Annotated in this window: 103 protein-coding genes and 1 pseudogene (1 of these 104 cut by a window edge); 71 read left to right on the top strand and 33 right to left on the bottom strand. The window is 65.2% G+C overall.

The window, feature by feature from the left end:
* Positions 1–463: 463 nt before the first annotated feature.
* The 5 genes from AC0ZJQ_RS13635 (at position 464) to AC0ZJQ_RS13615 (ending at position 5,266) form a co-directional block, all read left to right on the top strand.
* Positions 464–781 carry a DUF485 domain-containing protein gene (locus AC0ZJQ_RS13635; protein WP_003287476.1) on the top strand — a complete coding sequence of 106 codons (318 nt, stop codon included), beginning with the start codon at positions 464–466 and terminating at the stop codon, positions 779–781.
* Positions 781–2,439 (top strand): cation acetate symporter, encoded by a 1,659-nt coding sequence (locus AC0ZJQ_RS13630; RefSeq protein WP_476476805.1) that lies wholly within the window; start codon positions 781–783, stop codon positions 2,437–2,439. The genes AC0ZJQ_RS13635 and AC0ZJQ_RS13630 overlap by 1 nt, the downstream gene beginning before the upstream one ends.
* 207 nt (positions 2,440–2,646) lie before the next feature.
* Positions 2,647–3,456, top strand: coding sequence for an SDR family oxidoreductase (locus tag AC0ZJQ_RS13625; RefSeq protein ID WP_003287481.1), 810 nt, complete (start codon positions 2,647–2,649; stop codon positions 3,454–3,456).
* Positions 3,457–3,567: 111 nt separating this feature from the next.
* Positions 3,568–4,692, top strand: a complete 1,125-nt coding sequence (locus tag AC0ZJQ_RS13620; protein ID WP_476477781.1) for an MFS transporter — start codon at positions 3,568–3,570, stop codon at positions 4,690–4,692.
* A 145-nt stretch (positions 4,693–4,837) separates the two neighbouring features.
* Complete coding sequence (locus AC0ZJQ_RS13615; RefSeq protein WP_476476804.1) at positions 4,838–5,266, top strand: hypothetical protein; 429 nt, start codon at positions 4,838–4,840, stop codon at positions 5,264–5,266.
* Between the two features lie 5 nt (positions 5,267–5,271).
* On the opposite strand, the gene AC0ZJQ_RS13610 is transcribed toward AC0ZJQ_RS13615, so the two are convergent.
* The 6 genes from AC0ZJQ_RS13610 to AC0ZJQ_RS13585 form a co-directional block, all read right to left on the bottom strand.
* Positions 5,272–5,499: a YheU family protein gene (locus AC0ZJQ_RS13610; RefSeq protein ID WP_003287485.1), complete on the bottom strand. Its 228-nt coding sequence runs from the start codon at positions 5,497–5,499 to the stop codon at positions 5,272–5,274.
* Between the two features lie 11 nt (positions 5,500–5,510).
* Positions 5,511–8,279: a hybrid sensor histidine kinase/response regulator gene (locus AC0ZJQ_RS13605; RefSeq protein WP_476476803.1), complete on the bottom strand. Its 2,769-nt coding sequence runs from the start codon at positions 8,277–8,279 to the stop codon at positions 5,511–5,513.
* Positions 8,280–8,472: 193 nt separating this feature from the next.
* Positions 8,473–9,672 carry an osmoprotectant NAGGN system M42 family peptidase gene (locus tag AC0ZJQ_RS13600; RefSeq protein ID WP_155550295.1) on the bottom strand — a complete coding sequence of 400 codons (1,200 nt, stop codon included), beginning with the start codon at positions 9,670–9,672 and terminating at the stop codon, positions 8,473–8,475.
* Positions 9,673–9,750: 78 nt separating this feature from the next.
* A complete protein-coding gene (gene ngg, locus AC0ZJQ_RS13595; protein WP_102828837.1) occupies positions 9,751–11,493 on the bottom strand; it encodes an N-acetylglutaminylglutamine synthetase in 1,743 nt (580 codons plus the stop codon).
* Between the two features lie 63 nt (positions 11,494–11,556).
* Positions 11,557–13,329, bottom strand: coding sequence for an N-acetylglutaminylglutamine amidotransferase (locus AC0ZJQ_RS13590; RefSeq protein WP_476476802.1), 1,773 nt, complete (start codon positions 13,327–13,329; stop codon positions 11,557–11,559).
* An 85-nt stretch (positions 13,330–13,414) separates the two neighbouring features.
* Entirely contained in the window at positions 13,415–14,269 is an 855-nt protein-coding gene (locus AC0ZJQ_RS13585; RefSeq protein ID WP_008570720.1) for a LysR substrate-binding domain-containing protein, read from the bottom strand.
* A gap of 96 nt (positions 14,270–14,365) precedes the next feature.
* Between AC0ZJQ_RS13585 and AC0ZJQ_RS13580 the strand changes: the two genes are divergently transcribed.
* A complete protein-coding gene (locus AC0ZJQ_RS13580) occupies positions 14,366–14,602 on the top strand; it encodes a DUF1127 domain-containing protein (RefSeq protein WP_077683845.1) in 237 nt (78 codons plus the stop codon).
* Here AC0ZJQ_RS13580 and AC0ZJQ_RS13575 read toward each other — a convergent pair.
* The 5 genes from AC0ZJQ_RS13575 to AC0ZJQ_RS13555 form a co-directional block, all read right to left on the bottom strand.
* The gene (locus tag AC0ZJQ_RS13575; protein WP_314019452.1) at positions 14,599–15,354 is read right to left on the bottom strand and encodes a sulfite exporter TauE/SafE family protein; all 756 of its coding nucleotides are present in this window, start codon (positions 15,352–15,354) and stop codon (positions 14,599–14,601) included. The genes AC0ZJQ_RS13580 and AC0ZJQ_RS13575 overlap by 4 nt on opposite strands.
* Before the next feature lie 95 nt (positions 15,355–15,449).
* Positions 15,450–16,007: a Tll0287-like domain-containing protein gene (locus AC0ZJQ_RS13570; RefSeq protein WP_476476801.1), complete on the bottom strand. Its 558-nt coding sequence runs from the start codon at positions 16,005–16,007 to the stop codon at positions 15,450–15,452.
* Between the two features lie 135 nt (positions 16,008–16,142).
* Complete coding sequence (gene mnmC / locus AC0ZJQ_RS13565; protein WP_102828840.1) at positions 16,143–18,122, bottom strand: bifunctional tRNA (5-methylaminomethyl-2-thiouridine)(34)-methyltransferase MnmC2/FAD-dependent 5-carboxymethylaminomethyl-2-thiouridine(34) oxidoreductase MnmC1; 1,980 nt, start codon at positions 18,120–18,122, stop codon at positions 16,143–16,145.
* A gap of 26 nt (positions 18,123–18,148) precedes the next feature.
* The gene (locus AC0ZJQ_RS13560) at positions 18,149–20,935 is read right to left on the bottom strand and encodes a response regulator (protein ID WP_167137263.1); all 2,787 of its coding nucleotides are present in this window, start codon (positions 20,933–20,935) and stop codon (positions 18,149–18,151) included.
* 94 nt (positions 20,936–21,029) lie between these two features.
* Positions 21,030–21,656, bottom strand: a complete 627-nt coding sequence (locus AC0ZJQ_RS13555) for a trimeric intracellular cation channel family protein (protein WP_008570712.1) — start codon at positions 21,654–21,656, stop codon at positions 21,030–21,032.
* A gap of 205 nt (positions 21,657–21,861) precedes the next feature.
* Here AC0ZJQ_RS13555 and cysM point away from each other — a divergent pair, with 205 nt between their 5' ends.
* From cysM to AC0ZJQ_RS13525, 6 genes are all read left to right on the top strand, one after another.
* Positions 21,862–22,764 carry a cysteine synthase CysM gene (gene cysM / locus AC0ZJQ_RS13550; RefSeq protein WP_237264130.1) on the top strand — a complete coding sequence of 301 codons (903 nt, stop codon included), beginning with the start codon at positions 21,862–21,864 and terminating at the stop codon, positions 22,762–22,764.
* 71 nt (positions 22,765–22,835) lie between these two features.
* The gene (rlmD, locus tag AC0ZJQ_RS13545) at positions 22,836–24,200 is read left to right on the top strand and encodes a 23S rRNA (uracil(1939)-C(5))-methyltransferase RlmD (protein WP_314019447.1); all 1,365 of its coding nucleotides are present in this window, start codon (positions 22,836–22,838) and stop codon (positions 24,198–24,200) included.
* Positions 24,201–24,290: 90 nt separating this feature from the next.
* Positions 24,291–26,534 (top strand): GTP diphosphokinase, encoded by a 2,244-nt coding sequence (relA, locus tag AC0ZJQ_RS13540; protein ID WP_314019445.1) that lies wholly within the window; start codon positions 24,291–24,293, stop codon positions 26,532–26,534.
* Positions 26,535–26,717: 183 nt separating this feature from the next.
* Positions 26,718–27,548: a nucleoside triphosphate pyrophosphohydrolase gene (gene mazG, locus AC0ZJQ_RS13535; protein WP_102828844.1), complete on the top strand. Its 831-nt coding sequence runs from the start codon at positions 26,718–26,720 to the stop codon at positions 27,546–27,548.
* Between the two features lie 108 nt (positions 27,549–27,656).
* Positions 27,657–28,196: a DUF2058 domain-containing protein gene (locus AC0ZJQ_RS13530; protein ID WP_237264134.1), complete on the top strand. Its 540-nt coding sequence runs from the start codon at positions 27,657–27,659 to the stop codon at positions 28,194–28,196.
* 100 nt (positions 28,197–28,296) lie between these two features.
* Positions 28,297–28,458, top strand: coding sequence for a hypothetical protein (locus AC0ZJQ_RS13525; RefSeq protein WP_177313846.1), 162 nt, complete (start codon positions 28,297–28,299; stop codon positions 28,456–28,458).
* Positions 28,459–28,478: 20 nt separating this feature from the next.
* Here AC0ZJQ_RS13525 and AC0ZJQ_RS13520 read toward each other — a convergent pair.
* Positions 28,479–29,806 (bottom strand): annotated as a pseudogene (locus tag AC0ZJQ_RS13520) (erythromycin esterase family protein).
* Positions 29,807–29,994: 188 nt separating this feature from the next.
* On the opposite strand from AC0ZJQ_RS13520, the gene AC0ZJQ_RS13515 reads away from it, so the two are divergent.
* On the top strand, positions 29,995–30,228 hold the full coding sequence (locus AC0ZJQ_RS13515; RefSeq protein WP_054095100.1) for a hypothetical protein: 234 nt from the start codon (positions 29,995–29,997) through the stop codon (positions 30,226–30,228).
* Here the strand turns inward: AC0ZJQ_RS13515 and pdeM are convergent, their stop codons facing one another.
* The 8 genes from pdeM to mfd form a co-directional block, all read right to left on the bottom strand.
* Entirely contained in the window at positions 30,229–30,885 is a 657-nt protein-coding gene (gene pdeM, locus AC0ZJQ_RS13510; protein ID WP_476476800.1) for a ligase-associated DNA damage response endonuclease PdeM, read from the bottom strand.
* 19 nt (positions 30,886–30,904) lie between these two features.
* Positions 30,905–33,463 (bottom strand): ligase-associated DNA damage response DEXH box helicase, encoded by a 2,559-nt coding sequence (locus AC0ZJQ_RS13505; RefSeq protein WP_476476799.1) that lies wholly within the window; start codon positions 33,461–33,463, stop codon positions 30,905–30,907.
* Between the two features lie 46 nt (positions 33,464–33,509).
* On the bottom strand, positions 33,510–35,201 hold the full coding sequence (locus AC0ZJQ_RS13500) for an ATP-dependent DNA ligase (protein WP_237264140.1): 1,692 nt from the start codon (positions 35,199–35,201) through the stop codon (positions 33,510–33,512).
* On the bottom strand, positions 35,198–36,214 hold the full coding sequence (locus tag AC0ZJQ_RS13495; protein ID WP_476476798.1) for a ligase-associated DNA damage response exonuclease: 1,017 nt from the start codon (positions 36,212–36,214) through the stop codon (positions 35,198–35,200). Before AC0ZJQ_RS13495 ends, AC0ZJQ_RS13500 begins: the two co-directional genes overlap by 4 nt.
* 114 nt (positions 36,215–36,328) lie before the next feature.
* Complete coding sequence (locus tag AC0ZJQ_RS13490) at positions 36,329–36,889, bottom strand: hypothetical protein (protein WP_237264145.1); 561 nt, start codon at positions 36,887–36,889, stop codon at positions 36,329–36,331.
* Between the two features lie 108 nt (positions 36,890–36,997).
* Positions 36,998–40,282, bottom strand: coding sequence for a DEAD/DEAH box helicase (locus AC0ZJQ_RS13485; protein WP_476476797.1), 3,285 nt, complete (start codon positions 40,280–40,282; stop codon positions 36,998–37,000).
* Between the two features lie 3 nt (positions 40,283–40,285).
* Positions 40,286–40,795: a CsiV family protein gene (locus AC0ZJQ_RS13480; RefSeq protein WP_008570694.1), complete on the bottom strand. Its 510-nt coding sequence runs from the start codon at positions 40,793–40,795 to the stop codon at positions 40,286–40,288.
* A 9-nt stretch (positions 40,796–40,804) separates the two neighbouring features.
* Positions 40,805–44,242, bottom strand: coding sequence for a transcription-repair coupling factor (gene mfd, locus AC0ZJQ_RS13475; protein WP_008570693.1), 3,438 nt, complete (start codon positions 44,240–44,242; stop codon positions 40,805–40,807).
* Positions 44,243–44,400: 158 nt separating this feature from the next.
* Here mfd and AC0ZJQ_RS13470 point away from each other — a divergent pair, with 158 nt between their 5' ends.
* The 10 genes from AC0ZJQ_RS13470 (at position 44,401) to sthA (ending at position 54,823) form a co-directional block, all read left to right on the top strand.
* Complete coding sequence (locus AC0ZJQ_RS13470) at positions 44,401–45,852, top strand: glyceraldehyde-3-phosphate dehydrogenase (protein ID WP_476476796.1); 1,452 nt, start codon at positions 44,401–44,403, stop codon at positions 45,850–45,852.
* A gap of 331 nt (positions 45,853–46,183) precedes the next feature.
* A complete protein-coding gene (locus AC0ZJQ_RS13465) occupies positions 46,184–47,521 on the top strand; it encodes a Na(+)-translocating NADH-quinone reductase subunit A (protein ID WP_054095092.1) in 1,338 nt (445 codons plus the stop codon).
* A 3-nt stretch (positions 47,522–47,524) separates the two neighbouring features.
* Positions 47,525–48,736, top strand: coding sequence for an NADH:ubiquinone reductase (Na(+)-transporting) subunit B (locus AC0ZJQ_RS13460; protein ID WP_043299342.1), 1,212 nt, complete (start codon positions 47,525–47,527; stop codon positions 48,734–48,736).
* Positions 48,729–49,514, top strand: coding sequence for a Na(+)-translocating NADH-quinone reductase subunit C (locus tag AC0ZJQ_RS13455; RefSeq protein WP_043299343.1), 786 nt, complete (start codon positions 48,729–48,731; stop codon positions 49,512–49,514). The genes AC0ZJQ_RS13460 and AC0ZJQ_RS13455 overlap by 8 nt, the downstream gene beginning before the upstream one ends.
* Positions 49,511–50,185 carry an NADH:ubiquinone reductase (Na(+)-transporting) subunit D gene (locus AC0ZJQ_RS13450; protein ID WP_175415042.1) on the top strand — a complete coding sequence of 225 codons (675 nt, stop codon included), beginning with the start codon at positions 49,511–49,513 and terminating at the stop codon, positions 50,183–50,185. The genes AC0ZJQ_RS13455 and AC0ZJQ_RS13450 overlap by 4 nt, the downstream gene beginning before the upstream one ends.
* Positions 50,185–50,793: an NADH:ubiquinone reductase (Na(+)-transporting) subunit E gene (gene nqrE / locus AC0ZJQ_RS13445; RefSeq protein ID WP_008570687.1), complete on the top strand. Its 609-nt coding sequence runs from the start codon at positions 50,185–50,187 to the stop codon at positions 50,791–50,793. The genes AC0ZJQ_RS13450 and nqrE overlap by 1 nt, the downstream gene beginning before the upstream one ends.
* A gap of 13 nt (positions 50,794–50,806) precedes the next feature.
* On the top strand, positions 50,807–52,030 hold the full coding sequence (gene nqrF / locus AC0ZJQ_RS13440; RefSeq protein WP_043299346.1) for an NADH:ubiquinone reductase (Na(+)-transporting) subunit F: 1,224 nt from the start codon (positions 50,807–50,809) through the stop codon (positions 52,028–52,030).
* Positions 52,031–52,135: 105 nt separating this feature from the next.
* Positions 52,136–53,059, top strand: coding sequence for an FAD:protein FMN transferase (locus tag AC0ZJQ_RS13435; RefSeq protein WP_314019669.1), 924 nt, complete (start codon positions 52,136–52,138; stop codon positions 53,057–53,059).
* Positions 53,056–53,289, top strand: coding sequence for a (Na+)-NQR maturation NqrM (gene nqrM, locus AC0ZJQ_RS13430; RefSeq protein WP_314019418.1), 234 nt, complete (start codon positions 53,056–53,058; stop codon positions 53,287–53,289). Before AC0ZJQ_RS13435 ends, nqrM begins: the two co-directional genes overlap by 4 nt.
* Positions 53,290–53,428: 139 nt before the next feature.
* Positions 53,429–54,823, top strand: coding sequence for a Si-specific NAD(P)(+) transhydrogenase (sthA, locus tag AC0ZJQ_RS13425; RefSeq protein WP_008570682.1), 1,395 nt, complete (start codon positions 53,429–53,431; stop codon positions 54,821–54,823).
* A 150-nt stretch (positions 54,824–54,973) separates the two neighbouring features.
* On the opposite strand, the gene AC0ZJQ_RS13420 is transcribed toward sthA, so the two are convergent.
* From AC0ZJQ_RS13420 to AC0ZJQ_RS13410, 3 genes are read right to left on the bottom strand one after another with little or no spacing between them, the layout of a single operon-like run.
* The gene (locus tag AC0ZJQ_RS13420; RefSeq protein ID WP_314019416.1) at positions 54,974–55,708 is read right to left on the bottom strand and encodes a glycerophosphodiester phosphodiesterase; all 735 of its coding nucleotides are present in this window, start codon (positions 55,706–55,708) and stop codon (positions 54,974–54,976) included.
* Positions 55,705–56,007, bottom strand: coding sequence for a hypothetical protein (locus tag AC0ZJQ_RS13415; protein ID WP_008570680.1), 303 nt, complete (start codon positions 56,005–56,007; stop codon positions 55,705–55,707). Before AC0ZJQ_RS13415 ends, AC0ZJQ_RS13420 begins: the two co-directional genes overlap by 4 nt.
* A 4-nt stretch (positions 56,008–56,011) precedes the next feature.
* On the bottom strand, positions 56,012–56,584 hold the full coding sequence (locus AC0ZJQ_RS13410) for a PilZ domain-containing protein (RefSeq protein WP_314019413.1): 573 nt from the start codon (positions 56,582–56,584) through the stop codon (positions 56,012–56,014).
* Between the two features lie 98 nt (positions 56,585–56,682).
* Between AC0ZJQ_RS13410 and AC0ZJQ_RS13405 the strand changes: the two genes are divergently transcribed.
* From AC0ZJQ_RS13405 to AC0ZJQ_RS13395, 3 genes are read left to right on the top strand one after another with little or no spacing between them, the layout of a single operon-like run.
* Positions 56,683–57,930 carry a lipoprotein-releasing ABC transporter permease subunit gene (locus AC0ZJQ_RS13405; RefSeq protein ID WP_476476795.1) on the top strand — a complete coding sequence of 416 codons (1,248 nt, stop codon included), beginning with the start codon at positions 56,683–56,685 and terminating at the stop codon, positions 57,928–57,930.
* A 7-nt stretch (positions 57,931–57,937) separates the two neighbouring features.
* Complete coding sequence (gene lolD / locus AC0ZJQ_RS13400) at positions 57,938–58,636, top strand: lipoprotein-releasing ABC transporter ATP-binding protein LolD (RefSeq protein ID WP_008570677.1); 699 nt, start codon at positions 57,938–57,940, stop codon at positions 58,634–58,636.
* Positions 58,636–59,880: a lipoprotein-releasing ABC transporter permease subunit gene (locus AC0ZJQ_RS13395; protein ID WP_476476794.1), complete on the top strand. Its 1,245-nt coding sequence runs from the start codon at positions 58,636–58,638 to the stop codon at positions 59,878–59,880. Before lolD ends, AC0ZJQ_RS13395 begins: the two co-directional genes overlap by 1 nt.
* Before the next feature lie 12 nt (positions 59,881–59,892).
* On the opposite strand, the gene AC0ZJQ_RS13390 is transcribed toward AC0ZJQ_RS13395, so the two are convergent.
* Positions 59,893–60,408 carry a DUF2062 domain-containing protein gene (locus AC0ZJQ_RS13390; RefSeq protein ID WP_008570674.1) on the bottom strand — a complete coding sequence of 172 codons (516 nt, stop codon included), beginning with the start codon at positions 60,406–60,408 and terminating at the stop codon, positions 59,893–59,895.
* 149 nt (positions 60,409–60,557) lie between these two features.
* Between AC0ZJQ_RS13390 and AC0ZJQ_RS13385 the strand changes: the two genes are divergently transcribed.
* The 8 genes from AC0ZJQ_RS13385 to murB all read left to right on the top strand — a co-directional run bounded on the left by AC0ZJQ_RS13385 (position 60,558) and on the right by murB (position 67,389).
* Positions 60,558–62,780, top strand: a complete 2,223-nt coding sequence (locus tag AC0ZJQ_RS13385; protein ID WP_476476793.1) for a DNA internalization-related competence protein ComEC/Rec2 — start codon at positions 60,558–60,560, stop codon at positions 62,778–62,780.
* Between the two features lie 71 nt (positions 62,781–62,851).
* The gene (locus tag AC0ZJQ_RS13380; RefSeq protein WP_102828861.1) at positions 62,852–63,484 is read left to right on the top strand and encodes a MotA/TolQ/ExbB proton channel family protein; all 633 of its coding nucleotides are present in this window, start codon (positions 62,852–62,854) and stop codon (positions 63,482–63,484) included.
* On the top strand, positions 63,481–63,909 hold the full coding sequence (locus AC0ZJQ_RS13375; protein WP_008570670.1) for an ExbD/TolR family protein: 429 nt from the start codon (positions 63,481–63,483) through the stop codon (positions 63,907–63,909). Before AC0ZJQ_RS13380 ends, AC0ZJQ_RS13375 begins: the two co-directional genes overlap by 4 nt.
* Positions 63,909–64,913, top strand: coding sequence for a tetraacyldisaccharide 4'-kinase (gene lpxK / locus AC0ZJQ_RS13370; protein ID WP_476476792.1), 1,005 nt, complete (start codon positions 63,909–63,911; stop codon positions 64,911–64,913). Before AC0ZJQ_RS13375 ends, lpxK begins: the two co-directional genes overlap by 1 nt.
* A 46-nt stretch (positions 64,914–64,959) precedes the next feature.
* Complete coding sequence (locus AC0ZJQ_RS13365) at positions 64,960–65,145, top strand: Trm112 family protein (protein WP_008570668.1); 186 nt, start codon at positions 64,960–64,962, stop codon at positions 65,143–65,145.
* Positions 65,142–65,906, top strand: a complete 765-nt coding sequence (kdsB, locus tag AC0ZJQ_RS13360; protein WP_476476791.1) for a 3-deoxy-manno-octulosonate cytidylyltransferase — start codon at positions 65,142–65,144, stop codon at positions 65,904–65,906. The genes AC0ZJQ_RS13365 and kdsB overlap by 4 nt, the downstream gene beginning before the upstream one ends.
* A 2-nt stretch (positions 65,907–65,908) precedes the next feature.
* Positions 65,909–66,373 carry a low molecular weight protein-tyrosine-phosphatase gene (locus tag AC0ZJQ_RS13355; RefSeq protein ID WP_155550323.1) on the top strand — a complete coding sequence of 155 codons (465 nt, stop codon included), beginning with the start codon at positions 65,909–65,911 and terminating at the stop codon, positions 66,371–66,373.
* Positions 66,370–67,389, top strand: a complete 1,020-nt coding sequence (murB, locus tag AC0ZJQ_RS13350; protein WP_476476790.1) for a UDP-N-acetylmuramate dehydrogenase — start codon at positions 66,370–66,372, stop codon at positions 67,387–67,389. The genes AC0ZJQ_RS13355 and murB overlap by 4 nt, the downstream gene beginning before the upstream one ends.
* A 10-nt stretch (positions 67,390–67,399) precedes the next feature.
* On the opposite strand, the gene AC0ZJQ_RS13345 is transcribed toward murB, so the two are convergent.
* Positions 67,400–69,004, bottom strand: coding sequence for an FMN-binding glutamate synthase family protein (locus tag AC0ZJQ_RS13345; RefSeq protein WP_476476789.1), 1,605 nt, complete (start codon positions 69,002–69,004; stop codon positions 67,400–67,402).
* A gap of 157 nt (positions 69,005–69,161) precedes the next feature.
* Positions 69,162–72,185 carry a ribonuclease E gene (gene rne / locus AC0ZJQ_RS13340; protein WP_476476788.1) on the bottom strand — a complete coding sequence of 1,008 codons (3,024 nt, stop codon included), beginning with the start codon at positions 72,183–72,185 and terminating at the stop codon, positions 69,162–69,164.
* A 558-nt stretch (positions 72,186–72,743) separates the two neighbouring features.
* On the opposite strand from rne, the gene rluC reads away from it, so the two are divergent.
* Genes rluC through sppA form a run of 3 tightly spaced genes read left to right on the top strand, consistent with a single transcriptional unit; the run spans position 72,744 to position 75,349 of the window.
* Positions 72,744–73,697, top strand: coding sequence for a 23S rRNA pseudouridine(955/2504/2580) synthase RluC (rluC, locus tag AC0ZJQ_RS13335; RefSeq protein ID WP_314019391.1), 954 nt, complete (start codon positions 72,744–72,746; stop codon positions 73,695–73,697).
* Positions 73,690–74,376 (top strand): HAD-IA family hydrolase, encoded by a 687-nt coding sequence (locus AC0ZJQ_RS13330; protein WP_237264170.1) that lies wholly within the window; start codon positions 73,690–73,692, stop codon positions 74,374–74,376. The genes rluC and AC0ZJQ_RS13330 overlap by 8 nt, the downstream gene beginning before the upstream one ends.
* Positions 74,366–75,349 (top strand): signal peptide peptidase SppA, encoded by a 984-nt coding sequence (gene sppA / locus AC0ZJQ_RS13325; protein ID WP_167137183.1) that lies wholly within the window; start codon positions 74,366–74,368, stop codon positions 75,347–75,349. Before AC0ZJQ_RS13330 ends, sppA begins: the two co-directional genes overlap by 11 nt.
* Positions 75,350–75,360: 11 nt before the next feature.
* On the opposite strand, the gene AC0ZJQ_RS13320 is transcribed toward sppA, so the two are convergent.
* Positions 75,361–75,939 (bottom strand): Maf family protein, encoded by a 579-nt coding sequence (locus AC0ZJQ_RS13320; RefSeq protein ID WP_237264172.1) that lies wholly within the window; start codon positions 75,937–75,939, stop codon positions 75,361–75,363.
* 103 nt (positions 75,940–76,042) lie between these two features.
* On the opposite strand from AC0ZJQ_RS13320, the gene AC0ZJQ_RS13315 reads away from it, so the two are divergent.
* The 14 genes from AC0ZJQ_RS13315 to AC0ZJQ_RS13250 all read left to right on the top strand — a co-directional run bounded on the left by AC0ZJQ_RS13315 (position 76,043) and on the right by AC0ZJQ_RS13250 (position 87,753).
* Complete coding sequence (locus AC0ZJQ_RS13315) at positions 76,043–76,570, top strand: YceD family protein (protein ID WP_008570657.1); 528 nt, start codon at positions 76,043–76,045, stop codon at positions 76,568–76,570.
* Positions 76,571–76,582: 12 nt separating this feature from the next.
* Positions 76,583–76,765 (top strand): 50S ribosomal protein L32, encoded by a 183-nt coding sequence (gene rpmF, locus AC0ZJQ_RS13310; RefSeq protein WP_008570655.1) that lies wholly within the window; start codon positions 76,583–76,585, stop codon positions 76,763–76,765.
* A gap of 3 nt (positions 76,766–76,768) precedes the next feature.
* Positions 76,769–77,818, top strand: a complete 1,050-nt coding sequence (plsX, locus tag AC0ZJQ_RS13305; protein ID WP_167137175.1) for a phosphate acyltransferase PlsX — start codon at positions 76,769–76,771, stop codon at positions 77,816–77,818.
* Positions 77,819–77,881: 63 nt separating this feature from the next.
* Positions 77,882–78,820: an ACP S-malonyltransferase gene (gene fabD, locus AC0ZJQ_RS13300; RefSeq protein ID WP_237264174.1), complete on the top strand. Its 939-nt coding sequence runs from the start codon at positions 77,882–77,884 to the stop codon at positions 78,818–78,820.
* Between the two features lie 14 nt (positions 78,821–78,834).
* Positions 78,835–79,578, top strand: coding sequence for a 3-oxoacyl-ACP reductase FabG (gene fabG / locus AC0ZJQ_RS13295; RefSeq protein WP_043299393.1), 744 nt, complete (start codon positions 78,835–78,837; stop codon positions 79,576–79,578).
* 190 nt (positions 79,579–79,768) lie between these two features.
* The gene (gene acpP / locus AC0ZJQ_RS13290) at positions 79,769–80,005 is read left to right on the top strand and encodes an acyl carrier protein (RefSeq protein WP_003283670.1); all 237 of its coding nucleotides are present in this window, start codon (positions 79,769–79,771) and stop codon (positions 80,003–80,005) included.
* Positions 80,006–80,183: 178 nt separating this feature from the next.
* Complete coding sequence (fabF, locus tag AC0ZJQ_RS13285; RefSeq protein WP_178091584.1) at positions 80,184–81,428, top strand: beta-ketoacyl-ACP synthase II; 1,245 nt, start codon at positions 80,184–80,186, stop codon at positions 81,426–81,428.
* Positions 81,425–82,246: an aminodeoxychorismate lyase gene (pabC, locus tag AC0ZJQ_RS13280; protein ID WP_301618565.1), complete on the top strand. Its 822-nt coding sequence runs from the start codon at positions 81,425–81,427 to the stop codon at positions 82,244–82,246. The genes fabF and pabC overlap by 4 nt, the downstream gene beginning before the upstream one ends.
* Positions 82,243–83,310, top strand: coding sequence for an endolytic transglycosylase MltG (mltG, locus tag AC0ZJQ_RS13275; protein WP_165595115.1), 1,068 nt, complete (start codon positions 82,243–82,245; stop codon positions 83,308–83,310). The genes pabC and mltG overlap by 4 nt, the downstream gene beginning before the upstream one ends.
* A complete protein-coding gene (gene tmk / locus AC0ZJQ_RS13270) occupies positions 83,307–83,939 on the top strand; it encodes a dTMP kinase (RefSeq protein ID WP_237264179.1) in 633 nt (210 codons plus the stop codon). The genes mltG and tmk overlap by 4 nt, the downstream gene beginning before the upstream one ends.
* A complete protein-coding gene (locus tag AC0ZJQ_RS13265) occupies positions 83,932–84,918 on the top strand; it encodes a DNA polymerase III subunit delta' (protein ID WP_301618560.1) in 987 nt (328 codons plus the stop codon). The genes tmk and AC0ZJQ_RS13265 overlap by 8 nt, the downstream gene beginning before the upstream one ends.
* Positions 84,919–84,969: 51 nt before the next feature.
* Positions 84,970–85,326, top strand: a complete 357-nt coding sequence (locus AC0ZJQ_RS13260) for a PilZ domain-containing protein (RefSeq protein WP_008570640.1) — start codon at positions 84,970–84,972, stop codon at positions 85,324–85,326.
* An 84-nt stretch (positions 85,327–85,410) separates the two neighbouring features.
* Positions 85,411–86,196, top strand: coding sequence for a TatD family hydrolase (locus tag AC0ZJQ_RS13255; RefSeq protein WP_213663807.1), 786 nt, complete (start codon positions 85,411–85,413; stop codon positions 86,194–86,196).
* Positions 86,197–86,358: 162 nt separating this feature from the next.
* The gene (locus AC0ZJQ_RS13250) at positions 86,359–87,753 is read left to right on the top strand and encodes an amino acid permease (RefSeq protein WP_476476787.1); all 1,395 of its coding nucleotides are present in this window, start codon (positions 86,359–86,361) and stop codon (positions 87,751–87,753) included.
* 202 nt (positions 87,754–87,955) lie between these two features.
* Here AC0ZJQ_RS13250 and AC0ZJQ_RS13245 read toward each other — a convergent pair whose 3' ends face one another.
* Positions 87,956–89,089: an aminotransferase class V-fold PLP-dependent enzyme gene (locus AC0ZJQ_RS13245; RefSeq protein WP_037020850.1), complete on the bottom strand. Its 1,134-nt coding sequence runs from the start codon at positions 89,087–89,089 to the stop codon at positions 87,956–87,958.
* Between the two features lie 73 nt (positions 89,090–89,162).
* On the opposite strand from AC0ZJQ_RS13245, the gene AC0ZJQ_RS13240 reads away from it, so the two are divergent.
* The 3 genes from AC0ZJQ_RS13240 (at position 89,163) to AC0ZJQ_RS13230 (ending at position 91,071) form a co-directional block, all read left to right on the top strand.
* Positions 89,163–89,783, top strand: a complete 621-nt coding sequence (locus tag AC0ZJQ_RS13240; RefSeq protein WP_008570636.1) for a TetR/AcrR family transcriptional regulator — start codon at positions 89,163–89,165, stop codon at positions 89,781–89,783.
* A 78-nt stretch (positions 89,784–89,861) separates the two neighbouring features.
* Positions 89,862–90,470: a DUF4823 domain-containing protein gene (locus tag AC0ZJQ_RS13235; protein WP_370518336.1), complete on the top strand. Its 609-nt coding sequence runs from the start codon at positions 89,862–89,864 to the stop codon at positions 90,468–90,470.
* Between the two features lie 31 nt (positions 90,471–90,501).
* On the top strand, positions 90,502–91,071 hold the full coding sequence (locus AC0ZJQ_RS13230; RefSeq protein WP_301618554.1) for a DUF1285 domain-containing protein: 570 nt from the start codon (positions 90,502–90,504) through the stop codon (positions 91,069–91,071).
* A gap of 78 nt (positions 91,072–91,149) precedes the next feature.
* On the opposite strand, the gene AC0ZJQ_RS13225 is transcribed toward AC0ZJQ_RS13230, so the two are convergent.
* Complete coding sequence (locus AC0ZJQ_RS13225) at positions 91,150–92,805, bottom strand: electron transfer flavoprotein-ubiquinone oxidoreductase (protein ID WP_301618552.1); 1,656 nt, start codon at positions 92,803–92,805, stop codon at positions 91,150–91,152.
* Between the two features lie 328 nt (positions 92,806–93,133).
* On the opposite strand from AC0ZJQ_RS13225, the gene AC0ZJQ_RS13220 reads away from it, so the two are divergent.
* The 7 genes from AC0ZJQ_RS13220 (at position 93,134) to AC0ZJQ_RS13190 (ending at position 98,993) form a co-directional block, all read left to right on the top strand.
* Positions 93,134–93,883: an electron transfer flavoprotein subunit beta/FixA family protein gene (locus tag AC0ZJQ_RS13220; protein ID WP_102828881.1), complete on the top strand. Its 750-nt coding sequence runs from the start codon at positions 93,134–93,136 to the stop codon at positions 93,881–93,883.
* Positions 93,884–94,813: an electron transfer flavoprotein subunit alpha/FixB family protein gene (locus AC0ZJQ_RS13215; RefSeq protein WP_043297378.1), complete on the top strand. Its 930-nt coding sequence runs from the start codon at positions 93,884–93,886 to the stop codon at positions 94,811–94,813.
* 119 nt (positions 94,814–94,932) lie between these two features.
* Positions 94,933–95,754: a substrate-binding periplasmic protein gene (locus AC0ZJQ_RS13210; protein ID WP_008570510.1), complete on the top strand. Its 822-nt coding sequence runs from the start codon at positions 94,933–94,935 to the stop codon at positions 95,752–95,754.
* Positions 95,755–95,847: 93 nt separating this feature from the next.
* A complete protein-coding gene (locus tag AC0ZJQ_RS13205) occupies positions 95,848–96,120 on the top strand; it encodes a DUF4398 domain-containing protein (RefSeq protein WP_177313841.1) in 273 nt (90 codons plus the stop codon).
* Entirely contained in the window at positions 96,117–96,923 is an 807-nt protein-coding gene (locus tag AC0ZJQ_RS13200) for an OmpA family protein (protein ID WP_008570508.1), read from the top strand. Before AC0ZJQ_RS13205 ends, AC0ZJQ_RS13200 begins: the two co-directional genes overlap by 4 nt.
* A gap of 94 nt (positions 96,924–97,017) precedes the next feature.
* Complete coding sequence (locus AC0ZJQ_RS13195) at positions 97,018–98,448, top strand: aminotransferase-like domain-containing protein (protein WP_476476786.1); 1,431 nt, start codon at positions 97,018–97,020, stop codon at positions 98,446–98,448.
* A 41-nt stretch (positions 98,449–98,489) separates the two neighbouring features.
* Complete coding sequence (locus AC0ZJQ_RS13190; RefSeq protein WP_476476785.1) at positions 98,490–98,993, top strand: hypothetical protein; 504 nt, start codon at positions 98,490–98,492, stop codon at positions 98,991–98,993.
* Between the two features lie 24 nt (positions 98,994–99,017).
* Here AC0ZJQ_RS13190 and AC0ZJQ_RS13185 read toward each other — a convergent pair whose 3' ends face one another.
* A complete protein-coding gene (locus AC0ZJQ_RS13185; RefSeq protein ID WP_476476784.1) occupies positions 99,018–101,585 on the bottom strand; it encodes a bifunctional diguanylate cyclase/phosphodiesterase in 2,568 nt (855 codons plus the stop codon).
* A 136-nt stretch (positions 101,586–101,721) separates the two neighbouring features.
* Positions 101,722–101,889, bottom strand: coding sequence for a DUF2897 family protein (locus AC0ZJQ_RS13180; protein WP_008570503.1), 168 nt, complete (start codon positions 101,887–101,889; stop codon positions 101,722–101,724).
* A gap of 181 nt (positions 101,890–102,070) precedes the next feature.
* On the opposite strand from AC0ZJQ_RS13180, the gene pyrF reads away from it, so the two are divergent.
* On the top strand, positions 102,071–102,766 hold the full coding sequence (pyrF, locus tag AC0ZJQ_RS13175; protein WP_476476783.1) for an orotidine-5'-phosphate decarboxylase: 696 nt from the start codon (positions 102,071–102,073) through the stop codon (positions 102,764–102,766).
* 4 nt (positions 102,767–102,770) lie between these two features.
* On the opposite strand, the gene AC0ZJQ_RS13170 is transcribed toward pyrF, so the two are convergent.
* Positions 102,771–103,769, bottom strand: coding sequence for an NADP-dependent oxidoreductase (locus AC0ZJQ_RS13170; RefSeq protein ID WP_458988563.1), 999 nt, complete (start codon positions 103,767–103,769; stop codon positions 102,771–102,773).
* 210 nt (positions 103,770–103,979) lie between these two features.
* On the opposite strand from AC0ZJQ_RS13170, the gene AC0ZJQ_RS13165 reads away from it, so the two are divergent.
* Entirely contained in the window at positions 103,980–104,741 is a 762-nt protein-coding gene (locus AC0ZJQ_RS13165; RefSeq protein WP_458988562.1) for an SDR family oxidoreductase, read from the top strand.
* Between the two features lie 110 nt (positions 104,742–104,851).
* Here the strand turns inward: AC0ZJQ_RS13165 and AC0ZJQ_RS13160 are convergent, their stop codons facing one another.
* Positions 104,852–106,039: a benzoate/H(+) symporter BenE family transporter gene (locus AC0ZJQ_RS13160; RefSeq protein WP_476476782.1), complete on the bottom strand. Its 1,188-nt coding sequence runs from the start codon at positions 106,037–106,039 to the stop codon at positions 104,852–104,854.
* Between the two features lie 252 nt (positions 106,040–106,291).
* Between AC0ZJQ_RS13160 and fliE the strand changes: the two genes are divergently transcribed.
* From fliE to AC0ZJQ_RS13120, 8 genes are all read left to right on the top strand, one after another.
* Complete coding sequence (fliE, locus tag AC0ZJQ_RS13155) at positions 106,292–106,621, top strand: flagellar hook-basal body complex protein FliE (RefSeq protein WP_003287594.1); 330 nt, start codon at positions 106,292–106,294, stop codon at positions 106,619–106,621.
* Between the two features lie 13 nt (positions 106,622–106,634).
* The gene (gene fliF / locus AC0ZJQ_RS13150; protein WP_155550343.1) at positions 106,635–108,422 is read left to right on the top strand and encodes a flagellar basal-body MS-ring/collar protein FliF; all 1,788 of its coding nucleotides are present in this window, start codon (positions 106,635–106,637) and stop codon (positions 108,420–108,422) included.
* Complete coding sequence (gene fliG, locus AC0ZJQ_RS13145; RefSeq protein ID WP_008570497.1) at positions 108,415–109,431, top strand: flagellar motor switch protein FliG; 1,017 nt, start codon at positions 108,415–108,417, stop codon at positions 109,429–109,431. The genes fliF and fliG overlap by 8 nt, the downstream gene beginning before the upstream one ends.
* Before the next feature lie 3 nt (positions 109,432–109,434).
* On the top strand, positions 109,435–110,205 hold the full coding sequence (gene fliH / locus AC0ZJQ_RS13140; RefSeq protein WP_458988560.1) for a flagellar assembly protein FliH: 771 nt from the start codon (positions 109,435–109,437) through the stop codon (positions 110,203–110,205).
* Positions 110,195–111,553: a flagellar protein export ATPase FliI gene (gene fliI, locus AC0ZJQ_RS13135; protein ID WP_003287598.1), complete on the top strand. Its 1,359-nt coding sequence runs from the start codon at positions 110,195–110,197 to the stop codon at positions 111,551–111,553. Before fliH ends, fliI begins: the two co-directional genes overlap by 11 nt.
* Before the next feature lie 3 nt (positions 111,554–111,556).
* The gene (fliJ, locus tag AC0ZJQ_RS13130) at positions 111,557–112,009 is read left to right on the top strand and encodes a flagellar export protein FliJ (RefSeq protein ID WP_003287599.1); all 453 of its coding nucleotides are present in this window, start codon (positions 111,557–111,559) and stop codon (positions 112,007–112,009) included.
* Positions 112,010–112,192: 183 nt separating this feature from the next.
* Positions 112,193–112,498 (top strand): STAS domain-containing protein, encoded by a 306-nt coding sequence (locus tag AC0ZJQ_RS13125; protein WP_003287600.1) that lies wholly within the window; start codon positions 112,193–112,195, stop codon positions 112,496–112,498.
* A gap of 7 nt (positions 112,499–112,505) precedes the next feature.
* A protein-coding gene (locus AC0ZJQ_RS13120; RefSeq protein ID WP_155550344.1) for a fused response regulator/phosphatase crosses the window boundary here: on the top strand, positions 112,506–113,530 show its 5' portion. 664 nt of this gene lie beyond the right edge of the window; the window shows 1,025 of its 1,689 coding nt (coding positions 1–1,025); it begins with the start codon at positions 112,506–112,508; its stop codon lies off the right edge, out of view.

Here is a 113,530-nt window from a genome sequence, read left to right as displayed (position 1 = left end):
TTCTCCATAAAGCGACCTGCGCGGCGGCAGTCATGCGGGGTCGAGCCGTGCAGCCCTTCCTGTGCGTCGTTCCGGCGTTTCGTCGTCACCGGGGCGGGCCTGGCTCAGACACGCAGCCCCGCGATTGGTTTGATCTGCGTCGCTGGACATCGTTTCGCCGGTAGCAGCAGAACGGCGTCACCGGGTCTTTGTTGGCGTATCGCGGGTACGTCGAACGTATACGCCTTTAGGCGACATGGCGTGCCGAAGAATGACTTTCGTCATGTTCAGCAAATACCGTTCCGAAACGCTGTGAGCCCCGCTAAATAAGGCCTGCAGAATGTTTCAAGGTGTTTGGCTGGCTCTAGCTCGCTGCTTTGCGCCGCTCGAAGTCAGACCAAAGTCGGGTGGAATTCAGCCGATCCGGCCCTAAAGTAGCCACCCTGTCCTCATTGGGGGGCAAATGATCGTGGAGACAGTTGCAATGCACAATAACGACAATGCTTACCAGCAGATCTATAACAACCCCCGCTTCCAGGAGCTGGTCGCCAAGCGTGGCCGTTTTGCCTGGATGCTTTCGATCATCATGCTGGCAGCCTATTTTGCCTTCATTCTGGTGATCGCTTTCGAACCCCATCTGCTGGGCGTCAAGCTCAGTGCGCAAACCGTTACCACCTGGGGAATTCCTGCCGGCCTGGGCCTGATCTTCCTGGCCATCGGCCTGACGGGAGTCTACGTGCAGCGCGCCAACGGCGAGTTCGACCGTATCAACCAGGAAATCCTCAACGAGGCCCAAAAATAATGATCGCTCGTTTGCTGTCCGCTGCCGCACTACTGGCAGCCTCCCCGATGCTGCTGGCGGGAGAAGCCCTCACCGGTGAAGTCCAGAAGCAGGCGACCAACTGGACCGCCATCATCATGTTCGTGGTGTTCATCGCCTTCACGATGGGTATCACCAAGTGGGCGGCCAAGCGCAACACCTCCACGTCCGACTACTACACCGCCGGCGGCAGCATCACCGGCTTCCAGAACGGCCTGGCGATCGCCGGCGACTACATGTCCGCGGCGTCGTTCCTGGGTATTTCCGCTCTGGTGTTCACCAGTGGCTATGACGGCCTGATCTACTCCATCGGCTTTCTGGTTGGCTGGCCGCTGATCCTGTTCCTGATGGCCGAGCGCCTGCGCAACCTGGGTAAGTTCACCTTCTCCGACGTGGCCTCCTATCGTCTCGGTCAGACCCAGATCCGCATCCTGTCGGCGATGGGTTCGCTGACCGTGGTGGCCTTCTATCTGATCGCCCAGATGGTCGGTGCCGGCAAGCTGATCCAGCTGCTGTTCGGCCTGGACTACCTGGTTGCGGTGGTTCTGGTCGGCGTACTGATGGTTTGCTACGTGCTGTTCGGCGGCATGCTGGCGACCACCTGGGTACAGATCATCAAGGCTGTACTGCTGCTGTCCGGCGCCAGCTTCATGGCCATCATGGTAATGAAGCACGTGGGCTTCGACTTCGGCACCCTGTTCTCCGAAGCCGTGAAGATCCACACCAAGGGCGAAGCCATCATGAGCCCGGGTGGTCTGGTAACCGATCCGGTTTCGGCGATCTCCCTGGGTCTGGCGCTGATGTTCGGTACCGCTGGCCTGCCGCACATCCTGATGCGCTTCTTCACCGTCTCCGACGCCAAGGAAGCCCGCAAGAGCGTGTTCTATGCCACCGGCTTCATCGGCTACTTCTACATCCTGACCTTTATCATCGGTTTCGGCGCGATCCTGCTGGTCAGCACCAATCCGGAATACAAGGATGCCACTGGCGCCATCATCGGCGGCACCAACATGGTGGCCGTGCACCTGGCCAACGCGGTTGGCGGTAACCTGTTCCTCGGCTTCATCTCCGCTGTGGCCTTCGCCACCATCCTGGCGGTGGTTGCCGGCCTGACCCTGGCAGGTGCTTCGGCCGTGTCTCACGACCTGTACGCCTGCGTGATCAAGAAGGGCAAGGCCAAGGAAGAGGACGAGATGAAGGTGACCAAGCGCACCACCCTGGCTCTGGGTGTGGTCGCGATCATCCTCGGTGTCGCCTTCGAGAAGCAGAACATCGCCTTCATGGTGGGTCTGGCCTTCTCCATCGCTGCCAGCTGCAACTTCCCGGTCCTGTTCCTCTCCATGTACTGGAAGAACCTGACCACTCGCGGTGCGCTGATCGGTGGTTCCCTGGGGCTGTTCACCGCGCTGGTGCTGACCATCCTCAGCCCGACCGTATGGGTGCAGGTGCTGGGCAACGCCGAGGCGATCTTCCCGTACTCCTACCCGGCGCTGTTCTCGGTAGCTGTGGCCTTCGCCGGTATCTGGTTCTTCTCGATTACCGACAAGTCGAAGATGGCCAGCGACGAGCGTGCACGCTTCTTCCCGCAGTTCGTGCGTTCGCAGACCGGTCTGGGTGCAACGGGTGCCGTTGCTCACTGACAATCGTTCGCGATGTAAAAAAAGAGGCAGCCTTCGGGCTGCCTTTTTCATGCCCGCCGAAAAGTGGCCCGGATGTTTTCTTCGCACGCCGCGCCAGCGATCCGCATGGCGGTTTGCCCAGGTCATTCAGCGCCCTGATGGATGCCGGGCGGCCGGATGCCTTTCGCTAGACTCGCTGCCATTGAACCGGACAACGAGGGCTGCACGATGAATCAGAACCGCATGATGGTTACCGGAGCGGGCTCCGGGCTGGGCCGCGAGATCGCCCTGCGCTGGGCGCGCGACGGCTGGCGCCTGGCGCTTTCCGACGTCAACGAGGCGGGGCTGGCGCAGACCCTGGAAATGGTTCGCGCCGCCGGCGGCGACGGCTTCGTCCAGCGTTGCGATGTGCGCGACTACAGCCAGTTGATCGCCTTCGCCCAGGCCTGCGAAGACAAGCTCGGCGGCATCGACATCGTGGTGAACAACGCCGGCGTGGCGTCGGGCGGCTTCTTCAGCGAGCTGTCGCTGGAGGATTGGGACTGGCAGATCGCGATCAACCTGATGGGCGTGGTCAAGGGTTGCAAGGCGTTCCTGCCGCTGCTGCAGAAGAGTCGCGGCAAGCTCATCAATATCGCCTCGATGGCCGCGCTCATGCAGGCGCCGGGCATGAGCAACTACAACGTCGCCAAGGCTGGTGTGGTGGCGCTGTCGGAAAGTCTGCTGGTGGAACTGCGCCAGCAGGAGATCGGCGTGCACGTGGTGTGTCCGTCGTTCTTCCAGACCAATCTGCTGGACTCCTATCGCGGCCCGACGCCGCACATGAAGGCGCAGATCGGCAAGCTGCTGGAAGCCTCGCCGATCACCGCGGCGGATATCGCCGACTACATCCATCAGCGGGTAGCCGCAGGCGAATTCATGATTCTGCCGCACGAGGAAGGGCGTATTGCCTGGCGGATCAAGCAGCAGAGTCCGCAGGCGATCTATGACGAAATGGCCGCCTTGGCCGAGAAGAAGCGCAGCAAGGTCGGAAGCTGACCGATCGGTTCAATAGGCTTGTCGTCGCCCGGGGCTGGGAGTAGGGTTGCCTCCCCGGCGCCTGCCATGACTGTTGGAACCGCTGTGAACAGACCTTCCCGCTGGGTGCTGATGGCCGCGCTGCTGCTGGCGGCCGTCAACCTGCGCCCTGGTATCACCTCCTTCGCGCCCCTGATCGAACAGATCGCCATCGAACTCGGCCTCAGCCGCAGCACCATCAGCCTGACCACCGCGCTGCCGGTGCTGCTGATGGGCCTGCTGGCGCCGCTGGCGCCACGACTGGCGCTGCGCTTCGGCCTGGAGCGCAGCGTCGGCCTGTGCCTCGGGTTGATCGCGGTAGCCTTGCTGCTACGCCTGTTCGGCGAGCAGGCCTCGCTGCTGATTCTCACCGCCGCGCTGGTCGGCGCCGGCATCGCGGTGGCGGGGCCGCTGCTGTCGGGCTTCATCAAGCGCTACTTCCTCGAGCGGATCGGCCAGGCTGCCGCCTGGTATTCGCTGGCCATGGCCGTGGGTGGCACGCTGGGTGCGGTGGTCACCGCGCCGGCGAGCGAGCTGTTCGGTCAGCAGTGGACCTGGGGCCTGGCGCTGTGGGCCTTGCCGGCATTCGCCGCGCTGGCGCTGTGGTGGCGCCTGCCGAACCAGCCGGATGCGGTACCTGAGCAGCGTACCGGGCTGCCCTGGCGCGTGCCGCGGGCTTGGCTGATCAGCCTGTACTTCGCGCTGCAGGCGGGACTGTTCTACGCGCTGGCGACCTGGCTGGTGGCGCGCTATCACGAAGTGGGCTTCAGCATGTTGCACAGCAACGGCTTCTTCAGCGCGTTCATGATGATCGGCTTGCCGAGCTCTTTTATCGCGCCCTGGCTGGCGCAGCGCTTTGGTCAGCGGCACCTGCTGATGTGTGGCTCGGGCTTGCTGGCGACGCTCTGCCTGAGTGCCATCGCGCTGGTGCCGCAGTGGCAGCCGCTGCTGGTCTGCATGCTGCTGGGCGTGGTGCTCAATGCGAGCTTCTCGCTGGCGCTGGTGCTGCCCATGTACGAAGCGAGCACGCCGCTGGCGGTCAGCCGGCTGACGGCGATGATGCTCTGCACCGGCTACAGTCTGGCCTGCCTGACCCCGGTGCTGGCCGGGCTGGGGCGCGATCTGTCCGGGGACTATCGCCTGCCGTTCCTGGTGCTGGCGGGCATGGCGGCCATCATGGCGGTGCTGGCCACGCGGCTCAAGCCGCGCCAGTCCTAGAAGGCGGCCCGCGCGGCCCGCGCGGGCTGCGTCTGGCGTGGGCGTTGTGGCACGGTTCCAACTCGCGACACGACGCGGATGACCGTCCCGCCACGCTGTGCTAGAAAGCTCACCTTTTCCTGGCCTGCCGCACCGGAGTAACCGCGTGGAGTCCGAATCCATCGTCTATGGCTGCATCCGTGACTGGCCTTCGGCCGACCCGGAGCAATGCCTGCGCCGCCGCGCCAGCAACCGCAAGGTGCTGCGCGCGCTGCCGCACGGCGAAGCCTGGCCGTTCATCGGTCGTGAGATGCTCTCCTACTGCAGCGAGGCAGAGCAGGGCCTGTACCAGACCCAGGTGATTCACTTCGGCGCCAGCTACCGCGCGGTCGAATATGAATGGGGACTGTGGGTGGAGCACTTCGAAGCGCTGCTCCGGCAACTCTACTGGAGCAGCGCTGTGGTGCACCTGGAGACCGAGCTCGCCGGCGCGCACACATTCCGCTGGGAAACCGAGACCGGCAGCCATAACCCGCAGCAGAGCGAACTGCGCCTGCGCTGTGCGTGGGAGCGCGAAAGCTCGCTATTCAGCTGAGCGACTCATTCGAGCCATTCCCGCGGGACCTCATGGCGCAGCGCCAGCTGGCATTGCTGGCTGTCGGCGTCGAACACGATCACCGCCTCGCCCTTGTCCAGCGCGCGTCGCACGCGGGCGACACGGGTTTCCAGCGGCGTCTCGTCACCGTTGTCGGTGCCGTCGCGGGTGACGAAATCTTCGATCAGGCGGGTGAGGGTGTCTGCTTCGAGCAGGTCGTGGGGAATCAGCATCGCAGATCCGATCAGCGGGGGCGGTGCGGGGATTCTACCGGTGGGATCGCGGCGTCGTGCAGGTAATCGTCCAGGCAGGCATAGAGTTGCTGGCTTTCCAGCGGCTTGCCGATGAAGTCGTTCATGCCGGCGGCAAGGCCGCGCTGGCGATGCTCGGCCAGCACATGGGCGGTGACGGCGATGATCGGCACCGCCGGCCATTGCCGTTCGGCTTCCAGCGCGCGGATCTGCCGGCTGGCCTCGTAGCCGTCGACCTCGGGCATCTCGCAATCCATCAGGATCAGGCGCACCGAACCCGGATCGCGCCGATACAACTCCACGGCCTGACGCCCGTTATCAGCCAGCCGCACCATGTAGCCACGCTTTTGCAGCATGCCGCGGACGACCATCTGGTTCACCGGATTGTCTTCGGCAACCAGAATGCACGGCGGGTTGTCGGCGACCTCGTCCGGCGCCGGTGCAGCCGGCGTCGGCAGATTGTCCGCGTAGAGCGTCTGCAGCGCTTCACGCAACGGCGCGCTCTGCAGCGGCAGCGACAGGCTGGCCATGCGCAGCCCCGCAATGGGCTTTGGCTGTTCCAGTATCGGTGGATAGAGCAGCAGGATTCGCTGGTTCGCCTCCAGATGCGCCGCGAGCTGCTCCAGCCACTGGCCCGGCGTGCCTGGCCACGGCGCCTGCAGCACCAGCAGCGGTGGGGCACTGTAGTCGCTCAGGTAGTCGAGCAGCCGTTCCGGCTCCAGGCAGCGCTCGGTGCGCATGCCCCAGCGTTGCAGCAGCTGGCTCAGCGCATCGACGCCGTTGCCGTCGAGCGAAGCCAGCAGCGCCGGGCGACCGGCCAGCAAGGCGATCATCGGATCGTCGTCCTGTGCGCTGACATGCAGCGGAATCTCGAAGCTGAAGCGGCTGCCTTCGCCCGGTGTGCTCTGCACTTCGATGCGCCCGCGCATCATCTCCACCAGCTCCTTGCTGATCGCCAGGCCCAGGCCGCTGCCGCCGTAGCGGCGGCTGGTGCTGGAATCGCCCTGGGAAAACGACTCGAACAGCGTGGCGAGCACCTCGGCGCGCATGCCGATGCCGCTGTCGCTGACGCAGAAGCGCAGGTACGGCGTGCCGTCCGTCTCATGGGTACAGGACACTTCCAGCCGCACGTAGCCCTGCTCGGTGAATTTCAGCGCGTTGCTCAGCAGGTTCATGAGGATCTGCTTGAGGCGGGTCGGATCGCCGCGGACCCGGCGCGGTACATGCGGCTCCAGGCCGACGTGCAGGCTCAGCTGCTTGTCCAGCGCCTGCGCCGTGAGCAGGCTGATGGATTCGGAAATCAGCGTTTCCAGGTCGAACTCGATGTCTTCCAGGCTGAGCTTGCCCGAACCGATGCGGGCATAGTCGAGGATGTCGTTGATCACCGTCATCAGCGAATGGCCGGAGCTGGTGATGGTGTCCAGGTAGAAGCGCTGGCTGCGGTCCAGCGGGGTTTCGCGCAGCAGCTGCAGCATGCCCAGCACCCCGTTGAGCGGGGTGCGGATCTCGTGGCTCATCTTGGCGAGGAAGCGGCTCTTGGCCTCGTTCTCGCTGTGGGCCTGCTCGGCGGCCTGGCGCGAACGGAAGCCCTCTTCCTTGAGGCGGTTGATGCGGTCGGCCAGGCCCAGCGAGAGGGTGATCAGCTCGAACGTCACCGCGGCCTTGACCACCGAGGCGCCGTACAGCCCGAGCACCTCGAAACCCAGCGATCCGGTGGTCACGATGATGAACGAGGCGAGCAGCACGCCCCAGGCGATGGTGTAGTACAGCCCGTAGCGCACGCCGTTGCGCCAGACGAAGGCGCCGGTGGCGAGCAGGCCGATGGAGGTGACGATCACCACCACGCTGGCCAGGATGCTCCAGACATGCAGGCTCAGCAGTACCCCGGAAGCCAGGCTGGCGAAGGCCGCCAGCAGCGCCACGCGCAGGCCGCGGTCCAGGTGCGGGAAGTGCTCGCGGGTATGCAGGAAATGCCGGCTGAACTGGATCGCCACCAGGCAGTGGCTGTACATCAGCAGGTAGATGCCGAAAGTTGAGATGGTGCTGTTGTCCGGCAGCCATTTGATCAGCAGGCCATCGAACGCCAGGGCGAACAGGCCGACGTTGAGGTTGTAGATCAGGTACCAGAAGTAGGCCGGCTCGCGCAGCGAGACGAACAGGAACAGGTTGTAGCAGAACATGGCGAACAGCACGCCGTAGAACGCGCCGCTCATGCCGAGCAGTTCTTCCTGGGCCACGGCGCTGGCGGTATAGCTGCTGAAATACAGCGGCACGTACAGGGTGCTGCTGGTCTTCAGGCGCAACAGCAGGGTGGTGTTGCCGGCGGGCAATTCGACCGGGAACCAGAAGTCGGCGATCTTCACCGGGCGTTGGGTGAACGGGTAATGGTCGCCGGACAACTGTCGGCTGAGGCTGCCGTCCGGGTACTGCAGGTACAGCTCGATATGGTCCAGCAGCGGGTAGTTGATCTCGATGAAGCCGCCGAGCGCGCCGGCCAGGCGATTGTCCAGCTGCACCCGCAGCCACCAGGTCGAATCGTTCTTGCCCTGGTTAACGTGGCGGCCGGTCAGATGCTGGAAACTCTCCGTCGGCAGCGCGAGCACCTGCTCGACACTCAGTTCGCCATGCGGGTCCTCGAGGAAATAGGTGTGCTCCCCGAGTGCCTGGCGCGAGTCGGCGGAATCCAGCAATGCGGGCACGAACGCCCACGCCAGTGGCGAAAGACAGTACAGCAGGATCGCCAGGCAGAGACGCGGCAACATGGTCGGATTCCGGGAACGTGCAGCAGGAAATGCTGGAAGGCGGCCAACGGAATGGGGGACTGCCGAACTGCCCCAGGCCCTGGCTCGGGCCTTCCATCATGCCGCGCGATTGCGGCGCTATCTTTGCCCAGGTGCCGCGTCGCGGCAACCCCGGCGGCACGGAAGCCGGTAGCCGGTCACGCACCGTCGTCGTTTATTGTCGGTGATCGTCGGCGTCACGGCCGACCAGCGAGTCCACCGCCGGCACGCGGGTGTCGTTCTCCATCTGTGCGTCGTGCTCCAGCTGGTGGCTGAAACGCTCCAGCGAATCCTGCGCGTGCTGGGCGTCGCTGGCGAACACCGGCGGGCTCAACATGTAGCTGCACAGCAGCCGGCTCAGCGCGCTGAGGCTGTCGATATGGGTGCGTTCGTAGCCATGGGTGGCATCGCAACCGAATGCCAGCAGCGCGGTGCGGATATCGTGGCCGGCCTCGATCGCCGACTGCGCGTCGCTGTGGTAGTAGCGGAACAGGTCACGGCGGACCGGAATATCCCGCTCGCTGGCCAGGCGGAGCAGGTGGCGCGACAGATGGAAGTCGTAGGGGCCGCCAGAATCCTGCATGGCCACGGTGACCGCGTGCTCGCTGGATTCCTGGCCCTTGGCCGCCGGCGCGATGTCGATGCCGACGAATTCGCTTACATCCCAGGGCAGCGCACCGGCGGCGCCGGAGCCGGTTTCCTCGGTGATGGTGAACAGCGGATGGCAGTCGATCGGCGGCTCCTGGCCGCTCTCGACGATGGCCTTGAGCGCGGCGAGCAGGGCGGCGACGCCGGCCTTGTCGTCCAAGTGACGGGCACTGATATAGCCGCTCTCGGTGAATTCGGGCATCGGGTCGAAGGCGACGAAATCGCCGATGTTGACCCCCAGCGCGCAGGTTTCGGCGCGGCTGTAGGTGTAGGCATCCAGGCGCAGCTCGACGTGGTCCCAGCTCACCGGTGCCTCATCCACCGCCGTGTTGAAGGCATGCCCGGACGCCAGCAATGGCAGCACGCTGCCGCGGATCACGCCGGTGTCGGTGAACACGCTGACGCGGCTGCCTTCGGCGAAGCGGCTCGACCAGCAGCCCACCGGGGCCAGACCGAGGCGTCCGCTGGGCTGGATCTCGCGGACAATCGCGCCGATGGTGTCGAGGTGCGCCGCCACCGCGCGGTCCGGGCTGTCGCGGCGACCCTTGAGCGTCGCGCGGATGGTGCCGCGGCGCGTCAGCTCGAAGGGAACGCTAAGCTCCTGCAGGCGTTCGGCGACGTAGCGCACGATGGTGTCGGTGAAGCCGGTGGGGCTGGGGATGGCGAGCATTTCCAGCAGCACGCGTTGCAGATAGTTGAGATCGGGTTCGGGTGTTCTTGCAGTCATTGAATGCTCCCGTCGGGACCGCAGGCGGCCGGATGAATGCCGGCCTCCGCACGCGAGGCGTGCGGGCCGGCGCGGGACTCAGGCGTTGTTCTGGCTGAGTGGGAAGAGCAGGTCGATGAAACGCTCGGCGGTCGGTTGCGGCTGGTGGTTGGCCAGACCGACGCGCTCGTTGGCTTCGATGAACACGTAGTCGGGCTGGTCCACGGCGGGCACCAGCAGATCGAGCCCGACCACCGGAATGTCCAGTGCGCGTGCGGCGCGCACGGCCGCCTCGATCAGCTCAGGATGCAGCAGGGCGGTGACGTCTTCCAGCGTGCCTCCGGTGTGCAGGTTGGCGGTGCGGCGCACGGCCAGGCGCTGGCCCTGCTCGAGCACGCTGTCCAGGTCGAACCCGGCGTCGCGCAGGCAGCGGCGGGTTTCCTCGTCCAGCGGGATACGGCTTTCGCCGCCGGTCGCGGCTTGGCGCCGGCGACTCTGCGCTTCGATCAGCGCGCCGATGCTGTTGCGCCCGTCACCGATGACCTCGGCGGGCCGGCGAATCGCCGCCGCCACCACTTCGTAGCCGATCACGACGATGCGCAGGTCCTGGCCGGGATGGTAGCTCTCCAGCAGCACGCGGCTGTCGAACTGGCGCGCGAGGCGGATGGCCTCCTCCATTTCCGCGACGCTGCGCAGATCGACGGCGACGCCCTGGCCCTGCTCGCCGTCCACCGGTTTGACCACCACGCTGCCGTGCTCGGCGAGAAACGCCGCATTGTCGGCAGCGCTGCCGGCCAGCTGCTGCGCCGGCAGGTGGATGCCGGCGCGGGCGAGCGTGCGGTGGGTCAGCGTCTTGTCCTGGCAGAGGGTCATGCTCACCGCCGAGGTCAGGTCCGACAGCGACTCGCGACAGCGTACCCGCCGGCCGCCCTGGGTGAGGGTGAACAACCCGGCCTCGGCGTCGTCGATGGCGATCTCGATGCCGCGCCGGCGCGCCTCGTCGACGATGATGCGCGCATACGGATTGAGCGTCGCTTCCGGGCCGGGGCCGAGAAACAGCGGCTGGTTGAAACTGTTCTTGCGCTTGACGGTGAAGGTCTGCAGGTCACGAAAGCCGAGCTTGGCGTACAGCGCCTTGGCCTGCTGGTTGTCGTGCAGCACCGACAGATCGAGATAGGCCAGCCCGCGGCCCATGAAATGCTCGATCAGGTGCCGCACCAGCACCTCGCCGACGCCAGGGCGCGGGCAGCTGGGCGATACCGCCAGGCACCAGAGGCTCGAGCCGTGCTCGGGATCGTTGAACGCCTTGTGGTGATCGATGCCCATCACGCTGCCGATGACCTGCCCGGAACTCTCGTCCTCGGCGATCCAGTACACCGGGCCGCCTTCCTCGCGCGGGGTGCAGCGTTCCGGGTCGACCGGCATCATGCCGCGCGACTGGTAGAGGCCATTGATCGCCTGCCAGTCGGCGGCGCTCTGCGCGCGGCGTACGCCGAAGCCGCGCACGCCCTTGCGCGCCGGGCGGTAATCGGTGAACCAGATGCGCAGCGTGTCGGAGGGATCGAGAAACAGCTGTTGCGGCGCGTGTGCCAGCACCTGGTGCGGTGCGGCGACATACAGGGCGATGTCACGCTCGCCGGCCTGTTCGTTGAGCAGGTCGGCAGCGAGTTCCGCCGGATCGGAGTAGGTGTGGCCGATCAGGATGCGGCCCCAGCCGCAGTTCAGCGTGACCGGTCCGCAGGGTTCGACCTGGCCGTCTTCGGCGAACCGCGCCTGCAGGCGCTGGTAGGTGGGTGCTTGCCCGCGCAACAGGCGCTGACCATAGGCTTGAGACTTCTGCATGGTGCTTTTCCTTGAGGCGTGGCCCACGTCGGCAGCTGGCGTTGCCGCCGCGCGTGCGCATTCTTAGAGGCCTTGCTCACTCAACCAAAGGTTGACCGCCGCGAGCTGCCAGAGTTTTGAGCCGCGCAGCGGCGTCAGCTGGCCATGCGGATCGGCGAGCAGCCGCTCGATGGCCTCGGGGCGGTACAGCCCGCGATCCTGGCTGGGGTCGAGCAGCAGTTCGCGGACCCAGTTGAGGGTTTCGCCCTGCAGATGCTTGAGCCCGGGCACCGGGAAGTAGCCCTTGGGGCGGTCGATCACCGCCGCCGGGATCACCTGGCGCGCCGCCTCCTTGAGCACATGCTTGCCGCCGTCGGGCAGCTTGAAGCGCGCCGGAATGCGCGCCGACAGCTCGGCGACGCGGTAGTCGAGAAACGGCGTGCGTGCTTCCAGGCCCCAGGCCATGGTCATGTTGTCCACCCGCTTGACCGGGTCGTCGACCAGCATGACCGTGCTGTCGATACGCAGCGCCTTGTCCACCGCGGCTTCGGCGCCGGGCTCGGCGAAATGGCGGCGAACGAACTCGCCGGAGAAATCGCCCTGATGCCACTGGTCCTGCATCAGCGCGCGGTACTCGTCGTAGTCGCGATCACGAAAGGCGCGCAGGTAGGCCGCCAGCGGATCGCTGGCGCCATCCACCTGCGGATACCAGTGGTAGCCGGCGAATAGCTCGTCCGCGCCCTGGCCGCTTTGCACCACCTTGCAGTGCTTGGCGACCTCGCGCGAAAGCAGATAGAAGGCGATGCAGTCATGGCTGACCATCGGCTCGCTCATGGCCTGGAAGGCCGCCGGCAGCTGTTCGAGTATCTCCCGTTCCTGGATGCGCAGCTGATGGTGGCGGGTGCCGTAGTGCTCTGCGACCAGATCGGAATACTTGAATTCATCGCCGCGCTCGCCGCCGGCATCTTCGAAGCCGATGGAGAAGGTCAGCAGGTTGTCGGCGACACCTGCCTCGCGTAGCAGGCCGACCAGCAGGCTGGAATCGACGCCGCCGGACAGCAGCACGCCGACATCCACCGCGGCGCGCTGCCGGATCGCCACCGCTTCGCGCAGGCTGTCGAGGGTGCGGCTTTGCCAGTCCTCGAAGCTGTAGTGCTGCTCGTCCTCGCGGGCGCCGTACTCCAGCGTCCACCAGCGCTGGGTGGTGGTCGTGCCGTCGACGCCGACGCGCATCCAGCTGGCCGGCGGCAGTTTCTCGATGCCGGCGATCAGCGTGTCCGGCGCCGGCACCACCGCGTGGAAGCTCATGTAGTGATTGAGCGCCACCGGATTGAGCTGGCCGGCAATGTCGCCGCCCTTGAGCAGGGCCGGCAGCGTCGAGGCGAAGCGCAGGCGTTGCCCGGTGCGCGACAGGTACAGCGGTTTCACGCCGAGGCGGTCGCGGGCGATGAACAGCTGTCCGCTGTCACGCTCCCAGATGGCGAAGGCGAACATGCCGTTCAGGCGCGGCAGCAGCGCCTCGCCCCAGGCGTGGAAACCCTTGAGCAGGACCTCGGTATCGCCTTCGGAGAAGAAGCGGTAGCCCAGCGCTTCCAGCTCGGCGCGCAGTTCCGGGTAGTTGTAGATGGCGCCGTTGAAGACCATCGCCAGGCCGAGCTGCGGATCGATCATCGGCTGGCCGGAGGCCTCGCACAGATCCATGATCTTCAGCCGGCGATGGCCGAGAGCCAGCGGGCCCTGGCTATGGAAGCCGCACGCGTCGGGGCCGCGCGCGGTGAGGTGTTGGGTGATGCGTTCAACCGCGGCCAGATCGGCCGGTTGGTTGTCGAAACGAAGTTCTCCAGCTATGCCACACATAGTTCCTTCCCGGTTGGTGCCGTTGGGGAGTGTGACTGACGGGTTTCCGCCGAAGTTCAGCTTTTCTGCCCGCGCGCCCGGCTTGCTACAGGCGGAAACCCTCGACGATGTACTCGGCCAGCGCCTCGCTCACCGGCGACTGGCTGCGCGGATTGCGCAGCAGCACGATGCTGCATTGCGGCAACGCTGGCAGGCCTTCGGCCTCGCCGAGAATGCGCAGCTGCGGCGGGATCAGGCTGCGCAGTTGTGCGGTCACCGCCAGCCCGGCGCCGACCAGTGCCATCAGCGCCGCCAGGCTCGGGCTGGTGTAGGCGATGCGGTAGTCGATCTCGGCCGCGTCCAGCGCATTGCAGACCCAGGCACGGCAGAAGCAGCCGCTGTTGAACATCGCCAGCGGGATCGGCCGCTGCTGGTGCAGGTCGTAGCCGGTGGCCTCGGCCCAGACGAAGCGCTCCTGGCGCAACAGCTGGCCGATCTCGGTTCCCGGCTCGCGAGTGACGATGGTCAGGTCCATGTCCTGCCGCTGCAGCAACTGGTAGGACGGCTCGCAATGCAGCTCGACCTGCACCAGCGGATAGGCCTGGGCGAACTGGGCGAGGATGCCGGGCAGAAAGCGCATCACGTAATCGTCCGGCGTGCCGATGCGCACCGCGCCAACCATGTGCGGCTCGCGCAGCGTGGTCATCACCTCGCCATGCAGCTTGAGGATGCGCCGCGCATAGCCGAGCAGCACCTGGCCCTCGGCGGTGAGGCTGACCTGCCGACCGCTGCGCTCGAACAGCGGACGCTGCAGCACGTCCTCCTCCAGCCGCTTCATCTGCATGCTGATCGCCGACTGCGTGCGGTGTACCGCCTCCGCCGCGCGGGTGAATCCACCGTGGTCGGCGATGGCGACGAAGCTGCGCAGCAGTTCGGTATCGATGCCCGGGTAGTTGGCCACTCATCAATCTCCAAGATGGGTCGCATCAAGAGTATTCGTTGGATTGATCGTAGCCACGGCAAGAGACTGGCGCCATCCCGATTGGAGGGCCAGAGCATGAAAACTCATGACAACGCATCGATCCTGCGGCATCTGCCGACGCCGCGCCGTCTCGCCTGGGGCACCTTGCTGCGCGACGGCTGGCGGCAATTGCACCGCTGGCAGGAACTGGCGCGCCAGCGTCGGCAGCTGGCGTCGATGAGCGACGCGATGCTCAAGGACATCGGTTACAGCCGGGCCGATATCGAGCAGGAAGTCAGCCGGCCATTTTGGGACGACCCGCTGCGGCGCTAGTGCCCGAGCAGCAGTTTCTGCACGCCCAGCGACAGGCTGACCGCCACCAGCATCAGGGCGAAGATCCGCTGCAGTACGCTGCTGTTGAGATAGTTCGCCAGCCGGTTGCCGGCCAGCACGCCGCACGCGCCGCCGGCTGCCAGCCCGCCGAGCAGGGCCAGCGGCGGCTGGGCGTCGCTGAGGTAGAGGAGGAAACCGCCGCCGCTGACCAGCGCTATCACCGCCATCGAGGTGGCCATCGCGCTGAGCAGTGTCAGCGGCGTGAACCAGAGCAGCGCCGGGACGACCAGAAAGCCGCCGCCGACGCCCATCAGCCCGGACAGCAGACCGACGCCCAGGCCGATGGCGATCAGCGCGCCGTGACGTATCGAGCCGTTTTCCCGCGCCGGCAGACTCGCTCCGCGCCACATGCGCCACGCCGACCACATCACCAGCAGGCAGAAGGCGATGATCAGCGCCTTCTCGGCGATGAACTGGCCGAGCCACTGCCCGGCGGCGTTGCCTGGCAGGCCGCACAGCGCCAGCAACGCCACCGGCTTCCAGGCCACCTGGCCCTGCCAGGCGCGGGGAATCGCGCCAATCAGCGCCGACATGGCGACCGCGCCGAGGCTGACACCGATGGCATCGCGCAGCGGCAGATGCAGGCTGAGCAGCAGCGGCAGCGCGACCAGCGAACCGCCGGCGCCGGTCAGCCCCAGCAGCAGGCCGAGCAGCAGGCCGATGCCGAGGGCTTCGAGCAGCAGCGTCTCCATCAGCGAGCGTCCGCTGCGCGTGCCGGTATGCGTGGGTCACACATCGAGTAGTCCTCGGGTCGCAGACAAAGGGCGATGCTAGCTGATCCCGTCGCTCAGCGGTCCAGCGGGCGGCGCAGGCTGAAGGCGCCGCGCAGATCGCCTTCCTTGAAACCGCGCGCCTGATCCTGCGGATAGTGCTGGTCGAGCAGGGTCAGCAGTTCCGGCTTGATGTTGCTGCCGTGGCAGCCCAGGCAGGCTTCGGCGGTGCCGATGGCCTGCAGGTAGCGGTACTCACCGTTGACCACTTCGCCGTGGCGCAGCTGCTCCAGCGGTTCACCGGCGGCGGCACGCTGGGCGAACTGCTCGAGCACCTGGCGTTCCCTGGCGTCCGGCGCGTTGTCCGGGTTGCGCACCTTCAGCGCGGTACGGCCGACCTGCCAGGGCGCCTTGCTGTGCTGCGCGGCGATACCCGGCGCGAGCAGGTTGCAGGCTTCGACGGCCTTGGCCGGCCCGCCTTCGGCAACGGCCTGCTTGACGGTGGCGAGCAGCTGCTGCTGGAACGGCGGAATCAGCGCCTGCGCCTCGCTTTGCAACTGGGTGGTGTCGACCGCCGGAGCGGCGTGCAGGCCGAGCGGAAGCAGGCTCAGGAGCATCAGGTAGCGGCGTTTCATCGGAGTCTCCGACAAGTCGTTTGGATAGAGGGGGGAGTATCATGCGACGGCTGTGCGAGCGCAAGATGCGCGGCATTGCCGCAGGCGGTACGGTCGCGCTGTGGCGCCGCGACCGGGGCCGCGGCGGCGCATCGGTCAGCTGCCGCGAATCAGCTTGCGCAGCAGGAAGCGGTTGGGGTGGCAGGCTTCGGCGACTTCGCGCGGCAGCGGCAACGGCTCGCCTTCGATCCACGCAGCCAGCAGCTCGCCCGAGAGCAGCGTGGTGATCATCCCGCGCGAGCCGTGCGCGGTGTTCACGTACAGGCCGTCGAGCCAGGGGCAGGGCGCGTCTGGCGTTTGTCGGGCGTTCTTGCTCAGCGCAGCGAAGGCTTCGGCGAAGCCTTCGGCGTCGGCCAGCGGGCCGATCAGCGGCAGGTAGTCGGGGCTGGTGCAGCGCATCGCCACCCGTCCTTCGAGGCGACCGACCTGGGCCGGGTCAGCGTGCAGGCGCCGGTAGAGATCCTCGGACACCCCGGCCAGCTGTTCCAGATTGGACAGGTGCTCGGCCTCGCTCGGCGCCGGATCAGTCTGCTGGAAGTTGAAGCTCGCCCCCAGCGTGTGCACGCCGTCGCGTGCCGGGGCGACGTAGCCCTTGGCGCAGAGCACGGTGCGCAGCGCAGCGCTGTCGGCGGTTGCCGGCAGGCAGGTGATCTGCCCGCGAATGCGTTTGAGCGGTAGCCAGGCGCTCTGGCTAAAGCGCGCCGCTTCGGCGGCGCCGGCGAGCACCACCAGCGGTGCCTCGACCAGCACCTCGCCGTTGCACACCGCCTGCCACTGTTCGCCGTCGCGGCGCAGTTCGAGCACCTCGCGGTGGCGCAGCAGTTCGATGTTCGGTTGCGCCAGCAGCCAGCGACAGACCGCTGGCGGATGCGCCCAGCCGGCCTCTGGATAGAACAGCCCGCCGTCTGGCAGCGCCACGCCGGCCAGCTGTTCGGCCTCGGCCCGCGGCAGCGGATGGACCAGATCGGCGGGGAATGCCGACGCCAGCTCCGCCTGGCGCGCACGCTCCTCGTCGTCATAGGCGATCTGCAGCACGCCGCAGGCGTCCCAGTCCTGACCCTGCTGCAGATGGCGCAGCAGCCGGCGGGTGTAGCCGAAGCCGGCGACCACCAGCCGCGACAGCGCCGTGCCATGCGCCGACAGCTTGAGATAGAGCACTCCCTGCGGATTGCCGGAGCCTTCCTCGGCGGGGCTGGCGTGGCGCTCCAGCACGCTGACGTGCCAGCCGCGCGCGGCCAGGCTGGCGGCGCTGGCACAGCCGGCCAGACCCGCGCCGATCACCAGCGCACGACGCTGGCGCGGCTGGAAGGCGGGGCGCGCGTACCAGGGCTTGGCCGTCGCCGTGGCACTGCCGACGAAGTGCCCGCGGAGGATTTCGCGCTTGTGGCCGAAACCGGGTACGCGCTGCATGTCGAAGCCGGCTTCGCCGAGACCGCGACGGACGAAGCCGGCGCTGGTGAAGGTGCCCAGCGTCGCACCGGGCGCCGACAGCCGCGCCAGCTCGGCGAACAGCGCCGGCTGCCACATTTCCGGGTTCTTCGCCGGCGCGAAGCCGTCGAGGAACCAGGCATCGACCCGCGCATCCAGGCTCGGCAGCGCTTCGAGCACATCACCGATCAGCAGCGTCAGCACCACCCGGCCGCCGCCGAATACCAGTTGCTGGAAGCCCGGATGAATCGCCAGGTATTGCTCCAGCAGCGGCTGCGCCTGCGTCTGCAGCTGTGGCCAGAGCGCCAGCGCACGCGCGAGATCGGCGTGGGTCAGTGGGTGCTTCTCGACGCTGACGAAGTGCAGGCGCGCCCCGGTTGGCGCGACCTCATCGAACAGCTGCCAGGCGCAGAGGAAGTTGAGCCCGGTGCCGAAGCCGGTTTCGCCGATCACCAGGTGCTGCCCGGCGGTGAGTGCGGCGAAGCGCCGGGCGAGGTCGTTCTGGGCGAGAAAAACGTGGCGGGTTTCTTCCAGCCCCGAGGCGCGCGAAAAGTACACGTCGCCATAGTGGCGCGATTGGGGCTGGCCGCTCGCGTCCCAGTCGAGTTCGGCGGGCTGGAAGGCGGGCGTTGCGGGGCGATCTGGCATGGGAAAATCCGGCTCGGATGAAGGGGTCAGCTGGCGACGTGGGCGGCGTGCCCCAGCCGTTCGATGGCGGCGTCCAGCTCGTCGAGGGCGGCCTCGGCAGCCGGGCTGTTCTGCTTGAGCAGCGTCTCGCTCTGCAGGCAGGCGTTGCGCAGCTGCGGCACGCCGCAGTAACGGGTGGCGCCGTGCAGGCGATGCACGCGCTCAATCTGCCGCTGGCGGTCGCCGGCCTGGCGCGCCTGGCGGATCGCCACGCGGTCGGCGTCCAGCGAGCCGAGCAGCATGCTCAGCAACTCGCCGGCGAGATCGGCCTTGCCGGCGGCCAGGCGCAGGCCTTCCTCCTCGTCGAGTACCGGGAACACCTGCTCCGGCAGCGTTGCCGGGATATCGGCCGGCACGGCGCGCGGCGGACTCGGCGGCTGCGCCTGAGGCTGGCTGCGCAGGGTCAGGCCGGTCCACTTGAGCACCACCTGCGCCAGCTGGCGCTCGCTGATCGGCTTGGTCAGGTAGTCGTCCAGCCCGGCTTGCAGCAGGGCGCGCTTTTCGTTGGCCAGCGCATGCGCGGTGAGGGCGACGATCGGTAGCGGCAGCGCACCGGTATCGTTTTCCCACTGGCGGATCGCCTCGGTGGTCTGCCGGCCGTCCATTCCCGGCATTTGCACGTCCATCAGGACCAGGTCGAAGCTGTGCCGCTTGACTGCCTCCAGCGCTTCGGGGCCGTTGTCCACGGCGACTACCGCGGCGCCGAGATCGCTCAGCAGCGTTTCCACCAGCAGCAGGTTGGCCGGGTTGTCATCGACGCAGAGCAGTTGCGGCACCCGCCCATTGGCCGGCTGGACGGACGGCGCCATCGCCTGCGCCGGGCGCAGCAGCTCCAGCAACACGCGCTGCAGTTTGCGCGTGCGTGCCGGTTTGCCCTGGAGCTGGGCGTGGCTGTGATGATCCGGCAACGTGTCGCTGAACAACGGTTGTTCGGTGGTCGGGCAGAGCACCACGCACTTGCAGTCCAGTGTGTCGAATTCGTAGAGCAACTGGCCCAGCTGCGCCGGTGCCAGTTCGCGGGTGGTGATGCCGAGTACGGCCAGGTCGATCGGTACGTTGCTGTCACGCTGACTGGCGACGCTGCGCTGCAGCTGCTCCAGGTTGTCGAAGTTCTGCACGCTCAATCCGCAGCTTTCCAGCTGGTGCTGCAGCGCCTGGCGCGCCAGCGGATGCTGTTCGAGCAGCGCCACGCGGCGCCCGAGCAGCGCGGCCGGCGGCTGGTCCTCAATGTCGTCGCGCGCTTTGGGCAGGCTCAGGGTGATCCAGAATTCCGAGCCCTCATCCGGAATGCTGTCGACGCCGATCTCGCCGCCCATCTGCTCGATCAGGCGCTTGGAGATCACCAACCCCAGGCCGGTGCCGCCGGGCTGGCGCGACAGCGAGTTGTCGGCCTGGCTGAAGGCCTGGAACAGCGCCCGCAGGTCCTGATCGGTGAGGCCGATGCCGGTGTCCTGCACGCTGATGCGCAGCTGTGCGCGCTCGGCGCTTTCTTCCTCGATCATCGCGCGTACGGCGATGGTGCCTTCGTTGGTGAACTTGATGGCATTGCTGACCAGATTGGTCAGCACCTGCTTGAGCCGCTGCGGGTCGCCGACCAGCGACAGCGGGGTGTCGCGGTAGACCAGGCTGACCAGCTCGAGCTGCTTGGTGTGCGCGGCCGGTGCGAGGATGGTCAGGGTGTCTTCGATCAGGTCGCGCAGGTTGAACGGCACGCTGTCGAGCACCAGCTTGCCGGCCTCGATCTTCGAGAAATCGAGAATCTCGTTGATGATGCCGAGCAGGTTGTCGGCGGACTTCTCGATGGTCGACAGGTAGTCCTGCTGGCGCGGGGTAAGGTCGCTCTTCTGCAGCAGGTGGGTGAAGCCGAGGATGCCGTTGAGCGGGGTGCGGATCTCGTGGCTCATGTTGGCGAGGAACTCGGACTTGATCCGGCTGGCTTCCAGCGCCTCCTTGCGCGCCAGGTCCAGCTCGATGTTCTGGATCTCGATGGTTTCCAGATTCTGCTGCACGTCGGCGGTGGCCTGGTCGATGCTCTGCTGCAGTTCCTCACGGGCGCTGAGCAGCGCCTCGGCCATGCGGTTGATGCCCGAGGCCAGCTCGTCCATCTCGTGGCTGCCCAGGGCTGGCAGACGCGTTTCCAGATGGCCGTCCTTGAGCTGGGTGACGGCCAGCTGCACGCGCTGCAGCGGCTGGCTGATGGTGCGGCTCATGCGCAGCGCCAGCAGGGCGGTGACGATCAGGCCGGCGCCGACCAGCAGCAGGCTGGTGAACAGGCTGCGATAGCCGCGCAGCAGCGTGCCGTGGTGCGACAGCTCCAGCTCCAGCCAGCCGATCAGTGCATTGCCGTTGCCGCGCGCCTCCTCACCGAGATTGAGGTGCTCCTGCAACACCGGCATGAGGATGCGCGTGTAGTCCAGGCTGCTGACCCGGGTCAGGCCCTCCGGGTCGCCGGGCGGCGAGGGGGTGAGCATTCGCGGGCCAACGTGTGCGCGTGCGTTGCGTTCGGCGTCGAGGATGGTCACCGCGCGGACGTCGTTCTGGTCGAGCACCTGCGCGAGGATCCGCTGCAGGCGTTTGTCGTAGCCCAGGTTCATAGCTGGAGCGGCCAGCGGCGCGAGCTGTTCGGCGATCAGTACGCCGCGTTCGTCGAGCTGGTGACGCATCTCGGAGAGCTGCATCCAGGTGAAGTAGGCGCCCAGCGCGATGGCGAGCAGGGTGCTCGGCAGCAGCGTGAGTACCAGTACGCGGCCTCGGATTCCTACGTCTTTGAGCACAGTCCATTCCCCTGGGTTGCCAGCCCGCTAGTGTAGCGATTTGCCGGGGACGAATCTGTACGCAGGTCAAGCCGGCGAGCGCCGGCGCGGCGGCTCAATCGAGGCCGCGAATCTCCTTGCCGTTGAAGTCCGGCAGGCGCCAGCGGAAGGTCATCGCCAGCACGCGGAACAGGAAACCGCTGCCCAGCGCGATCAGCGTGGCGAGCGCGGTGTTCATTTCCAGCCACAGCAGGCCGACGTAGAGCACGCCGGTGAACAGCGCGACGGTGGCGTACAGCTCGCGCTGCAGCACCATCGGCACCTCGTTGCACAGCACGTCGCGCATCAGGCCCCCGAAGATGCCGGTGATGACGCCGGCAAAGACCACGATCGACGGATGCGCGCCCATGCCCATCGCCACGTCGCAGCCGATCACCGTGAACGCCACCAGGCCCAGGCCGTCCACCAGCAGGAAGACCTGGCGCAGGCGATGCAGGTAGCGTGCGATGAAGCCGGTGACGATCGCCGCGCCGATGGTGAAGGACAGGTATTCCGGGTGCGCGATCCAGCCGATCGGGTAATGGCCGAGCAGGATGTCGCGGGCGGTGCCGCCACCCAGGGCGGTCACCGTGCCGAGCAGGCAGATGCCGAACAGGTCCATGCCGCGTCGCATGCCCATGATGGCCCCGGACATGGCTTCGGCGGTGATCGCGATCAGGTAGATGGTATGCAGCAGTTCCACGACAGACCTCCAGGTGCCCGCTGCACCAGACGACGGGCAGCGCCAAAGGGGCGCGATTATGGAGCACGCGCGGGTTCCGCGCCATTCGGGGCGGTTACCGGACAGGCGACGAAGCGGCCGGCGCGACGGCGCTCGGAGTCTGCCCGTGACCGGCGGTTGCCGGTATCATGTGCGCCTTTTTTCCCGCCGTGTGGTTCATGACGTCATGACAATCCACTACCCGACCATTGCCGACTGCATCGGCAACACGCCGCTGGTTCGCCTGCAACGCCTGCCCGGCAACACCAGCAACACGATTCTGGTCAAGCTCGAAGGCAACAACCCGGCCGGCTCGGTCAAGGACCGCCCCGCATTGTCGATGATCAACCGTGCCGAGCTGCGCGGCGATATCCAGCCCGGCGACACGCTGATCGAGGCTACGTCGGGCAACACCGGTATCGCCCTGGCGATGGCGGCGGCGATCAAGGGTTACCGGATGATTCTGATCATGCCGGACAACTCCAGCGCCGAGCGCAAGTCGGCGATGACCGCCTACGGTGCCGAACTGATCCTGGTGACCCGTGAGCAGGGCATGGAAGGCGCACGCGACCTGGCGCTGCAGATGCAGGCCGAGGGCCGCGGCAAGGTGCTCGACCAGTTCGCCAACGACGACAACCCCGAGGCGCACTACGGCAGCACAGGCCCGGAAATCTGGCGACAGACCCACGGCAGCATCACCCACTTCGTCAGCTCGATGGGCACCACCGGCACCATCATGGGCGTGTCGCGCTACCTCAAGGAGCAGAACCCGGCGGTACAGATCGTCGGCCTGCAGCCGATGGAAGGCGCGGCGATTCCCGGCATCCGTCGCTGGCCGCAGGAATACCTGCCGAGGATCTTCCAGGCCGAGCGCGTCGACCGCGTCGTCGACATGTCGCAGGACGAGGCCGAGACGGTGATGCGCCGCCTGGCCCGCGAAGAAGGCATCTTCTGCGGCGTGTCCTCGGGCGGTGCGGTAGCGGCGGCGCTGCGCCTGTCGCGCGAGGTCGAGAACGCGGTGATCGTGGCCATCGTCTGCGACCGTGGCGATCGTTACCTGTCCACCGGCGTGTATGACGCTCCCAATTGAACTCATCGCCGCCTGCTGCCATCCGGCGGCAGCGTGGCGCCTTGCCGTTCCCTTGAAGCAGGTTCCAGCCCATGGCCAAACGTAGCGGCGCCTTGCGCTTTCAGCCCAGCGGTGGCGAGCGCAAGCCGCAAGTGCCGGTCGGCAAGAAGCAGACGCTGGTCATCGAGCGGCTGGCGCACGATGGGCGCGGTATCGCCTTCGTTGACGGTCGTACCTGGTTCGTCAGCGGTGCACTGCCGGGCGAGCGGGTCGAGGCGCGCGTGCTCGGTGCGCGCGCGCAAATCGTCGAGTCGCGCTGTGAGCGGGTCCTCGAGGCCAGCCCGCAGCGCCGCCACGAACCCTGCCCGCATGCACGCCTGTGCGGCGGCTGCACCTTGCAGCATGCGGCGGCGGCCGATCAGCTGGAACTCAAGCAGCGCACCCTCGGTGAGCAGCTGGCGCGCGTCGCCGGCCTCGAGCCGCAGACCTGGGTCGCACCGCTGAGCGGCCCGGAGTTCGGCTATCGGCGCCGCGCCCGACTTGCCGTGCGCTGGGATGCCAAGGCCGCGCGACTGGCGGTGGGCTTTCGCGCCGCGGCCAGCCAGCAGATCGTCCCGATCGAACAATGCCCCGTGCTGGTACAGCCTTTGCAGACGCTGTTGCCGCATCTGTTGGCGGTGTTGCACAAATTGACCCGACCCCAGGCCATCGGCCACATCGAGCTGTTCAGCGGTACCGCCGAGGCCGTGCTGGTGCGCCACACGGCCGCGCTGGCGGTGGACGACCTGGCGCAGCTGCAGGCATTCGCGCACCAGCAGGGTGCGCAGCTGTGGCTGCAAGGTGAGGGTGAGCCGGCGCCGCTCGAAGCGGCACCGCTGGGTTATCGCCTGGAGCCATGGAAGCTGGAGCTGGAGTGGCGACCGGGCGATTTCGTCCAGGTCAATGCCGCGGTCAACGAGGCGATGATCGCTCAGGCGCTGGACTGGCTGGCGCCGGCTCCCGGCGAGCGGGTGCTGGACCTGTTCTGCGGGCTAGGCAATTTCGCCCTGGCGCTGGCGCGCAGCGGCGCGCAGGTAACCGGCGTAGAGGGCGTCGAGGCGATGGTCGAGCGGGCACGCGGCAATTCGTTGCGCAACGGCCTGGACGGCTTGCACTTTTATCGTGCAGACCTGTCGAAGCCGCTGGCCGATGCACCCTGGGCGCGCAGCGGTTTCGACGCGGTGCTGCTGGACCCCCCGCGCGACGGCGCGTTGGAGGTTGTTCGACAAATGTCGGAGTTCGGTGCGCGCCGCCTCGTCTATGTTTCATGCAATCCTGCAACGCTCGCCCGCGACGCGGCCGAGCTGGCCCGTCAGGGCTACCGGCTGTCCCGGGCCGGTGTGATCGACATGTTCCCGCAGACGGCACATGTCGAGGCGATGGCGCTGTTCGAAATGACGGACCGCGCCGCCCGGTGATTTCTTGGCAGGCAACCGGCCTGCGATTCAACCGACCGGCACGCAGAATGCCGGCGTGCGGCGCAGTCACTGCGCAGAGGGAAGGTTTAGATGGTACAGGTCAGAGCGCTTCAGCCGGTCAACACCGACGGCAGCATCAACCTCGATGGCTGGCTCGACCACGTGCTGGGCATGGACCCGGCGCTGGATCGCGCGGCACTCAAGGAGGCCTGCGAGTTCGCTCGCGAGGCCGAGCAGCAAGCCAACGCCGCGCAGAATCTGTGGAGCGAAGGCACCTCCAGCTACCAGACCGGCCTGGAGATCGCCGAAATTCTCGCCGATCTCAAGCTCGACCAGGACAGCCTGGTGGCCGCGGTGATCTACCGTGGCGTGCGCGAAGGCAAGATTCAGCTGGCCGAGGTGCACCAGCGCTTCGGCCCGGTGGTCGCCAAGCTGATCGAGGGCGTGCTGCGCATGGCGGCGATCAGCGCCAGCCTCAACCCGCGTGAGTCGCTGGTGCTGGGTTCGCAGGCGCAGGTGGAGAACCTGCGCAAGATGCTGGTGGCCATGGTCGACGACGTGCGCGTGGCGCTGATCAAGCTGGCCGAGCGTACCTGCGCCATCCGCGCGGTGAAGAACGCAAGCGAGGACAAGCGCCAGCGCGTGGCGCGCGAGGTGTTCGACATCTACGCGCCGCTGGCGCATCGCCTCGGCATTGGCCATATCAAGTGGGAGCTGGAAGATCTGTCGTTCCGCTATCTGGAGCCGGAGCAGTACAAACAGATCGCCCAGCTGCTGCATGAGCGCCGGCTCGATCGTGAACAGTACATCGCCAACGTGGTGCAGCAGCTCAAGGACGAACTGACCGCTGCCGGCATCCAGCCGGAGATCGACGGTCGCGCCAAGCACATCTACTCGATCTGGCGGAAGATGCAGAAGAAAGGCCTGCAGTTCAGCCAGATCTACGATGTGCGCGCCGTGCGCGTACTGGTGCCGGAGGTGCGCGACTGCTACACCGCGCTCGGCATCGTGCACACGCTGTGGCGGCACATTCCCAAGGAGTTCGACGACTACATCGCCAACCCCAAGGAGAACGGCTACCGCTCGCTGCACACCGCGGTGATCGGCCCGGAAGGCAAGGTGCTGGAGGTGCAGATCCGCACCCAGGCCATGCACGAGGAGGCCGAGCTGGGCGTTTGCGCGCACTGGCGCTACAAGGGCACCGACGTCAATTCCGGCTCCGATCATTACGAGGAGAAGATCGCCTGGCTGCGCCAGGTGCTCGAATGGCATGAAGAGCTGGGCGACATCGGCGGGCTGGCTGATCAGCTGCGGGTCGACATCGAGCCGGACCGCGTCTACGTGTTCACCCCGGATGGCCACGCCATCGACCTGCCCAAGGGCGCCACGCCGCTGGACTTCGCCTACCGGGTGCACACCGAGATTGGCCACAACTGCCGCGGCGCCAAGGTCAACGGGCGCATCGTGCCGCTCAACTACAGCCTGCAGACCGGCGAGCAGGTGGAGATCATCACCAGCAAGCAGGGGTCGCCGAGCCGTGACTGGCTGAACCCCAACCTGGGCTACATCACCACCTCGCGCTCGCGGGCGAAGATCGTCCACTGGTTCAAGTTGCAGGCGCGCGACCAGAACGTCGCCGCCGGCAAGACGCTGCTGGAGCGCGAACTGAACCGCCTCGACCTGCCGCCGGTGGATTTCGACAAGGTCGCGGAGAAGGCCAATCTCAAGACCGCCGAAGACATGTTCGCCGCGCTCGGCGCCGGCGACCTGCGCCTGGCCCATCTGGTCAACCTGGCGCAGCAGCTGGTCGAACCGGAGCGCGGCTACGACCAGCTGGAGCTGATTCCGCGCCGCTCGACGCCGTACAAGCCGGGCAAGCGCGGCGATGTGCAGATCCAGGGCGTGGGCAACCTGCTGACGCAGATGGCCGGTTGCTGCCAGCCGCTGCCGGGCGATCCCATCGTCGGCTACATCACCCAGGGCCGTGGCGTCAGCATCCACCGCCAGGACTGCCCGTCGGTGCTGCAACTGGCCGGCCGCGAGCCGGAGCGGATCATCCAGGTCAGCTGGGGCCCGGTGCCGGAGAAGACCTATCCGGTGGAAATCTTCATCCGCGCCTACGACCGTTCCGGGCTGCTGCGCGACATCTCGCAGATGCTGCTCAACGAGCGCATCAACGTGCTGTCGATGAACACCCGCTCGAACAAGGAAGACAGCACCGCGCAGATGACGTTGACCATCGAGATTCCGGGGCTGAATGCCTTGGGTCGCTTGCTCAGCCGCATCTCTCAGCTACCCAACATCATCGAGGCCAAGCGCCAGCGGGCCACGTAAGACGCAAGGCCGGCGGCGCCGCCGGCCGCGTCACGGTGGATGGGTGAAGCGTCATCCACCCTACGATGCAATACGGTTTTGGGCGTTTGGCCCGCGACCGAACCGTAGGGTGGATGTCGTTTTTTACATTCACCGTGATGCCATCAGCGTCCCTCACCAGCCCTCGTTTCGCTGAGGAATCCCATGTACCAACTCCCCGACCTGCTGCACCTCATGGCCCGCCTGCGCGACCCGCAGCACGGCTGCCCCTGGGACCTGCAGCAGAACTACGCCAGCATCGTGCCGCATACGCTGGAAGAGGCCTACGAAGTGGCCGATGCCATCGAGAGTGGCGATTTCGACCATCTGCCCGGCGAGCTGGGCGATCTGCTGTTCCAGGTCGTCTACTACAGCCAGCTGGCCAAGGAAGAAGGGCGCTTCGAGTTCGCCACGGTGGTCGATGCGATCACCCGCAAGCTGGTGCGCCGCCATCCGCATGTGTTTCCCGACGGCGATCTGTACGGTTCGCCCGAGCTGCCGCGCCTCGATGAAGCCGCGATCAAGCAGCGCTGGGAGGAGATCAAGGCCGAGGAGCGCGCCGAGAAAGCCGCCGCGCCCGAACAGCTGTCGCTGCTCGACGACGTGCCCGCCGCATTGCCGGCGCTGAGCCGCGCGGCCAAGCTGCAGAAGCGCGCCGCGCAGGTCGGTTTCGACTGGCCGGAAGCGCTGCCGGTGGTCGACAAGGTGCGCGAAGAACTCGACGAAGTGCTGGTGGCGATGAGCGAGAACGACGCCGACGCCATCGCCGAGGAGCTGGGCGATCTGTTGTTCGTCGTCGTCAACCTGGCGCGCCACCTCAAGGTGGACCCGGAAAATGCCCTGCGTGGTGCCAACGGCAAGTTTGAGCGGCGTTTCCGCTTCATCGAGCAGGCCTTGCGGCAGGCGGGGCGACCCATCGAGAATTGCACCCTCGAAGAGCTGGATGCGCTCTGGGATGCAGCCAAGCGGGCCGAGCAGTCGCCTGTCTGCGGCTGATGACGGTGCGCACGGTGGATTCGCGTTCACATCCATCACAATTCCGCGCGGCGGATCGCCCTCGAGCGACCCGCCCGCCCCATTGAATGACCACAGACGAGCCGAAACATGAGTCTTTCCCTTCGCGACCAGCTGCTCAAAGCCGGGCTGGTCAACGAAAAGCAGGCCAAGCAGGCCGTCAAGCAGAAGCAGAAGCAGCAGCGCCTGGAGAAGAAGGGCCAGATCGAGAAGGACGATTCCCAGCGCCAGGCGGCCCTGCAGGCGCAGGCCGAGAAGCTCGCCCGCGATCAGGAACTCAACCGCCAGCAGCAGGAGAAGGCCGAGCAGAAGGCCCGTATCGCGCAGGTCAAGCAGCTGATCGAGACCAGCCGCCTGCCGAAGCTGACCACCGAGGACTACTACAACTTCGTCGACGACAAGAAGGTCAAGCGCCTGTCGGTCAACAAGCTGATGCGCGAGAAGCTGGCCAGCGGCTCGCTGGCGATCGTCCGCCACGGCGGCGGCTACGAAGTGATTCCGCGCGAGGCCGCGTTGAAAATCCAGGAGCGCGACCCGCGGCGGATCGTGCAGCTCAACGTGCAGACCGAAGCGCCGGACGCCGACGATCCCTACGCGGCCTACCAGATTCCCGACGACCTGATGTGGTAAGTCCACGGTTCCGACCGGTGGCGGGATAGAACCGCTGCGCCCGGCCTCTACAGTCCGGGTGCACCCAATTCCGGGTGCCCGCGTTGTGGAGGGCAGCGGCATGACTGGCGCAACGATTCGGACCATGGGCAACGGTGAGGCGCAATACTGGCGGGCCGGCGGTGTGCCGGGCGATCCCGAGGAGCCTGGGGTGCCGGTGCAACCGGGCGAGCCGGGCGAACCGACCATTCCCGATCAGCCGCCACCCGCACCGGTCGCCTGAGCGCGCCGGGCGCGCGTTTTTTACTCGCCGAACGGATAGGTATCCGGCACCGCCGCGTCGTCGAAACGGCGCGGACCGATCGGCGTCACCGCGCGGGTCTGCTCGAACCAGACCAGCGCATCGAACTGCTCGGCGAGCACCGCGCGGAAATAGTGGCTCTGCCGCTCGGTCCGCGGCCGGTAGATCACCCCGATGGCGCGCTCCAGGCGCGGCTGGGCCAACGCCTGGCGCAGTTCGTCGTGTGCTTCGCTACGCCACTCGGTGAGCGAAGCACCGTGCCCGGCACGGAGAAACAGCTGTTCCCAACTGTCCGGCCGCGACGGTAGCACCTGTTTGATCTGCATCGGCTCATCCCAGTTGTCTGCGGCGGCCACGCTGCCGCGATCGGTCGCCATGCCGATCAGCACCGCATCGCGGCCGAACGCGGTGCGACACAGCTCGCCGATGTTGAACTCGCCGTCCCAACCCATCGACGTCGCCGCCGCGTTGCCGATGTGCGAGTTGTGCGCCCAGACCACCGCACGGGCCTGCGCCCCGCGATGCTCCAGCAGCGCGCGCAGGGTGTCGAACATGTGCCGGTCGCGCAGGTTCCAGGATTCGCTGGAGCGGCGGTACATGGCGCGGTAGTACTGCTCGGCGGCGAGCACGACATGGGCATTGCGCGCTGCATCGAAGAAACGTTCGCCGTCGCTTGCGGTGTACTGCAGGCGGCGTTCCAGCAACGTACGCAGCTGCTCGACCACCGCGTCCTCGCAGGACGGTTCACCCAGCAGCACCTGATGGCCGTAGGCGGCCGGTTCGTCGTGCCACGGACTCAGGCAGCCGGTGCCGCGCCGGCGGCGGGCGGGTCGACCTGGTCGAGATAGCGCAACACCTCGGCAATCGAGGTGCCCAGGCTGTACACGTCCAGGCCGCGAAACTCCACGCGCTGCTCGGCCGGCAGGCCGTCGTTGTGCTGGCGCAGCCAGCGGGTGAACGCCGCCACCTCGCGATTGCGCCACATCCAGGTGGGAAAGCGCTTGAAGGCGTCCTCCACCCAGGCGGCCGGCTGCTGCTGGCGCACGTGGCGATCGATCCAGGCGGCATCCGGCCAGTCGGCTTCGACGGCGACGACGGAGAAACCGTGGCGCTCGATCAGCCGGCGGGTGATGGCCGCCCGCGCGCGGTAGAACTCGGAGGTGCCGTGGCTGGCTTCGCCGATCAGCACCACACGGGCATCGGCGAAACGCTCGAAGGCGTCGGCGAAGGCGGGGTCGTCGAGGTCCGGCAACGGTTGCGCGTGCCGGCGCAGCAGCTCGACCAGCTGCTCTTCGTCGTAGTCGGCGGCGCGGGTAAGGGAGGCGCGCATGGGTGGCTCCTGCGGGGGGATGCTCACCGACAGACTAGCCCGCGTGAGCGCCCGTGCCAGGGCACCCGGTCGGAGCGGCCTCCATGTCTGGAGCGAACTTGCCCGGCGGCTTTCGCCTCTAAGGCATACACTGGGATTGGTGGCGTCTGCTGCCGGCCCGGCTTTGAACTAGAACGAGGGGCTGCCAAATGACAACCTGGATCATTGCCTACAACAAAGATGGCAACACATCGACACTGAAGGTCGACTCCGCGCACCAACCGGACATCGACGAGGCCGTCGAGCTGGTGACGCGCAAGGCCGAGCAGGAATTTGCCGGCGAGGATATCGAGCACGAGCATGACCCGGACATGGAAAGCACGCCGGCCACGCGGCTCGCCGAGCGTTACGGCATAACCGTCACGGGTATTTCCGAGGCCTGATCAGGCCAGCGGCCAGACTTCCCCATCCCCGACCAGAAACAGGCGCCGGCCCGCTTCGGCGCCGATCTCGGTCGCACCGGTGAAACTGCCGAAGGCCGGCAGCAGGCTGACCCGTTCACCGAGGCAGAAGCACGGCAGGCGCACCCGCTGGCGACCGCGGCCGCGCAGGACGAATGCCGGATGCAGGTGGCCGGCGAGCACGTGATGGGTGGGATGCGGCGTCGGCTCGTGCTGCAGCGCGAACGGCCCGAGCAGCAGCGGTTCGCCCACCACCTCGATGCACAGCTCGGGCGGCGGATCGCCGGCGCGACGGTCGTGGTTGCCGCGGATCAGCGTCATGCCCAGCTGCGCGTGGCGCGCGCGCCATTCGGCCAGTCGGGCGAGAGTGGCGGGCGCGTGCGATTCGGGCGCATGGAGGAAGTCGCCGAGGAAGATCAGCTGGCGGCAGGCGTAGTGCGCCAGCAGCCTGTCGAGCGTCTGCAGGTTGGTGGCGGTGGTGCCGCGTGGCACCGGCTGGCCGAGCCGGCGGTAGGCGGCGGCCTTGCCGAAATGCACATCGGCGATCAGCAGCGCCTGCCGCGCCGGCCAGTAGATGGCTTTTTCCGCCAGCAGCCAGAGCGTGCTGCCGGCCAGTTCGATGGGCAGGCAGGCGCTCATCGGCGCTGCGCCTCACGGATCATGGCGCGCGCCGACTCCGGTTGGGCGTGCCGTCCTTGCGCGCGCGTGGCGTGCGCGGCCGTGACATTTCGCGCTCCACGACCGGCATGACCGCCGCATCGGCCTGGTAGCCGCCGGGGCCGGCAGCCTGGTCCAGCTCGGTGACCATGCGGCGGATGCGGTCGGCGAGCTTCTCCGAACTCATGCTTTCGCGGAAACGCTCCACCAGCAGCGGGAAGGCCAGCGGCGTCGGCCGCTGCAGTTGGCGCAGGTCCAGACGGCGCGCCTGCAGGCGGCGCAGCGTCTGCTCCAGCCGCTCGACGTCCAGCTCCTGGCGCAGCACTTCCTCCTCGGCCTGGCCGAGCAGCAGATTGTCCGGGTCGTACTGGCGGAACACGTCGAAGAACAGGCCACTGGAGGCCTGCAGCTGGCGGGCGCTCTTCTGCGCGCCGGGATAGCCGGAAAACACCAGCCCGGCGATCCGCGCGATCTCGCGAAAGCGCCGCCGTGCCAGCTCGCCGGCATTGAGGCTGGCGAGCACGTCGTGCAGCAGGTCGCGGCTGTCGAACAGCTGCGGCGTCAACCGGCTCGGCCAGTGCGGTTCGCTGGCCGAGAGCAGTTCCAGCCCGTAGTCATTCACCGCGATGGAAAAGGTCAGCGGCTGGTGGCGGGCCATGCGCCAGGCGAGCAGGCTGGCCAGCCCCAGATGCACGTGGCGCCCGGCGAACGGGTAGAGGAACAGGTGCCAGCCCTCGCGCGAGTGCAGCACTTCGGCCAGCAGCGTTTCGCTGCGTGGCAGCGCCGACCAGGCCGTCTGCACCTGTAACAGCGGCTGCAGCAAGCGCATCTCGGCGCCATCGAACACGCCGCGTGCGGCGGCATCCAGCTGCTCGACCACCGCGTCGGCCAGCTCGCTGGAAAGCGGCATGCGCCCGCCGTTCCAGCGTGGCACGGCGGCCTTTCTGCCGGTGGCGCGGCTGACATAGACGGTCATGTTCTCCACCCGCACCAATTCCAGCAGGCGCCCGGCGAAGAGGAAGCAGTCGCCGGGGCGCAGGCGGGCGATGAAGCCTTCCTCGATGTTGCCCAGCGAGCGGCCGCTGCCGCCTCTGGCCCAGAACTTCACAGTCAGGCTGGCGTCGCTGACGATGGTGCCGATGCTCATCCGATGGCGCAGTGCAACGCGCCGGCTCGGCACCTTCCACAGGCCCGAATCATCCGGCTCGACGCGCTGGTAATCGGGGTAGGCGGTCAGCGAATGGCCGCCATGCCGCACGAAGGCCAGCGCCCAGTGCCAGTGCGCCTCGTCCAGCTCGCGGTAGGACCAGGTCTGGCGGACTTCAGCGAACAGCTCCTCGGGCCGGAAGCCGCCGGCCAGCGCCATGCTGACCAGATGCTGCACCAGCACGTCGAGCGGTCGCTGCGGCGCGCTGCGGGCCTCGATACGGCGTTCGGCAATCGCCTGCCGCGCGGCGGCGGCTTCGAGCACTTCCAGGCTGTGGGTCGGCACCAGCGTCACCCGCGACGTGCGACCGGGCGCGTGACCGGAGCGCCCGGCGCGCTGCAGCAGGCGCGCCACGCCTTTCGGCGAGCCGATCTGCAACACCCGTTCGACCGGCAGGAAGTCAACGCCCAGGTCCAGGCTGGAGGTGCACACCACGGCTTTCAGCGCGCCCTGCTTGAGACCCTGTTCGACCCAGTCGCGCACCTCGCGCGCCAGCGAGCCGTGGTGCAGGGCGATCAGCCCGGCCCAGTCCGGGCGGGCGTCGAGCAGCGCCTGATACCAGCGCTCGGCCTGCGAGCGGGTGTTGGTGAACACCAGGGTGGTGGACGCCGCCTCGATCTCTCCGACCACCTGCGCGAGCATGCGCAGGCCCAGATGCCCAGCCCAGGGGAAGCGCTCGATGCTCTCGGGCAACAGGCTGTCGACCAGCAACGGCTTGTCGACGCGTCCCTGGACCAGCCTGCCGCTGCCAGGATGCAGCAGGACCTGCAGCGCCTCGGGCAGATTGCCCAGCGTCGCCGACAGGCCCCAGACGATCAGCCGCGGATGCCATCGGCGCAGGCGTGCCAGCGCCAGTTGCAGCTGCACGCCGCGCTTGTTGCCGAGCAGCTCGTGCCATTCGTCGACGACCACCATCTGCAGCCCGGCAAAGGCCTGGCGGGCATCGGCGCGGGTCAGCAGCAGGGTCAGACTTTCCGGCGTGGTGACCAGCGCGCTCGGCAGCCGTCGGCCCTGGCGCGCGCGTTCGGCGCTGCCGGTGTCGCCGGTGCGCAGGCCGATGCTCCAGGCGATGCCGAGTTCGTCGAGCGGCGCTTGCAGCGCGCGGGCGGTATCGGCCGCCAACGCGCGCATGGGAGTGATCCACAGCAGGCTGAGTGGAGCCGGCTGGGCTGAGCGGGGCGTCTGCTGAGCGAAGCGCTCCAGCGCGGCCAGCCACACCGCGTAGGTCTTGCCCGAACCGGTGGTCGCGTGCAGCAGCCCGGAGTCGCCGTCGCGCACCGCCTGCCAGACCTCGCGCTGGAAGGCGAAGGGCTGCCAGCCGCGCGCGGTGAACCAGCGCTCGGCCAGACTCATGCGTGCGCCTCGTGCGGCCCGCGCCTGTGATCGGGTGTCGGCACGCTCATGGCAGCAGGGCCTGCAGCGTCGCCAGGGTATCGGCCTCGTCCACCGGTTTGTCGTGGCGCCAGCGCAGCATGCGCGGGAAGCGCACGGCGAGGCCGCTCTTGTGCCGGCTGCTGGAGGCGATGCCCTCGAAGCCCAGCTCGAACACCAGCGTCGGCGTCACCGAGCGTACCGGGCCGAATTTTTCCACCGTGGTCAGCCGCACGATGGCGTCGACCTGGCGCATCTCTTCGTCGGTCAGCCCGGAGTAGGCCTTGGCGAAGGGCACCAGCTTGCGCTTGGGGTCGCCCGGCTCGCCATCCCAGACGGCGAAGGTGAAGTCGGTGTAGAGACTGGCGCGCCGGCCGTGGCCGCGTTGGGCGTAGATCAGCACGGCGTCGACCGCATAGGGGTCGATCTTCCACTTCCACCACAAGCCGACATCCCGCGTGCGGCCGACGCCGTATTGCCCGGCGCGGGCCTTGAGCATCATGCCCTCGACGCCGAGCGCGCGGGAGCGCTCGCGTTGGCGGGCGATGGTCGGCCAGTCCGCGCCGCGTACCCGCGGTGAGGCCAGCAGTGCGGGATGACGGCACTGTTCGAGCAGCGTTTCGAGTTGCTGGCGGCGCTCGGCGTGCGGTCGCTGGCGCCAGTCCATGCCTTGCCATTCGAGCAGGTCGTAGGCCAGCACGACCACCGGCGCGGCGTCGAGCACCTTGGCGGTGAGGTTCTTGCGGCCGATGCGCTGTTGCAGCAGGGCGAACGGCTGCACGCCGAACGTGGTCGGCTCGGGTGCCGCATCGAGTGGCGCGTGAGCCGGGGCGTCGTCCGATTTCCAGACGACGATCTCGCCATCGAGCACCGTGCCGTCCGGCAGGCAGCCGGCCAGCGCGCAGAGTTCCGGGAAGCGCTCGCTGACCAGTTCTTCGCCGCGCGACCAGATCCAGATCAGCCCGTCGCGCTTGACCAGCTGGGCGCGGATGCCGTCCCACTTCCACTCGATGTGCCAGTGCTCCGGCGGCCCGAGCAGTTCGTCGAAGCGCGCGACATCCACCTGCAGCGGGTGAGCAAGGAAGAACGGGTAGGGTTGCCCGCCGCGCTGCGCGTGCTCGTCGTCGGACTCGGCCGCAATCAGCGCGCGGTAGCGCGCGGCGCTGGGGTGGTGCGACAGGTCGGTGTAGCCCACCAGCCGCTGCGCCACCCGTTTGGGGTCGAGGTCGGCGAGCGACGCCAGCGCGCGGGTGACCAGCAGTTTCGACACGCCGACGCGAAAGGCGCCGGTGATCAGCTTGATGCAGACCAGCAGGCTGCGCCGGTCCAGCTGCGCCCAGAGCATCGGCAGCCGCGCGGCCAGTTCCTCCGGCGGCAGTCCGCGCAGCGGCAGCAGACGCTCCCGCATCCATTGCGCCAGGCCGGCATCGCTGCGGTGCTCGGTCTCGGGCAACAGCAGCGAGATGGTTTCGGCCAGGTCGCCGACCGCCTGATAGCTTTCCTCGAACAGCCATTCCGGCAGCCCGGCGGTGCGCATCGCCGTCTCGCGCAGCAGGCGCGTCGGCACCAGCTGCCGCGGACGGCCGCCGGCGAGGAAATACACCGCCCACGCCGCGTCCTCGGCCGGCGCTTCGCGAAAGTAGTCGCGCATCGCCGCCAGTTTGGCATTGCTCGAGGTGGTGGCGTCGAGGCGGGTGTAGAGATCGGCGAAGGCTTTCATTCGGCCTCCGGCAGCGTGGCGTCGTCCTCTTCGCCGTACTCGGTATCGAAGGCCTGGGCGTCCAGGCCGCGTTCCTCGCGCAGGTAGCGCACCAGCGTAGCGACCGAGCCGTGGGTGACCATCACCCGCTCCGCGCCGCTCTGCTCGATGGCCCAGAGCAGGCCCGGCCAGTCGGCGTGGTCGGACAGCACGAAGCCGCGATCCACGCCGCGCCGCCGGCGGGTGCCGCGCAGCGTCATCCAGCCGCTGGCGAAGGCGTCGGCGTAGTCGCCAAAACGGCGCATCCAGGTGCTGCCGCCGGCCGATGGCGGGGCGATGACGATGGCTTGCTTCAGGCGCGGATCGCCTTTGTCCAGGTCACCGGCGTAGAGCGTTTCCGGCAGCGCGACACCGGCCTGGCGGTAGACCCGGTTGAGCGGCTCGACCGCGCCGTGCACGACGATCGGGCCGATACCGGCGTCCAGCCCGTGCAGGATGCGCTGGGCCTTGCCGAAGGCGTAGCAGAACAGCACCGAGGTGCGGCCAAAGGCGGCATTGGCGCGCCACCAGTCGTTGATCTCGCTGAACACCTGCGCCTGTGCCGGCCAGCGGTAGATCGGCAGGCCGAAGGTCGATTCGCTGATGAAGGTGTGGCAGCGCACCGGCCCGAAGGCGGCGCAGGTGGCGTCGGGTTCGACCTTGTAGTCGCCGGAGGCGACCCAGACCTCGCCGCGATACTCCAGGCGGATCTGCGCCGAACCGAGCACGTGACCGGCTGGATGCAGACTCAGCCGGACGCCGTGGTGCTCGATCGATTCGCTGTAGGCGAGGGTCTGCAGCGGCATGTCGGCGCCGATGCGCGAGCGCAGGATGCCTGCGCTGTCGTGACTGGCCAGGTAGTGGCCCATGCCCCAGCGAGCGTGGTCGCCATGCGCGTGGGTGATGACGGCGCGTTCGACCGGGCGCCACGGATCGATATAAAAATCGCCGGGCGGGCAGTACAGGCCTTCGGGACGGGCAACGACAAGGTCCATGACGACGTCTGGCTGGAGGGCTTGCAGTGTTGGAACCCGGTGCGGCGTCGCGAGTTCGCTTGCCAGGCGAAGGGTTTCGGCGGAGCAGGGCGGCGTCCGGTCCGCCCCGGTCGGTCAGTCCAGCAGCTTCAGGTGCGAGGTGTCCGGTGGCGGCACATCGCTGGCGCGGCGGCGCTCGCTCATGTCGCTGCCAACCGGCGCCAGGCTGAACTGTGACAGGTCCACGCGCGGTGGCATCGGTTCCGGCTGGGCGTCCTGCAGGTCGACGCCGACCGGGGCGATACCGAAGTCGGGCGCCTCGACGTCGGTGAACGCGGCCATGTACTCATCGCGCGGCACCACCTTGAGCGGGCCGGGCGCGCGACTTGGGGCATCGGCCACCGGCGCCGGCGCGGCGGATGCGGCGTTGGCCGGCGGCGGTGCCAGTTCGATTTCCTCGACATCCACCGGCATCGGTTTGACTTCGACCTGCGCGCCGGCGCGTTCCATCGCCAGGCGGTACTTCTCCACGGCGTCGAAATCCAGGTTCTGCTTGATGACGATGCGGCGTCCGGAAAACAGCAGAGCGATGCGCTGGGCATCGGCCTGGAACAGCCGGGTCAGGTTGGCTTCGACCTGTTCGAGGCGTGCGCCGGGAAGCAGCTGGCCGGAAAAGGCGATCTCGTAGAGGCTCATCGGAAGGTCCTTGTGCGATGCGAGGGCGAGCGCGTGGATAGCCGGGCAAGCTTGGACGAAAAGCCCGCCGCCATCCAGTGAGCACGTCCCATTGGCGAGTGTGGGTGTTCAGCCCGGCAGCGGCGCCAGCAGCGCATCGATATCGCTCTGCTGCAGGCGCCAGTCGTCCGTTGCGCCGCTGTCCAGCACGCCGCTGGCAAGCTCCGCCTTGCGCGCCTGCAGCTGCTGGATCTTCTCTTCGACGCTGCCACGGGTGATCAGCTTGTAGACGAACACCGGCTTGTCCTGACCGATGCGGTAGGCGCGGTCTGTGGCCTGGTTTTCCGCGGCCGGGTTCCACCACGGGTCGTAGTGGATGACGGTGTCGGCGGCGGTGAGGTTCAGGCCGGTGCCGCCAGCCTTGAGGCTGATCAGGAACAGCGGCACCTCGCCGTTCTGGAACTGCCGCACCGGCGTGCGCCGGTCACGGGTGTCGCCGGTGATGATCACGTAGGGCATGTCGCGCTGGCGCAGTTCGTCCTCGATCAGCGCGAGCATCGAGGTGAACTGCGAGAACAGCAGTACCCGCCGGCCTTCGGCCAGCAGCTCGTCGAGCATCTGCATCAGGCTGTCGAGCTTGGCGGAATGGCCGCTGCGCGCCACCCGGGCGCTGTCGGCCTTGACCAGGCGCAGGTCGCAGCAGACCTGGCGCAGCTTGAGCAGCGCTTCGAGGATGACTATCTGGCTGCGCGCCAGGCCTTTGCGGTCGATCTCCTCGCGCACCTTGCGGTCCATCGCCAGGCGGACCGTCTCGTAGAGGTCGCGCTGCGCCGGGCTGAGGTCGACCCAGTGGACGATCTCGGTCTTCGGCGGCAACTCGCGGGCCACGTCTTCCTTGCGCCGACGCAGCAGGAACGGGCGGATGCGCGCGACCAGATGCTGCAGGCGGTCTTGGTCGCCATGTTTCTCGATCGGCGTGCGGTAGCTGCGGGTAAAGCTGCGCGCATCGCCAAGCCAGCCGGGCATGAGGAAGTGGAACAGCGACCACAGCTCGCCGAGGTGGTTTTCCAGCGGCGTGCCGGTCAGGCACAGGCGCTGTCGGGCGACCAGCCGGCCGGCGGCCTGCGCGGCCTTGCTGCTGGCATTCTTGATGTTCTGCGCCTCGTCCAGCACCAGCAGGTGCAGCGGCTGTGCGACGAGCTGTTCGATGTCGCGCGGCAGCAGGGCGTAGGTGGTCAGCAGCAGGTCGTACTCGCCGAGCTGCGCAAAGTGCCGCTGGCGATCACTGCCGTGCAGGGTGAGCACGCGCAGCTGCGGGGTGAAGCGCGCCGCTTCGTCCTGCCAGTTGGGAATCAGGCTGGTGGGCATGACCACCAGGCTCGGGCGGTCGAGACGGCCGGCCTGCTTTTCCAGCAGCAGGTGGGCGAGGGTCTGCAGCGTCTTGCCCAGGCCCATGTCGTCGCCGAGGATGCCGCCGACATCCAGCGCGCGTAGTGCCTGCATCCAGCTCAGGCCATCGAGCTGGTAGGGGCGCAGCGTGGCGCGCAGGCCCGACGGCGCGGCGACGGGCTGCTGGCTGTAATCGCGCAGGCGCCGGGCGAAGTCGAGCAGCTGCTCGCCGCCGCTCCAGGCGAACGGCAGCGCGTCGAGCTGGCCGAGGCGGGCCGCATCGAGGCGTGACAGGCGCAGGCTGTCGCCGGTCGGCTGGTCGCGCAGGTACAGCTCGCCCAGCGTGGCGAGAATCGGTTTCAACCGGCCGAATGGCAGCAGCACCTGCAACGGCCGGTCGTCCAGCGCGCTGCGCCGACCCAGCGCGACCCGGAGCGTTTCGTCGTCGGCGCGCTGGGCCAGGTTCTGCGGCGAGAGCAGGGCGGGATTGCGGCGGATGACGCTGAGCAGCACCGGCAGCAGGCTGATGCGCTCGCCTTCGACGAGGATGCCCAGCTGCAGGTCGAACCAGCTGTGCTCCGGGGATTCGTCCAGCTCGGCGTACCACTGCTCGACGGGCGCCAGGTCGTAGGCGAAACCGGGCTGCATGACGATCTGCCAACCCTGCTGGCGCAGCAGCGGCAGTTGGGTTTCGGCGAAGTGCTGCCAGGCGCTCTCGCTGGGCAGCTCGAACATTTCCGCCGAATCCTTCGGCAGCGCCGGGCTCTGGCGCAGTGCCGGGCGAAAACCCAGCTGCTGCAGTTGCTGGCGCAGCGCCTGCTCGGCCGCCGGCTGGCGGGCGATGCTGAGCACACGCTCGCCCTCGGGCTGGCGCAGACGCTGCTCGCCCTTGAGCTTGCCGTGCGTGGCGAGGCTGCCGTAGACGAAGCTCAGGCCGGCGCGGTGCTGCTGCTCGTTGACCATCCGCCCGCTGGCTGGCTGCCAGTTCATGGCCTGATGGCTGCCGAGCATCAGGCGGGCGATGGGCTGCAAGTCGTCGATGCGCTGCTCTTCGGCCCGAGTCGGCACCGGTAGCTGCGGGGCGATCTCGCTGAGCGAGAGGCTGAACAGCCCGGCCTGGTTCGGCGACACCGCGGGCGCTTCGAGCAGGTGGCGCGCCAGGGGTGCCGACAGGCCGTGCTCGAGCAGACCGACCTCGTTGGCCGCGTCGTCGCGGTAGTACAGCGGGTCCACGGCGGTCAGCGGCTCGGCGCCGCCCTCGACCTCCAGCACCGGACGCAGGGCACCTTCGTACTGCTGCCAGGCAAAGCGGGCCGGGCGACGATGGCCCGGCTGCAATGCCGGCGCATTCCAGTCGAGGAACGCGCGACCGCTTTCCAGCAGCAGACGCAGGGCCTCGGCACCATTCTCTCCGGTCAGGGCGAAGCGGTTGCTGGCGATCGGTGCGAGCGCCAGCAGGGCGGCGATATGCAGGTCGAGCGGCTGCATGAAGCGCGGCTGGCGGAACGTGGCCTCGCGCACTGCCGGGTACGGCTCGCGCGCGGCGACCGATCCGTCCTGTCGCAGGCGCACCTTGTTCACTTCCACGTAGAGGTCCGGCAGCAACCGGTAGTGCAGGCAGTGCGCGGGCGCGTCCTGGCCGGTGTCTTCGCCGAGCGCGCGTGGCAGCTGCGCCAGCCAGTGCCGCAGGGCGTCGGGCAGCTCGCCATCCGGCGCTGCGTCGGCGCCAGGTGGCGCGTGCTCAGCCAACCGCTGCAGGTGATGGATGACGGCCGCGGCATGCTTGCAGGCCAGCCCCACCGGGCAGCTGCAGACGCAGCTGAGCCCGCCGCGCTTGTCGAGCAGCAGCGACTGCCGGTAGCGCTTGCCGCCGGTGCCGCGACAACTGGCCTCGATCAGCCCGTCGTCCTCGCGCAGCAGGGTGACGCGATCCTCCTCGGCGTACTGCTTGCCGCGCGCCAGCGCGTTGTCCGAGAAGCCCAGCGCCCAGGTCGGTGGCAGCCGGGTGAGAAAATCCCTGGCCATGGGTCAGTAACTTGCCCGGATCAGCGCACCGAGGCTGCCGTGGTCGATATAGCGCAGCTCGCCGGGGCGCAACTGCACGCGCTGCTGCAGCTGCTCACTGGCGAGCAGGCGGCCATATTCGCCGAAGCGATTGACCCAGAACCGCGCATCGACTTCCAGACCTTGGCGGAGGCGCAGGGCGATCACGCCCTGCACGGGAAAATGCTCCAGATGCCGCGCGCCCTCGACCACGGCGACCCGCTCGTCGAGGCGCTGCCGCCAGGTCTGGCGCAGCAGCACGCGATAGCCGTCGCCGCTGTCCAGTCGCGCCGCCAGCGCCTCGAAGTCCGCCGGCTGCGCGTCGCTGTTTGCGAGCAGGCGGGCATTGCGCGCCCAGTCATAGGGCGCGCGACGACTGGCCTCCAGCGGCTCGGCATGGCGGAACAGGATCAGCTCGATGCGATACAGCGCATCGGCGCACGCGGGCGGTGCGCACAGCACGAGCAACAGCAACAGGCGACGTAGCGGCGACATCCGGAATCCTTATGCGCTGGGCGCGAGCCGTTCGAGCAGCGCTTCGAGGGTGTTGAAGCGCTCTTCCGGGCGTTCCATCGGTACCTGGAACTTGAACATCGTCGCGCCTTCGAACTTGTAGCGGTTGGGCTGGCTCTGGATCAGCTTGATCAGCACCAGCGGATCGACCGAGGTATCGGCGGAGAATTCGATGCGTCCGCCCTGCGGACCGGCGTCGATCTTGACGATACCGAGCTTCTCCGCCTGCAGCTTGAGCAGCGTCAGGCGCACCAGGTTCTTGGTCGGCTCGGGCAGCAGGCCGAAGCGGTCGATCATCTCGACCTGCAGCTCCTTCAGGCCGTCCTCGTCGGCGGCGTTGGCGATGCGCTTGTAGAGGATCAGCCGCGCGTGCACGTCCGGCAGGTAGTCGTCGGGGATCAGCGCCGGCAGGCGCAGGTTGATCTCCGGGCCGCCGCCCAGCGGTTGCTCGAGGTTCGGCTGCTCGCCCTTGCGGATCGCCTTGACCGCGCGCTCGAGCATTTCCATGTAGAGGGTGAAGCCGACCGCCTGGATCTGCCCGCTCTGGCCTTCGCCGAGCAGTTCGCCAGCGCCGCGAATCTCCAGATCGTGGGTCGCCAGCACGAAGCCGGCGCCCAGATCCTGGGCGTTGGCAATGGCCTCCAGGCGCTTCTGCGCGTCGTCGGTCATCTGCTTGCGCGGCGGCGTCAGCAGGTAGGCGTAGGCCTGGTGGTGGCTGCGTCCGACGCGGCCGCGCAGCTGGTGCAGCTGCGCCAGGCCGAACTTGTCGGCGCGCTCGATGATGATGGTGTTGGCGCTCGGCACGTCGATGCCGGTCTCGATGATGGTCGAGGCCACCAGCACGTTGAAGCGCTTGTGGTAGAAGTCGCTCATCACCTGTTCGAGATCGCGCTCGCGCATCTGTCCGTGGCCGATGGCGATGCGCGCCTCCGGCACCAGCTCGGCGAGGTCGGCGGCGCACTTCTCGATGGTTTTCACGTCGTTGTGCAGGTAGTAGACCTGGCCACCGCGCAGCAGCTCGCGCAGCAGGGCTTCCTTGATGGTCGGGTTGTTGGCTTCCATGACGAAGGTGCGCACCGACAGCCGGCGCGCCGGCGGCGTGGCGATGATCGACAGGTCGCGCATGCCGGCGATGGACATGTTCAGCGTGCGCGGAATCGGTGTGGCGGTCAGGGTGAGGATGTCCACCTCGCTGCGCAGCGCCTTGAGCTGCTCCTTCTGGCGCACGCCGAAGCGGTGCTCCTCGTCGATGATGACCAGGCCCAGGTTGCTGAACTTGACGTCATCCTGCAGCAGCTTGTGGGTGCCGATGAGGATGTCGATCTTGCCTTCGGCCAGTTCGGCGATGGCGCTCTGCACTTCCTTGGCCGACTTGAAGCGGCTCATCACCTCGACGCGCACCGGCCAGTCGGCGAAGCGGTCGCGGAAGCTGTTGTAGTGTTGCTGGGCGAGCAGGGTAGTCGGCACCAGCACCGCGACCTGCTTGCCGCCGTGCACGGCGATGAAGGCGGCGCGCATGGCGACTTCGGTCTTGCCGAAGCCGACGTCGCCGCAGACCAGGCGATCCATCGGCTTGGCCGAGAGCAGGTCCTCGCGTACCGCGTCGATGGCGGCCTGCTGGTCCGGCGTTTCCTCGAAGGGGAAGCCGGCGGCGAAGGTTTCGTAGTCGACCTGCGGGTCCTTGAAGGCATAGCCCTGACGGGCGGCGCGGCGGGCGTAGATGTCGAGCAGTTCGGCGGCGACGTCGCGCACCTGTTCGGCGGCCTTGCGCTTGGCCTTCTGCCAGGTTTCCGAACCGAGGCGGTGCAGCGGCGCCAGAGCGTCGTCGCTGCCGGTGTAGCGGGCGATCAGGTGCAGGCTGGCGACCGGCACATAGAGCTTGGCTTCGTCGGCGTACTGCAGCAGGAGAAATTCCTGCGCCTGGCCTTCGATCTCCAGCGTGACCAGCCCCTGGTAGCGGCCGACGCCATGGTCGATGTGCACCACCGGCGAACCTTCGCGCAGCTCGGTGAGGTTCTTGATCACGTTGTCGCCGGCGTCGCGGCCCTTTTCGCGGCGCCGGCGCTGCATCACGCGCTGGCCGAACAGCGGGCTTTCGGCAATCAGCGCAAGCTCGTCGAGCAGCAAGCCTTCGTCGAGCGGGGCGATGGTGATCGCCAGGCGCTCGCCGCTGTCGAGGAAACCGGACCAGCCTTCGACTTCCTGCGGGCGCAGTTTCAGTCGGGCGAGCAGTTCCAGCAGCACCTCGCGGCGGCCGGCGGATTCGGCGGTGAACAACACGCGGCCCGGATAGCTTTCGAGAAAGTGGCGCAGCTTGCCCAATGGCTCGCCGGCCTTGGCCTCGATCGCCAGGTCCGGCAACGCCTGCGCCGGATAGCGCTCGCGACCTATGCCGGGTTCGACGTCTTCCTGGCTGGCCACCACGCGCGGCCATTGCTTGAGGCGGGCAAAGCAGTCTTCCACCGGCACGAACAGTTCGGCGGGCGGTAGCAACGGACGCTGCGGATCGACGCGGCGCTCCTCGTAGCGATTGCGCACATCAGTCCAGAACTGTTCGGCGGCCTGTTCGATCCCGGGCAGCGAGAACACCTGGCTGTCCTCGGGCAGATAGTCGAAGAGGGTGGCAGTTTCTTCGTAGAACAGCGGCAGGTAGTACTCGATGCCTGCCGGGGTGATGCCGGTAGAAAGATCCTGATAGATCGGGCAGCGGCGGAAGTCGACGTCGAAGCGTTCGCGAAAGCGTGCGCGAAAGCCGGTGACCGCTTCCTTCTTCAGCGGGAACTCGCGCGCCGGCAGCAGGCGGATCGACTCGACCTTGTCGATCGAACGCTGGTTCTCCGGGTCGAAGGTACGCAGCGTCTCGATCTCGTCATCGAACAGGTCGATGCGGTAGGGCAGGGCGCTGCCCATCGGGAAAATGTCGATCAGCGCGCCGCGCACGGCGAACTCGCCGTGTTCGTAGACGGTATCCACACAGCGGTAGCCCGCGGCTTCCAGGCGCAGACGCATCTGCTCCACGTCGAGCTTCTGGCCCACATCCAGCACCAGGCTCGAACCCAGCAGGAAACGCTTGGGCGCCAGCCGGTGTAGGGCAGTGGTGATCGGCACTACCAGCACGCCGTGGCTCAGCTCCGGCAGTTGGTAGAGCGTGGCGATGCGCTGGGAAATGATGTCCTGGTGCGGCGAGAACAGGTCATAGGGCAGCGTTTCCCAATCGGGGAAATGCAGCACGGACAGCTCGGGCGCGAAGAAGGCGAGCTCTTCCTGCAGGCGCTCGGCGCTCTGGCTGTCGGCGGTAAGCAGGAGGGTGAAGCGTTTGGCGTTGCTGGCGGCTTCGGCAATGGCCAGGCTCAGCGCGGCTCCGGGAAGGTTGCCCCAGTGTTGCTTGCCGCTGGCGGCAGGCAGGGGCGCAAGGCGCAGGACGGACACGAGTGGGCGTGGCTCCGATCGAAAAATAGGCCGCCGGGATTGTAACTATCGCGGTGCGGGGCTGTCAGTGTTTCGTCCGCTGCAGATTGCCGGCGCTAGGGTGCGCCGTCATAATGTAGCCCCTTTTCTCAGCCCCTACATGTTGGAAGGAACTGCCCGTGACTCAGAAGCCCGACCAGTGTCTTGGTGAATGGATTGACCGCGAAGCGCTCGCCGAAGCGATGATTCCGCTGATTGGTCAGCTGTACCGCAACAACAACGTGGTGACTTCGATCTACGGGCGCGGCCTGATCAATCGCTCGGTGATCGCCATTCTCAAGGCGCACCGCTTCGCGCGTCACCGGATCGCCGACGAGGCCGAGCTGTCGGTGCATGACACCTTCCAGGTCCTCAAGACCATGAGCGAGATGAACCTGGGCGCTGCTTCGGTTGACCTTGGCAAGCTGGTCGCCAAGTTCAAGCAGGCTGGCGAAGGCCGCACTCTCGAGCAGTTCGTGCGTCAGGAACTGGCGGAAGTGGCTGACAAGCGTCATACCGCAACTGGCCGCAAGGGCACCGACGTGGTGCTGTATGGTTTCGGCCGCATCGGCCGCCTGCTGGCCCGTATCCTGATCGAGAAGACCGGCGGCGGCGACGGCCTGCGCCTGCGCGCCATCGTCGTGCGCAAGGGCGCCGACAACGATCTGGTCAAGCGCGCCAGCCTGCTGCGTCGCGACTCGGTGCACGGTCCGTTCGATGGCACCATCACCATCGACGAAGCCAATAACACCATCACCGCCAACGGCAACCTGATCCAAGTGATCTATTCCAACGATCCGGCCTCGGTGGACTACACCCAGTACGGCATCGAGAACGCGTTGCTGGTCGATAACACCGGCAAGTGGCGTGACGCCGAAGGCCTCGGCCAGCACCTCAAGTGCCCGGGCGTTGCCCGCGTGGTGCTGACCGCACCGGGCAAGGGTGAGCTGAAGAACATCGTGCATGGCATCAACCATGCCGACATCACCGCTGACGACAAGATCATTTCCGCCGCATCCTGCACCACCAACGCTATCGTGCCGGTGCTCAAGGCCGTGAATGATCAGTACGGCATCGTCAACGGTCACGTCGAAACCGTTCACTCGTACACCAACGACCAGAACCTGATCGACAACTTCCACAAGGGCAGTCGTCGTGGTCGCAGCGCTGCGCTGAACATGGTGATTACCGAGACCGGTGCTGCCACCGCCGCCGCCAAGGCGCTGCCGGTGCTGAAGGGCAAGCTGACCGGCAACGCGATCCGCGTACCGACGCCGAACGTGTCCATGGCCATTCTCAACCTGAATCTGGAAAAGGCCACCAGCCGCGACGAGATCAACGAGTACCTGCGCCAGATGGCCATGCACTCGGATCTGCAGAAGCAGATCGACTTCGTCAACTCGCAGGAAGTTGTATCAACAGATTTCGTCGGCTCGCGTCATGCCGGCGTGGTGGACGCCGAGGCCACCATCTGCAATGACAACCGTGTCGTGCTGTACGTCTGGTACGACAACGAGTTCGGCTACAGCTGCCAGGTGGTTCGCGTGATGGAAGACATGGCCGGCGTCAACCCGCCTGCCTTTCCCCGCTAAGCGCAGCGCCAGCTGAAACGAAACGGGAGCCTGTGGCTCCCGTTTCGCGTTTCTGGGGTAACGAAAAACGACCGAGCATCGCCGGGCTGTGGTGCGCGCACTGACGTTTTTTTACGCAAGCGCGCTGCCGCTATGCGGCGAAGGTGTAGATAAAAACGCTCGGTACCGGGTGGTCAGTCGGCGCGCCCCCCCCCTATAATCGGGCGGATTTTTCACTTGGGGCCGTGACATGGCGTCGCGCTGATGAGCTATCGGCGCGAGCGGTGTGGCGTTTTTTTGCTATCAGTCGCTTGGCTGAAAAAGCTTTCAGAATAAGTGGTTAAGCAAACCGATGATCAATATAAAACGAGGGCTGGACTTGCCCGTAGCCGGCGCGCCAGCGCAGCGTATCGAGGCTGCGAGGCCGGTGCGCAGCGTGGCCGTGATTGGCTTCGACTACCCGACCATGAAGCCGACCATGAACGTGCAGGTCGGGGATCGGGTCAAGCTGGGGCAGTTGCTGTTTTCCGACAAGAAATCTCCAGGCGTCAACTTCACCGCGCCCGGCGCCGGTGTCGTCAGCGCCATTCACCGCGGCGAGAAACGTGTCCTGCAGTCGGTTGTGATCGACCTCGAGGGTGATGACGAGCTGACCTTTGCCGCCTATAGCAGCGCTCAGCTGGATGGTCTGACAAGCGATCAGGTTCGCGAGAATCTGCAGCAGTCCGGCCTGTGGACCGCGCTGCGTACGCGTCCCTACAGCAAGGTGCCGGCGGTCGATGCCGTGCCGAGTTCGATCTTCGTGACCGCGATCGATACCCATCCGTTGGCGGCCGATCCGGCGCTGATCATCGCTGAACGGGCCGACGCCTTCGAGGCCGGTCTCAAGACTCTCGCCCGGCTCGCCAAGGTGTTCCTGTGCAAGGCGCCGAGCGCGACGCTGCCCGGCGAAGGCCTGACCAACGTGCAGGTCGAGGCATTCAGCGGTCCGCATCCGGCAGGTCTGGCCGGCACGCACATCCATTTCCTGGATCCGGTCAGCGCCAGCAAGAGTGTCTGGAGCATTGGCTATCAGGACGTGATCGCCATCGGCCTGCTGTTCACCAGCGGGCGCCTGTCGGTCGAGCGTGTCGTTGCGTTGGCCGGTCCGGTAGTGACTGCGCCGCGCCTGCTGCGCACGCGTCTGGGCGCCAATCTGGACGAGCTGACTGCGGGCGAACTACAGCCCGGCGGCAATCGCGTGGTTTCCGGTTCCCTGCTCGGTGGACGTACCGCGCATGGGGCATTCGCCTACCTCGGCCGTTATCACCAGCAGGTTTCCTGCCTGCGAGAGGGCAAGGAGCGCGAGATGCTGCATTATCTGCGCGCCGGTGCGGAGAAGCATTCGATCCTCAACATCTATATCTCCAAGTTGATGGCAGGCAAGAAGTTCGCCTTCTCCACCTCCACCAACGGCAGCCCGCGGGCCATGGTGCCGGTCGGCAATTATGAGGAAGTGATGCCGCTCGATGTACTGCCGACCCAGCTGCTGCGTTCGCTGATCGTCGGCGATACCGAGATGGCACAGAAGCTCGGCTGCCTCGAACTCGACGAGGAAGACCTGGCGCTGTGCAGCTATGTCTGCGCTGGCAAATACGAATATGGCCCGATCCTGCGGGACAACCTGACCCGCATCGAGAAGGAGGGCTAAGGCATGGGCATTCGCGCATTCCTCGACAAGATCGAGCACCATTTCGAGAAAGGCGGGCGTTACGAGAAGTGGTACGCGCTCTATGAAGCGGCGGACACGTTCCTCTATCGCCCCGGCAGCGTCACCAAGACCACGGCACATGTGCGCGACGGCATCGATCTCAAGCGGATGATGATCACCGTCTGGCTGTGCACCTTCCCGGCCATGTTCTTCGGCATGTGGAACGCCGGCTACCAGGCCAACCTGATCTACGCGGCCAATCCGGAGTTGCTGCAGTCGCAGTCGGACTGGCAGTTCGCGCTGACCGGGCTGCTGGCCGGGTTCGATCCGGGCAGTCTGTGGGATAACGTCATCCAGGGCGCGGCGTATTTCCTGCCGATCTATGCGGTGACCTTCATCGTTGGTGGCTTTTGGGAGGTGCTGTTCGCCTCCATTCGCAAGCACGAAGTGAACGAAGGCTTCTTCGTCACTTCCGTGCTGTTCGCCTTGACCCTACCGCCGAGCATTCCGCTGTGGCAGGTCGCGCTGGGTATCAGCTTCGGCGTTGTGATCGGTAAGGAAGTGTTTGGCGGCACTGGCAAGAACTTCCTCAACCCGGCACTGACCGGCCGCGCGTTCCTGTTCTTTGCCTATCCGGCGCAGATATCCGGCGACCAGGTCTGGACCGCGGTCGACGGCTATGCCGGCGCTACTGCGCTGAGCCTGGGCTACGCAGGCGGCATCGAAAACGTGATCGACCACGGCATCAGCTGGATGGATGCCTTCGTCGGCACGATCCACGGCTCGATCGGTGAAACCAGCACGTTAGCGATCTTCATTGGCGGGGCAGTTCTGCTACTGACCAAGATCGCGTCCTGGCGCATCGTATCCGGTGTGATGCTGGGCATGATCGGCCTGAGCTCCCTGTTCAACCTGATCGGCTCGGACAGCAATCCGCTGTTCGCCATGCCCTGGTATTGGCACATGGTGGTCGGCGGCTTCGCCTTCGGCATGATCTTCATGGCCACCGATCCTGTCTCGGCCTCGATGACCAATACCGGCAAATGGATCTTCGGCGTGCTCATCGGCGTGATGGTGGTACTGATTCGCGTGGTCAACCCTGCGTTCCCCGAAGGCATGATGCTGGCGATCCTGTTCGCCAACCTTTGTGCACCGCTGATCGACCACTTCGTCATCCAGGCCAATATCAAGCGGAGGCTGGCGCGCAATGTCTAGTAAAAAAGAATCCACCGCGCGCACGCTGACGGTGGCCCTGCTGGTCTGCCTGGTCTGCTCGGTGTTCGTCGCGGGCGCCGCGGTCGCACTGCGGCCGACGCAACAGCAGAACGCGCTGCTGGACAAGCAGCGCAGCATCCTTGCCATCGCCGGTCTCGGTCAGGCCAACATGTCCGCCAAAGAGATTCGGGCCCTGTACGGCGAGCGCATCGTGGCCCGACTGGTCGATCTGCAAACCGGCAAGTTCAGCGATGAGTTCGACGCGCAGGACTTCGACCCGCTGGCTGCTGCCAAGGATCCGGCGTTGTCCGCATCCCTGCCGGGGGAGCAGGACATCGCCTCGATCAAGCGCCGCGAGCACTACAGCATCGTCTATATGGTGGAGAAGGACGGCCAGCTGGATACGCTGATCCTGCCAGTCCGCGGCTATGGGCTGTGGTCGACGCTCTATGGCTTCATGGCGGTCAAGGGTGACCTGAATACCGTCGCCGGTCTGGGCTTTTATCAGCATGGCGAAACCCCGGGTCTGGGCGGCGAGGTCGACAATCCGAAATGGCGTGGCCTGTGGCCAGGCAAGGAGCTGTTCGACGATGGCAAGCTGGCTGTCCAGATCATCAAGGGCAGCGTCGATCCGCAGAGTCCGAAGGCCGATCACCAAGTGGACGGCCTGGCCGGGGCAACCCTGACCAGCAACGGGGTAAACAACCTATTGCATTTCTGGCTGGGCGAGAACGGATTCGGTCCTTTTATCGCTAACCTGCGCGCCGGGGAGGCTTGAGCATGTCGCAACCTACAGTCAAAGAAGTTCTGATCAACCCGATCATCGCCAATAACCCGATCGGCCTGCAGATCCTCGGCATCTGTTCGGCGCTGGCGGTCACTTCGAACCTCAAGACCGCCGTGGTGATGTCCATCGCCCTGACGCTGGTGACGGCGTTTTCCAGCATGTTCATCTCGATGATTCGCACGCAGATTCCGGGCAGCATCCGCATGATCGTGCAGATGGTGATCATCGCTTCCCTGGTGATCGTGGTGGACCAGATCCTCAAGGCCTATGCCTTCAGTCTGTCCAAGCAGTTGTCGGTGTTCGTCGGTCTGATCATCACCAACTGCATCGTGATGGGACGCGCCGAGGCGTTCGCCATGCAGAACCCACCGGTGCTGTCGTTCTTCGACGGCATCGGCAACGGCCTGGGCTACAGCGCGATGCTGCTGGTGCTCGGCGTGATCCGCGAGCTGTTCGGTGCCGGCAAGCTGATGGGTTACACCATCATTCCGGTGGTCAACGATGGCGGCTGGTATCAGCCCAACGGACTGTTGCTGCTGCCGCCCTCGGCGTTCTTCCTGATCGGCCTGATCATCTGGGGCATCCGTAGCTGGCGCACCGAGCAGGTCGAGAAGCCGACCTACCGGATGGCGCCGCAAGTCTCGAACAAGGAGGCTTACTAATGGAGCACTACATCAGCCTGTTCGTGCGCGCCGTGTTCATCGAGAACATGGCGCTGGCGTTCTTCCTCGGCATGTGTACCTTCATCGCGATTTCCAAGAAGGTGGAAACCGCCATCGGCCTGGGCATCGCGGTGGTCGTGGTGCAGGCTATTACCGTACCGGCCAACAACCTGATCTACACCTACCTGCTCAAGGCCGGAGCCCTGTCCTGGGCCGGACTGCCGGACGTGGATCTGAGCTTTCTCGGCCTGCTGAGCTACATCGGCGTGATCGCCGCGATCGTGCAGATCCTCGAGATGCTGCTCGATAAGTACGTGCCCAGCCTGTACAACGCGCTGGGCGTGTTCCTGCCGCTGATTACGGTGAACTGCGCGATCATGGCCGGCTCGCTGTTCATGGTCGAGCGTGACTACAACCTGGCGGAAAGTACCGTCTACGGGGTCGGCTCAGGTCTGTCCTGGGCGCTGGCCATCGCTCTGCTGGCGGGCATTCGCGAGAAGCTCAAGTACAGCGACGTACCGGATGGCCTGCAGGGTCTGGGAATCACCTTCATCACCATCGGGCTGATGTCGCTGGGCTTCATGTCATTCTCTGGCGTACAGCTCTAAGGACGGGATGCAGATGAGTTACGAAATTTTCCTCGCCATCGGCATGTTTACCGCCATCGTGCTCGCGCTGGTGGTGATGATCCTGGCGGCACGCGCCAAGCTGGTTTCCAGCGGTGATGTCAGCATTGAGATCAACGGCGAGCGCACCATCACTGTGCCTGCCGGCGGCAAGCTGCTGCAGACGCTGGCGTCCAACAACATCTTCCTGTCGTCGGCCTGTGGCGGCGGCGGTACCTGTGCGCAGTGCAAGTGCATCGTCGAGAGCGGTGGCGGCGAGATGCTGCCCACCGAGGAGTCGCACTTCACCCGGCGCGAAGCTGGCGAGGGCTGGCGTTTGTCCTGCCAGACGCCAGTCAAGGCGGACATGAAGATCGAAGTGCCGGAGGAGGTCTTCGGCGTGAAGAAGTGGGAATGTACGGTCGAGTCGAACCCGAACGTCGCCACCTTCATCAAGGAGCTCACGCTCAAGCTTCCCGAAGGCGAGAACGTGGACTTCCGCGCTGGTGGTTATGTGCAGCTGGAATGTCCGCCGCACACCGTGCGCTACAAGGATTTCGACATTCAGCCGGAGTTTCGCGCCGATTGGGACAAGTTCGATCTATGGCGCTATGTCTCCAAGGTCGACGAGACCACTATCCGCGCTTATTCGATGGCCAACTACCCGGAAGAACGGGGCCTGGTCAAATTCAACATCCGGGTAGCGTCGCCACCGCCGGGACGTGACGATATCCCGCCGGGCAAGATGTCCTCCTGGGTGTTCAGCCTCAAGCCCGGCGACAAGGTGACCGTGTACGGTCCGTTTGGTGAATTCTTCGCCAAGGATACCGATGCCGAGATGGTCTTCATTGGTGGTGGCGCGGGCATGGCGCCAATGCGTTCGCACATCTTCGATCAGCTCAAGCGCCTGAAGTCCAAGCGCAAGATGAGCTTCTGGTATGGCGCGCGCTCGATGCGCGAGGCCTTCTATGTTGAGGAATACGACCAGCTACAGGCGGACAATCCGAACTTCCAGTGGCACCTGGCACTGTCCGATCCGCTGCCCGAAGACAACTGGCAGGGGCCGACCGGCTTCATCCACAACGTGCTGTTCGAGAATTACCTCAAGGATCATCCGGCACCGGAAGACTGCGAGTTCTACATGTGCGGCCCGCCGATGATGAACGCCTCGGTGATCAAGATGCTCACCGAGCTGGGAGTCGAACCGGAGAATATCTTGCTCGACGACTTCGGCGGCTAGCGCATGATCCGAGCGATACTGCAGCCCGTCATCGTTGTCGCCTTGGCGGCGACGATGACGGGCTGCCTGTTTCAGGACACGATTGAGTCCTTCGACGGCCCGACTATGGGCAGTACCTTTTCGGTCAAATACGTACGTAGCAGTGGCGTGGCGGACAAGCAGACACTGCAGCAGGAAACCTCGAACATCCTGGCGGAACTCGATCGGCAACTCTCCACCTACCGTGCCGATTCCGACATCGAGCGTTTCAATGCACTGCCGGCGGGGCGCTGCGAAGTAATGCCACCCGCGGTGCGCTTGCTGGTCGAGGCTGGCGAACAACTGTCACTGCAAACGGATGACGCCTTCGATCTCACCCTCGAACCGCTGCTGAACCTGTGGGGATTCGGTCCGCAGGGGCGTGTCGAGCAGACCCCTGGCGAGGCACAGATCGCCGAGGTGATGCAGCGAGTCGGTCACAAACACCTGCGTATCGAGGGTGAGCAGCTATGCAAGAGCGCCGCCGTGGAGGTGGACTTCAACAGCATCGCTGCCGGTTATGCCGTGGATCGCGTAGCGCAGCGCCTGCAGGAGCTGGGCGTGAGCAGCTACCTGGTGGAGATCACCGGCGAACTCAAGGCCCAGGGGCGCAAGCCCGATGGCTCACCCTGGCGGATCGCTATCGAGGCGCCGCGTGACGATCAGCGCGTCGCCCAGCAGGTCATTGAGCTGGACGGCCTGGCGGTTTCCACCTCGGGTGACTATCGCAACTACTTCGAGCGCGCCGGCAGGCGTTATTCGCATACGCTCGACCCGCACACAGGCCGTCCGGTCGAGCATAAGCTGGCGTCGGTGACGGTACTCGACGGGTCGGCCTTGCAGGCCGATGGCCTGTCGACCGCATTGATGGTGCTGGGACCCGAGCGTGGCTTCGAGTTCGCCCGCCAGCATCGGATCGCCGCGTTCTTCGTGATTCGCGAAGGGCAGGGTTTCATAACCAAGAGCACCGATGGCTTCGAGCAAGTTATCGGTGCGGGAGCAAAGCAATGACCTGGCTACTGGTATTTCTGTTCATGCTGCTCGTGGTATTCGGCATGGCCATCGGTGTGATCATGGGCCGCAAGCCGATTGCCGGTTCCTGCGGTGGCATCGCCAATCTGGGCATCGAGAAGGAATGCTCGATCTGTGGCGGCAGTCGCGAGAAATGTGAAGAAGTGAACGAGGCGAGCAAGAGTCGCGGCGACAACGCGGCACTGGCCTACGACGCAGTCAAGCGCTGATTGCGCTTGCGGGCGCTGCCAGGCAGATCGCCCGTAAAGGATGCCCTGGCTACTGCGCCTATGCGTGGGATTGCCTCTGCCTGGCGTGCAGCGAATTTGTTGACAGCGGCGCTGGTTCGCCGCGTTCTCAGGAGTGTATATGGCTGTCTATAACTACGATGTGGTGGTGTTGGGTTCCGGTCCGGCTGGGGAAGGCGCGGCGATGAATGCCGTGAAGGCGGGGCGCAAGGTCGCCGTGGTGGACAATCGCCCGCTGGTGGGTGGTAACTGCACGCACCTGGGCACCATCCCGTCCAAGGCGCTACGTCACTCCGTTCGCCAGATCATGCAGTACAACACCAACCCGTTGTTCCGTCAGATCGGCGAGCCGCGCTGGTTCTCGTTTCCCGATGTGCTGAAGAGCGCCGAGAAGGTGATCAGCAAGCAGGTTACCTCGCGCACCGGCTACTACGCGCGCAACCGCATCGACACCTTCTTCGGCACCGCGAGCTTCGCCGATGAGCAGAGCGTCGAGGTGGTGTGCCTCAATGGCATGGTGGAAAAACTGGTCGCGAACCAGATCGTCATCGCCACCGGCTCGCGTCCGTATCGCCCGGCGGACATCGACTTCAACCACCCGCGTGTCTACGACAGCGACACCATCCTGAACCTCAGCCACACGCCGCGCCGGATGATTATTTACGGAGCTGGGGTGATCGGCTGTGAATATGCCTCGATCTTCAGCGGCCTTGGCGTGCTGGTCGACCTGATCGATAACCGCGACCAGCTGCTCAGCTTCCTCGACGACGAAATCTCCGATGCGCTGAGCTATCACCTGCGCAACAACAACGTGCTGATTCGCCACAACGAGGAATACGAGCGGGTCGAAGGCCTCGACAACGGCGTGATCCTGCATCTCAAGTCCGGCAAGAAGATCAAGGCCGATGCGTTCCTCTGGTGCAACGGCCGAACCGGCAACACCGACAAGCTGGGGCTGGAGAACATCGGTCTGAAGGCCAATAGCCGTGGGCAGGTACAGGTGGACGAGTTCTATCGCACCGCGGTCGGCAATATTTACGCGGCTGGCGATGTGATCGGCTGGCCCTCACTGGCCAGTGCGGCCTATGACCAGGGGCGCTCGGCGGCCGGCAGCATCGTCGACAACGACACTTGGCGCTTCGTCGACGACGTGCCGACCGGCATCTACACGATTCCGGAAATCAGCTCGATCGGTAAGAACGAGCGCGAGCTGACCCAGGCCAAGATTCCCTATGAAGTCGGCAAGGCGTTCTTCAAGAGCATGGCGCGTGCGCAGATCTCCTACGAGCCGGTCGGCATGCTGAAGATCCTCTTCCATCGCGAAACGCTGGAAGTGCTGGGCGTGCATTGCTTCGGCTATCAGGCCTCGGAGATCGTGCATATCGGCCAGGCGATCATGAACCAGAAGGGCGAGGCGAATACCATCAAGTATTTCGTCAACACCACCTTCAACTACCCGACGATGGCCGAGGCCTATCGCGTTGCCGCGTTCGATGGGCTCAACCGGCTTTTTTGAGCGGCTCCGACCGGTGGCCTGAGCCGGTCGGAGACACCAGCGATTCCCGCGAGTGGCGTTGGCCGAACCGGGAAAGCCTGTGATCAGGTAGCGAAACGGTGCGGTTTCAGCCCGAATGCTCGGGCTGATCACCGTAGCCAGTCTGACCTGCTAGACGTTGCAGCCGCTGTGGCCCAGCGTTTCCACAGCCAGGCCGGGAAAATCGGTGATCAGGCTGTCGACGCCGAAATCGGCAAGCCGGCGCATCAACGCCGGTTCGTTGACCGTCCAGACCGACACGTGCAGCCCTTGCTGCTGGGCCTTCGCCAAGCGCTCCGGCGTGCACAGCGTCCACTTCAGCGCGAGCAGTCCGCAGCCATGATGACGGGCGACCTTGAGTGGATCGAGCCAGGCGTATTCGGCAACCAGTCCGCGGGAAATCTCCGGAGTCAGGCGCTTGAGCGCATGCAGCACTTCGCGCGAACCTGAGGTGACGGTGATGCGTTCGAGCACCCCATGGCGCTCGGCCAGTGCGCGGATCGCCAGTACCGTGCGCGCCGCACGTTCGCGCGAAGCGCTCTTGACCTCCAGTTGCCAGTGCTCGAAGTCGCACTTCTCGAACAGCTCGCTTAAGCGCGGGATCGGGCAGGGTTGTTTCCAGCCCGGTCCACCCAGGCGCGCGTCGTAACCGGTCAGTTCCTCGGCGGTGTGCTGGAGCACTTTGCCGCGCCGACCGGTGGTGCGCTTGAGGGTAGGGTCATGGATGACCATCAGTTGGCCATCGCCGGACAGATGCAGGTCCAGCTCGCAGCGGCGGACGCCATGCTCCAGGCAGCGCTGAAAGCTGGCCAGGGTGTTTTCCGGCGCCTCGCCTTTGGCGCCACGGTGGCCGTAGATCAGGGTCACGGTAGGGACTGTTCCTGTGCAGGGTGAGTGGGCTGATGATGAAGCACGCTGTTGATGACCCGGTCGTTTTCGAAATACACCGAGAACTCGCGGTAATCCCAGCGGAGAATTGGTGGCCTGCCGACTGCGGGATGCTCCTCGTCGGCGAGGCCGAAGCGTTCGAGAACCTGATGCTTGTGCTCGCCCCGCGCGGGCACGCCGATGTTCGACGGGCCTTGCTGACCCAGCGGTATGCGGATTTCCTCGGCCACGGCGGGACCGCCGGCGAGCAGGAGCAGCAGGTACGACAGACGCAGCATGAAGTCAGCTTCCTGTTAGAGGATCACGGGCCAGACGCCGTTGCAGCGCCTGTTTCTGCAGAATATGCCTGGCCAGCAGTTGCCGCTGTGCATCCGTCAGCGCTTCGAACTCGGTACCCAGCTGAAAGCCGCCGTCGGCGTCAGCCGCGCAGTGGGTCACACGGGCCGGTAATCTCAGCCCCAGCCCCTGTGGCAGCAGGACCAGCTTGAGGGTGAGCAGGGTGCCGGCTGCGAAGGCTGTGTCATGGTGGAAGCTGACGCCGCCTTCGGAGAGCACCACCGTGCGTGCCGGGCCGATGTCCTTGAGCAGGTCTTGGGTCAGCGCCTGGCCGATCAGTTCGATGCGCTTGTTCTGTACCTTCAAGTAGCTGGCCAGCGTGCGGTTGCCTTCGGCGATCTGGCGCAGCAAGTGCTGGGCTTCGAAGTCCAGCTGATGCAGCTCGCCGAGCAGGTCGAAGAGCTGCTGACGCTCGTCGTCCGAAGCGGTCGGCTGCTGGGTATCGGGGATGATTTCCAGTGCGATCCGATCCTCGATACGGTAGTATTCCCGGCGTTCTTCAGTGTCTTGTGTCGGCATGGCGATACCCAGGCAGCGTGATGGCCAGAGTGTATCAGGCCTTAGGACAATCCCTGTCGCATGCTCGTTTCTTCCCCCGCCAGCGAACCCGTCGATCTATGTTCAGACCGCTGTCCGTTTATATCGGAGCGCGTTATACCCGCGCCAAACGCCGCAGCCTCTTCGTTTCCTTCATCTCGCTGACTTCCATGATCGGGCTGGCACTCGGCGTGCTGGTGATGATCGTCGTGCTGTCGGTGATGAACGGCTTCGATCACGAGATGCGCACCCGGGTGCTCGGCATGGTGCCGCACGCCACCATCGAAAGCCCCGTACCGGTGGACGACTGGCAGCAGCTCGGTGAACGCCTCTCCCAGCACCCGCAGGTGGTCGCGGTAGCGCCGTTCATCCAGATGCAGGGCCTGCTGACGCACGAGGGAAAGGTCAGCAAGATCCTGATCAATGCGGTCGACCCGCAGATCGAGCCGCAGGTTTCGATCATCGATCGCTTCTTCCGCGAGGGCGAGCTGGCCGCGCTCGCGCCCGGTGAGTTCGGCATCGTGATCGGTGACAAGGCGGCGCAGAAACTCGGCGTGGGCGTTGGCGACAAGCTCACCTTCGTCGCGCCTGAAGTGACGGTGACGCCAGCCGGCATGTTTCCGCGCATGAAACGCTTCACCGTAGTCGGCATCTTCCACGTCGGCGCCGGCGAGATCGACGGTTACGTAGCGCTGGCCAACATCGCCGATCTGGCCCGCCTGCACCGCTGGAAACCTGATCAGGTCCAGGGGCTGCGCCTGCGTTTCGCCGATCTGTTCCAGGCGCCGCGGATTGCCTGGGAGCTGGCTGGTCAGCTGGACGGCGACTTCTATTCCCGCGACTGGACGCGCACTCACGGCAACCTCTACCAGGCGATTCGCATGGAAAAGGCGATAATCGGCCTGTTGCTGTTGCTGATCGTCGCCGTGGCGGCGTTCAACATCATTTCGACACTGGTCATGGTGGTCACCGACAAGCGCGGCGACATCGCCATCCTGCGCACGTTGGGCGCGACGCCGCGGCAGATCATGGCGATCTTCATGGTGCAGGGCACGGTGATCGGTGTGGTTGGTACGACGGTCGGCGGCGCTCTCGGCATGCTGGCGGCGCTGAATATCAGCAGCTGGATCGCCGCGCTGGAACGGCTGATCGGCCACAAATTCCTCAGTGCCGACGTGTATTTCATCGATTACCTGCCGTCGCGGCTGATGGCCGCCGATGTCGTGCAGGTGTGCGTCGCGGCGCTGCTGCTGAGCTTTCTCGCCACCCTGTATCCGGCTTGGCGTGCCGCGCGCACCCAGCCGGCGGAGGCGCTTCGTTATGAGTGAACCCGTTATGCATGAGCTGTCTTCCCAAGATCGCGCGGTGCTCAGCTGCCGCAACCTGGGCAAGCGTTACGAACAGGGACCGGAGTCGGTCGATGTGCTGCGCGGCCTGCAGCTGGAGCTGTTTCCCGGCCAGCGCGTGGCGATCGTCGGCAGTTCCGGCTCAGGCAAGAGCACCCTGCTGAATCTGCTGGGCGGGCTCGATACGCCGAGCGAGGGCAGCGTCTGGCTGGCCGGCGAGGAGTTGTCCGCGCTGAACGAGAAGGAGCGCGGCCTGCTGCGCAATCGTGCGCTGGGCTTCGTCTATCAGTTTCACCATCTGCTGCCGGAATTCACCGCGCTGGAGAACGTCTGCATGCCGTTGCTGATCGGCAAGGTTGCGATCCCGGAGGCGCGCCAGCGCGCCGGCGAGTTGCTGGCCCGCGTGGGGCTCGGTCATCGCCTGGAGCACAAGCCGGCCGAGCTGTCCGGTGGCGAGCGCCAGCGGGTGGCGATTGCCCGAGCGCTGGTCAACCGGCCGGCGCTGGTATTGCTCGACGAGCCGACCGGCAACCTGGACCACCACACCGCGCAGGGCATTCAGGACCTCATGCTGGAGCTGAGCACCTCGCTGCGTACTGCGTTCCTGGTGGTTACTCACGATCGCCAGCTGGCGGCGCAGATGGATCAGGTTTTGCGCCTGGAAGACGGCCGGCTGGTGGCTGAATAATGTTCCGCCCGCTGAGCGTCTTCATCGGCAGTCGCTATACCCGTGCCAAGCGGCGCAATCACTACATCTCGTTCATTTCCCTGACCTCGCTGATCGGGCTGTCGCTGGGCGTGCTGGCGATGATTCTGGTGCTGTCGGTGATGAACGGCTTTCAGCGCGAGATGAGTGCACGGATTCTCGGCATGGTGCCGCACGCCACGATCGACGGCGTCCAGCCACTCGACGACTGGCAGGCGCTGGCGCAGCGGCTGCGGACGCACCCCGAGGTGCAGGCCGCGGCGCCGCTGACCCAGCTCGAGGGCATGCTCTCGTTCAAGGGCAGCATGCAGCCGATCCAGGTCAGCGGTATCGAGCCGCAGGTCGAGGGAGATGTCTCGATCGTCGCTTCACGCATGGTCGCCGGTAGCCTCGATGACCTGCGACCGGGCGAGTTCGGCGTGATCATCGGCATGATCACGGCTCGGCGCTTCGGCCTTTCGGTGGGCGACAAGCTGACCCTCATCGTGCCGGAAGTCAGCGCAACCCCCGGTGGTATCACCCCGCGCATGCAGCGTTTGAACGTGGTTGGCGTGTTCAAGGTCGGCGCCGATCTGGATGGCAGCCTGGCGCTGATCCATCGCGCCGATGCCGCGCAGATCCGCCGCTGGCAGCCGGAGCAGGTGCAGGGCGTTCGGGTCAAGCTGAACGACCTCTATCGCGCACCGCAGGTGGCTGGGCAATTGCTGGCCAACTTGGGCGAAGGCTACCGTGCCGAGGATTGGTCGCACACGCAGGGCAGCCTGTTCAGCGCGATGAAGATGGAGAAGACCATGATCGGCGTGCTGTTGATGCTGATCGTGGCAGTCGCGGCATTCAACATCATCGCCACGCTGATCATGGTGGTGGCCGATAAACGTGCGGACATCGCCATCCTGCGTACGCTGGGCGCAACGCCGCGGCAGATCATGGCGATCTTCATGGTGCAGGGCAGTCTGATCGGCATCAGCGGTACGCTGATCGGCATCGTGCTTGGCGTGCTCGGCGCGTTGAACGTGAGCGAGCTGGTGGGTTGGCTGGAGCGAGTGACTGGCCAGCATATCTTCAGCTCCGACGTGTACTTCATCAGCACGTTGCCATCGGAGTTGCGCTGGGAGGATGTCGCGATCGTCGCCGTGGCGGCGCTGAGCCTGAGCTTCCTGGCAACGCTGTATCCAGCCTGGCGCGCGGCGCAGACGCAGCCGGCGGAGGCGCTGCGTTACGAATGAGGAGAACGGCGTTCAGCGCCGGCCGTTCTGCCGCCGGCGCCAGCTCCGTCCGACCCACCAGCGCCAGTAGGCCTGCGTGCCTACATAGCCGAGCACGGCAAAACCGATTGCCGCGACCAGCGAGCCGAGGTACAGCGGTTGCCAGTTGTTCTGCAGCAGCTGCGTCACCCAGGCCAGGGTGAGTTCTTCCGGCATGCTCAGGGCGGGCGCATCCATCAGCCAGGCACCGAGCTTGTAGGTGCAGTAGAACACCGGCGGCATCGTCAATGGATTGGTCAGCCAGACCAGGCCGATGGCGATCGGCAGGTTGGCTCTGGCTGGCAGGGCGCAGCTCGCTGCAGCGAGCATCTGCATGGGCATGGGAATCAGCGCCCAGAACAGGCCGATGGCCATCGCCCGGGACACCGAGTGGCGGTTGAGATGCCAGAGGTTGGGATCGTGAATCAGCGCGCCGAGAAATCGCAGCGACTTGTTAGTCTTGATGCGGTCGGGATGCGGCATGTAGCGTTTGAAGAAGCGACGCGGCATGGAGATTCTCGGGCGGACGGAGCTCGGCGAATTATGCGCCGTTTACCGCGCAGGATCGGCAGCGGTTTTGTCACATAAGGTCTCCTGTCCGGCATGGCCGGCAGGCACGGTAATACTTCCGGGGAATGGATTCCGAGGAGGGTAGGAACATGCGGGCAGGGATGCTGGCATTGGCCATGGGTTTGTTGTTGCCGCGCTTTCTGCCGGGGTTGCCTGCGGCCTGGGTATTGATTGTGCTGGGCTTGCTGGGGCTGCTGTGCCTGTTGCGGCAAGCGTCCCGGCCGTTGTCCTGGCTGTGTTTCGGCCTGCTCTGGGCGTGTCTGCAGATGCAGGCGGCGTTGGACGAACGGCTCGCCAGCGAACTCGATGGCCGCACGTTCTGGCTCGAAGGTCAAGTGCTCGGTTTGCCGGCCGTACAGGGCGGTGTGGTGCGCTTCGAGCTCGGCGATATCAGCTCGCGGCACGCCGGCTTGCCGCCGCGCCTGCGCCTGGCCTGGTATGGCGCTCCGCAGCTGCGCGCCGGTGAGCGTTGGCGGCTGGCAGCGCGGCTGAAACGCCCGCACGGACTGGTTAACCCGCATTCGTTCGATCATGAGGCCTGGCTGCTGGCGCGCCACATCGGCGCTACCGGAACGGTCAAGATCGGCGAGCGCATGCAGGAGGCAGTTGGTGCCGGTGGCTGGCGTGATCGCTTGCGTGCCCGGCTGTTGGCCGTCGAGGCGCAGGGACGGCAGGGTGCGATCGCGGCGCTGGTGGTCGGCGATAGCTCGGGCCTGTCACCAATGGATTGGCGTGTCCTGCAGGACACCGGCACGGTGCATCTGATGGTCATCTCCGGCCAGCATGTCGGCTTGCTGGCCGGCCTGCTGTACGGGCTGGTGGCGCTGCTGGCGAGCATCGGTTGGTGGCCGCGACACCTACCGTGGCTGCACTGTGCCTGTACGGCGGCATTCGCCGGTGCACTCGGTTACGGCTGGCTGGCCGGATTCGAGGTGCCGGTCCAGCGGGCCTGCGTGATGGTGGCGGTGGTGCTGCTCTGGCGCCTGCGCTTTCGTCAGTTGGGCGTCTGGCTACCGCTGCTGGTCGCCCTCGACGGTGTCCTGCTGTTCGATCCGCTGGCCAGTCTGCAGCCGGGGTTCTGGCTGTCGTTCGGTGCCGTCGCCTTGCTTGCCCTGGTGTTCTCCGGGCGACTGGGTGCCTGGCGCTGGTGGCTGACACTGCCGCGTGCGCAGTGGGCGATGGTGGTGGGGTTGCTGCCCTTGATGCTGGCGCTGGGGTTGCCGATCAGCGCCAGCGGGCCATTGGCGAATCTGCTGGCGGTGCCCTGGGTTGGCCTGACGGTGCCCGTGGCGCTGCTCGGCACGGTGTTGCTGCCGTTGCCGGGCATCGGTGAAGGTTTGCTGCTGCTGGCGGGCTGGTCGCTGGCATGGCTGTTCCAGTTGCTGGAGTTGCTCGCCGACTGGCAGGCAGCCTGGATAGTGGAAAGTCTGCCGCTCTGGGCCTGGTCGCTGGCGACTGTGGGAGCGCTGGTATTGCTGCTGCCCGCCGGCGTGCCGTTCCGTGCGCTGGGCGCGATGCTCCTGCTGCCACTGCTGTATCCGTCGACGCCGCTGCCGCTTGCCGGCAAAGCCGACGTCTGGGTGTTCGACGTGGGGCAAGGCCTCTCGGTGCTGGTGCGCACCCGCACCCATGCGTTGCTTTACGATGCCGGTCCGCGGCATGGCGATTTCGACACGGGCGAGCGAATCGTCTTCCCGTCGCTGCGGCGGCTGGGAGTAGAGCGGCTGGACCTGCTGCTGATCAGTCATGCCGACAGCGATCATGCCGGCGGCGCGGTGGCCATGCAGCGCCTGCTGCCGCCGCGGCGAGTGTTCAGCGGCGAGCCGGCGCGGCTGCCGGCGATGTTGCAGGCCCAATCCTGCGATAACCAGAGCTGGCAGTGGGACGGCGTGCACTTCGCCCTCTGGCGCTGGGCGCAGGCGGCGGACGGCAATCAGTCTTCCTGCGTGCTGATGATCGAGGCCGAAGGCGAACGCCTGCTACTGAGCGGCGATATCGATGCGCGGGCGGAACAGGCGCTGGTGCAGAGCGACTGGCCGCTGGCGGCGCACTGGCTGCTGTTACCGCATCACGGCAGCAACAGTTCCTCTTCGCCGGCCTTTCTCGCGGCGGTACGGCCGCAGAGCGCGCTGATCTCGCGCAGCCGTCACAACGCGTTTGGCCATCCGCACCCTGCGGTCGTTGGGCGCCTGCGGGACGTGGGCGTGCGGCTGTACGACACCGCCGAGTCAGGCGCGCTGAAGGTTGAACTGGGGGCGTTTCGCGACGCGCGCGGTTTGCGCGAGCAGCGGCGATTCTGGCGGGAAAAATGAGAACGGCGGCGGTCGGCGGGTTGCGGACCCTATGCTAGAGTGGCGCCACTTTTTCGAGGGGGATTCGTCTCGTGTGGGAGCTGGTCAAAGCGGGCGGCTGGATAATGCTGCCGATCATTCTATGTTCAATCGTCGCCGCCGCGATCATCGCCGAGCGGCTGTGGACGCTGCGTCCGAGCCGTGTCACGCCGCCGCATCTGCTCGGTCAGGTGTGGAAGTGGATCAAGGAAAAGAAACTCAGCAACCAGCAGCTCAAGGAGCTGCGCGCCGATTCTCCGCTGGGCGAGATCCTCGCCGCCGGGCTGGCCAATTCCAAGCGCGGCCGCGAGATCATGAAAGAGTGCATCGAGGAAGCTGCGGCCCGTGTGGTGCATGACCTGGAGCGCTATCTCAATGCGCTCGGCACGATCGCCGGCATCGCGCCATTGCTCGGCCTGCTGGGTACCGTGCTGGGTATGATCGAGATATTCAGCGCCTTCATGGGTTCGGGCATGGCCAATGCGCCACAACTCGCCGGCGGTATCGCCAAGGCGCTGATCACCACCGCGGCCGGCCTAATCGTGGCGATTCCGGCGCTGTTCTTCCATCGCTTCCTGCTGCGTCGCGTCGATGAGCTGGTGGTCGGCATGGAACAGGAGGCGATCAAGCTGGTCGAGGTGGTCCAGGGCGATCGCGATGTCGATCTGGACGAGGGCAAGGCGTGAAATTCCGGCGCAAACCGCGGGAGAACGTCGAGATCGGCCTGGCGCCGCTGATCGACGTGGTCTTCATCCTGCTGCTGTTCTTCGTGGTCACCACTACCTTCACCCGTGAGACGCAACTGCAGGTGGATCTGCCGGAAGCGGCCAGTGGCACGCCGCCGGAGCAGACCGAGGTCAAGCAGCTGGAAGTCGTCATCGATGTCGACGGCAACTATTCGCTCAACGGCAAGGCACTGCTCAAGAGCGACCTGAGCTCGCTGATGGCCGCGCTGAGCAAGGAGGCTGAGGGCGACAACAGCCTGCCGATGATCATCAGCGCGGATGGCAAGACGCCACACCAGGCGGTCATCACCGCGATGGATGCGGCCGGCAAGCTGGGCTTCGCGCATCTGCGCATCACCACCGTCGAGGCGCAGGCGGCGCCTTGATGTCGTTCGCCGAGCGGCTGCAGCGCGCCTGGTATCGCGGGCATCCCGCACTGCGCCTGCTGGCGCCGCTGGAGACGCTCTATCGGGTGGTCGTCGAACGCAAGCGCCGGCGCTTCCTGGCCGGGCAGGGCGACAGCTACCGGGCGCCGGTGCCGGTCATCGTGGTCGGCAACATCACCGTCGGCGGTACCGGCAAGACCCCGCTGATCCTCTGGTTGATCGAGCATTGTCGTGCGCACGGCCTGCGAGTCGGGGTGGTCAGTCGCGGCTACGGCGCGACCCCGCCGGCGCTGCCGTGGCGAGTGCGGGCGGAACAGGCGGCGCGCGAGGCGGGCGACGAACCCCTGCTGATCGTGCAGCGAACCGCCGTGCCCCTGATGATCGATCCTGACCGCACCCGCGCTGTTCGTGCGTTGCTGGCGAGTGAGCCGCTGGATCTGATCCTGTCCGACGACGGCCTGCAGCACTATCGCCTGGCGCGCGATTTGGAGCTAGTGCTGATCGATGCCGCGCGCGGGCTCGGCAATCACCGCTGCCTGCCGGTCGGGCCGCTGCGTGAGCCGGCCGAGCGCCTGCTGACGGTGGATGCTGTGTTGTGCAACGGCGCGCAGGCGGACACTCCGGAGGGCTATGCCTTCCGCCTGCAGCCGTCTGCGCTGATCGAGCTGCACAGTGGAGAGCGCTGGCCACTCGATCATTTTCCGCCAGGGCAGAGCCTTCACGCCGTCGCGGGTATCGGCAATCCGCAGCGTTTCTTCTCCACGCTCGAGGCGCTACACTGGCGCCCGATTCCGCACGCCTTCGCCGATCATGCCGCCTACAGCGCGCAGCAGCTGCAGTTCGCTCCCGAGCTGCCGCTGGTGATGACCGAGAAGGATGCGGTGAAATGCCGGGCGTTCGCGCCCCCGGGCTGGTCCTATCTGCAGGTCGAGGCAGCGCCCTCGGCGGCGTTCGTGGCCTGGTTTGACGAGCAACTGGCCCGATTGCTGCCCGATCACTCATAAGCCGCCCGATCTGCCGGTGCAGTCGGCTGCTTTCCAAGGACTGCGCATGGACACCAAACTCCTCGATATTCTGGCCTGCCCGCTGTGCAAGGGGCCGCTGAAGTTGGCCGACGACAAATCCGAATTGATCTGCAAGGCCGATGGCCTGGCGTTCCCTGTGCGTGACGGCATTCCGGTGATGCTGGAAGGAGAAGCCCGTACCCTCGACGTGGACGAGCGTCTGGACAAATGAGCACCTCCTACACCGTGGTGATTCCGGCTCGCTACGCCTCTAGCCGCCTGCCGGGCAAGCCGCTGCAGGACATCGCCGGCAAGCCGATGATCCAGCACGTCTGGGAGCAGGCCAGCCGTAGCGCAGCGCAGCGGGTAGTGGTGGCGACTGATGACGAGCGGATTCTCAGCGCTTGCTGCGCCTTCGGTGCCGAGGCGGTGCTGACGCGCGTCGAGCACAATTCCGGGACCGACCGTCTGGCCGAGGTGGCCGGCCTGCTCGGCCTGGATGCCGAGGCCATCGTCGTCAACGTGCAGGGCGATGAACCGCTGATCCCTCCGGCGGTCATCGACCAGGTTGCGGCGAATCTGGCGGCTCATCCTGAGGCAGCGATCGCGACCCTGGCCGAGCCGATCACCGATGCGGCGACGCTGTTCAATCCAAACGCGGTGAAGGTGCTGGCGGATGTCAACGGCCTCGCCCTGACCTTCAGCCGCGCGCCGCTGCCGTGGGCGCGCGATGCCTTTGCGCAGAATCGCGAGGCATTGCCGCAAGGCGTGCCGTACCGCCGGCACATCGGTATCTACGCCTATCGCGCGGGGTTCCTGGCCAACTTCGTGGCCTGGGGGCCTTGCTGGCTGGAGAATACCGAATGCCTTGAGCAGCTGCGGGCACTCTGGCATGGCCAGCGTATCCACGTCGCCGATGCCATCGAGGCGCCGCCGGCGGGCGTGGATACGCTCGAGGACCTCGAGCGGGTCCGGCGTCTGCTGGGACATTGAGCATGAAAGTGCTGTTCGTCTGCATGGGCAACATCTGCCGCTCGCCGACTGCCGAGGGCGTGTTTCGTCATCATGTGCAATTGGCTGGTTTGCAGAATCGGATCGAGATCGATTCGGCCGGTACTGACGACTGGCATGTCGGCAAGTTGCCGGACAGCCGGACGCGCCAGGCGGCGCAGCGTCGTGGCTATGACCTCGACACGCTGCGTGCGCGCCAGGTGGAGGTCGAGGACTTCCGTCGCTTCGACCTGATCCTGACCATGGATCACGACAATCTGGCGCGTCTGCAAGCGCTGCGTCCGGCGGATGCGACCGCCGAGCTCGACTTGTTCTTGCGTCGCTACGGTGTGGCAGGCGATGTGGTGCCCGACCCCTACTACGGGGGTGCGGATGGATTCGAGCAGGTGCTCGACCTGATCGAACAGGGCTCGCAGGCGTTGCTCGCAGAAGTTCGGGAGCGCCTGTGAACCTGCGGGTCGACGAGTGGCGCTCGCTCAAGCCGTTCAATACCTTTGCTGTGAAGCAGCGTGCCCGCCTGTTCGCCGAGGCGCATGACGATGCCGAGGTTCGTCAGGCGCTGACGCTCTCGAAGCGACACGGCCTGCCCCTGCTGGTACTCGGTGGTGGCAGCAACCTGCTGCTGACACGCGATGTCGAGGCGCTGGTGCTGCGTATGGCCAGTCAAGGCAAGCGCATCGTTGCGGAGCAGGACGGCAGCGTGCTGGTCGAGGCCGAAGCGGGCGAGCCGTGGCATCCCTTCGTGCTCTGGACACTGCAGCAGGGGCTGGCAGGACTGGAAAATCTCAGTCTGATTCCCGGCACCGTAGGGGCGGCGCCAATCCAGAACATCGGCGCCTACGGCGTGGAGATCGGCGATCTGCTGGCGGGCATCACTGCGCTGGATTGCGAGACGGGCGCGCTGCGCGACTTCAGTCCGGCCGAGTGTGCGCTCGGCTACCGCGATAGCCTGTTCAAGCAGCAACCGGGTCGCTACCTGATCCTGCGCGTGCGCGTGCGGCTGCATCGGCAGGCTGCTCTGCATCTGGAGTACGGGCCGATCCGGCAGCGTTTGGCGGAGCAGGGCATCATCGCGCCGACGCCGCAGGATGTCAGTCATGCGGTCTGTGCCATTCGCCGCGAGAAGCTGCCGGACCCGCGCGAGCTGGGCAATGCCGGCAGTTTCTTCAAGAATCCGCTGGTGTCGGTGGAGCTGGCCGAGCGGCTGCGTGCCGCCCATCCGGGGCTGGTTGCCTATCCGCAGCCGGATGGTCAGGTCAAGCTCGCCGCCGGTTGGCTGATCGAGCGGGCCGGCTGGAAGGGCTACCGCGAAGGCGACGCGGGCGTGCATCGTTTGCAGGCGCTGGTGCTGGTCAACTATGGCCAGTCCACGGGCGCGCAGCTGCTGCAGTTGGCGCAGCGTATCCAGAGCGATATCGCCAGCCGCTTCGGGGTGGCGCTGGAGATCGAGCCGAACGTCATCTGAGTCGCTCGCGTCACGCGATTTTCGGCTCGAAGCTATCCGCCTGCGCCATTCGCCACATCCGCGGATAGAAGTCGCCCTGCAGGTTTTCGGCCAGCAGTTCCCCGGGGGCGAGGAAAGTGTGTAGCTGAGAGAAGAGCTTGATCTCGGTGGCTGACATCCGGCGCACCAGATGCTTGGCCTCCAGTTCGCTCGGATGCGACAGCCCGGCCGCGGCGAGCATCTCGGCTAGCGCCTTGAGCGTATTGCGATGGAAGTTGTGCACTCGCTCCGCCTTGTCCGGCACCACCAGTGCGCGCTGGCGCAGCGGGTCCTGGGTGGCCACGCCGGTGGGGCACTTGTTGGTGTGGCACGACTGCGATTGGATGCAGCCGATGGCGAACATGAAACCACGCGCCGAGTTGGCCCAGTCGGCACCGATGGCCAGCACGCTGGCGATATCGAAGGCACTGACGATCTTGCCGCTGGCGCCCAGCTTGATGTGTTCGCGCAGATTCAGGCCGACGAGCGTGTTGTGCACGAACAGCAGGCCTTCGCGAAGCGGTACGCCGATGTGATTGGTGAACTCCAGCGGTGCCGCACCAGTGCCGCCTTCCTTGCCATCGATTACGATGAAATCCGGCAGGATGCCGGACTTGAGCATGGCCTTGGCGATTGCCATGAACTCCCACGGGTGGCCGAGGCACAGCTTGAAGCCCACCGGCTTGCCGCCACTCAGCTCGCGCAACTGGGCGATGAATGCCAGCAGCTCCAGCGGCGTGCTGAAGCAGCTGTGGCTGGCTGGCGATACGCAGTCCTGGTCCATCGGCACGCCACGTGTCGCGGCGATCTCCGCGGTGATCTTGTGTCGCGGCAGAATGCCGCCGTGGCCCGGCTTGGCGCCCTGGCTCAGTTTCACCTCGATCATCTTCACCTGCGGATCCACCGCCTGCTGGGCGAAGCGTTGCGGATCGAAGCGCCCCTGTTCGTCGCGGCAACCGAAGTAACCGCTGCCCAGTTCCCAGATCAGGTCACCGCCGTACTCGCGGTGATAACGGCTGATGCTGCCTTCGCCGGTATCGTGGGCGAAGTTGCCGAGCTTGGCGCCACGATTGAGCGCGCGAATCGCGTTGGCGCTGAGAGAGCCGAAACTCATCGCGGATATGTTGAAGATCGACGCGCTGTAAGGCTGGCGGCATTGCGGACCGCCGATGCTGACGCGAAAGCTTGATGGATCGCTATGCGGCGCCGTGCGGATCGAATGACCGATGAACTCGAAGCCGGCGCCGTAGACGTCAGAGAGGGTACCGAAGGGCTTGTCGGCCACTTCGTTCTTCGCGCGGGCGTACACCAGCGAGCGCTGTGCCCGGGAAAAGGGCAGGGGATCGCTGTCGTTCTCCAGCAGGTACTGGCGGATTTCCGGGCGGATGGTCTCGATCAGGTAGCGCAAGTTACCGAGGATCGGGTAGTTGCGTCGCACGGCCTGCCGGGGTTGCAGCAGGTCCAGCGTGCCGATGGCACTTAGCAATGCCGTGACCAGCGTCAGCCCCCAGACATGTTCGAGCCACGGCAGGCTGAGCAGCGTTAATAGCAGGCAGAACGCGTAGAAGGCGTAACGGTTCATCAGCGACAGATTCATCGGCATCCTCGGGTTTGCGGGAATCGCACGGCGCGTGGATGGTGCGCTGCTGGCGAAATGCCGGCTATTGCGCTTTGGTCGGCTGGGCCATGCTCGATCGCCTCCTGTGAATGAAAAAAGGGATGCCGAAGCATCCCTTTTCTCGTCTTGGCATGGATCAGGCCTGAGGCTTGTCCTTGTCGTCCTGCTCGCCTTCTTCAGGCAGCGGCGCCTGCTCGACTTCCGGCTCCGGCGCAGGCTCCGCGGCACCGTCTGGCTCGTAGGCCGACACAGTCTGCTCCGGTTCGCTCGGGGCTGCTTGCGATTCAGGCTGTTCCGATGCCTGCACCTCTGCCTGCGTCTCGGTTTGCGGTGCGGCAACCTCTGGCTCGCTCACGGCGATCTCTGCGGCGGCCAGCGGCTGCTGCGCGAGGCTCGGAGCTTCCTGCTCGGGTTGCTCCTGCGCCGCGACGGCCAGTGCCGCAAGACGCTCGGCTTCACGCTGACGGCGGCGAACCTCACGCGGATCGTTGGGTGCACGACCACTCGGCGCGACTACCGGTGCTGCTTGCTCGACGCTCGGCTCGACCGGCGCAGGCACTTCCGCTGCCGGCTCGATGACCGCAGTTTGCGGCGTTTCCGTAATGGTTTCAGCTGCGACGACCGGCTGCTCTTCAACAGTTGCCGTCGGGTATTCGATCGCTGCTTGCGGCAGTGCTTCCTCCGCGACAGGCGCGCTCTCGACGACCGCTTCGGCCTCTTCGGCAGTGGCGACTTCCGCTGCCGGCGAGACTTCGTTCTGCGGCTCCGCTTCGGCGCTCGCAACGATGGCGGCGGCCGTGGCAGCGACCGCGATGTCCTCGCTCTTCACCGGTGCATTGTCTTCGCCAGCTTCGGCGATTTCGTTGCCATCGGCATCACGCTGGCGCTCGCGGCGATTGCTGCGGCGGCGCTGACCGCGGGAGCGGCGACGGGGACGCTCGCCGTCGGCGGTTTCCTGGTCCTCCTCGACGCTTTCCTCGTTCTGCTGCAGCTCTTCCTCGTTGGGTACCTGCTCGGCGCGCGGCTTGCGCTCCTCGCGCGGTGGTCGAGGCTTGCGTTCGGTCAGCTCTTCGCTCGGGGTCTCCAGTGCGCTGGCTTCATCCAGCGGCGCGCGCAGTTCGCGCTTGCGCTCTTCGCGCGGCTGGCGTTCCTCACGCGGGCCGCGTTCACGGCGCGGTTGGGCCTCGGCAGTTTCTACCTGCTCGCGGGGCTTGCGCTCGTCGCGCGGCGGTCGCGGCTGGCGTTCTTCGCGCGGTTGACGCTCCTCCCGTGGCTGGCGCTCTTCACGGGGCTTGCGCTCCTCACGCGGCGCGCGTTCCTCGTCGCGACCACGGCCGTCACGGCGGCGGTTCTGCTGACGCCCGCTGCGGCGCTCTTCATTGCGCGGCGTGCGGTTGCCGGCCGGCTTGGTCTCAGTGGTGACGGCAGCCTTCGGCTCTTCCTGCTTGCCAGCGAACAAGCCGACCAGCGATTTGATCAGGCCCTTGAACAGGCTCGGTTCGGGAGCGGCGACAGGGGCTGGCGTCTCGACGGGCGTTGCTTCAGTGGTGACCGGCGCGGGGGTGCTGCGCTGCGGCGCAGTCTTGACCGCGGCCTCCTGGCGCACCAGCGTACGGGTCGAGCTGACCGGCTGGATTTCCTCGGCTTCGCTGTGGCTCATCTCGTAGCTGGCGTGGCCAGCGGCGATTTCCGGGCTGTCGTCACGCAGGCGCTGGACTTCGAAGTGCGGCGTTTCCAGGTGATCGTCCGGCAGGATGAAGATGCGCGCGCGGGTGCGCAGTTCGATCTTGGTGATGGCGTTGCGCTTCTCGTTGAGCAGGAAGGCGGCGACCTGGAACGGCACGCGGGCGCGAACCTCGGCGGTGCGGTCCTTCAGTGCTTCTTCCTCGATCAGGCGCAGAATCGCCAGCGAGAGGGATTCGACGTCGCGGATGATGCCCTGGCCGTTGCAGCGCGGGCAGACGATGCCGCTGGTCTCGCCGAGCGACGGACGCAGGCGCTGACGGGACATTTCCAGCAGGCCGAAACGCGAGATGCGGCCGACCTGGATGCGCGCGCGGTCGGCTTCCAGCGCTTCGCGCATCTTCTCTTCGACGGCGCGCTGGTTTTTCGCCGGGGTCATGTCGATGAAGTCGATGACGATCAGGCCGCCGATGTCGCGCAGGCGCAGCTGGCGGGCGATTTCTTCGGCTGCTTCCAGGTTGGTCTGCAGCGCAGTTTCCTCGATGTCGCCGCCCTTGGTGGCGCGCGCCGAGTTGATGTCGATGGACACCAGGGCTTCGGTTGGGTCTATGACGATGGAGCCGCCGGACGGCAGTTTCACTTCGCGCTGGAAGGCGGTCTCGATCTGGCTTTCGATCTGGAAGCGGTTGAACAGCGGCACGGAGTCTTCGTACAGCTTGATCTTGCTGGCGTACTGCGGCATGACCTGCTGGATGAAGGAAAGCGCTTCGTCCTGTGCCTCGACGCTGTCGATCAGCACTTCGCCGATGTCCTGGCGCAGGTAGTCGCGGATGGCACGGATGATGACGTTGGATTCCTGGTAGATCAGGAACGGCGCGGCGCGGCCCTGCGAGGCGTCCTTGACGGCGGTCCACAGTTGCAGCAGGTAGTCCAGGTCCCACTGCAGCTCTTCGCTGGAGCGGCCCAGGCCGGCGGTACGAACGATCAGACCCATGTCGGCCGGCACGTTGATGCCGTTGAGCGCTTCACGCAGTTCGTTACGCTCTTCGCCTTCGATACGGCGGGAGATACCACCCGCGCGCGGGTTGTTAGGCATCAGTACCAGATAGCGGCCGGCGAGGCTGATGAAGGTGGTCAGTGCTGCGCCCTTGTTGCCGCGCTCTTCCTTTTCGACCTGGACGATGACTTCCTGACCTTCCTTCAGTACTTCCTTGATGTTGACGCGGCCTTCGGGGGCTTTGGAGAAGTACTCGCGGGAGATTTCCTTGAGTGGGAGGAAGCCGTGGCGCTCGGCGCCGAAATCGACGAAGGCAGCTTCCAGGCTGGGTTCTACGCGGGTGATTTTGCCCTTGTAGATGTTGGCTTTTTTCTGTTCGCGTGCACCGGACTCGATGTCCAGGTCGAACAGCCGTTGGCCATCAACCAGTGCGACACGCAACTCTTCGGGCTGAGTTGCGTTAATTAGCATTCTTTTCATGTAGTACCGTCGGTTTCCGTGGCGTCAGGAAACGGCGTTCGGCACACACGACTCTCGCGGTCGGTGTCAGGTGAGTCAGGAATGGTTGTAAGGCACTCCAGTGTCCAGCGATGAGCGGCCAGATGGGCCGGCGTCGCGACGACGTCTCCTGCTTTGCTGTCGGAACAGCAGCAAATGCTTGGGGAGGAGGAATCAGACATCGGTAGCGGACGATTGATGAAGCGTCTGTGAAAGCCCTTGCTACGCAAATCCGATGCTGTGCATCTCCACCCAACACGCATACTTCGAAAATCGGGTGCCGCTCGCAGAATCCGGGGAGCGGGTTGTCGATTGTCGCGATTCCCCAACCTGGGGGCACGCATCATGTCTTCAAGGCTTGTTTCGTATCCTCACCATATTGGGAAGATGCGCCGGACAGCCTCACGTCCTCGAACATTTTTTCCGATCAAGGTTGGCGATATCGCTGCATTCCATGATCTGGCCGCTTTTGGCGGCGTTCGCGACTATAGCAGCAATGTTTAAGTGCTTCAATTCCATGAAAATTGATATGATCTCGCGATGACCAATACCCCCTCCCAGACCTCCGGCGTGCAAATGCTCGAGGTCGCGCCGGAACTTGCCGGCCAGCGCATCGACAATTTTCTCCGCACCCAGCTAAGAGGCGTTCCCAAGACGCTGATCTACCGCATCCTGCGCAAAGGCGAGGTGCGGGTGAACAAGGGGCGGGTCAAACCCGAATACAAGCTGCAGGCGGGCGATCTGGTGCGCGTCCCGCCGCTGCGCCTGGCCGAACGCGACGAGCCCGAGCCGTTGGCACAGGGCCTGCTCGAGCGGCTCGAGGCGGCAATCGTCTATGAGGATAAAGCGCTCATCGTGCTGAACAAGCCGGCCGGCATCGCGGTGCATGGCGGCAGCGGACTCAGTTACGGCGTGATCGAGGCCTTGCGCCAGTTGCGACCGGATGCCAAGGAGCTCGAGCTGGTGCATCGTCTGGATCGTGATACCTCCGGGCTGCTGATGATCGCGAAGAAGCGCAGCATGCTGCGCCATCTGCATCAGGCGCTGCGCGGCGATGGTGTGGACAAACGCTACATGGCACTGGTGCGTGGTCGATGGGAAACCTCCAAGAAGCAGGTGAACGCGCCGCTGCTGAAGAATACGTTGCGCTCTGGCGAGCGCATGGTCGAGGTGACCGAGGATGGCAAGGAGGCGCTGACGCTGTTCCGCGTGCTGCGTCGCTTTGGTGACTTCGCGACGCTCGTCGAGGCCCGGCCGGTGACTGGGCGCACCCATCAGATCCGCGTGCATGCCAGGCACGCCGGGCATAGCATCGCCGGTGACAGCAAGTACGGCGATGAAGAGTTCACCCGCGAGATTCGTGAACTTGGCGGCAAGCGGCTGTTTTTGCATGCCTATGCGCTGCGGGTGCCGTTGCCGGATGGCGGCGAGCTGGCGCTGGAAGCGCCTGTGGACGAAGTCTGGACGCGGACGCTGGAGAGGCTCGGTGAGTAGATACGAGCTGCTGATCTTCGATTGGGATGGCACGCTGGTCGACTCCATCGGGCGTATCGTCGAGTCGGTGCGGGTGGCTGCGCGTGCTTTCGATCTGCCGCCACGCGACGATGTTTCCATCAAGGCCATCATCGGCCTTGCGCTGGCGGATGCGATTTCCACGTTGTATCCGCATATCGATGATCCCGTTCTGATCGACGAATTTCGTCGACGCTACAGCGAGCATTATCTGGCCCTCGAGGCGCAGCCTTCGACCCTCTATCCCGGGGTTGCAAACGCGTTGCAGGAATTTCGCAAGCGCGGGCACCTGTTGGCTGTCGCCACGGGCAAGGGGCGTAAGGGGCTGGACCGAGTGCTGGCCGGGCAGGGCTGGACGGAATTTTTCGATGTCACGCGCTGCGCCGACGAGACGGCGGGTAAGCCTGATCCACTGATGATCGAGGAGATTCTTGCGCATTGCGGCATGCGCCCGGAGCAGGCGCTGATGATCGGTGACTCGGTGTTCGACCTGCAGATGGCGCAGCGCGCCGGGGTCGATAGCGTGGCGGTCGCTTACGGTGCGCAGCCGGTGGAGAAGCTTCAGACGCACGGTCCGCGGCTGGTGATCAATCGTTTTGCAGAGCTGGTCACCTGGTTGGGTGAGCAACAAAGTACAGAGGTGAATGAGCATGTCGGATGAATGGAAGGCGCCGATGAACGAGGGGCGTGACGAGCGCAGTAGCTGGAAGCTGCTGGAAAAAACGTTGCAGGCAGGTATTCAGGAGCAGCGGCGCGCCAGGCGCTGGGGCATCTTCTTCAAACTGCTGACCTTCATTTATCTGTTCGGCGCGCTGATGGTGTTTTCGCCGGCGTGGCAGTTCGGCAAGGATAAGGCTGCGCGCGAAAGCCATACCGCGGTCATCAATGTGCGCGGCATGATTGCCGACGAGGAGTCCGCTAGCGCTGACAATATCGTTGGTGCTTTGCGTGCTGCGTTCGAGGATACGAATACCAAGGGCATCGTTCTGCGTATCAATAGTCCAGGCGGTAGCCCGGTACAGTCGGGGTACGTTTACGACGAGATTCGCCGGTTGCGTGGCGAGTACCCGGCCATCAAGGTTTATGCGGTGATTACCGATCTGGGAGCGTCCGGCGCTTACTACATCGCCAGCGCAGCGGACGAGATCTATGCGGACAAGTCGAGTCTGGTTGGTTCTATTGGCGTGACGGCGGCGACTTTCGGTTTCGTCGAGGTCATGCAGAAGCTGGGCGTGGAGCGGCGCGTCTACACCTCGGGCGAGCACAAGGCATTCCTCGATCCGTTCCAGCCGCAGAAACCGGAGGAAACTGAGTTCTGGCGTGAGGTGCTGGCGACTACGCACCGACAGTTTATCGATAGCGTCAAGCGTGGGCGCGGTGATCGCCTGCAGGTGGCTGAGCATCCCGAGCTGTTCTCGGGCTTGGTCTGGTCGGGCGAGCAGGCGCTGGAGCTTGGTCTGATCGATGGCCTGGGTAGTACGGCGCATGTGGCGCGTGACGTGATCGGCGAGCCAGAGTTGGTCGACTTCACGGTGAAGGAATCGCCGATTGACCGTTTCACCAAGAAGCTTGGCGCGGGCGTTGCCGAGCGGCTCGCGCTGCTGGTCGGTCTGCAGGGGCCTGCGTTGCGCTAGGTGGCCGCGCGTCAGGGTACTTCCACGCCCTCGGCCAGAAGCATGTCCACCAGGCGAATCAGGGGTAGGCCTACGAGGCTGGTAACGTCAGCACCCTCGGTGGCGCGGAACAGGCTGATGCCCAGGCCCTCGGCCTTGAAGCTGCCGGCGCAATCGTAGGGTTGCTCGATCTGCAGATATCGCTTGATGCGAGCGTCGTCCAGTTCGCGGAAGTGTACGGTGAATGGAACGCAGTCGATCTGAATACGCCCGCTGCGGCTATTGAGTAGGGCCAGACCGGTGAGAAAGCGCACAGTGGCGCCGCTGGCGGCCTGCAGCTGAAGTCTGGCTCTTTCGAATGTGTGGGGTTTGCCGAGGATGCTGTCGCCCAGTGTTGCTACCTGATCGGAGCCGATGATCAGATGATCGGGGTGGGTTTCGGCGAGTGCTTGTGCCTTTTGCGCGGCCAGGCGACACACCAGTTGTTCGGCTGATTCGCCAAGATGTGGGGTTTCGTCAATGGCTGGGGCGCAGCTTGTGAAAGGTAGCCGCAGGCGTGAAAGCAGTTCCTGCCGGTATCTGGAGCTCGAAGCAAGCAGTAGTCGGCGCATGTGTCCCTCCTTTTATATGGGTGCGCAATTCTATGTGCCCGGTGCGGCCAGCGGGCTGAATTCCTTTGACAGTCATGGGGCGCATCCATAGAATGCCGCGCTTATGTTGAAAGGACCGATACCTCCGCACATTGATCCGCGCAAGCTTGCTGATCGGGCGGCTAGCCTGCAGGGCGAGCTGAGCCTATCGCAGCTTCAGCGACTCGCTGAGTCTCTTGAAGACGATCAGGGTGTGGTGCGTGCCAGTTTTGCATTCGGGCGCGACGAGCAGCGTACTGTGGTTATCCATAGCCAGCTCGATGTTGACGTCAAGATGATTTGCCAGCGTTGTCTGGAGCCGGTTGTTTTGCCCATTCACAGCGAATGCGACTACGCCGTTGTCAATGAGGGGGCGAGCAGCCAGCACCTGCCCAAGGGCTATGACGTGCTGGAAGTGGGAGAAGATCCGTTGGATCTGCTGGCGCTGGTCGAAGACGAGCTGTTGCTCGCTCTGCCGATTGTTCCACTCCATGACCCTGAAATTTGCCAGCCGCCGGTTGGGCCAGACGAGCCTGAGCCGAGTGAGGACGAGGTAACGCGGTCCAACCCGTTCAGCGTACTGGCGCAGTTAAAGCGTGACCCAAACGTTTAGGAGTTGATCCAAATGGCTGTTCAGCAGAACAAAAAATCCCGTTCCGCTCGCGACATGCGTCGTTCCCACGATGCTCTGCAGGCGAACGCTCTGTCCGTGGAAAAGAGCACTGGTGAAGTTCACCTGCGTCACCACGTTTCTCCGGACGGTTTCTACCGTGGTCGCAAGGTGATCGACAAGGGCGCTGACGAGTAATCCTTGTCCGCTCCGGTCATCGCGATCGACGCAATGGGCGGGGACTTCGGTCCCCGTTGCATTGTTCCGGCCAGTCTGTCCTGTCTGGCTGACTCCCCCTCGCTGCATCTGGCTCTTGTCGGCCAATCTTCACTCTTGGAACGCCTCATCGCCGAGCACTCATCGGTCGATCACGCACGTCTGCAGATCGTCGACGCCGAGGACGTTATCGGCATGGCCGAGCGTCCGGCGCAGGTCCTGCGTGGCAGATCGCAATCATCAATGCATGTTGCGCTGGAGCTCGTGCGCGACGGGCAGGCGCAGGCCTGTGTCAGTGCTGGCAATACCGGTGCGCTGATGGCCTTGGCGCGGCAGGTGCTGAAAACTCTGCCGGGCATCGATCGCCCCGCGATGGTTACTGCCATCCCGACGTGCGCAAATCCCTGTTTACTGCTTGATCTTGGGGCAAACGTCGATTGCACTGCCGAGCAGTTGCAGCAGTTTGCGCTCATGGGGTCAGTTGCTGCACAGGCTTTGGGTATCGATCGACCCCGCGTCGCCCTGCTGAACATCGGGGTCGAAGAGATCAAGGGTAACCAGCAGGTCAAGCTTGCTGCCACGTTGTTGAGACAGACGCAGGGGCTCAACTTCATCGGCTTCATCGAAGGTGATGGTCTGTACCGCGGCGAAGCGGATGTCGTGGTGTGCGACGGCTTCGTCGGCAATGTTTTGCTCAAGTCCAGTGAGGGACTGGCGGAGATGGTGATCGCCAGGGTGGAGGCGCTTTTCCGGCGGTCGCTAGCGGCGCGCATCATTGGCGGGCTGGCTCTGCCGATGCTGCGTCAGTTGCGCACGGAGCTGCGGCCATCACGCTACAACGGCGCCAGTTTCCTAGGCCTTCAGGGGGTTGTGGTAAAGAGTCATGGCAGCGCGGGGGAGGCTGGCTTCAGGTCGGCTATCCTGCGTGCGGCGGAAGATATCCAGCATGATCTGCCTGGACATTTGCGCGAGCGCTTGGCGCAGGGGCTGGGGCCGGACAATGTGACTGCGTCCGGTAGTCGACCATCCAACTGAGATTCGCGACGCCTGCCCACAGGTGCGCGTATCAGACGAACAGAACCATAAGAGAGCTGCTTCATGTCCGCATCATTCGCTTTCGTCTTTCCTGGTCAGGGCTCGCAGTCGCTCGGCATGCTCGCCGAGTTGGGCGCCCAGCAGAGCCTTGTCATCGACACGTTCGCTGAGGCCTCGGCGGCGCTCGGCTATGACATCTGGGCATTGATCCAGCAGGGTCCGGAAGAGCAACTGAATCAGACCGACAAGACCCAGCCGGCCATCCTGGCTGCATCGGTGGCGCTGTGGCGTCTGTGGCTGGCCGAGGGCGGCGCACGTCCCGCCTTCGTCGCTGGGCACAGCCTCGGTGAGTATTCCGCGTTGGTCGCCGCGGGTAGTTTGCCGTTCGCCGAAGCGGTGAAACTGGTCGAACTGCGTGGCCAGTTGATGCAGCAGGCGGTGCCGGCTGGTATGGGTGGAATGGCGGCGATTCTGGGGCTCGAAGACGCCGACGTGCTGGCGGCCTGTGCCGAGGCGGCGCAGGGCGAAATCGTCAGTGCAGTGAACTTCAACGCTCCCGGGCAGGTTGTGATCGCCGGCAATGCGGCCGCCGTCGAACGCGCCATCGAGGCCTGCAAGGCACGTGGCGCCAAGCGTGCGATGGCGCTGCCCGTGAGTGTGCCTTCGCATTGTGAGTTGATGCGGCCCGCGGCCGAGCGCTTCGCAGATGCGGTTGCCGCTGTGGCCTGGCAGGCGCCGCAGATTCCGCTGGTCCAGAATGTCAGCGCAGCGGTCGTCGCCGATCTGCAAACGCTTCAGCGCGATCTCCTGGCTCAGCTCTACAGTCCGGTGCGCTGGGTCGAGTCGATGGTTGCGCTCAGCGAGCGCGGCGTGGCGGATCTGGTCGAGTGCGGCCCCGGCAAGGTGCTGTCCGGGCTGAATAAGCGCTGCGTGAAGGGCATCAACACCTACAACCTCGACACCCCAGAAGCCTTCGCCGCCACCCGCGCTGCGCTGGCCTGATCAAGGAGAATGCTATGAATCTGCAAGGCAAGGTGGCGCTGGTCACTGGCGCTAGCCGTGGTATCGGCCAGGCCATCGCCCTGGAGCTGGGGCGCCAGGGCGCCATCGTTATCGGCACGGCCACCACACCGTCAGGTGCCGAGCGCATCGCCGAAACCCTGAAGGCGAATGGCATCGAAGGCGCCGGCCTGGTGCTCGACGTCGGCAATGACGAATCAGTCGCCAGTACACTTGAACACATTCAGCAACATCTTGGGCAGCCGGCCATTCTGGTCAATAACGCCGGGATCACACGCGACAATCTGATGCTGCGGATGAAGGATGATGAGTGGTTCGACGTCATCAACACCAACCTCAACAGCTTGTACCGTCTTAGCAAGGCCGTGCTGCGCGGCATGACCAAGGCGCGTTGGGGGCGCATCATCAACATCGGTTCGGTGGTGGGTGCAATGGGTAACGCGGGGCAGGTAAACTACGCCGCCGCCAAAGCCGGCCTCGAAGGATTCAGTCGTGCCCTGGCGCGTGAGGTGGGATCGCGGGGCATTACGGTCAACTCCGTGGCGCCGGGCTTCATCGATACCGATATGACGCGTGAGTTGCCGGAGGCCCAGCGTGACGCCTTGCTGGGACAGATCCCGCTGGGTCGTCTCGGTCAGGCTGAGGAAATCGCCAAGGTCGTTGCCTTTCTGGCTTCGGATGGCGCTGCCTATGTCACCGGTGCCACGGTTCCGGTGAACGGCGGCATGTACATGAGTTGAATGTGACGCCGGGCGTGACTCGGCAGTCATAATGGCTGTTTTAATCGCTATAAGCTGCGAAACGTTTATAGACAGATGGTTGGAAGTGGGTTCATGCTTGCCCGCTTTCAGCTTGAAATGCGGAAAACGCTTTCTATACACTACCGCGCAGACCAGCTGCCTGCTTTTTCCATAGGAGTGAAAACAAGGTATGAGCACCATCGAAGAACGCGTCAAGAAAATCGTTGCCGAGCAACTTGGCGTTAAAGAAGAGGAAGTTACCAACAGCGCTTCCTTCGTCGAAGACCTGGGTGCCGACTCTCTTGACACCGTCGAGCTGGTGATGGCTCTGGAAGAGGAATTCGAGACCGAGATTCCGGACGAGCAAGCTGAGAAGATCACCACCGTTCAGGAAGCCATCGATTACATCAACGCGCACGCGCAGTAAGTTGTAATCCTGCTTCGGAACTAGGAAAGCCGCACTGCCTTGCACGAGGTAGTGCGGCTTTTCTTTGAGAGTCGATTCGCGGTGCAGCGATGCATGTTCGCTGCAGCCGTGAGTGTTCCCGCGCTCATCGGATTACCGGCGGGAGCTGAGCCAAACGTCAAGGTATAGGAGAATTGCTGTGTCGCGTAGACGCGTCGTGGTTACCGGTATGGGCATGCTATCGCCGCTGGGCAACGATGTGCCGAGCAGCTGGCAGGGTATCCTGGCCGGCCGCAGCGGCATCGGCCTGCTTGAGCACATGGATCTTTCCGCCTATTCCACGCGTTTTGGCGGTTCGATCAAGGGCTTCGAGGTTGAGCAGTACCTGCCGGCCAAGGAGGCACGCAAGCTCGACCTGTTCATCCAGTACGGCCTTGCAGCCAGCTTCCAGGCCGTTCGTGATTCCGGTCTGGAAATTACCGACGCCAACCGCGAGCGTATCGGCGTCGTCATGGGCTCCGGCATTGGCGGGCTGACCAATATCGAGAACAGCTGCAAAGCGCTGATCGAGCAGGGGCCGCGGCGTATCTCGCCGTTTTTCGTTCCCGGCTCGATCATCAACATGGTGTCCGGTTTCCTGTCCATCCACCTGGGGTTGCAGGGGCCGAACTACGCGATTGCTACGGCGTGCACTACGGGCACTCACTGCATCGGCATGGCGGCGCGCAACATCGCCTACGGTGAAGCGGATGTAATGGTTGCCGGCGGTTCCGAGATGGCGGCTAGCGGTCTGGGCATTGGCGGGTTTGCCGCGGCGCGCGCGCTGTCGACGCGTAACGATGATCCTGCCGCCGCCAGCCGCCCATGGGATCGGCAGCGTGATGGCTTCGTGCTGTCCGATGGTGCCGGCGCGCTGGTGCTCGAGGAGCTGGAGCATGCCAAAGCGCGCGGTGCGCACATCTATGCGGAGCTGATCGGTTTCGGCATGAGCGCTGACGCGTTCCACATGACCTCGCCGCCGGACGACGGCGCTGGTGCGGCACGCTGTATCCGCAATGCATTGAACGATGCCCGGCTCAACGCCGCCGAGGTGCAGTACATCAACGCTCATGGCACCTCTACTCCGGCAGGAGACAAGGCCGAGGCAGCGGCGATACGCAGCGTGTTCGGCGATCATGCATACAAGCTGTCCGTGAGCTCGACCAAATCGATGGTTGGTCACCTGTTGGGGGCGGCTGGCGCGGTCGAGGCGATTTTCAGTGTGCTGGCGATTCGTGATCAGGTGGCGCCGCCGACCATCAATCTGGATGAGCCGGACGAGGGCTGTGATCTGGACTTCGTGCCACACCAGGCGAAGCCGATGCCCATCGATGTGACGATTTCCAACTCGTTCGGTTTTGGCGGCACCAACGGCTCGCTGGTGTTCCGCCGGTTCGCTGAGTGAAACCCTGCTGGATCGACGGACAGCCTGCTACCGGGCTGCCCGTCGATGATCGCGGCCTGGCCTATGGCGACGGCCTGTTCGAAACGATCAAGGTCGTGCGCGGCAAGCCGCAGTTGCTCGAACGTCATCTGCAGCGGCTGGACGAGGGTTGTCGGCGGCTGGCTATCCCTCTCGATCTGCCGCTTGTCAGAGCAGAGCTACTGGCATTCTGCGGTGAACTCGACACTGGAGTGGCCAAACTTACGGTCACCCGTGGTGCCGGCCGCCGCGGCTATGCACCTCCGCATCCCTGCTCTCCGCGGCGCCTGCTGCTCGCCTCGTCACTGCCGGCCTATCCGGTACAGAACGGGCAGACAGGCGTACGTCTGTTTCCCTGCGCGACGCGGCTTGCCGAGCAACCGCTGCTGGCGGGGCTCAAGCACCTCAATCGTCTGGAGCAGGTTCTGGCCCGGGCCGAGTGGCAGGATTCGGCCCATGCCGAGGGGTTGATGCGCGATAGCTCGGGACGGGTGATCGAGGGTGTCTTCAGCAATCTGTTTATCGTGCGTGACGGTGTATTGCTCACCGCAGCGTTGCAGCGCTGTGGTGTCGCTGGAGTGATGCGTGCGGAACTCATCGAACGCGCGCAGCAACTAGGAGTTGCGGTGGTAATGCGCGACCTGACGTACGAGGAGCTGCTGGCGGCCGATGAGGTGTTACTTTGCAATAGTCTCTACGGCATCTGGCCGGTGGTGGCGCTGGCCGGGCATACCTGGCCGGTGGGTGTTCTGACCCGTAAACTGCAAGCGGCCATAGCCGACCTGTCGAGTGTCTCGTGATTCGTAAACTTCTCATTTCGCTTGGGCTGGTCGCGTTGCTGGCGCTCGCCGGCCTCGGACTGTTTGCCTGGAAGCAGTACTCCGCGCTGGAACAGCCGTTGGCGCTGGAGGAGCTGCAGTTGCTCGACGTCCAGCCCGGCGACACGCCCAGTGGCGTATTCCAGCGGTTGGAGACGCAGGGCTTGTTGCGTGATTCGTTCTGGCTGCGTGTTTACTGGCGGTTAAACCTGTCCGGTCAAAGCCTGCACAGCGGCGAATACAGGCTGACGCCCGGCATGAGCGCGCGCGACCTGATCGGGCTCTGGCAGCGCGGCGAGGTGGAGCAGTACAGCCTCACCCTGGTAGAGGGCTGGAATTTCCGTCAGCTGCGCGCTGCCCTCCAGGCGCAGCCGAAACTGCAGCAGACCCTGCAAGGGCTTGCGGATGCAGAGGTCATGGCGCGTCTGGGGCAGCCCGACCTGCATCCTGAGGGACGCTTCTTTCCCGATACCTATCGTTTTACCCGGGGTACCAGCGACCTCGACTTGCTGAAACAAGCCTACACGCGCCTGGAGCAGGTGCTCGCGGAAGAATGGCAGCAGCGCGCGCAAGGACTGCCTTACCAGGACGCCTATCAGGCGTTGATCATGGCCTCGATCATCGAGAAGGAAACCGGAGTGCCGCAGGAGCGCGGCGAAATCGCCGGCGTATTCGTGCGTCGCCTCGCACGCGGCATGCTGCTGCAGACCGATCCCACGGTGATCTATGGCATGGGCGAGAGCTATCGCGGACGCATCAGCCGCAACGACCTGCGCCGGCCGACGCCTTACAACACGTATACCACCGCCGGTCTGCCGCCGACGCCGATTGCGATGGTCGGGCGCGAGGCGATTCACGCCGCGCTGCATCCGAAGGAGGGGCGCAGTCTCTACTTCGTCGCGCGCGGCGATGGTAGCCACGTCTTTAGCGACACCCTCGACGAGCACAATCGCGCGGTACGTCAGTATCAACTCAACCGGCGTGCCGACTATCGGTCCAGCCCGGCACCTCAACCGGCCCCGAGCACCAGCGAGCAAGCACAGTGACAGGACTTTTCATCACCCTGGAAGGGCCGGAAGGCGCCGGCAAGAGCACCAATCGCGAATATCTGGCCGAGCGGCTGCGCGCTCGCGGGCTGGATGTGGTGCTTACCCGCGAACCCGGTGGTACGCCGCTGGCGGAGCGGATTCGTGAGCTGCTGCTGACGCCGGCCGATGAGCCGATGGCAGACGATACCGAGCTGTTGCTGGTCTTCGCTGCGCGCGCCCAGCATCTGGCACAAGTGATCCGCCCTGCGTTACAGCGTGGCGCCGTGGTGCTCTGCGACCGCTTCACGGATGCGACCTATGCCTATCAGGGGGGCGGCCGTGGCTTATCGGTGGAGCGGATTGCCCAACTCGAGAACTTCGTCCAGGGCGATCTGCGACCGGATTTGACGCTGATCTTCGATCTGCCGGTCGAGATCGGGCTCAGCCGCGCCGCTGCGCGTGGCCGACTGGATCGCTTCGAGCAGGAAGGGCTGCGATTCTTCGAGGCGGTGCGCCAGGCTTATCTTGCGCGCGCGCATGCCAGCCCAGCGCGCTATCGCGTGATCGATGCGGCGCAGCCTCTGATCCGAGTGCAGCAGGCCATCGATCTTCTCGTCCCCGAATTGCTGGGGCGCTTCGATGGGTGAGGTTCTGGCCTGGCAACGTGGGCTCTGGCAACAACTGGCGGGGCGCGCGCAACACGCTCATGCCTACCTGCTGCACGGTCCGCGCGGCATTGGCAAGCGGATGCTCGCCGAACAGTTCGCGGCGTCTCTGCTCTGCCAGAACCCCTCCGCGGCGGGCGCCTGCGGCCGTTGCAAGGCCTGTCTGTTGCTGGCGGCACATACGCATCCGGATTACTACGTGCTCGAGCCGGAAGAAGTCGACAAGGCGATCCGTGTCGATCAGGTGCGCGATCTGGTCGGTTTCGTTACGCAGACGGCGCAGCTCGGCGGGCGCAAGATAGTGCTGCTCGAGCCCGTCGAGGCGATGAATCTGAACGCCGCCAACGCCTTGCTCAAAAGTCTGGAAGAACCCTCGGGCGAGACGATTCTGCTGCTGGTCAGCCACCAGCCAAGTCGCCTGTTACCGACCATCAAGAGTCGTTGCGTGCAACAGGCCTGTCCACTGCCATCCCACCAGCAAAGCCTCGAATGGCTGGCGAGTCAGCTGCCCGAACTGGCCGCCGAACTGCGCGAGGAGTTGCTTGCGCTTGCCGGTGGCTCTCCGCTGCTGGCAGCGAAGCTGCACGGGCAATCGGTGCTGGAGCTGCGGGCGCAGGTGGTCGAGGGTGTGAAGAAGCTGCACAAGGCGCAGCAGTCGCCGAGCCAGCTGGCGGAAAGCTGGAATGCCTTGCCGTTGGGGCTGCTATTCGACTGGTTTTGCGAATGGGCACACCTGATTCTTCGCTATCAGATGACCGGTGATGAAGCCGCGCTCGGCGCTGCCGATATGAACAAGGTCTTGCAGTACCTCGGCCAGAAAGCTTCGCGCGAAAACGTCATGGCGTTGCAGGACTGGTTGCTGGCACAGCGGCACAAGGTGCTCGGCAAGGCCAACCTCAATCGTGTCCTGCTTCTCGAAGCATTGCTGGTGCAATGGGCAAGCCTGCCAGCGGCACGCTAGAATCCACCGGACGCGGCTTGCGCCGGAGCGTCAACAATCCTAGGAAATCGCATGAGCCTGCCAGCAAACCTCGGTCCGCGTAACGGCATTCTGTCCCTGACCATCAAGGACAAGTCCGTGCTGTATGCGGCCTTCATGCCCTTCATCAAGAACGGCGGATTGTTCATTCCAACGAACAAGAGCTACAAGCTCGGCGACGAGGTCTTCATGCTGCTCAATCTGATGGATGAGCCGGAGAAGATCCCGGTCGCCGGCAAGGTCGTGTGGATCACTCCCAAAGGCGCGCAGAGCAACCGTGCGGCGGGGGTCGGCGTGCAGTTCAATGACGGCGACGCCACGGCCCGCAACAAGATCGAGACCTACCTGGCCGGCGCGCTGAAATCCGATCGTCCGACCCATACCATGTGACCGGCGGGCGCTGAGCGACCCCAAGCCTGCACGCGTTTACCTTACAATCGCCGCCTTTCCCAACCAGGCGATAAGCGATTTCCCATGCTGGTAGATTCCCACTGTCATCTGGACCGACTCGATCTCGCCGCTCATGGCGGTTCGCTCGATGCGGCGCTGGACGCGGCACGTGCGTGCGGTGTCGGACATTTTCTCTGCATTGGCGTCAGTGCGGACAATGCGGCCGCGGTCAAGGCCATCGCCGAGCGGCATGCCGACGTCGATTGCTCGATTGGCGTGCATCCGCTGGATCTGGAACCGGGAGCGCAGCCGGCGCTGGATTGGCTGCTCGCTGAGCTGGCTCATCCGCGGGTGGCCGCCATTGGCGAAACCGGCCTCGATTACCACTACGAGCCGCAGGCTGCCGAGCGCCAGCGCGAGTCATTCCGTCTGCATCTGCAGGCTGCGCAGATCACGGGCAAGCCGGTCATCGTGCATACCCGCGAAGCGCGTGCCGATACCCTGGTGCTGCTGCGCGAGGCCGCGTTGCCGCAGGCCGGTGTGCTGCACTGCTTCACCGAGGACTGGGACATGGCCAGAGCGGCCCTCGATCTGGGGTTCTACATTTCGCTGTCCGGAATCGTCACGTTTCGCAATGCGGACGCGCTACGCGACGTGGCGCGGCGGATACCGGCCGACCGCTTGCTGGTGGAAACCGATGCGCCGTACCTGGCACCGGTGCCTCATCGCGGCCAGCCCAACCTGCCGCAGTACGTGCGTGAGGTCGCGGAATTTCTCGCGCACTGGCGTGACGTACCCTTCGAGCGTTTTGCCGAACAGACCACGGCCAACTTCCGCCGCCTGTTCCCGCTGGCGCACGTCGCGCCTTGATTGCAGAGGGCTGCGTGGGCGTTCGGGCGTGTACAATGCGCGCCGCTTGTGCTCATGGCTCTGCGCCATCGAGCGTAATCCGATGCGTTGGCTACATGCTCGGAGTTTCGTCGCTGCCGACAGCGTGTCGGCGGCCCCACAACCGTCACAGAAGGTGACGCAATGACTCGCGACACACTGCATACCGGCCCGCTCCAGCGTGGCCTGAAGAATCGCCATATCCAGCTCATCGCGCTCGGTGGCGCCATCGGTACCGGCCTGTTCCTGGGATCGGCCGGGGTGCTGCGTAGCGCCGGTCCGTCGATGATCCTGGGCTACGCCATTGGCGGCCTGATTGCTTTCCTGATCATGCGTCAGCTCGGCGAGATGATCGTCGAGGAACCGGTCGCCGGCTCGTTCAGCCATTTCGCCCATCAATACTGGGGGCCGTTCGCCGGCTTCATGTCGGGTTGGAACTACTGGGTGCTCTACGTTCTGGTAGGCATGGCCGAGCTGACGGCAGTCGGCAAATACGTGCAGTTCTGGTGGCCGGAAATACCCACCTGGGCGACGGCGGCAGCCTTCTTCGTACTGATCAACCTGATCAACCTGACCAACGTGAAGGCGTTCGGCGAGGCCGAGTTCTGGTTTGCGATCATCAAGGTCGCGGCGATCATCGGCATGATCATGCTCGGACTGTTCCTGCTGTTCAGCGGACAGGGCGGCGAGCAGGCGAGCATCAGCAACCTGTGGAGTCACGGCGGGTTCTTCCCCAACGGCATCCATGGTCTGGTCATGGCGCTGGCCATCATCATGTTCTCCTTCGGCGGACTGGAATTGGTGGGGATCACCGCTGCGGAGGCAGCCGACCCGAAAACGGTGATCCCGAAGGCGATCAACCAGGTCGTCTATCGGATTCTGATCTTCTACATCGGCGCGCTTACCGTGCTGCTGACGCTTTATCCGTGGGACAGTCTGCTGGAAACCCTGGGTTCGGCGGCCGACCCCTACAGCGGCAGCCCGTTCGTGCAGATCTTCTCGCTGATCGGCAGCGATACCGCCGCCCATCTGCTCAATTTCGTCGTGCTGACCGCCGCGTTGTCGGTTTACAACAGCGGCGTGTACTGCAACAGCCGCATGCTCTACGGCCTGGCCGAGCAGGGGGATGCTCCCCGCGCCTTGCTCAAGGTCAACCGACGTGGCGTACCCGTGCTGGCGATTGGCGTCTCGGCGGCGGTTACGCTGCTGTGTGTGCTGGTCAACTATCTGGCACCGCAGAATGCGCTCGAACTGCTGATGTCGCTGGTGGTGGCCTCACTGGTAATCAACTGGGCCATGATCAGCCTGGCGCACCTGAAATTCCGCAAGGCGATGCAGCAGCGCGGCGTCGAGCCGAGTTTCAAGGCATTCTGGTTCCCGTTCAGCAATTACCTGTGCCTGGCGTTCGTGGTCGGCATCCTGACGATCATGCTGTTCATCCCGGGTATCCGGTTGTCGGTGTACGCCATTCCGTTCTGGGTGGCCTTCCTCGGTCTGTGCTTTCAGATACGCCGCAGGCGTATCGCCCGGACGGCCTAAAAAAACCCGGCTTCCCTGAACGGAGAGCCGGGTCAAGACCATTAGGAGTATGAGAGCGTGTTCCTCACGCTCTCAGCTGGTCAGGCAGTGGGGGGAATGCCTCACCAGTGCTCTCAAGTATTAGTCTGTTCGAAAGATTTCGCCGCCAATAGCGGCGATTTTGTTAAATCTATTTGGAATACATCCGCTGGCGATTCATCGCTCAAGCGCGTGCTAGGCGGGCGACCACCGCCAGGGTTTCATCGATGATCCGCGCCTCGGTGTAGAAGTGCGGTGAAAAGCGCACGCCGCCACCGCGCAGCGCGCACACGATCTGTTCGGCTTTCAGTTGCTCGAAAAGCGTTTGATTCGAGCCGCTGTCCAGGCGGAAGGTGACGATGCCGGAGCGACGTTCCCGAGTCCCGGGACTCAGAAGCTCGATGCCGTCGATGCCTTTCAGACCCTGGTGTAGCCAGTCGATACGCTCGGCCAGTCCGTTGGCAACCTGTGGCATGCCGATCTCCTCGAGCAGCGACAGGCTGGCATCCAGCGCCATCGCGCCAAGCATGTTCGGGCTGCCGCACTCAAAGCGCCGGGCGCTGTGGGCGGGCTCCCATTCGCTGCGCTCGTAGTCGCCGGCATGCTCGAGCATGTGCCAGCCGAATTCGTGCAGTGTGAGGCGCTCGCGCAGATCGCCACGGCAATAGAACACGCCAAGCCCCTCCGGTCCCAGCATCCACTTGTGTCCATCCGCCATCGCAAACGCGCAGCGGCTTTGTTGCACGTCGAAGGGCAGGGCGCCGATCTGCTGAATCGCATCGATACACAGCAGCACGCCCCGCTGCTCACAGCCTTCTCCCAGGCGCTGGAGGTCAAGACGCAGGCCGCTGGCATATTGCACGGCGCTGATGGCCATCAGACGTACCCGCGGGCCGCAGGCGGCGAGCAGGTCGGCTTCCGGATCGGCACCCTTGAGACTGACCTGGATGACCTCCACGCCTTGCGGGCGTAGCGCCTCCCAGACCACTCGGTTGGACGGAAACTCCTCATCGCTGATGATGATCTGGTCGCCGTGTTGCCAATCCAGGCCGAATGCCACGAACGACAGGGCTTCCGAGGTGTTCTTGACCAGCGCGATGTCCGCGCTGCCGGGCGCATTGAGCAGGCGCGCGAGGCGCTCGCGCAGGCGCTGTTCGGTTTCCAGCCATTGTGGATAGTCGCGGGCGCCGATGGTCATGTTCTGCTCGGCGAAGCGCGAGACGGCCTGCGCTGCCCGCCGAGGCCAAGGTGCGACGGCAGCATGGTTCAGGTATCTCAATCCGACCGGATGAGGAAATTCGTCACTGAATTGAATCATTGTTGGATGCCTCGTGCATTCGATGACTGGATAGGCATAATGGCTACCTCGTTTTTCACGCCAGCAGCCCTCCATGCAGACAGAATCCCGGAAGGTTCGCGAGTTTCGTCGCCGCGAACAGGAAATACTCGACATTGCCCTGCAGCTGTTTCTCGATCAGGGCGAAGACAGCGTCACGGTCGAGATGATTGCCGATGCCGTCGGAATCGGCAAAGGCACCATCTACAAGCACTTCAAGTCCAAGGCCGAAATCTACCTGCGGCTGATGCTCGATTATGAGCGTGACCTGAACGCGCTGCTTCATTCCGAAGATGTCGACCGTGACAAGGAAGCATTGTCACGGGCCTATTTCGAGTTCCGCATGCGCGATCCGCAGCGCTACCGCCTGTTCGACCGGCTGGAAGAGAAAGTCGTGAAGGGCAATCAGGTGCCGGAGCTGGTGGAAGAGCTGCATCGCATTCGCGCCTCCAACTTCCAGCGTCTGACTCAGCTGATCGAAGGCCGCATCGCCGAAGGCAAGCTCGAAGACGTGCCGCCGTATTTCCACTATTGCGCGGCCTGGGCGCTGGTGCATGGCGCGGTCGCGCTGTATCACTCGCCGTTCTGGAGCAATGTGCTAGAGGATCAGGAAGGGTTCTTCCAGTTTCTCATGGACATCGGCGTGCGCATGGGCAACAAGCGCAAGCGTGATTGAGGGATACCGGCGGGTGGTATGGCGTGGATGCTGCATTCAGGCAGCGACGTGCCGGCTTCCCGTCGCCGGCTGGAGAATATGCAGATGCGATTGCTCTACGTAGTGCTGGGCGCCCTGACCCTGGCCGGCTGCATGAAGGTCAGCGACATGGCCGAAGGCACCCGCTATCACCTGCGCGACGCCGGCATCCTCGACCACAGCCAGACGCGCCGTGCCAGCCCGTGGCGTTTGCAGGCCGATTCCTTCATCTATATTGCGCAGGGGCCTTTCACCCCGCCGGGTAATGGCTATCCGCGTCCCAATGTGGTCGCCGAGGAGGCGTTCGCCGGATTCGTCGAGTATTTCCCGATGGTGCGTCGTGCGGCGCAGCCGGTCGGCTTCGAAGAAGCGATGGCGCAGGCAACGACCGTCGGCGCGCACTACGTGCTCTATACGCGTTTCGCCGCGGCGGATGACCGTATTGGCAGTTTCGATGAGCTGAACGAACAGCGTGCCGTCGATCGTCTGGGGGTCGACAGTGGCGTCGTGCAGCTGATGCTGGTCGAGACCGGTACGCGCTATCTGGTCGATACTGCGCGCATCCGCGCCCGCGGCGGGCTACTCAATCTGTACGATGCCAAGCCTGACGAGCTGCTCGGCCCGCCGTTGCGAGATTATGCGCGGCGTCTGCTGGGGCTCAGCGACTGAGTGTCGACTGGTGACGCGGAGGACCATACCAATGAGCGAATCTACGAAAGCCACAGAACTGCTTGGGCAGATCCCGAAGGCCGAGGGGCGTGCACTGCCGCCGGTGCATCTCTGGAATCCGCCATTCTGTGGCGACATCGATATGCGCATTGCCCGCGATGGCAGCTGGTATTACCTCGGTACGCCGATCACCCGGCCGGCGATGGTGCGTCTGTTCTCCACCGTGTTGCGGCGTGATGGCGAGGGGTACTTTCTGGTTACGCCGGTCGAGAAGGTCGGGATACGCGTTGATGACGCACCGTTCGTGGCGGTGCGCCTGGAGGTGACGGGGCAGGGTGAAGCCCAGCAGCTGCGCATGATCACCAACGTCGAGGATGAGGTCCTGGTTGGCGGCGAGCATCCGCTGCGCGTCGAACTGGATCCGCAAACCGGCCAGCCTTCTCCCTATGTGCATGTGCGTGCGAATCTGGAGGCGCTGGTTCATCGCAACGTGTTTTACGAACTGGTGGAGCTGGCGGTGCCACGTCTGCTCGACGGAGAGAGCTGGCTGGGTGTCTGGAGTGGCGGCGAGTTCTTCCCGCTCGGGCGGGCGACGGAGTAGCGCCGTGCGACGGCTCGGCAAGAATGTCACCTCGACGAAAAAGGCTCCCGAAGGAGCCTTTTTTCGTTGACGCTTTATTTACATGTTGGGGTAGTTTGGGCCACCAGTGCCTTCCGGCGCCACCCAGGTGATGTTCTGCGCCGGGTCCTTGATGTCGCAAGTCTTGCAGTGCACGCAGTTCTGCGCGTTGATCTGGAAGCGCTTGCTGCCGTCGTCGTTGCTGACGACTTCGTACACGCCCGCCGGGCAGTAGCGTTGTGCTGGCTCATCGTACAGCGGCAGATTCTTCTCGATCGGAATGTTCGGATCGGTCAGCCGCAGGTGGATCGGCTGGTCTTCCTCGTGGTTGGTGTTGGAGAGGAATACCGAAGAGAGCTTGTCGAAGCTCAGTTTGCCGTCTGGCTTCTGATAGTCGATCTTCTTCGCCTCGGCTGCCGGCTTCAGGCAGGCATGGTCCGGCTTGCTGTCGTGCAGGGTGAAGGGGATCTTGCCACCGAAGATGTTCTGGTCGATGAAGTTGAATGCGCCGCCCATGATTGCGCCCCATTTGTGGATGGCGGCGCCGAAATTGCGGCTCTTGTACAACTCATCGTACAGCCAGCTATTTTTGAAGCCTTCCTGATAGGCGGTCAGTTCATCGCCGCCCTCGCGCCCGGCCAGCAGCGCATCGGCAGCCGCTTCGGCGGCAAGCATGCCGGACTTCATTGCCGTATGGCTGCCCTTGATCTTGGCGAAGTTCAGGGTGCCGGCGTCGCAGCCGATCAGCGCGCCGCCGTTGAAGACCATTTTCGGCAGGCAGTTCAGGCCGCCCTTGGCGATGGCGCGGGCACCGTAGGACACACGCTTGCCGCCCTCGAGGTACTGCTTGATCACCGGATGATGCTTGTAGCGCTGGAATTCATCGAACGGCGACAGGTGCGGGTTGCTGTAGGACAGATCGACGATCAGACCTACGACCACCTGGTTGTTCTCCAGGTGATAGAGGAAGGAGCCGCCCGTGTTGTCGTCATCCAGTGGCCAGCCGGCGGTGTGTACGACCAGACCCTGTTCGTGCTTGGCCGGGTCGATGTCCCACAGCTCCTTGATGCCGATGCCGTAGTGCTGCGGATCGACGTTGGCGTTGAGCTGGAAACGATTGATCAGTTGCTTGCCGATATGGCCGCGGCATCCCTCGGCGAACAGCGTGTATTTCGCGCGCAGTTCCATGCCCGGCGTGTACATGCCGTCCTTCGGATTGCCTTCGCGATCGACGCCCAGATCACCGGTGATGATGCCACGTACCACGCCTTGCTCGTCGATCAGCGCTTCCTGAGCGGCGAAGCCCGGATAGATTTCCACGCCGAGATTCTCGGCCTGCTGTGCCAGCCAGCGGCACAGATTGCCGAGCGAAATGATGTAGTTGCCCTCGTTGTGCATGGTCTTGGGAACCAGGGCGTTGGGCAGTTTGCTGGCGGCGTCGGCGTTCTTGAGCAGATAGATGTCGTCGCGCTTGACCGGAGTGTTCAGCGGGGCGCCAAGTTCTTTCCAGTTGGGGAACAGTTCGTCCAGCGCGCGCGGCTCGAAGACCGCGCCGGAGAGAATGTGGGCGCCTACTTCGGAACCCTTTTCGACGACGCATACACTGATTTCCTGACCGGCATCGGCGGCTTTCTGCTTCAGGCGGCAGGCTGCGGACAGGCCTGCAGGGCCGGCGCCGACGATGACAACGTCGAATTCCATGTATTCGCGTTCCATTGGGCTTTCTCCTAGTCAAGGCTTGTTTGTTATGTGAGTGGCAAAGGCACAATCGTTCCCTGATCGAACCGGCCGGCGCATTATATATAGACGCTCGAACCGGTCCAATACAAACGTTTGTTTGAATTTTTCCGAAGCCTGTTAGAATCGCCCGCACCGCATGGTTATGACGGGGCATATGCGTTGTTGACCCCATCCGCGGCCTGCGGTCAAGATACGAACGGTTTGCGCTCGCCGCACAGGCAAATGACTGACGATCCCAGAGCCTTCGCGCCGGGTTCGGTTCGCCTCGGCGAAATTCTATTCACCGGAGAGTAACGAGGAATCCATGAAGGTTCTTGTAGCTGTCAAACGAGTGGTCGACTACAACGTCAAGGTTCGCGTCAAGGCGGACAACTCCGGCGTCGACCTCGCCAACGTCAAGATGTCGATGAACCCCTTCTGCGAAATCGCTGTGGAAGAAGCCGTGCGCCTGAAAGAGAAGGGCGTGGCGAGTGAGATCGTTGTCGTCACCATCGGTCCGGCCGCTGCTCAGGAGCAGCTGCGCACCGCGCTGGCACTGGGCGCCGACCGCGCCGTGCTGGTTGAGTCTGCGGATGAACTGAGCTCCCTGGCCGTCGCCAAGCTGCTCAAGGCAGTGGTCGACAAGGAACAGCCGCAGCTGGTGATCCTCGGCAAGCAGGCCATCGACAGCGACAACAACCAGACCGGCCAGATGCTGGCCGCGCTGACCGGGTACGCCCAGGGCACCTTCGCCTCCAAGGTGGAAGTGGCTGGCGACAAGGTCAACGTCACCCGTGAGATCGACGGCGGCCTGCAGACCGTCGCGCTGAGCCTGCCGGCAATCGTGACCACCGACCTGCGCCTGAACGAGCCGCGCTACGCGTCGCTGCCGAACATCATGAAGGCCAAGAAGAAGCCGCTGGAAACCCTGACCCCGGATGCGCTGGGCGTCGCCACCGGCTCCACCGTGAAGACCCTGAAGGTCGAAGCGCCGGCTGCCCGCAGCGCCGGCATCAAGGTCAAGTCCGTGGCAGAACTGGTCGAGAAACTGAAGAACGAGGCGAAGGTAATCTAAATGACTATCCTGGTTATCGCTGAACACAACAACGCCGTCCTCGCGGCCGCAACCCTGAACACCGTGGCGGCAGCCGCGAAAATCGGTGGCGACATCCATGTGCTGGTCGCTGGCTCCGGCTGTGGCGCCATTGGCGAGGCAGCTGCCAAGATCGCTGGCGTTTCCAAGGTGCTGGTTGCCGACGATGCCGCTTATGCCCATCAGCTGCCGGAAAACGTTGCGCCGCTGATCGCCGATCTGGCGAAGAATTACAGTCACGTGTTGGCCGCAGCCACCACCAACGGCAAGAACTTCCTGCCGCGCGTCGCTGCGCTGCTGGATGTCGACCAGATCTCCGAGATCACGTCGGTCGAAAGCGCTGACACCTTCAAGCGTCCGATCTACGCCGGCAACGCCATCGCCACCGTACAGTCCACCGCACCGATCAAGGTGATCACCGTGCGTACCACAGGCTTCGACGCGGTCAGCGGCGAAGGTGGTTCGGCTGCCATCGAGCAGATCTCCGGCAGTGGTGACGCGGGCAAATCCTCCTTCGTCGGCGAGGAGCTGGCCAAGTCCGACCGTCCCGAGCTGACCGCCGCCAAGATCGTCATTTCCGGCGGTCGCGGCATGCAGAACGGCGAGAACTTCAAGCACCTGTATTCGCTGGCCGACAAGCTCGGCGCGGCGGTAGGCGCCTCGCGTGCCGCGGTCGACGCCGGTTTCGTGCCCAACGACATGCAGGTCGGCCAGACCGGCAAGATCGTCGCACCGCAGCTGTACATTGCCGTTGGTATTTCCGGTGCCATTCAGCACCTGGCCGGCATGAAGGATTCCAAGGTGATCGTTGCGATCAACAAGGACGAGGAAGCACCGATCTTCCAGGTTGCCGATTACGGTCTGGTCGGCGATCTGTTCGAGATCGTGCCGGAGCTGGAAAAGCTGGTCTGATTCGTCAGCCGCCCAAAAAACCCGCTTTCGAGCGGGTTTTTTTATGCGCGAACGGCAGGGCGGCCAATGCTAAGATCACGCCGCGTCGCGTTCGTGTGCTCCTTCAAAAGGTGTCGTTCATGGGGTTTGGCCTTCTGCTGAGATCGGTTCTGGTTGCGCTGCTGGTGGTGCCCTCGCTGGCGTTCGCAGTGGGGAAATGCGAGCGACTGGTTGCCACCGGGGCGGCGGACAACCCACCGTTTCTCTGGCGCGACCCGCAGAATCCGCAACGGCTGCTGGGCGCCAATGCCGAGCTGCTGAAGCAGATCGGCAAGTCCCTCGGGGTGAAGGTCGAATTGCTCTACAGTGGCGACGCCAGCAAGGCGCTCGACGAAGTGCGCAGCGGTCGGGTCGATATCCTGGCCGATGCCCGGCTGGTGACGCAGCGCCTGGACGAGATGGATTTCGTTCATCCGTCCATCGCGTCGCTGCAGACAGTGGCCTGGGTGCGCAACGAGCCGGGGTTCTTCTATGCCACGCGCGACGACCTCGCCGGGCATGATGGACGTTTCGTCAGCACCAGTCGATTTGGTCGCGAGTTCGATGCTTTTGCCAGGCAACGCCTGACGCTGCAGCCGGTTGCCTCGTTGTCACAGGCAATGGGGCAGCTGCTGACCGGCAAGACCGACTACGTCCTGCACGAGCGCTACAGCGCGCTTGCCGACATGGGCGCGCTGGGGATGCTGGACAAGGTGCAGCGGCTGGAGCCGCCGGTGCTCAGCCATGAGATGCATCTGGCCATTTCCCACAACTCCGCCTGCAACGACGCCTGGCTGCGGGGACAACTGGCGCTGAAGATGACAGAATTGCGCGCCGCCGGGATACCCGAGCAGCTGCTGGCCAGCAATCTGGAACGCTGGAAACTGCAGCAGGTCGGAACGGCGAAGGCGTTGCCACAGTAGGACATCGTTGTGAAGAAACTCTCCTGTCTCTTATTCGTGCTGGCGCTGGCCGTCCTCGGTGGTTGCGCCAGTGATCCGGCGCCGCTCGAACAGATGCGTCTGACCGAAAAGGCCATGCAGCAGGCACGGGCAGTCGGTGCCGACGAGCATACGGCCGAGCTGATGCTCGCTGAGCTGAAGCTGGCCGCTGCCCGTGCGGCCATGAACGACGAGGACTTCCGGCAGGCGCGCCTGCTGAGCGAGCAGGCTGAGCTGGATGCGCGTCTGGCCGAAGCGCGGGTGCTGAATGCCAAGAGTGCCAGCCAGATTGCCGAGCTGAACCGCAGCATCGAGCGCCTGCGCCAACAACTGGGCGATCTGCGGTGAGCCGGTTTCGTCGACAGGGGCTGATCTGCCTCCTGCTGGGCGGGCTGGCCGGTTGCGCCAATCCCGACCTCGAACAGCAGCTTTCCCAGGCAGCAGAGAGCTACACCAAGGTCAGCAGCGACACGCGGATCCAGCGTGGAGCGCCGAAGGACGTCGTGCGCGCCGGCGAATCGCTGGCGCGGGCGCAGCGCTTTGCCGAGTTCTGGGGCGGCGCCGAGGATGCCCAGCATTATTCCTACCTGAGCCTCAGCTACAGCGAGATCGCCCGGCAGCACGGTACGCTGCTCGACAATCAGCAGCGCATCGTGCAACTGCAGATGGAGCGCCAGCGCCTGCGCGACATGCTGCGCGATGCCCGCCTGTTGAGTGCGCAGCAACCGGGGCGCTGGGGTGATGACCAGATCATCAGCATGGCGGCGACCGAGACCGATCGCGGGTTGGTGATGACGCTCGGCGATGTGTTGTTCCGTGCCGACAGCGACGAGCTGGGCCGCGAGGCCAATCGGACGCTGCTCAAGCTGGCGCATTTCCTCGAACTCAACCCGCAGCGGCGGGTACGCATCGAGGGCTATACCGACAGTCGCGGTGACGCCGACCGCAACCTTGCGCTGTCGAAGGCGCGCGCTGAGGCCGTCGCCGAGGTGCTGACCGATCTGGGCATCGCTTCGCAGCGCATCGAGATACGCGGTTACGGTGAAGCCTTCCCGGTTGCGGAAAACGCTTCGGCGCGCGGTCGTGCGCAGAATCGGCGCGTGGAAATCCTCTTTTCCGATGCGCAAGGCGAGCTGGGGCCTGATCGCTGAAACATCTGTTTCGCCCACTCGCGATGTAACTGTATTGGTTTCATTCTTCGTTGCTGAGCTACTGTTACGGTTCAGTTCGCGGGGATCGGCAAAAATGACCAATCTGTTGCTCTATCAGCGCATCGCTCAACAGCTGGCCGAGGATATCCGGCGCGGCGTCTATCGCCCGGGTGAGCGCGTGCCCTCGGTGCGCAAGATGAGCCAGCAGCTCAACGTCAGCCACGCGACGGTGCTGCAGGCCTACGCCAACCTGGAAGACCAGGGCATGATCCGCGCCCGTCCGCAGTCGGGCTTCTACGTGCACCAGACGCTGATGTTGACTGCGCCGACGCCCGACATTGCGCAGGTCGAGCGGCCCACGCTGGTCACCCGCAGCAGCATCATCAACCAGGTGCTCAACGAGTCGCGCCGCGAGGGCCTGATTCCGCTGGGCGCTGCCGTTCCGCACGTCGACTACCTGCCGGTGCGCGCGCTGCACCAGCAGCTGGCCAAGGTGACCCGCTTCCACAGTCCGCGGGCGTTCAGCTACATGTTCAGTCCGGGTTACGAACCGCTGCGTCGGCAGGTGGCGATCCGCATGCGCGACGCCGGGGTGCTGGTCGATCCGGCCGAAGTGGTGATCACCCACGGTTGTGTCGACGCGCTGCAGATGTCGTTGCGCGTACTGACCCGGCCCGGCGACCTGATTGCCGCCGAGTCGCCGACCTATTACGGCCTGCTGCAACTGGCGGACCTGCTGGGGCTGAAGGTGATCGAGATCCCCAGCGACCCGGACACCGGCATGAGCCTCGAGGCGCTGCAGCTGGCCGCCAGCCAGTGGCCGATCAAGGCGCTGGTGCTGACCGCGCGACTGAGCAACCCGCTGGGCGTGAGTATGCCCGACAGCCGGCAGAAGCAGCTGCTCAACCTGGCGTCACGCTTCGACATCCAGATCGTCGAGGACGATATCTATGGCGAGCTGATGTTCGAGCAGGGTCAGTACAAGGCGCTCAAGTCCAATGACCGCGAAGGCCGGGTGATCTATTGCTCGAGCTTCTCCAAGACCCTGTCGCCGGGCGTACGCATCGGCTGGATCATCGCCGGCCGGCACCAGGCCGAGGTGCAGCGGCTGCAGACGTTCAGCACGCACTCGGCGTGCAGCGTGACGCAGATGGGCGTGGCCGCTTATCTGGAGAATGGTGGCTATGACCGCCACCTGCGCTTCATCCGGCAGGAGTACCGCAAGAACCTGTCGGCGTTCCAGCTGGCGGTGCAGCGTTACTTTCCCGAAGGCACGCAGATGACCCGGCCCAAGGGCAATTTCATTCTCTGGGTCAGCCTGCCGGCACGGGTCAACACCAAGGACCTGCAGGTGCGTGCGCTGGCGCAGGGTATCAGCATCGCGCCGGGGCTGATCTTCAGTAACACCGAGCAGTTCAATCACTGCATCCGGTTGAACTGCGGCCTGCCCTGGAACCGCGAGACAGAGCGGGCGCTGAGTACGCTCGGCGCGCTGGCCGTCGAGCTTTGCCGAGAGGCACAATAGCGCCGCGCCCGGTATGCGCGAACGAGAGGAGCGGCGCTGCGATGATCAAACCCCTGTGGCTGGCAGGTGCGCTGCTCGCGCTGACAGCCTGCGATAAGGAGCCGTCCACGCCGCCGGCGCCAGAGAAGACCGCGCCACCCGCGCTGCAGACACCGGCCGCACCGCAGCAGGCTGCCGAAGCGCCGCCGGATCTGAAGATCGAGGTCGCGCCCGCAACTGAACAGGCCGACGAAACGAAGCCGCCCGTGCAGATCAGCGTACCGAAGCCGTCACCCGCGGCGCCGGTGCACAAGGTCGCGACTCCCGAGAAGCTTGAGAAGATCGAAGAGATCGAGTTGACCACCCCCCGGCTCGACCTGAGTCTGCCGGAAGACTGGGCCAAGGAGTTCGAGCACGACGAGTCCGCGCCGGCGATGAGCCTGCTGCCGCCGCTGTTCAGTGAGCCGACGCAGTCGGTACAGATGAGCGGGCGGCTGATCACCGGCGACGAGGAAGACGATCCGCTGATCGAAGGCGCGGAAATTCAGTTCGAGTTCAAGCGCTGAGCGCGGCCGGACGAACCGCGCCGCTCACGGCGCCCGGCGTGCCAGTAGCGTCAGTAGTGCGTCGGCCGCCAGCGGCCGGCTCATGTGGAAGCCCTGTACCTCGGTGCAGCCGTCGGCCTGCAGCAGGCGCAATTGCTCGGCGGTTTCCACGCCTTCGGCGGTGACCTGCAGATTCAGCCCACGGCCGAGATCGATCAGTGCGCGGACGATCGAGTGATCTTCGGCATTCTCCTGCATGCCGCCGACGAAGCTGGTGTCGATCTTGATTACGTCGAACGGGTAGGTGCGCAGGTTGCTGAGCGACGAATAGCCCGTGCCGAAATCATCCATCGCCAGTCGCACGCCCAGCGCCTTGAGGCTGCTGAGCAGCGCCAGGGTGCCGGCGTTTTCCTGCAGCAGGGCGCTCTCGGTGATTTCCAGCTCCAGCCGGCTGGCGGGCAGGCCGCTTTCGGCCAGCGCGGCCTTTACCTCATCCAGCAATTGTTCATGGCGCAGTTGCAGCGGAGAAAGATTGACCGAGACCACCAGACCGTCCGGCCAGGCTACGGCGTCGCGGCAGGCCTGGCGTAAGACCCAGTTGCCCAGCGTGGCGATCAGTCCGGTCTCTTCGGCGAGCGGGATGAACGACTCGGGCAGCAGCAGCCCGCGCTCTGCATGCGGCCAGCGCAGCAGGGCCTCGGCGCCGATGATGTGCAAGCCCGCGCTGCGGTAGCGCGGCTGGTAATGAATTTCGAAACGTTCGTCGGCAATCGCCTGGCGCAGCTCGTCTTCCTGCCGGTGGCGATCGTTGGCGCGGTTGTCCAGTTCCCGCGTGTACGGATGCCAGATGCCGCGGCCATTGGCCTTGGCCTGGTACAGCGCGATGTCGGCGCAGCGCAGCAGCTCGCTGGCCAGCAGGCCGTCGCCGGGCGCCACCGCGACGCCGATACTGGCGCCGACGTAGATCTTGTGTCCCTCGTAGAAGAACGGCTCGCTGATGGCGGCGATCACCCGCTCGCAAAGCCGCGCGATGTCCTCCGGCGCGCCCAGGCGGCCGAGCACCATGACGAACTCGTCGCCTCCCAGGCGGGCCACCAGATCGTCGTCGCGTGTGCATTGCTTGAGGCGCTGGGCGACCCCGATCAGCACCTCGTCGCCCGCGGCGTGGCCGAGTGTGTCGTTGACCGGCTTGAAGCGATCCAGATCGAGATAGAGCACTGCCAGCCGGGAGGTGCCGCGCAGGGCCGCCAATCGGCCTTCCAGGTGGTCGCGCAGGCGGGCGCGATTGGGCAGCCCGGTCAGTGCGTCATGTTGCGACAGATACTGGACGCGTGCCTGAGCGCGGGTTTCCTCGGTGATGTCGCTCGCGGTGCCGCGATAGCCGCGCAACTGCCCGTCATCGCGGATCGCCCGCGCGGCCAGCCGGCAATGCCGTTCGCGGCCATCTGCGGCGCGGTAACTGCATTTCAGCGCGCTTGCCTGTGGCGCCTGCAGCCACTCCTGCAGGGCGGCGTGATCGCTGATCAGCAGGTCGATCAGCGGACGGCCGATCCAGTCAGCTGAAGCGTGGCCGGTGATTTCTTCGAAACGACTGGAGAGATAGGTCAGCTGCGCCTGTGCATCGGTTTCCCAGATCCAGTCGGAGGCCGCCTCGGCGACATCGCGAAAACGTGCCTCGCTGGCGCGCAGCTCGCGACTCTTGCTGGCCAGGCGGGCGTAGTTGGTGTCCATCATCTGCACCGTACGCAGCGCCAGACGCCCCAGCACCCAGATCAGCCCGCCCAGCGCCAGCGCCGCCAGCGCGAGCGTCGGCAGCGCTACCCAGAGCATCCGTCGTCCTGGCTGCGCGGGTTTCCAGGTCAAGGTCTGGGCGGTGCCGTCTTCCAGCGTCAGCGTCAGCGGCAGCTGTGGCGCCGTGCGCGGGGTGTCGGCATCCGCTACGCGCAGCGCGTCGACGGCGTAGTCCTGGCCGAGCTCGGCCAGGCGTGCGGCATCCAGCACATCGACGAACAGCACGATCGAGGCCGGCGTCGCGGCAGCCTTGACCTTGCTGTCGCCTGGCGAGAGCACGGCCGCAGCCACCATCGCCGGCGTGCCATCCACTGATAGCAGGCCGACCACGCCCTGCTCGTGGTCGAACGCCAGGCGTGCGCGCGCCAGCAGCGGCTCCAGGCCGCCCTGCAACCACCGGTAGGCGTCGACCGAGCGCAGCTCGCCGTCAATCACCGCATAGGGCGTTTCGCCTTGCGGTGTCACCAGCAGCACGCCTTCATAGCCGAAGTCTTCGTACAGCGAGGCGCCGAAGTTGGCTTGCGTATAGGCCCAGTCGATGCTCACCGGGCCGTTGAGATGCGCATAGGCATCACCCCAGAAGGCGTAGTCGACCACCGAGCGGCCCATCCACTCGCGCTGCCCCTCGATGGCCTTGCCGGTGAGGAAGCGGCTTTGCGTAACGGCGTCTTCATCAATGCTCGTAGCGATCCGGCTGACCGCGACGCTGGCGCCGAGCAGCGCGCAAAGCAGCACGCTAACTGCGCCGGGCAGTATGCGACGGGTAAAAATGGCGCGGGCATGGAGGCGGTTTTCTTCGATATCGGGCAGGGCTGCTGGCATGCACATTCATCTGGAGGGAAAGGAAAAATCGGCGCGGCGATCCGGACGGGCGCTGCCACCGATGAGCGTGTCGTGCTTCCTTTCACTTGCCGAACGTGCGGCGATTGCGATGCTGCAGCCGCAGCGGCGACCGGGTTCAGCGGTCGCGTGCGTCCTGTGCGTCTGCTGCGGCATTGCGCTCGGCAATGCGCTTCTTCTGTTCTTCGCTGAGGGGAATCTTGCGCGCCGTCGAGCGCAACATGAGCAGGCTGCCGACGATGGAGCCGAGCGCTACGGCCAGAATCAGCCAGAAGTACCAGGGCATGGCGTACCTCCACAGACGAAATAGACGAACCCGCAGACCTGATTTGCGGACAGCGTCACTTTACGCTGCGCCGTAGTATGGGTCACGTGCGATCCGGTTTGTCGGCGCAAGCGGCGGGGGCTTTAGTTCGACCGCAGATTTTCTGCGACAATGCGCGCCGAATTTTGCCGAGGACCCCGTCATGACTTGCCAGACTCCGATCATCGTTGCGCTCGACTTCCCTTCGCAGGACGCCGCCCTGGCGCTGGCGCAGCAGCTCGATCCCGCGTTGTGCCGGGTCAAGGTCGGCAAGGAGCTGTTCACCCGCTGCGGCCCGGCGGTGGTCGAGGCGCTGCGCGTGCGCGGCTTCGAGGTGTTCCTCGACCTGAAATTCCATGACATTCCGAACACCACGGCGATGGCGGTCAAGGCAGCCGCTGAGCTGGGCGTATGGATGGTCAACGTGCACTGCTCGGGTGGCCTGCGCATGATGGCAACCTGCCGCGAGACGCTGGACAAGATCGGCGGGCCGGCGCCGCTGCTGATTGGCGTGACCGTGCTGACCAGCATGGAGCAGGCCGATCTGGCTGATCTCGGCCTGGACATCGCGCCGCAGGAGCAGGTGCTGCGCCTGGCCGGTCTGGCCGCGCGAGCCGGTCTCGACGGCCTGGTCTGCTCGGCACAGGAAGCGCAGCCGTTGAAGGCGCAGTACCCGCAGCTGCAGCTGGTGACGCCCGGCATTCGCCCGGCCGGCAGCGCCCAGGACGACCAGCGGCGCATCCTCACGCCGGCGCAGGCGATGGCCGCCGGTTCGGACTATCTGGTCATCGGTCGGCCGATCGCCCAGGCCGCCGATCCCGCGCAGGCGCTGGCCGCGGTCGTCGCCGAGCTGGGTTGAGCGCTCAGCCGACCTTGAGCACCAGCTTGCCGAAGTTCTCGCCGCTGAAGAGTTTCAACAGGGTTTCGGGGAAGGTTTCCAGACCCTCGACGATGTCCTCCTTGCTCTTCAGCTGGCCGCCGGCCAGCCAGCCGGCCATCTCGCGCATCGCCTCCGGGTAGCGCGCCATATAGTCGGTCACCACCATGCCTTCCATGCGCGCACGGTTGACCAGTAGCGACAGGTAGTTCGTCGGTCCCTTGACCGCCTCCTTGTTGTTGTACTGGCTGATCGCGCCGCACAGCACCACCCGCGCGCCGACGTTGATGCGGGTGAGCACGGTGTCGAGGATGTCACCGCCGACGTTGTCGAAATAGACGTCCACGCCCTGCGGACATTCGCGCTTCAGGCCCGCGGCCAGGTCCTCGTGCTTGTAGTCGATGGCGCCGTCGAAGCCCAGTTCCTCGGTGAGGAAGCGACACTTGTCGGCGCCGCCGGCGATACCCACTACTTTGCAGCCTTTGATTTTGGCGATCTGCCCGGCCACGCTGCCCACCGCGCCGGCAGCGCCGGACAGCACCACGGTATCGCCGGCCTTCGGCTGGCCGACGGCGAGCAGGGCGAAGTAGGCGGTCATGCCGGTCATGCCCAGCGCCGACAGGTAGCGCGGCAGCGGCGCCTGCTGCGGGTCGACCTTGTAGAAGCCTTTCGGCTCGCCGCGAAAGTACTTCTGCACACCCAGCGGACCATTCACGTAGTCGCCGACGGCGAAGCCCGGATGCTGCGAGGCGATCACCTTGCCGACGCCGAGCGCGCGCATCACCTCGCCGAGGCCCACCGGCGCGATGTACGACTTGCCCTCGTTCATCCAGCCGCGCATGGCCGGATCGATGGACAGGTATTCGACCTGCACCAGAATTTCGTTGGGGCCGGGCTCACCGGTTTCCGCCTCGGCAAAGCGGAAGGTGTCGCGCGTCGGCGCGCCGATGGGGCGCTGGGCCAGCAGGTACTGTTGATTGAGCATGTCGAACAAGCCTTCGTTGAGCGAAAAGCTTGGTTTAGCCGCCGCCGGGCGTGACCGCAACATGCATCCGTCGGCGCGTATGCACTGGCATCCAGAGCGGTGATATCGGCGTCGCGGGTTTCGCGGAGCGGTATAACGGTGACCGCTTATGGTCTCGCGGTCACGTCAGGACCCGGCGCCAGGTTCAATCTCTCGTTCAGGATCTTCAGCATGAGCATGAAATTCTCCGGTCAGGTCGCCCTCGTCACCGGTGCAGCGGCGGGCATCGGCCGCGCCACTGCGCAGGCCTTCGCCGAGCAGGGCCTCAAGGTCGTTCTCGCCGATCTCGATGACACCGCTGGCGAGGCGGCCGCCGCGGCGATTCGGGAAAACGGCGGTGAGGCGTTGTTCGTCCGTTGCGACGTCACCCGTGACGAACAGGTCAGGGCCTTGCTGGAGCAGGTCGTGGGGCGTTTCGGCCGGCTCGACTATGCCTTCAACAACGCCGGTATCGAGATCGAGCAAGGCCGGCTGGCCGAAGGCAGCGAGGCGGAGTTCGACGCGATCATGGGCGTCAACGTCAAGGGCGTGTGGCTGTGCATGAAGCACCAGTTGCCGCTGATGCTGGCGCAGGGCGGCGGCGCCATCGTCAACACCGCCTCGGTGGCCGGCCTGGGTGCGGCGCCGAAGATGAGCATCTACTCGGCATCCAAGCATGCGGTGATCGGCCTGACCAAGTCGGCGGCCATCGAGTATGCGAAGAAGGGCATCCGGGTGAATGCGGTGTGTCCGGCGGTGATCGACACCGACATGTTCCGCCGTGCCTATGAGGCCGATCCGCGCAAGGCGGAGTTCGCTGCTGCGATGCATCCGGTTGGGCGCATCGGCAAGGTCGAGGAGATCGCGGCGGCGGTGCTCTATCTGTGCAGCGATGGCGCGGCGTTTACCACAGGCCATGCGCTGGCGGTGGATGGTGGAGCGACGGCGGTTTAGCGTTCTGGGTGCGGGGAGCTGGGCGATCCGCGAGTGCCTCGGGTTTCGCCCCGCCGGTCAGCGTGCCTGCTGCCGGGCCGCCCCGGAGCGGCGCGGAAAACCAGGCGCGCTCAGTCTCGCTTGCTTAGCACCAGCAACGTCACCACCCCCGCAATCAAGCCCCACAGCGCGGCCCCGATGCCGAACAGCGTCAGTCCCGATGCCGTGACCATGAAGGTAATCAGCGCCGCCTCGCGCTCATGCGGTTGCTGCATGGCCTGGGTCAGCCCCGCACCGATCGAGCCGAGCAGCGCGAGCGCCGCGATCGACAGCACCAGCGCCGCCGGAAACGCCGCGAACAGCGCTGCCAGGGTCGCGCCGAAGATGCCGGCGATGCCATAAAACACCCCGCACCACACCGCCGCCGTGTAGCGCTTGCGCGGGTCGGGATGCGCCTCGGGGCCGGCGCAGATCGCCATGGTGATCGCCGCCAGATGGATGCCGTGCGAGCCGAACGGCGCCAGTAGTACCGAGGCGATGCCGGTCACCGAGATCAGTGGCGAGGCCGGTACGTCATAACCCTCGGCACGCAGCACTGCCAGCCCCGGCATGTTTTGCGACGCCATCGCGATGACGAACAGCGGGATGCCGATGCTGAGAATTGCGGCAAACGACAGCGCCGGCGTGGTCCATACCGGCACCGCCAGTTCCAGACGCAAGCCGCGGAAATCCAGCAGCCCCTGCATGGCCGCCAACACGCAGCCGACCACCAGCGCACCCGGCACCGCATAGCGCGGCAGCAGCCGTTTGCCCAGCAGGTAGGTGAAGAACATGCCCAGCACCAGCAACGGCTGGGCCGGCACGGCGCGGAAAATCTCGCTGCCGATATTGAACAGCACGCCGGCCAGCAGCGCCGCGGCGAGCGAGGCGGGGACGCGGCGCATCAACCGTTCGAAGCTGCCGGTCAGCCCGCACAGCACGATCAGCGCCGAGGCGAAGATGTAGGCGCCGATCGCCTCGGCATACGGTACGCCGGGCAGACTGGCGATCAGCAGGGCGGCGCCGGGCGTCGACCAGGCGACCACCACCGGCGTGCGGTAACGCAGCGACAGACCGACGCTGCAGATCGCCATGCCGATCGACAGCGCCCAGATCCACGAGGAAATCTGCCCGGCGCTCAGACCGGCTGCCTGGCCGGCCTGGAACATCAGTACCAGCGAGCTGGTGTAGCCGGTCAGCATGGCGATGAAACCGGCGACGATTGTCGAGGGCGAGCTGTCGCTGAGGGGGCGCAGTCCAAGGCGGACGGATTCGGTCATGGTGCTTGTTCTTGTGGGGCCGACGGGACGCCGCCGGTCGGGCCGGGACGCATCTGCAGGCTAGCCTACCGGCACGGTGCGTGCGCCATGCAGTACAGCCGGCGCCGGGTTCGGCGGAACAGTGTCGGTGTTCGCAGTCGGACGAAGGGAGGAGCCGGCGGCAGGGCATGTCACAGTTTCTGGCACCCTTGTTGCTATCTACTCACTGCATGCCACGTAGCGTCAAAAAACCGTGGCTGTTGGAGGAAGTAGATGAGTCAGGGTGTCCAATTCAATCGCTTGATGCTGGAAATGCGGGCCATGCAGACCGATGCCATGGCACGCACCAAGCCCGAGGCGCCGGTACAGGAAGCCGGTGCGCCGAGCTTCTCCGACATGCTCGGCCAGGCGGTGAACAAGGTGCACGAAACCCAGCAGGTTTCCAGTCAGATGTCCTCCGCCTTCGAGATGGGGCAGGGCGGCGTCGACCTGACCGAAGTTATGATCGCCTCACAGAAGGCCAGCGTTTCTTTCCAGGCCCTGACCCAAGTGCGTAACAAGCTGGTCCAGGCCTATCAAGACATCATGCAGATGCCGGTGTGAGGCGGATTGAATTATGGCTGATGCGGTGAGCAACGTTCCGGTGCAGAGCGGCGCGGTAGAGGCGAAGAAGCCGCTGCTGGGGCTGTCGTTCCTGGAAAATCTCTCCGAGATGTCGATGCTGCGCCAGATCGGCCTGCTGGTCGGGCTGGCGGCGAGCGTCGCCATCGGTTTCGCCGTGGTGCTCTGGTCGCAGCAGCCGGACTACCGCCCGCTGCTCGGCAGCCTGGCTGGTATGGACGCCAATCAGGTGATGGAGACGCTCGCCGCGGCGGATATCGCCTACACCGTCGAACCCAATTCCGGCGCGCTGCTGGTCAAGGCCGACGACCTGGCGCGCGCCCGGCTGAAGCTCGCCGGTGCCGGCATTGCGCCCGCCGACAGCAATATCGGCTTTGAAATTCTCGACAAGGAGCAGGGCCTGGGCACCAGCCAGTTCATGGAGGCGACCCGTTATCGCCGCGGCCTGGAAGGCGAACTGGCGCGTACCGTATCCAGCCTGAACAACGTCAAGGGTGCCCGCGTGCACCTGGCAATCCCCAAGAGTTCGGTGTTCGTCCGTGACGAACGCAAGCCCAGCGCCTCGGTGCTGGTCGAGCTGTACCCAGGCCGCTCGCTGGAGCCGAGCCAGGTGATGGCGATCATCAACCTGGTCGCCACCAGCGTGCCGGAGCTGAGCAAGTCGCAGATCACCGTGGTGGACCAGAAGGGCAACCTGCTGTCCGACCAGCAGGAGCTGTCCGAGCTGACCATGGCCGGCAAGCAGTTCGACTACAGCCGGCGCATGGAAGGGCTCTACACCCAGCGCGTGCACAACATCCTGCAGCCGGTGCTGGGCAGCGGCCGCTACAAGGCGGAAGTTTCGGCGGACGTCGATTTCAGTGCGGTGGAGTCCACCTCGGAAACCTTCAACCCTGACCAGCCGGCACTGCGCAGCGAGCAGAGCGTCAACGAGCAGCGTCAAAGTAGCCTGCCGCCGCAGGGCGTGCCCGGTGCGCTGAGCAATCAGCCGCCCGGCCCGGCTTCCGCGCCGGAGCAGGCCAGGCAGCAGGCCGCCGCTGCGGGCGCCGTGGCGCCCGGCCAGCCGCTGCTGGATGCCAACGGTCAGCAGATCATGGATCCGGCGACCGGTCAGCCGATGCTGGCACCGTATCCCTCGGACAAGCGCGAGCAGGCCACCCGGAACTACGAGCTGGACCGCTCCATCAGCTACACCAAGCAGCAGCAGGGGCGTCTGCGCCGGCTGTCGGTGGCGGTGGTGGTCGACGACCAGGTCATGACCAATGCCGCCGGAGAAGTCACCCGTACGCCGTGGACGGCCGACGACCTGGCGCGCTTCACCCGTCTGGTGCAGGACGCCGTGGGCTTCGATGCCAGCCGTGGCGACAGCGTCAGCGTGATCAACACCGCCTTCGTCGCGGATTCCTTCGACGATGCGGTGATCGATATCCCGTTCTACTCGCAGCCGTGGTTCTGGGATGTGGTCAAGCAGGTGCTGGGCGTGCTGTTCATCCTGGTGCTGGTGTTCGGCGTGCTGCGTCCGGTGCTGAACAACCTGACCCATGCCGGCAAGGGCAAGGAACTGCAGAACATTGGCGACGGCGATGTCGAACTGGGAGACATGGGCGGCGTCGACGCTGCGCTGGCCAACGACCGCGTCAGCCTCAGCGGTCCGCAGAACATCATGTTGCCGAGTCCGAGCGAGGGATACGAAGCCCAGCTCAACGCGATCAAGAACCTGGTGGCCGAAGATCCGGGAAGGGTCGCCCAGGTGGTGAAAGAGTGGATCAACGCCGATGAGTGAGAACCGGGTTCAAACCAAGCTCAACAAGGTCGACAAGGCCGCCATCCTGCTGCTGTCGCTGGGCGAAACCGATGCCGCGCAGGTGCTGCGTCACCTCGGTCCGAAAGAGGTGCAGCGGGTCGGCACGGCGATGGCGCAGATGCGCAACATCCACCGCGAGCAGGTCGAGCGGGTGATGAGCGAATTCGTCGAAATCGTCGGCGACCAGACCAGCCTCGGCGTCGGCTCCGACGGCTACATCCGCAAGATGCTTACGCAGGCGCTGGGCGAGGACAAGGCCGGCGGCCTGATCGACCGCATCCTGCTGGGCGGCAACACCAGCGGCCTGGACAGCCTGAAATGGATGGAGCCGCGCGCCGTGGCGGACGTGATCCGCTACGAACACCCGCAGATCCAGGCCATCGTGGTGGCCTATCTGGACCCCGATCAGGCCGGCGAGGTGCTGTCGCACTTCGACCACAAGGTGCGCCTGGACATCGTGCTGCGCGTATCGTCGCTCAACACCGTGCAGCCGGCGGCGCTGAAGGAACTCAACCTGATCCTCGAGAAGCAGTTCTCCGGCAACACCAACACCAGCCGCGCCAGCCTCGGCGGCGTGAAGCGTGCCGCCGACATCATGAACTACCTCGACAGCTCCATCGAAGGCCAGCTGATGGATGCCATCCGCGAGGTCGACGAGGACCTGTCGACGCAGATCGAGGACCTGATGTTCGTCTTCGACAACCTGGCCGACGTCGACGACCGCGGCATCCAGATCCTGCTGCGCGAGGTGTCCTCCGACGTGCTGGTGCTGGCGCTCAAGGGCGCCGACGAAGCGATCAAGGAAAAGGTCTTCAAGAACATGTCCAAGCGCGCCGGCGAACTGCTGCGCGACGACCTGGAGGCCAAGGGCCCGGTGCGCGTCAGCGAGGTCGAGAACGCGCAGAAGGAAATCCTCACCATCGCCCGCCGCATGGCCGAAGCCGGGGAGATCGTCCTGGGCGCCAAGGGCGGCGAGGAAATGGTCTAAGCCGTGGCCAAGGAAAATCCCAGCGATGTGATCCGTGCTCAGGACGTGCGGCTGTTCGACCGCTGGGCGCTGCCCAGCTTCGACGCCGAGGGTGCGGCAGCCGAAGAGTCCGTCGAAGCGGAACTGATCGTCGAAGAGCTGGCGCACAGCGAAGAGGTGCCGGTCGAGGAAGTCAAACCCTTGACACTCGACGAGCTGGAAGCGATTCGCCAGGAGGCCTACAACGAAGGCTTCGCCACCGGCGAGAAGGACGGCTTCCATGCCGGCCAGCTGAAGGCCCGCCAGGAGGCCGAGACGGCGCTGGCCGCACGCCTGCAGAGCCTCGAGCAGCTGATGACGCAGCTGCTCGATCCGATTGCCGAGCAGGATCGCAATCTCGAGCACGCGCTGGTCACGCTGGTCAGCCACCTGTCGCGCGAGGTGATCCAGCGCGATCTGCTGATCGATTCCAGCCAGATCCGCCAGGTGCTGCGCGAGGCGCTCAAGCTGCTACCGATGGGCGCGCAGAACGTGCATGTTCACGTCAATCCACAGGATTTCGAACTGATCAAGGCGCTGCGCGAGCGCCACGAAGAGAGCTGGCGGATTCTCGAAGACGCCAGCCTGCTGCCCGGCGGCTGCCTCATCGAGACCGAACACAGCCGCATCGACGCCAGCGTCGAGACGCGCCTGAGTCAGGCGATCAAGCAGTTGTTCGAGCAGCAGCGCGAGAACGCCACGCATCCGCCGGCGGCCGATCTGCATCTCGATCTGGACCACCCCGATGCGCCTTGACCGGGTCAGTTTCGCCCGGCGCCTGGCCTGCTACACCGAGGCGGTCAAGCTGCCTAGTCAGCCGATTCTCGAAGGCCGCCTGCTGCGCATGGTTGGCCTGACGCTGGAAGCCGAGGGCCTGCGCGCCGCGGTCGGCAGCCGCTGCCGGGTGATCAACGACGACAGCTACCACCCGACCGAGGTCGAGGCCGAGGTCATGGGTTTCTCCAGCGGCAAGCTCTACCTGATGCCAGTCGGCAGCCTCGCCGGTATCGCGCCCGGTGCGAGGGTGGTGCCGCTGCCCAATACCGGTCGCCTGCCGATGGGTATGTCCATGCTTGGCCGCGTGCTCGACGGCGCCGGCCGCGCGCTGGACGGCAAGGGCGGCATGCGCGCCGAAGACTGGGTGCCGATGGACGGCCCGGTGATCAACCCGCTCAAGCGCCACCCGATCAGCGAGCCGCTGGACGTCGGCATCCGCAGCATCAACGGCCTGCTCACCGTCGGCCGCGGCCAGCGCCTGGGCCTGTTCGCCGGTACTGGCGTCGGTAAGTCGGTGCTGCTGGGCATGATGACCAAGTTCACCGAGGCGGACATCATCGTCGTCGGCCTGATCGGCGAGCGCGGGCGCGAGGTCAAGGAATTCATCGAACACATCCTCGGCGAGGAGAGCCTCAAGCGCTCGGTGGTGGTTGCTTCGCCCGCCGACGAGGCGCCGCTGATGCGTCTGCGCGCCGCGCAGTACTGCACGCGCATCGCCGAGTATTTCCGCGACAAGGGCAAGAACGTGCTGCTGCTGATGGATTCGCTGACCCGCTACGCCCAGGCCCAGCGCGAAATCGCCCTGGCCATCGGTGAGCCGCCGGCGACCAAGGGCTATCCGCCATCGGTGTTCGCCAAGCTGCCGAGTCTGGTCGAGCGCGCCGGTAACGCCGAGCAGGGCGGCGGTTCGATCACCGCGTTCTACACGGTACTCTCCGAAGGCGACGACCAGCAGGACCCGATCGCCGATGCCGCGCGCGGCGTGCTCGACGGCCACATCGTGCTGTCGCGGCGGCTGGCCGAGGAGGGCCACTACCCGGCCATCGATATCGAAGCGTCGATCAGCCGGGTCATGCCGCAAGTGGTCGATGCCGAGCATGTGCGCGCCTCGCAGCGTTTTAAGCAGCTGTGGTCGCGTTACCAGCAGAGTCGCGACCTGATCAGCGTCGGTGCCTATGTGCCCGGCGGCGACCCGGACACCGACCTCGCCATCGCCCGCCAGGCCGAGATGGTTCGCTATCTGCGCCAGGGGCTGAACGAAAGCGAGCGGCTGGAGGAAAGCGCGGCACAGCTGGCCGCGGTATTCGCACCGCGTCAGGGCGCGTAATCCGTGGCAACCAGTCGTGCCGACCGGTTGGCGCCGGTGATCGAGATGGCGCAGAAGGCCGAGCGCGACGCCGCGCGTATGCTCGGCCAGGGGCAGATGCAGCTGTCGCAGGCCGAGGCCAAGCTCGGCGAACTCGAACAGTATTTCAGCGATTACCAGCAGCAGTGGCTGCGCCAGGGCAGCCAGGGCGTTTCCGGCCAGTGGCTGATGAACTATCAGCGTTTTCTGTCCCAGCTCGAATCGGCCATCGGCCAGCAGCAGCGCAGCGTGGCCTGGCATCGCGACAACCTGGCCAAGCTGCGAAGCCAGTGGCAGCAGCGGCACGCGCGGCTCGAAGGGCTGAGCAAGCTGGTGGAGGGTTACTTGCGCGAGGCGCGCGTCGCGGCCGACAAGCGCGAGCAGAAACTGCTCGACGAGTTCTCGCAGCGGCTGGTAGGACGACCGCGGCAGGATTGAGCTTGCCGCTGTAGGGTCTGAATGCTAAATCTTCTCGGGTATCATCGCAGCAGCCCGCGACAGATCGCTGGTACGCGCCCATTCAGCGCCGTGCAGCCTTGCCCGGTTTGCCGGCAGGCACAGTCGTTTTCACGTGGCGCATGGCGGTCTGGCAAGACCCCGTTTCGGATCAGGGAGTGCTACATGACCATTACTTCTCAACCATCGGCCGATGGGCGCGAACTGACGATCGCTATCAGCGGACGCTTCGATTTCAACGCCCACCAGGCATTCCGCGATGCGTATCAGCGTCAGGACGTCACGCCCGAGCGCTATGTCGTCGATCTGCAGGGCGCGACCTATCTCGACAGCTCGGCGCTCGGCATGCTGTTGCTGCTGCGCGACCATGCCGGCGGCGATGAAGCCGACGTCCGGCTGCTCAATTGCAATGCCGACGTGCGCAAGATCCTTTCGGTGTCCAACTTCGAACAACTGTTCGTGATCGCCTGAGGTGCCGATGCGCCTGACCGTCCTGATCGCCGAGGACAGCCCGGTCGATCGGATGCTGCTGTCGACCATCATCGCCCGCCAGGGCCACCATGTGCTGACCGCCGGCGACGGCCTGGAAGCCGTAGCGCTCTACGAACGCGAGCGTCCGCAGCTGGTGCTGATGGATGCGCTGATGCCGTTGATGGACGGCTTCGAGGCGGCGCGGCGGATCAAGAGTCTGGCCGGCGACGAGCTGGTGCCGATCATCTTCCTCACCTCGCTCAGCGAGAACCAGGCGCTGGTGCGCTGTCTGGAAGCCGGTGGCGACGACTTCATCGTCAAGCCGTACAACCCGGTGATTCTCGAAGCCAAGATCAAGGCCATGCATCGGCTGCGTCGACTGCAGGCGACGGTGGTCGAGCAACGCGACCTGATCGCCCGGCGCAACCAGCAGCTGCTCGACGAGCAGCGGGCGGCCAAGGCGATCTTCGACAAGGTGGCGCATGCCGGTTGCCTGGGCGCGCCGAACATCCGCTACCGGCAATCGCCGCGAGCGCTGTTCAACGGCGACCTGCTGCTGGCGGCGCAGTCGCCGACCGGGCAGATGTTCGTGCTGCTGGGCGACTTCACCGGCCACGGCCTGCCGGCGGCGATCGGCGCCATGCCGCTGGCCGAGACCTTCTACGGCATGACCGCCAAGGGCTACGCGGCCAAGGACATCCTTCGTGAGCTGAATGCCAAGCTCAAGCAGATCCTGCCGGTGGAGATGTTCTGCTGCGCCACACTGCTGGACATCAACCTCACCCAGGGCGTGCTGAATGTCTGGAACGGCGGGCTGCCGGACGGCTACCTGATTCGCCCCGACGGTGAGCGCGTGGCACTGGTGTCGCGTCATCTGCCGCTGGGCGTGCTGGCGCCGGGCGCGTTCGATGCGCACTTCGAGAGCCACCCGCTGAAACTCGGCGACCGCCTGCTGCTGCTGTCCGACGGCGTGGTGGAGAGCAGCAATGCGCGCGACGAGTTGTTCGGCGAGCAACGCCTGCTGGCCGTTCT

It is taken from the genome of Stutzerimonas sp. 21-1 (genome assembly GCF_056336065.1).
This window is presented reverse-complemented; position numbering and strand designations above follow the sequence as displayed.

Bases quoted from the DNA above. Each gene is read 5' to 3' on its own strand.
- nqrM (WP_314019418.1), top strand. From the start codon at position 53,056: ATGACCTGGCTACTGGTATTTCTGTTCATGCTGCTCGTGGTATTCGGC.
- fliE (WP_003287594.1), top strand. From the start codon at position 106,292: ATGAGTCAGGGTGTCCAATTCAATCGCTTGATGCTGGAAATGCGGGCC.
- AC0ZJQ_RS13320 (WP_237264172.1), bottom strand. From the start codon at position 75,939: ATGCGCCGACTACTGCTTGCTTCGAGCTCCAGATACCGGCAGGAACTG.
- kdsB (WP_476476791.1), top strand. From the start codon at position 65,142: ATGAGCACCTCCTACACCGTGGTGATTCCGGCTCGCTACGCCTCTAGC.
- AC0ZJQ_RS13365 (WP_008570668.1), top strand. From the start codon at position 64,960: ATGGACACCAAACTCCTCGATATTCTGGCCTGCCCGCTGTGCAAGGGG.
- fliG (WP_008570497.1), top strand. From the start codon at position 108,415: ATGAGTGAGAACCGGGTTCAAACCAAGCTCAACAAGGTCGACAAGGCC.
- AC0ZJQ_RS13210 (WP_008570510.1), top strand. From the start codon at position 94,933: ATGGGGTTTGGCCTTCTGCTGAGATCGGTTCTGGTTGCGCTGCTGGTG.
- AC0ZJQ_RS13125 (WP_003287600.1), top strand. From the start codon at position 112,193: ATGACCATTACTTCTCAACCATCGGCCGATGGGCGCGAACTGACGATC.
- AC0ZJQ_RS13630 (WP_476476805.1), top strand. From the start codon at position 781: ATGATCGCTCGTTTGCTGTCCGCTGCCGCACTACTGGCAGCCTCCCCG.
- AC0ZJQ_RS13240 (WP_008570636.1), top strand. From the start codon at position 89,163: ATGCAGACAGAATCCCGGAAGGTTCGCGAGTTTCGTCGCCGCGAACAG.
- AC0ZJQ_RS13170 (WP_458988563.1), bottom strand. From the start codon at position 103,769: ATGCTCAATCAACAGTACCTGCTGGCCCAGCGCCCCATCGGCGCGCCG.
- AC0ZJQ_RS13355 (WP_155550323.1), top strand. From the start codon at position 65,909: ATGAAAGTGCTGTTCGTCTGCATGGGCAACATCTGCCGCTCGCCGACT.
- AC0ZJQ_RS13480 (WP_008570694.1), bottom strand. From the start codon at position 40,795: ATGTCGCCGCTACGTCGCCTGTTGCTGTTGCTCGTGCTGTGCGCACCG.
- mazG (WP_102828844.1), top strand. From the start codon at position 26,718: ATGTACCAACTCCCCGACCTGCTGCACCTCATGGCCCGCCTGCGCGAC.
- AC0ZJQ_RS13265 (WP_301618560.1), top strand. From the start codon at position 83,932: ATGGGTGAGGTTCTGGCCTGGCAACGTGGGCTCTGGCAACAACTGGCG.
- sthA (WP_008570682.1), top strand. From the start codon at position 53,429: ATGGCTGTCTATAACTACGATGTGGTGGTGTTGGGTTCCGGTCCGGCT.
- AC0ZJQ_RS13495 (WP_476476798.1), bottom strand. From the start codon at position 36,214: ATGGACCTTGTCGTTGCCCGTCCCGAAGGCCTGTACTGCCCGCCCGGC.
- lolD (WP_008570677.1), top strand. From the start codon at position 57,938: ATGCATGAGCTGTCTTCCCAAGATCGCGCGGTGCTCAGCTGCCGCAAC.
- rlmD (WP_314019447.1), top strand. From the start codon at position 22,836: ATGGCCAAACGTAGCGGCGCCTTGCGCTTTCAGCCCAGCGGTGGCGAG.
- AC0ZJQ_RS13345 (WP_476476789.1), bottom strand. From the start codon at position 69,004: ATGAATCTGTCGCTGATGAACCGTTACGCCTTCTACGCGTTCTGCCTG.
- AC0ZJQ_RS13245 (WP_037020850.1), bottom strand. From the start codon at position 89,089: ATGATTCAATTCAGTGACGAATTTCCTCATCCGGTCGGATTGAGATAC.
- acpP (WP_003283670.1), top strand. From the start codon at position 79,769: ATGAGCACCATCGAAGAACGCGTCAAGAAAATCGTTGCCGAGCAACTT.
- AC0ZJQ_RS13225 (WP_301618552.1), bottom strand. From the start codon at position 92,805: ATGGAACGCGAATACATGGAATTCGACGTTGTCATCGTCGGCGCCGGC.
- AC0ZJQ_RS13405 (WP_476476795.1), top strand. From the start codon at position 56,683: ATGTTCAGACCGCTGTCCGTTTATATCGGAGCGCGTTATACCCGCGCC.
- AC0ZJQ_RS13195 (WP_476476786.1), top strand. From the start codon at position 97,018: ATGACCAATCTGTTGCTCTATCAGCGCATCGCTCAACAGCTGGCCGAG.
- AC0ZJQ_RS13465 (WP_054095092.1), top strand. From the start codon at position 46,184: ATGATCAATATAAAACGAGGGCTGGACTTGCCCGTAGCCGGCGCGCCA.
- AC0ZJQ_RS13415 (WP_008570680.1), bottom strand. From the start codon at position 56,007: ATGCTGCGTCTGTCGTACCTGCTGCTCCTGCTCGCCGGCGGTCCCGCC.
- AC0ZJQ_RS13490 (WP_237264145.1), bottom strand. From the start codon at position 36,889: ATGAGCCTCTACGAGATCGCCTTTTCCGGCCAGCTGCTTCCCGGCGCA.
- AC0ZJQ_RS13205 (WP_177313841.1), top strand. From the start codon at position 95,848: ATGCGTCTGACCGAAAAGGCCATGCAGCAGGCACGGGCAGTCGGTGCC.
- AC0ZJQ_RS13530 (WP_237264134.1), top strand. From the start codon at position 27,657: ATGAGTCTTTCCCTTCGCGACCAGCTGCTCAAAGCCGGGCTGGTCAAC.
- AC0ZJQ_RS13260 (WP_008570640.1), top strand. From the start codon at position 84,970: ATGAGCCTGCCAGCAAACCTCGGTCCGCGTAACGGCATTCTGTCCCTG.
- cysM (WP_237264130.1), top strand. From the start codon at position 21,862: ATGACAATCCACTACCCGACCATTGCCGACTGCATCGGCAACACGCCG.
- AC0ZJQ_RS13235 (WP_370518336.1), top strand. From the start codon at position 89,862: ATGCAGATGCGATTGCTCTACGTAGTGCTGGGCGCCCTGACCCTGGCC.
- AC0ZJQ_RS13250 (WP_476476787.1), top strand. From the start codon at position 86,359: ATGACTCGCGACACACTGCATACCGGCCCGCTCCAGCGTGGCCTGAAG.
- AC0ZJQ_RS13190 (WP_476476785.1), top strand. From the start codon at position 98,490: ATGATCAAACCCCTGTGGCTGGCAGGTGCGCTGCTCGCGCTGACAGCC.
- AC0ZJQ_RS13410 (WP_314019413.1), bottom strand. From the start codon at position 56,584: ATGCCGACACAAGACACTGAAGAACGCCGGGAATACTACCGTATCGAG.
- AC0ZJQ_RS13220 (WP_102828881.1), top strand. From the start codon at position 93,134: ATGAAGGTTCTTGTAGCTGTCAAACGAGTGGTCGACTACAACGTCAAG.
- AC0ZJQ_RS13390 (WP_008570674.1), bottom strand. From the start codon at position 60,408: ATGCCGCGTCGCTTCTTCAAACGCTACATGCCGCATCCCGACCGCATC.
- AC0ZJQ_RS13215 (WP_043297378.1), top strand. From the start codon at position 93,884: ATGACTATCCTGGTTATCGCTGAACACAACAACGCCGTCCTCGCGGCC.
- AC0ZJQ_RS13570 (WP_476476801.1), bottom strand. From the start codon at position 16,007: ATGAAACGCCGCTACCTGATGCTCCTGAGCCTGCTTCCGCTCGGCCTG.
- AC0ZJQ_RS13315 (WP_008570657.1), top strand. From the start codon at position 76,043: ATGTTGAAAGGACCGATACCTCCGCACATTGATCCGCGCAAGCTTGCT.
- AC0ZJQ_RS13395 (WP_476476794.1), top strand. From the start codon at position 58,636: ATGTTCCGCCCGCTGAGCGTCTTCATCGGCAGTCGCTATACCCGTGCC.
- AC0ZJQ_RS13575 (WP_314019452.1), bottom strand. From the start codon at position 15,354: ATGGAGACGCTGCTGCTCGAAGCCCTCGGCATCGGCCTGCTGCTCGGC.
- AC0ZJQ_RS13580 (WP_077683845.1), top strand. From the start codon at position 14,366: ATGAAAACTCATGACAACGCATCGATCCTGCGGCATCTGCCGACGCCG.
- fliF (WP_155550343.1), top strand. From the start codon at position 106,635: ATGGCTGATGCGGTGAGCAACGTTCCGGTGCAGAGCGGCGCGGTAGAG.
- AC0ZJQ_RS13180 (WP_008570503.1), bottom strand. From the start codon at position 101,889: ATGCCCTGGTACTTCTGGCTGATTCTGGCCGTAGCGCTCGGCTCCATC.
- ngg (WP_102828837.1), bottom strand. From the start codon at position 11,493: ATGCAGAAGTCTCAAGCCTATGGTCAGCGCCTGTTGCGCGGGCAAGCA.
- AC0ZJQ_RS13600 (WP_155550295.1), bottom strand. From the start codon at position 9,672: ATGACTGCAAGAACACCCGAACCCGATCTCAACTATCTGCAACGCGTG.
- AC0ZJQ_RS13500 (WP_237264140.1), bottom strand. From the start codon at position 35,201: ATGAAAGCCTTCGCCGATCTCTACACCCGCCTCGACGCCACCACCTCG.
- lpxK (WP_476476792.1), top strand. From the start codon at position 63,909: ATGTCGTTCGCCGAGCGGCTGCAGCGCGCCTGGTATCGCGGGCATCCC.
- AC0ZJQ_RS13605 (WP_476476803.1), bottom strand. From the start codon at position 8,279: ATGTTGCCGCGTCTCTGCCTGGCGATCCTGCTGTACTGTCTTTCGCCA.
- AC0ZJQ_RS13460 (WP_043299342.1), top strand. From the start codon at position 47,525: ATGGGCATTCGCGCATTCCTCGACAAGATCGAGCACCATTTCGAGAAA.
- AC0ZJQ_RS13160 (WP_476476782.1), bottom strand. From the start codon at position 106,039: ATGACCGAATCCGTCCGCCTTGGACTGCGCCCCCTCAGCGACAGCTCG.
- AC0ZJQ_RS13505 (WP_476476799.1), bottom strand. From the start codon at position 33,463: ATGAGTCTGGCCGAGCGCTGGTTCACCGCGCGCGGCTGGCAGCCCTTC.
- relA (WP_314019445.1), top strand. From the start codon at position 24,291: ATGGTACAGGTCAGAGCGCTTCAGCCGGTCAACACCGACGGCAGCATC.
- fabG (WP_043299393.1), top strand. From the start codon at position 78,835: ATGAATCTGCAAGGCAAGGTGGCGCTGGTCACTGGCGCTAGCCGTGGT.
- AC0ZJQ_RS13525 (WP_177313846.1), top strand. From the start codon at position 28,297: ATGACTGGCGCAACGATTCGGACCATGGGCAACGGTGAGGCGCAATAC.
- rluC (WP_314019391.1), top strand. From the start codon at position 72,744: ATGACCAATACCCCCTCCCAGACCTCCGGCGTGCAAATGCTCGAGGTC.
- nqrE (WP_008570687.1), top strand. From the start codon at position 50,185: ATGGAGCACTACATCAGCCTGTTCGTGCGCGCCGTGTTCATCGAGAAC.
- pdeM (WP_476476800.1), bottom strand. From the start codon at position 30,885: ATGAGCGCCTGCCTGCCCATCGAACTGGCCGGCAGCACGCTCTGGCTG.
- pyrF (WP_476476783.1), top strand. From the start codon at position 102,071: ATGACTTGCCAGACTCCGATCATCGTTGCGCTCGACTTCCCTTCGCAG.
- AC0ZJQ_RS13230 (WP_301618554.1), top strand. From the start codon at position 90,502: ATGAGCGAATCTACGAAAGCCACAGAACTGCTTGGGCAGATCCCGAAG.
- AC0ZJQ_RS13385 (WP_476476793.1), top strand. From the start codon at position 60,558: ATGCGGGCAGGGATGCTGGCATTGGCCATGGGTTTGTTGTTGCCGCGC.
- AC0ZJQ_RS13610 (WP_003287485.1), bottom strand. From the start codon at position 5,499: ATGCTGATTCCCCACGACCTGCTCGAAGCAGACACCCTCACCCGCCTG.
- mnmC (WP_102828840.1), bottom strand. From the start codon at position 18,122: ATGCCAGATCGCCCCGCAACGCCCGCCTTCCAGCCCGCCGAACTCGAC.
- rpmF (WP_008570655.1), top strand. From the start codon at position 76,583: ATGGCTGTTCAGCAGAACAAAAAATCCCGTTCCGCTCGCGACATGCGT.
- rne (WP_476476788.1), bottom strand. From the start codon at position 72,185: ATGAAAAGAATGCTAATTAACGCAACTCAGCCCGAAGAGTTGCGTGTC.
- AC0ZJQ_RS13185 (WP_476476784.1), bottom strand. From the start codon at position 101,585: ATGCCAGCAGCCCTGCCCGATATCGAAGAAAACCGCCTCCATGCCCGC.
- AC0ZJQ_RS13485 (WP_476476797.1), bottom strand. From the start codon at position 40,282: ATGGCCAGGGATTTTCTCACCCGGCTGCCACCGACCTGGGCGCTGGGC.
- AC0ZJQ_RS13435 (WP_314019669.1), top strand. From the start codon at position 52,136: ATGGGCAGTACCTTTTCGGTCAAATACGTACGTAGCAGTGGCGTGGCG.
- AC0ZJQ_RS13165 (WP_458988562.1), top strand. From the start codon at position 103,980: ATGAGCATGAAATTCTCCGGTCAGGTCGCCCTCGTCACCGGTGCAGCG.
- AC0ZJQ_RS13455 (WP_043299343.1), top strand. From the start codon at position 48,729: ATGTCTAGTAAAAAAGAATCCACCGCGCGCACGCTGACGGTGGCCCTG.
- fabD (WP_237264174.1), top strand. From the start codon at position 77,882: ATGTCCGCATCATTCGCTTTCGTCTTTCCTGGTCAGGGCTCGCAGTCG.
- fliI (WP_003287598.1), top strand. From the start codon at position 110,195: ATGCGCCTTGACCGGGTCAGTTTCGCCCGGCGCCTGGCCTGCTACACC.
- AC0ZJQ_RS13620 (WP_476477781.1), top strand. From the start codon at position 3,568: ATGGCCGCGCTGCTGCTGGCGGCCGTCAACCTGCGCCCTGGTATCACC.
- sppA (WP_167137183.1), top strand. From the start codon at position 74,366: ATGTCGGATGAATGGAAGGCGCCGATGAACGAGGGGCGTGACGAGCGC.
- AC0ZJQ_RS13625 (WP_003287481.1), top strand. From the start codon at position 2,647: ATGAATCAGAACCGCATGATGGTTACCGGAGCGGGCTCCGGGCTGGGC.
- AC0ZJQ_RS13590 (WP_476476802.1), bottom strand. From the start codon at position 13,329: ATGTGTGGCATAGCTGGAGAACTTCGTTTCGACAACCAACCGGCCGAT.
- AC0ZJQ_RS13255 (WP_213663807.1), top strand. From the start codon at position 85,411: ATGCTGGTAGATTCCCACTGTCATCTGGACCGACTCGATCTCGCCGCT.
- AC0ZJQ_RS13515 (WP_054095100.1), top strand. From the start codon at position 29,995: ATGACAACCTGGATCATTGCCTACAACAAAGATGGCAACACATCGACA.
- AC0ZJQ_RS13635 (WP_003287476.1), top strand. From the start codon at position 464: ATGCACAATAACGACAATGCTTACCAGCAGATCTATAACAACCCCCGC.
- nqrF (WP_043299346.1), top strand. From the start codon at position 50,807: ATGAGTTACGAAATTTTCCTCGCCATCGGCATGTTTACCGCCATCGTG.